Source organism: Streptomyces sp. PKU-EA00015 (genome assembly GCF_013387495.1).
In the GTDB taxonomy this organism is placed as follows: Bacteria; Actinomycetota; Actinomycetes; order Streptomycetales; family Streptomycetaceae; genus Streptomyces.
Genome location: NZ_JABZEE010000007.1, coordinates 165,943 through 279,260 on the forward strand (window position 1 = coordinate 165,943; position 113,318 = coordinate 279,260).

111 protein-coding genes and 3 tRNA genes are annotated in these 113,318 nt (G+C 70.5%); 92 read left to right on the forward strand and 22 right to left on the reverse strand.

Translation table 11 applies throughout. The annotated features are described in order from the left end of the window. The first annotated feature begins 65 nt into the window (after window positions 1–65). The 8 genes from HW130_RS07205 (at window position 66) to HW130_RS07240 (ending at window position 4,853) form a co-directional block, all read left to right on the forward strand. Window positions 66–138 (forward strand) — tRNA-Thr (locus HW130_RS07205). Between the two features lie 45 nt (window positions 139–183). After that, window positions 184–256, forward strand: a tRNA-Met gene (locus HW130_RS07210). A gap of 88 nt (window positions 257–344) precedes the next feature. Continuing rightward, window positions 345–509: a 50S ribosomal protein L33 gene (rpmG, locus tag HW130_RS07215; protein ID WP_003956487.1), complete on the forward strand. Its 165-nt coding sequence runs from the start codon at window positions 345–347 to the stop codon at window positions 507–509. A gap of 145 nt (window positions 510–654) precedes the next feature. After that, window positions 655–1,107, forward strand: a complete 453-nt coding sequence (locus HW130_RS07220; RefSeq protein WP_177148592.1) for a MaoC family dehydratase N-terminal domain-containing protein — start codon at window positions 655–657, stop codon at window positions 1,105–1,107. After that, complete coding sequence (locus HW130_RS07225; RefSeq protein WP_177148593.1) at window positions 1,107–1,535, forward strand: MaoC family dehydratase; 429 nt, start codon at window positions 1,107–1,109, stop codon at window positions 1,533–1,535. Before HW130_RS07220 ends, HW130_RS07225 begins: the two co-directional genes overlap by 1 nt. 97 nt (window positions 1,536–1,632) lie before the next feature. After that, the gene (locus HW130_RS07230; protein WP_177148594.1) at window positions 1,633–2,193 is read left to right on the forward strand and encodes a TetR/AcrR family transcriptional regulator; all 561 of its coding nucleotides are present in this window, start codon (window positions 1,633–1,635) and stop codon (window positions 2,191–2,193) included. Between the two features lie 75 nt (window positions 2,194–2,268). Further along, a complete protein-coding gene (locus tag HW130_RS07235; RefSeq protein WP_177148595.1) occupies window positions 2,269–3,723 on the forward strand; it encodes an MFS transporter in 1,455 nt (484 codons plus the stop codon). A 5-nt stretch (window positions 3,724–3,728) separates the two neighbouring features. Continuing rightward, window positions 3,729–4,853, forward strand: a complete 1,125-nt coding sequence (locus HW130_RS07240) for a UDP-N-acetylmuramate dehydrogenase (protein WP_309140360.1) — start codon at window positions 3,729–3,731, stop codon at window positions 4,851–4,853. Between the two features lie 168 nt (window positions 4,854–5,021). On the opposite strand, the gene HW130_RS07245 is transcribed toward HW130_RS07240, so the two are convergent. Further along, entirely contained in the window at window positions 5,022–5,654 is a 633-nt protein-coding gene (locus HW130_RS07245) for an NAD(P)-dependent oxidoreductase (protein ID WP_177148597.1), read from the reverse strand. 89 nt (window positions 5,655–5,743) lie between these two features. On the opposite strand from HW130_RS07245, the gene HW130_RS07250 reads away from it, so the two are divergent. Then, complete coding sequence (locus tag HW130_RS07250) at window positions 5,744–6,358, forward strand: TetR/AcrR family transcriptional regulator (RefSeq protein WP_177148598.1); 615 nt, start codon at window positions 5,744–5,746, stop codon at window positions 6,356–6,358. Window positions 6,359–6,436: 78 nt separating this feature from the next. Here the strand turns inward: HW130_RS07250 and HW130_RS07255 are convergent, their stop codons facing one another. Next, the gene (locus HW130_RS07255) at window positions 6,437–7,465 is read right to left on the reverse strand and encodes an adenosine deaminase (protein WP_177148599.1); all 1,029 of its coding nucleotides are present in this window, start codon (window positions 7,463–7,465) and stop codon (window positions 6,437–6,439) included. A gap of 119 nt (window positions 7,466–7,584) precedes the next feature. Beyond that, window positions 7,585–8,811 carry a pyridoxal phosphate-dependent aminotransferase gene (locus tag HW130_RS07260; protein ID WP_177148600.1) on the reverse strand — a complete coding sequence of 409 codons (1,227 nt, stop codon included), beginning with the start codon at window positions 8,809–8,811 and terminating at the stop codon, window positions 7,585–7,587. Window positions 8,812–9,016: 205 nt separating this feature from the next. Between HW130_RS07260 and HW130_RS07265 the strand changes: the two genes are divergently transcribed. From HW130_RS07265 to HW130_RS07335, 15 genes are all read left to right on the forward strand, one after another. After that, window positions 9,017–9,089, forward strand: a tRNA-Trp gene (locus HW130_RS07265). A gap of 107 nt (window positions 9,090–9,196) precedes the next feature. Further along, the gene (gene secE / locus HW130_RS07270) at window positions 9,197–9,484 is read left to right on the forward strand and encodes a preprotein translocase subunit SecE (RefSeq protein ID WP_177148601.1); all 288 of its coding nucleotides are present in this window, start codon (window positions 9,197–9,199) and stop codon (window positions 9,482–9,484) included. A 76-nt stretch (window positions 9,485–9,560) separates the two neighbouring features. Further along, window positions 9,561–10,442 (forward strand): transcription termination/antitermination protein NusG, encoded by an 882-nt coding sequence (gene nusG, locus HW130_RS07275; protein WP_177148602.1) that lies wholly within the window; start codon window positions 9,561–9,563, stop codon window positions 10,440–10,442. Between the two features lie 168 nt (window positions 10,443–10,610). Further along, complete coding sequence (gene rplK, locus HW130_RS07280) at window positions 10,611–11,045, forward strand: 50S ribosomal protein L11 (protein ID WP_177148603.1); 435 nt, start codon at window positions 10,611–10,613, stop codon at window positions 11,043–11,045. A 79-nt stretch (window positions 11,046–11,124) separates the two neighbouring features. After that, window positions 11,125–11,853 carry a 50S ribosomal protein L1 gene (gene rplA / locus HW130_RS07285; RefSeq protein ID WP_177148604.1) on the forward strand — a complete coding sequence of 243 codons (729 nt, stop codon included), beginning with the start codon at window positions 11,125–11,127 and terminating at the stop codon, window positions 11,851–11,853. 480 nt (window positions 11,854–12,333) lie between these two features. Then, window positions 12,334–12,864, forward strand: a complete 531-nt coding sequence (gene rplJ, locus HW130_RS07290) for a 50S ribosomal protein L10 (RefSeq protein WP_177148605.1) — start codon at window positions 12,334–12,336, stop codon at window positions 12,862–12,864. Window positions 12,865–12,975: 111 nt separating this feature from the next. Next, the gene (gene rplL / locus HW130_RS07295) at window positions 12,976–13,362 is read left to right on the forward strand and encodes a 50S ribosomal protein L7/L12 (RefSeq protein WP_177148606.1); all 387 of its coding nucleotides are present in this window, start codon (window positions 12,976–12,978) and stop codon (window positions 13,360–13,362) included. A 545-nt stretch (window positions 13,363–13,907) separates the two neighbouring features. Next, window positions 13,908–17,393: a DNA-directed RNA polymerase subunit beta gene (rpoB, locus tag HW130_RS07300; protein WP_177148607.1), complete on the forward strand. Its 3,486-nt coding sequence runs from the start codon at window positions 13,908–13,910 to the stop codon at window positions 17,391–17,393. A 124-nt stretch (window positions 17,394–17,517) separates the two neighbouring features. Beyond that, a complete protein-coding gene (locus HW130_RS07305) occupies window positions 17,518–21,429 on the forward strand; it encodes a DNA-directed RNA polymerase subunit beta' (RefSeq protein ID WP_177148608.1) in 3,912 nt (1,303 codons plus the stop codon). A 387-nt stretch (window positions 21,430–21,816) separates the two neighbouring features. After that, on the forward strand, window positions 21,817–22,188 hold the full coding sequence (gene rpsL / locus HW130_RS07310; RefSeq protein WP_003948652.1) for a 30S ribosomal protein S12: 372 nt from the start codon (window positions 21,817–21,819) through the stop codon (window positions 22,186–22,188). Between the two features lie 2 nt (window positions 22,189–22,190). Further along, window positions 22,191–22,661: a 30S ribosomal protein S7 gene (gene rpsG, locus HW130_RS07315; protein WP_100108597.1), complete on the forward strand. Its 471-nt coding sequence runs from the start codon at window positions 22,191–22,193 to the stop codon at window positions 22,659–22,661. A 38-nt stretch (window positions 22,662–22,699) separates the two neighbouring features. Next, complete coding sequence (gene fusA / locus HW130_RS07320) at window positions 22,700–24,826, forward strand: elongation factor G (protein WP_177148609.1); 2,127 nt, start codon at window positions 22,700–22,702, stop codon at window positions 24,824–24,826. 152 nt (window positions 24,827–24,978) lie between these two features. Next, on the forward strand, window positions 24,979–26,172 hold the full coding sequence (gene tuf, locus HW130_RS07325; protein WP_177148610.1) for an elongation factor Tu: 1,194 nt from the start codon (window positions 24,979–24,981) through the stop codon (window positions 26,170–26,172). Between the two features lie 169 nt (window positions 26,173–26,341). Further along, window positions 26,342–26,893, forward strand: a complete 552-nt coding sequence (locus HW130_RS07330) for a cysteine hydrolase family protein (RefSeq protein ID WP_177148611.1) — start codon at window positions 26,342–26,344, stop codon at window positions 26,891–26,893. Beyond that, complete coding sequence (locus HW130_RS07335; RefSeq protein WP_177148612.1) at window positions 26,890–27,804, forward strand: GlxA family transcriptional regulator; 915 nt, start codon at window positions 26,890–26,892, stop codon at window positions 27,802–27,804. The genes HW130_RS07330 and HW130_RS07335 overlap by 4 nt, the downstream gene beginning before the upstream one ends. A 17-nt stretch (window positions 27,805–27,821) precedes the next feature. Here HW130_RS07335 and HW130_RS07340 read toward each other — a convergent pair whose 3' ends face one another. The 3 genes from HW130_RS07340 to HW130_RS07350 form a co-directional block, all read right to left on the reverse strand. Next, entirely contained in the window at window positions 27,822–29,972 is a 2,151-nt protein-coding gene (locus HW130_RS07340; protein WP_177148712.1) for a PIG-L family deacetylase, read from the reverse strand. A 204-nt stretch (window positions 29,973–30,176) separates the two neighbouring features. Next, a complete protein-coding gene (locus tag HW130_RS07345) occupies window positions 30,177–33,065 on the reverse strand; it encodes a poly(A) polymerase (RefSeq protein WP_177148613.1) in 2,889 nt (962 codons plus the stop codon). Between the two features lie 2 nt (window positions 33,066–33,067). Continuing rightward, the gene (locus HW130_RS07350; RefSeq protein ID WP_177148614.1) at window positions 33,068–34,738 is read right to left on the reverse strand and encodes an RNA ligase family protein; all 1,671 of its coding nucleotides are present in this window, start codon (window positions 34,736–34,738) and stop codon (window positions 33,068–33,070) included. A 101-nt stretch (window positions 34,739–34,839) separates the two neighbouring features. On the opposite strand from HW130_RS07350, the gene HW130_RS07355 reads away from it, so the two are divergent. The 32 genes from HW130_RS07355 (at window position 34,840) to truA (ending at window position 53,423) form a co-directional block, all read left to right on the forward strand. Then, window positions 34,840–35,556, forward strand: a complete 717-nt coding sequence (locus tag HW130_RS07355) for a YoaK family protein (protein WP_177148615.1) — start codon at window positions 34,840–34,842, stop codon at window positions 35,554–35,556. Between the two features lie 494 nt (window positions 35,557–36,050). Continuing rightward, window positions 36,051–36,359 carry a 30S ribosomal protein S10 gene (rpsJ, locus tag HW130_RS07360; RefSeq protein ID WP_003948644.1) on the forward strand — a complete coding sequence of 103 codons (309 nt, stop codon included), beginning with the start codon at window positions 36,051–36,053 and terminating at the stop codon, window positions 36,357–36,359. A 14-nt stretch (window positions 36,360–36,373) separates the two neighbouring features. Then, a complete protein-coding gene (gene rplC / locus HW130_RS07365) occupies window positions 36,374–37,018 on the forward strand; it encodes a 50S ribosomal protein L3 (protein WP_005313592.1) in 645 nt (214 codons plus the stop codon). Window positions 37,019–37,023: 5 nt separating this feature from the next. Further along, the gene (gene rplD, locus HW130_RS07370) at window positions 37,024–37,677 is read left to right on the forward strand and encodes a 50S ribosomal protein L4 (RefSeq protein WP_177148616.1); all 654 of its coding nucleotides are present in this window, start codon (window positions 37,024–37,026) and stop codon (window positions 37,675–37,677) included. Beyond that, entirely contained in the window at window positions 37,677–38,000 is a 324-nt protein-coding gene (rplW, locus tag HW130_RS07375; protein ID WP_177148617.1) for a 50S ribosomal protein L23, read from the forward strand. The genes rplD and rplW overlap by 1 nt, the downstream gene beginning before the upstream one ends. A gap of 51 nt (window positions 38,001–38,051) precedes the next feature. Next, window positions 38,052–38,888: a 50S ribosomal protein L2 gene (gene rplB, locus HW130_RS07380; RefSeq protein WP_177148618.1), complete on the forward strand. Its 837-nt coding sequence runs from the start codon at window positions 38,052–38,054 to the stop codon at window positions 38,886–38,888. Window positions 38,889–38,900: 12 nt separating this feature from the next. Then, window positions 38,901–39,182 carry a 30S ribosomal protein S19 gene (gene rpsS / locus HW130_RS07385; protein ID WP_177148619.1) on the forward strand — a complete coding sequence of 94 codons (282 nt, stop codon included), beginning with the start codon at window positions 38,901–38,903 and terminating at the stop codon, window positions 39,180–39,182. Between the two features lie 42 nt (window positions 39,183–39,224). Then, window positions 39,225–39,572, forward strand: coding sequence for a 50S ribosomal protein L22 (gene rplV / locus HW130_RS07390; RefSeq protein WP_009327087.1), 348 nt, complete (start codon window positions 39,225–39,227; stop codon window positions 39,570–39,572). Next, window positions 39,572–40,399: a 30S ribosomal protein S3 gene (rpsC, locus tag HW130_RS07395; protein ID WP_177148620.1), complete on the forward strand. Its 828-nt coding sequence runs from the start codon at window positions 39,572–39,574 to the stop codon at window positions 40,397–40,399. Before rplV ends, rpsC begins: the two co-directional genes overlap by 1 nt. Before the next feature lie 5 nt (window positions 40,400–40,404). Continuing rightward, on the forward strand, window positions 40,405–40,824 hold the full coding sequence (rplP, locus tag HW130_RS07400) for a 50S ribosomal protein L16 (RefSeq protein ID WP_017949658.1): 420 nt from the start codon (window positions 40,405–40,407) through the stop codon (window positions 40,822–40,824). Further along, on the forward strand, window positions 40,824–41,048 hold the full coding sequence (gene rpmC / locus HW130_RS07405; protein ID WP_017949657.1) for a 50S ribosomal protein L29: 225 nt from the start codon (window positions 40,824–40,826) through the stop codon (window positions 41,046–41,048). Before rplP ends, rpmC begins: the two co-directional genes overlap by 1 nt. Beyond that, the gene (gene rpsQ, locus HW130_RS07410) at window positions 41,048–41,332 is read left to right on the forward strand and encodes a 30S ribosomal protein S17 (protein WP_039656223.1); all 285 of its coding nucleotides are present in this window, start codon (window positions 41,048–41,050) and stop codon (window positions 41,330–41,332) included. Before rpmC ends, rpsQ begins: the two co-directional genes overlap by 1 nt. A gap of 108 nt (window positions 41,333–41,440) precedes the next feature. Then, window positions 41,441–41,809 carry a 50S ribosomal protein L14 gene (gene rplN, locus HW130_RS07415; protein ID WP_003956455.1) on the forward strand — a complete coding sequence of 123 codons (369 nt, stop codon included), beginning with the start codon at window positions 41,441–41,443 and terminating at the stop codon, window positions 41,807–41,809. A 2-nt stretch (window positions 41,810–41,811) separates the two neighbouring features. Next, the gene (gene rplX / locus HW130_RS07420) at window positions 41,812–42,135 is read left to right on the forward strand and encodes a 50S ribosomal protein L24 (protein WP_177148621.1); all 324 of its coding nucleotides are present in this window, start codon (window positions 41,812–41,814) and stop codon (window positions 42,133–42,135) included. Beyond that, window positions 42,135–42,692 carry a 50S ribosomal protein L5 gene (gene rplE / locus HW130_RS07425; RefSeq protein WP_177148622.1) on the forward strand — a complete coding sequence of 186 codons (558 nt, stop codon included), beginning with the start codon at window positions 42,135–42,137 and terminating at the stop codon, window positions 42,690–42,692. Before rplX ends, rplE begins: the two co-directional genes overlap by 1 nt. Before the next feature lie 5 nt (window positions 42,693–42,697). Beyond that, on the forward strand, window positions 42,698–42,883 hold the full coding sequence (locus tag HW130_RS07430; protein WP_003956452.1) for a type Z 30S ribosomal protein S14: 186 nt from the start codon (window positions 42,698–42,700) through the stop codon (window positions 42,881–42,883). Window positions 42,884–43,092: 209 nt separating this feature from the next. Then, the gene (gene rpsH / locus HW130_RS07435; RefSeq protein WP_018847496.1) at window positions 43,093–43,491 is read left to right on the forward strand and encodes a 30S ribosomal protein S8; all 399 of its coding nucleotides are present in this window, start codon (window positions 43,093–43,095) and stop codon (window positions 43,489–43,491) included. 21 nt (window positions 43,492–43,512) lie between these two features. Further along, on the forward strand, window positions 43,513–44,052 hold the full coding sequence (gene rplF, locus HW130_RS07440) for a 50S ribosomal protein L6 (RefSeq protein ID WP_018847495.1): 540 nt from the start codon (window positions 43,513–43,515) through the stop codon (window positions 44,050–44,052). A gap of 3 nt (window positions 44,053–44,055) precedes the next feature. Further along, window positions 44,056–44,439, forward strand: coding sequence for a 50S ribosomal protein L18 (gene rplR, locus HW130_RS07445; protein ID WP_177148623.1), 384 nt, complete (start codon window positions 44,056–44,058; stop codon window positions 44,437–44,439). Window positions 44,440–44,482: 43 nt separating this feature from the next. Further along, a complete protein-coding gene (gene rpsE / locus HW130_RS07450; RefSeq protein WP_005313527.1) occupies window positions 44,483–45,088 on the forward strand; it encodes a 30S ribosomal protein S5 in 606 nt (201 codons plus the stop codon). Beyond that, complete coding sequence (gene rpmD / locus HW130_RS07455; RefSeq protein ID WP_071273185.1) at window positions 45,088–45,270, forward strand: 50S ribosomal protein L30; 183 nt, start codon at window positions 45,088–45,090, stop codon at window positions 45,268–45,270. Before rpsE ends, rpmD begins: the two co-directional genes overlap by 1 nt. Before the next feature lies 1 nt (window position 45,271). Next, entirely contained in the window at window positions 45,272–45,727 is a 456-nt protein-coding gene (rplO, locus tag HW130_RS07460) for a 50S ribosomal protein L15 (protein ID WP_177148624.1), read from the forward strand. 213 nt (window positions 45,728–45,940) lie between these two features. Further along, entirely contained in the window at window positions 45,941–47,260 is a 1,320-nt protein-coding gene (gene secY, locus HW130_RS07465; RefSeq protein ID WP_177148625.1) for a preprotein translocase subunit SecY, read from the forward strand. Continuing rightward, window positions 47,260–47,925, forward strand: coding sequence for an adenylate kinase (locus HW130_RS07470; protein WP_177148626.1), 666 nt, complete (start codon window positions 47,260–47,262; stop codon window positions 47,923–47,925). Before secY ends, HW130_RS07470 begins: the two co-directional genes overlap by 1 nt. Before the next feature lie 97 nt (window positions 47,926–48,022). Further along, a complete protein-coding gene (gene map, locus HW130_RS07475) occupies window positions 48,023–48,859 on the forward strand; it encodes a type I methionyl aminopeptidase (RefSeq protein ID WP_177148627.1) in 837 nt (278 codons plus the stop codon). Between the two features lie 203 nt (window positions 48,860–49,062). Next, window positions 49,063–49,284 (forward strand): translation initiation factor IF-1, encoded by a 222-nt coding sequence (gene infA, locus HW130_RS07480; protein WP_003956442.1) that lies wholly within the window; start codon window positions 49,063–49,065, stop codon window positions 49,282–49,284. A gap of 58 nt (window positions 49,285–49,342) precedes the next feature. Next, window positions 49,343–49,456: a 50S ribosomal protein L36 gene (rpmJ, locus tag HW130_RS07485; RefSeq protein ID WP_003956441.1), complete on the forward strand. Its 114-nt coding sequence runs from the start codon at window positions 49,343–49,345 to the stop codon at window positions 49,454–49,456. 190 nt (window positions 49,457–49,646) lie between these two features. Beyond that, window positions 49,647–50,027 (forward strand): 30S ribosomal protein S13, encoded by a 381-nt coding sequence (gene rpsM / locus HW130_RS07490; protein ID WP_177148628.1) that lies wholly within the window; start codon window positions 49,647–49,649, stop codon window positions 50,025–50,027. Window positions 50,028–50,091: 64 nt separating this feature from the next. Beyond that, window positions 50,092–50,496 carry a 30S ribosomal protein S11 gene (gene rpsK / locus HW130_RS07495; protein ID WP_003948617.1) on the forward strand — a complete coding sequence of 135 codons (405 nt, stop codon included), beginning with the start codon at window positions 50,092–50,094 and terminating at the stop codon, window positions 50,494–50,496. A 223-nt stretch (window positions 50,497–50,719) separates the two neighbouring features. After that, window positions 50,720–51,742 (forward strand): DNA-directed RNA polymerase subunit alpha, encoded by a 1,023-nt coding sequence (locus HW130_RS07500; protein WP_003956430.1) that lies wholly within the window; start codon window positions 50,720–50,722, stop codon window positions 51,740–51,742. Window positions 51,743–51,968: 226 nt separating this feature from the next. Beyond that, on the forward strand, window positions 51,969–52,466 hold the full coding sequence (gene rplQ, locus HW130_RS07505) for a 50S ribosomal protein L17 (protein ID WP_177148629.1): 498 nt from the start codon (window positions 51,969–51,971) through the stop codon (window positions 52,464–52,466). Between the two features lie 81 nt (window positions 52,467–52,547). Continuing rightward, on the forward strand, window positions 52,548–53,423 hold the full coding sequence (gene truA, locus HW130_RS07510; RefSeq protein WP_177148630.1) for a tRNA pseudouridine(38-40) synthase TruA: 876 nt from the start codon (window positions 52,548–52,550) through the stop codon (window positions 53,421–53,423). On the opposite strand, the gene HW130_RS07515 is transcribed toward truA, so the two are convergent. Then, the gene (locus HW130_RS07515) at window positions 53,394–54,329 is read right to left on the reverse strand and encodes a hypothetical protein (protein WP_177148631.1); all 936 of its coding nucleotides are present in this window, start codon (window positions 54,327–54,329) and stop codon (window positions 53,394–53,396) included. The genes truA and HW130_RS07515 overlap by 30 nt on opposite strands. Window positions 54,330–54,384: 55 nt before the next feature. Between HW130_RS07515 and HW130_RS07520 the strand changes: the two genes are divergently transcribed. The 4 genes from HW130_RS07520 (at window position 54,385) to glmM (ending at window position 58,803) form a co-directional block, all read left to right on the forward strand. Then, window positions 54,385–56,004 carry an ABC-F family ATP-binding cassette domain-containing protein gene (locus HW130_RS07520; protein WP_177148632.1) on the forward strand — a complete coding sequence of 540 codons (1,620 nt, stop codon included), beginning with the start codon at window positions 54,385–54,387 and terminating at the stop codon, window positions 56,002–56,004. A 277-nt stretch (window positions 56,005–56,281) separates the two neighbouring features. After that, entirely contained in the window at window positions 56,282–56,725 is a 444-nt protein-coding gene (gene rplM / locus HW130_RS07525) for a 50S ribosomal protein L13 (RefSeq protein WP_177148633.1), read from the forward strand. Window positions 56,726–56,766: 41 nt separating this feature from the next. After that, on the forward strand, window positions 56,767–57,279 hold the full coding sequence (rpsI, locus tag HW130_RS07530; protein ID WP_100108617.1) for a 30S ribosomal protein S9: 513 nt from the start codon (window positions 56,767–56,769) through the stop codon (window positions 57,277–57,279). Window positions 57,280–57,444: 165 nt separating this feature from the next. Next, on the forward strand, window positions 57,445–58,803 hold the full coding sequence (glmM, locus tag HW130_RS07535; RefSeq protein WP_177148634.1) for a phosphoglucosamine mutase: 1,359 nt from the start codon (window positions 57,445–57,447) through the stop codon (window positions 58,801–58,803). A 91-nt stretch (window positions 58,804–58,894) separates the two neighbouring features. On the opposite strand, the gene HW130_RS07540 is transcribed toward glmM, so the two are convergent. Together HW130_RS07540 and coaA are read right to left on the reverse strand one after the other, a co-directional pair. Further along, on the reverse strand, window positions 58,895–59,845 hold the full coding sequence (locus HW130_RS07540) for a DUF389 domain-containing protein (protein ID WP_177148635.1): 951 nt from the start codon (window positions 59,843–59,845) through the stop codon (window positions 58,895–58,897). Window positions 59,846–59,856: 11 nt separating this feature from the next. Beyond that, complete coding sequence (coaA, locus tag HW130_RS07545; RefSeq protein WP_177148636.1) at window positions 59,857–60,852, reverse strand: type I pantothenate kinase; 996 nt, start codon at window positions 60,850–60,852, stop codon at window positions 59,857–59,859. A 161-nt stretch (window positions 60,853–61,013) separates the two neighbouring features. On the opposite strand from coaA, the gene HW130_RS07550 reads away from it, so the two are divergent. The 9 genes from HW130_RS07550 to HW130_RS07590 all read left to right on the forward strand — a co-directional run bounded on the left by HW130_RS07550 (window position 61,014) and on the right by HW130_RS07590 (window position 70,399). Then, entirely contained in the window at window positions 61,014–62,045 is a 1,032-nt protein-coding gene (locus HW130_RS07550; RefSeq protein WP_177148637.1) for an ATP-binding cassette domain-containing protein, read from the forward strand. Continuing rightward, the gene (locus HW130_RS07555) at window positions 62,042–62,851 is read left to right on the forward strand and encodes an ABC transporter permease (protein WP_177148638.1); all 810 of its coding nucleotides are present in this window, start codon (window positions 62,042–62,044) and stop codon (window positions 62,849–62,851) included. Before HW130_RS07550 ends, HW130_RS07555 begins: the two co-directional genes overlap by 4 nt. 81 nt (window positions 62,852–62,932) lie before the next feature. Continuing rightward, a complete protein-coding gene (gene glmS / locus HW130_RS07560; protein ID WP_177148639.1) occupies window positions 62,933–64,780 on the forward strand; it encodes a glutamine--fructose-6-phosphate transaminase (isomerizing) in 1,848 nt (615 codons plus the stop codon). A gap of 31 nt (window positions 64,781–64,811) precedes the next feature. Next, window positions 64,812–65,180, forward strand: coding sequence for a holo-ACP synthase (locus tag HW130_RS07565; protein ID WP_177148640.1), 369 nt, complete (start codon window positions 64,812–64,814; stop codon window positions 65,178–65,180). A 430-nt stretch (window positions 65,181–65,610) separates the two neighbouring features. Beyond that, window positions 65,611–67,050 carry an NAD(P)H-hydrate dehydratase gene (locus HW130_RS07570; protein ID WP_177148641.1) on the forward strand — a complete coding sequence of 480 codons (1,440 nt, stop codon included), beginning with the start codon at window positions 65,611–65,613 and terminating at the stop codon, window positions 67,048–67,050. A gap of 84 nt (window positions 67,051–67,134) precedes the next feature. After that, a complete protein-coding gene (gene alr / locus HW130_RS07575) occupies window positions 67,135–68,322 on the forward strand; it encodes an alanine racemase (RefSeq protein ID WP_177148642.1) in 1,188 nt (395 codons plus the stop codon). Between the two features lie 10 nt (window positions 68,323–68,332). Beyond that, window positions 68,333–69,568, forward strand: a complete 1,236-nt coding sequence (locus HW130_RS07580; RefSeq protein WP_177148643.1) for an alpha/beta fold hydrolase — start codon at window positions 68,333–68,335, stop codon at window positions 69,566–69,568. Beyond that, entirely contained in the window at window positions 69,528–70,052 is a 525-nt protein-coding gene (tsaE, locus tag HW130_RS07585; protein ID WP_256355941.1) for a tRNA (adenosine(37)-N6)-threonylcarbamoyltransferase complex ATPase subunit type 1 TsaE, read from the forward strand. Before HW130_RS07580 ends, tsaE begins: the two co-directional genes overlap by 41 nt. A 161-nt stretch (window positions 70,053–70,213) precedes the next feature. Next, window positions 70,214–70,399, forward strand: a complete 186-nt coding sequence (locus tag HW130_RS07590; protein WP_177148644.1) for a hypothetical protein — start codon at window positions 70,214–70,216, stop codon at window positions 70,397–70,399. A 43-nt stretch (window positions 70,400–70,442) separates the two neighbouring features. Here the strand turns inward: HW130_RS07590 and HW130_RS07595 are convergent, their stop codons facing one another. After that, a complete protein-coding gene (locus HW130_RS07595; protein ID WP_309140358.1) occupies window positions 70,443–71,000 on the reverse strand; it encodes a hypothetical protein in 558 nt (185 codons plus the stop codon). Window positions 71,001–71,106: 106 nt separating this feature from the next. Between HW130_RS07595 and tsaB the strand changes: the two genes are divergently transcribed. The 7 genes from tsaB to HW130_RS07630 all read left to right on the forward strand — a co-directional run bounded on the left by tsaB (window position 71,107) and on the right by HW130_RS07630 (window position 76,130). Further along, window positions 71,107–71,760 carry a tRNA (adenosine(37)-N6)-threonylcarbamoyltransferase complex dimerization subunit type 1 TsaB gene (gene tsaB / locus HW130_RS07600; protein WP_177148645.1) on the forward strand — a complete coding sequence of 218 codons (654 nt, stop codon included), beginning with the start codon at window positions 71,107–71,109 and terminating at the stop codon, window positions 71,758–71,760. 71 nt (window positions 71,761–71,831) lie between these two features. After that, on the forward strand, window positions 71,832–72,275 hold the full coding sequence (gene rimI / locus HW130_RS07605) for a ribosomal protein S18-alanine N-acetyltransferase (protein WP_177148715.1): 444 nt from the start codon (window positions 71,832–71,834) through the stop codon (window positions 72,273–72,275). Window positions 72,276–72,302: 27 nt separating this feature from the next. Further along, window positions 72,303–73,415: a tRNA (adenosine(37)-N6)-threonylcarbamoyltransferase complex transferase subunit TsaD gene (tsaD, locus tag HW130_RS07610; protein WP_177148646.1), complete on the forward strand. Its 1,113-nt coding sequence runs from the start codon at window positions 72,303–72,305 to the stop codon at window positions 73,413–73,415. Beyond that, a complete protein-coding gene (locus HW130_RS07615; protein ID WP_177148647.1) occupies window positions 73,412–73,669 on the forward strand; it encodes a hypothetical protein in 258 nt (85 codons plus the stop codon). Before tsaD ends, HW130_RS07615 begins: the two co-directional genes overlap by 4 nt. A gap of 118 nt (window positions 73,670–73,787) precedes the next feature. After that, complete coding sequence (locus HW130_RS07620) at window positions 73,788–74,144, forward strand: YciI family protein (protein WP_177148648.1); 357 nt, start codon at window positions 73,788–73,790, stop codon at window positions 74,142–74,144. Window positions 74,145–74,187: 43 nt separating this feature from the next. After that, window positions 74,188–75,438, forward strand: a complete 1,251-nt coding sequence (locus HW130_RS07625) for an RNA polymerase sigma factor (protein ID WP_177148649.1) — start codon at window positions 74,188–74,190, stop codon at window positions 75,436–75,438. Window positions 75,439–75,491: 53 nt separating this feature from the next. Further along, window positions 75,492–76,130: a hypothetical protein gene (locus HW130_RS07630; protein ID WP_177148650.1), complete on the forward strand. Its 639-nt coding sequence runs from the start codon at window positions 75,492–75,494 to the stop codon at window positions 76,128–76,130. A gap of 54 nt (window positions 76,131–76,184) precedes the next feature. On the opposite strand, the gene HW130_RS07635 is transcribed toward HW130_RS07630, so the two are convergent. Further along, window positions 76,185–77,405: a class I SAM-dependent methyltransferase gene (locus HW130_RS07635; protein ID WP_256355956.1), complete on the reverse strand. Its 1,221-nt coding sequence runs from the start codon at window positions 77,403–77,405 to the stop codon at window positions 76,185–76,187. A 48-nt stretch (window positions 77,406–77,453) separates the two neighbouring features. On the opposite strand from HW130_RS07635, the gene HW130_RS07640 reads away from it, so the two are divergent. From HW130_RS07640 to groL, 3 genes are all read left to right on the forward strand, one after another. Further along, window positions 77,454–78,401, forward strand: a complete 948-nt coding sequence (locus tag HW130_RS07640; protein ID WP_177148651.1) for a polysaccharide deacetylase family protein — start codon at window positions 77,454–77,456, stop codon at window positions 78,399–78,401. 308 nt (window positions 78,402–78,709) lie between these two features. After that, entirely contained in the window at window positions 78,710–79,018 is a 309-nt protein-coding gene (gene groES, locus HW130_RS07645; RefSeq protein WP_177148652.1) for a co-chaperone GroES, read from the forward strand. Between the two features lie 117 nt (window positions 79,019–79,135). After that, the gene (gene groL / locus HW130_RS07650) at window positions 79,136–80,764 is read left to right on the forward strand and encodes a chaperonin GroEL (protein WP_177148653.1); all 1,629 of its coding nucleotides are present in this window, start codon (window positions 79,136–79,138) and stop codon (window positions 80,762–80,764) included. Window positions 80,765–80,877: 113 nt separating this feature from the next. Here the strand turns inward: groL and HW130_RS07655 are convergent, their stop codons facing one another. The 4 genes from HW130_RS07655 to HW130_RS07670 all read right to left on the reverse strand — a co-directional run bounded on the left by HW130_RS07655 (window position 80,878) and on the right by HW130_RS07670 (window position 84,663). Next, a complete protein-coding gene (locus HW130_RS07655; RefSeq protein ID WP_177148654.1) occupies window positions 80,878–81,570 on the reverse strand; it encodes an ester cyclase in 693 nt (230 codons plus the stop codon). A 61-nt stretch (window positions 81,571–81,631) separates the two neighbouring features. After that, window positions 81,632–82,660, reverse strand: coding sequence for a hydroxyacid dehydrogenase (locus HW130_RS07660; RefSeq protein WP_177148655.1), 1,029 nt, complete (start codon window positions 82,658–82,660; stop codon window positions 81,632–81,634). Between the two features lie 33 nt (window positions 82,661–82,693). After that, window positions 82,694–83,389, reverse strand: coding sequence for an ABC transporter permease subunit (locus HW130_RS35740; protein ID WP_256355942.1), 696 nt, complete (start codon window positions 83,387–83,389; stop codon window positions 82,694–82,696). A 116-nt stretch (window positions 83,390–83,505) separates the two neighbouring features. Beyond that, window positions 83,506–84,663, reverse strand: coding sequence for a substrate-binding domain-containing protein (locus HW130_RS07670; RefSeq protein WP_177148656.1), 1,158 nt, complete (start codon window positions 84,661–84,663; stop codon window positions 83,506–83,508). A 117-nt stretch (window positions 84,664–84,780) separates the two neighbouring features. On the opposite strand from HW130_RS07670, the gene HW130_RS07675 reads away from it, so the two are divergent. After that, window positions 84,781–85,164 (forward strand): hypothetical protein, encoded by a 384-nt coding sequence (locus tag HW130_RS07675; RefSeq protein WP_177148657.1) that lies wholly within the window; start codon window positions 84,781–84,783, stop codon window positions 85,162–85,164. A gap of 25 nt (window positions 85,165–85,189) precedes the next feature. On the opposite strand, the gene HW130_RS07680 is transcribed toward HW130_RS07675, so the two are convergent. The 3 genes from HW130_RS07680 to HW130_RS07690 form a co-directional block, all read right to left on the reverse strand. Further along, a complete protein-coding gene (locus HW130_RS07680) occupies window positions 85,190–85,963 on the reverse strand; it encodes an SDR family oxidoreductase (protein ID WP_177148658.1) in 774 nt (257 codons plus the stop codon). 10 nt (window positions 85,964–85,973) lie between these two features. After that, complete coding sequence (locus HW130_RS07685) at window positions 85,974–87,482, reverse strand: multicopper oxidase family protein (protein ID WP_177148659.1); 1,509 nt, start codon at window positions 87,480–87,482, stop codon at window positions 85,974–85,976. 93 nt (window positions 87,483–87,575) lie between these two features. After that, window positions 87,576–88,265 carry an MOSC domain-containing protein gene (locus HW130_RS07690; RefSeq protein WP_177148660.1) on the reverse strand — a complete coding sequence of 230 codons (690 nt, stop codon included), beginning with the start codon at window positions 88,263–88,265 and terminating at the stop codon, window positions 87,576–87,578. Window positions 88,266–88,346: 81 nt separating this feature from the next. Between HW130_RS07690 and HW130_RS07695 the strand changes: the two genes are divergently transcribed. Next, window positions 88,347–89,237 carry a LysR family transcriptional regulator gene (locus HW130_RS07695; protein WP_177148661.1) on the forward strand — a complete coding sequence of 297 codons (891 nt, stop codon included), beginning with the start codon at window positions 88,347–88,349 and terminating at the stop codon, window positions 89,235–89,237. 223 nt (window positions 89,238–89,460) lie between these two features. Here HW130_RS07695 and HW130_RS07700 read toward each other — a convergent pair whose 3' ends face one another. Beyond that, on the reverse strand, window positions 89,461–89,784 hold the full coding sequence (locus HW130_RS07700) for a WhiB family transcriptional regulator (protein ID WP_177148662.1): 324 nt from the start codon (window positions 89,782–89,784) through the stop codon (window positions 89,461–89,463). Between the two features lie 452 nt (window positions 89,785–90,236). On the opposite strand from HW130_RS07700, the gene HW130_RS07705 reads away from it, so the two are divergent. The 4 genes from HW130_RS07705 (at window position 90,237) to HW130_RS07720 (ending at window position 94,509) form a co-directional block, all read left to right on the forward strand. Next, a complete protein-coding gene (locus HW130_RS07705) occupies window positions 90,237–90,848 on the forward strand; it encodes a response regulator transcription factor (protein WP_003948568.1) in 612 nt (203 codons plus the stop codon). A 210-nt stretch (window positions 90,849–91,058) separates the two neighbouring features. Further along, complete coding sequence (locus HW130_RS07710) at window positions 91,059–91,646, forward strand: sigma-70 family RNA polymerase sigma factor (protein WP_177148663.1); 588 nt, start codon at window positions 91,059–91,061, stop codon at window positions 91,644–91,646. Between the two features lie 126 nt (window positions 91,647–91,772). Continuing rightward, window positions 91,773–93,272 carry an IMP dehydrogenase gene (gene guaB, locus HW130_RS07715; RefSeq protein ID WP_177148664.1) on the forward strand — a complete coding sequence of 500 codons (1,500 nt, stop codon included), beginning with the start codon at window positions 91,773–91,775 and terminating at the stop codon, window positions 93,270–93,272. A 112-nt stretch (window positions 93,273–93,384) separates the two neighbouring features. After that, window positions 93,385–94,509, forward strand: coding sequence for a GuaB3 family IMP dehydrogenase-related protein (locus HW130_RS07720; protein WP_177148665.1), 1,125 nt, complete (start codon window positions 93,385–93,387; stop codon window positions 94,507–94,509). Between the two features lie 152 nt (window positions 94,510–94,661). Here the strand turns inward: HW130_RS07720 and HW130_RS07725 are convergent, their stop codons facing one another. Next, on the reverse strand, window positions 94,662–95,891 hold the full coding sequence (locus tag HW130_RS07725; RefSeq protein ID WP_177148666.1) for a nucleotide sugar dehydrogenase: 1,230 nt from the start codon (window positions 95,889–95,891) through the stop codon (window positions 94,662–94,664). Window positions 95,892–96,121: 230 nt separating this feature from the next. Here HW130_RS07725 and HW130_RS07730 point away from each other — a divergent pair, with 230 nt between their 5' ends. Further along, entirely contained in the window at window positions 96,122–97,828 is a 1,707-nt protein-coding gene (locus HW130_RS07730; RefSeq protein ID WP_177148667.1) for a glycerol-3-phosphate dehydrogenase/oxidase, read from the forward strand. A gap of 328 nt (window positions 97,829–98,156) precedes the next feature. Beyond that, complete coding sequence (locus HW130_RS07735) at window positions 98,157–100,730, forward strand: protein kinase (RefSeq protein ID WP_177148668.1); 2,574 nt, start codon at window positions 98,157–98,159, stop codon at window positions 100,728–100,730. A gap of 31 nt (window positions 100,731–100,761) precedes the next feature. Here the strand turns inward: HW130_RS07735 and HW130_RS07740 are convergent, their stop codons facing one another. Further along, window positions 100,762–101,712 carry a hypothetical protein gene (locus HW130_RS07740; RefSeq protein WP_177148669.1) on the reverse strand — a complete coding sequence of 317 codons (951 nt, stop codon included), beginning with the start codon at window positions 101,710–101,712 and terminating at the stop codon, window positions 100,762–100,764. A 74-nt stretch (window positions 101,713–101,786) separates the two neighbouring features. Continuing rightward, on the reverse strand, window positions 101,787–102,248 hold the full coding sequence (locus HW130_RS35745; protein WP_256355943.1) for a hypothetical protein: 462 nt from the start codon (window positions 102,246–102,248) through the stop codon (window positions 101,787–101,789). Window positions 102,249–102,570: 322 nt separating this feature from the next. On the opposite strand from HW130_RS35745, the gene HW130_RS07750 reads away from it, so the two are divergent. The 5 genes from HW130_RS07750 (at window position 102,571) to HW130_RS07770 (ending at window position 112,883) form a co-directional block, all read left to right on the forward strand. Beyond that, a complete protein-coding gene (locus HW130_RS07750; RefSeq protein WP_177148670.1) occupies window positions 102,571–105,405 on the forward strand; it encodes a protein kinase in 2,835 nt (944 codons plus the stop codon). 193 nt (window positions 105,406–105,598) lie between these two features. Continuing rightward, window positions 105,599–107,194 carry a serine/threonine-protein kinase gene (locus HW130_RS07755; RefSeq protein WP_177148671.1) on the forward strand — a complete coding sequence of 532 codons (1,596 nt, stop codon included), beginning with the start codon at window positions 105,599–105,601 and terminating at the stop codon, window positions 107,192–107,194. A 184-nt stretch (window positions 107,195–107,378) separates the two neighbouring features. After that, window positions 107,379–108,995: a succinic semialdehyde dehydrogenase gene (locus HW130_RS07760; protein WP_177148672.1), complete on the forward strand. Its 1,617-nt coding sequence runs from the start codon at window positions 107,379–107,381 to the stop codon at window positions 108,993–108,995. Window positions 108,996–109,042: 47 nt separating this feature from the next. Continuing rightward, a complete protein-coding gene (locus HW130_RS07765) occupies window positions 109,043–110,863 on the forward strand; it encodes a GMC oxidoreductase (RefSeq protein ID WP_218183211.1) in 1,821 nt (606 codons plus the stop codon). Window positions 110,864–111,179: 316 nt separating this feature from the next. Next, the gene (locus HW130_RS07770) at window positions 111,180–112,883 is read left to right on the forward strand and encodes a peptidase (RefSeq protein ID WP_177148673.1); all 1,704 of its coding nucleotides are present in this window, start codon (window positions 111,180–111,182) and stop codon (window positions 112,881–112,883) included. Window positions 112,884–113,318 lie beyond the last annotated feature (435 nt).

Consider the following 113,318-nt stretch of genomic DNA (forward strand, 5'->3'; position numbering starts at 1 on the left):
CGGACAGAGGCCCGGGAAACGGATTTGGGCGATCGGCGGGCGACCGTGTAATGTCTTCATCGCTCGCCCCAATAGCTCAGTCGGCAGAGCGTCTCCATGGTAAGGAGAAGGTCTACGGTTCGATTCCGTATTGGGGCTCTGGTGCGGTAACCCTCACCTTCGGGTGAGGGGGCTCCGTGTCAAAGCGGTGTAGCTCAGTCGGTAGAGCAAGCGGCTCATAATCGCTGTGTCACCGGTTCAAGTCCGGTCACCGCTACACACAGTAGCCGATTGTGGGGTCGGTCCTTCGATCGGCTACTCTTTTCTGCGTTCATCCGTCCATCCGTCCGTCAAGGAGCACTCACGTGGCTGCCACCGACGTCCGCCCGAAGATCACGCTGGCCTGCGTGGAGTGCAAGGAGCGGAACTACATCACCAAGAAGAACCGGCGCAACAACCCGGACCGTCTTGAGATGAAGAAGCACTGCCCGCGCTGCAACTCGCACACGGCGCACCGCGAAACGCGCTGAATCAGGCTCGTACACGAGGCCGCCCCCCTTGGGGGCGGCCTCGTGTCGTTTCTCGCCGTCAGTCCGGGACAGGTCCCGCTCAGGGGCCGGTCCGCACACTCTGGGATCCGCCCCCGCTGGGGGTCAAGCAGGAGGGAGCCAGCCCATGGCGCTCGACCAGTCGTTCGTCGGGCGGACGTATCCGCCCACCGCGCCGTACGAGGTGGGCCGGGAGAAGATCCGTGAGTTCGCCGAGGCGGTGGGTGACGCGAATCCCGCGTACACCGACCGGAAGGCGGCCGCCGCGCTCGGTCACCCCGAGGTGATCGCTCCGCCGACCTTCGTGTTCGCCATCACGTTCAAGGCGGCGGGCGAGGTCGTGCAGGATCCGCAGCTCGGGCTGGACTACAGCCGGGTGGTGCACGGCGACCAGAAGTTCGCCTACCGGCGCCCGGTACGGGCTGGGGACCGGCTGACGGTCACCTCCACCATCGAGTCGATCAAGTCCCTCGCGGGCAACGACGTGCTCGACATCCGCGGCGAGGTGCACGACGAGGCGGGCGAGCACGTCGTGACCGCCTGGACCAAGCTGGTGGCGCGTGCCGCCGAGGAGGCGTGATGGCAGCGAAGATCGCTTACGCGGACGTCGAGGTCGGCACCGAGCTGCCGGCGCAGAGCTTTCCTGTGACGCGCGCCACGCTCGTTCAGTACGCGGGCGCCTCCGGTGACTTCAACCCGATCCACTGGAACGAGAAGTTCGCCGTCGAGGTCGGCCTGCCGGACGTGATCGCGCACGGCATGTTCACGATGGCCGAGGCGGCCCGCGTCGTGACGGACTGGCTGGGCGACCCGGGCGCGGTGGTCGAGTACGGCGTCCGCTTCACCAAGCCGGTCGTCGTGCCGAACGACGACAAGGGCGCGGTCATCGAGGTCACCGGCAAGGTCGCCGCGCTCCTGGACGACAAGCGGGTGCGGGTGGACCTCACTGCCACGAGCGGTGGGCAGAAGGTGCTGGGCATGTCCCGCGCGGTGGTCCAGCTCGCCTGAGCGGTGCGCACGCGTAAGGGGCGCCCGTCCCTGCGGGCGCCCCTTGCGCATTCCTTCTGAGTTGACGAGATTAGTAATTGGTCACTAACTTAGTCGCATGGTCAGGATGAGTGCGGAGGAGCGGCGCGAGAGCGTCGTGCGTGCGGCGATCACCGAGTTCGCCCGCGCCGGTTACCAGGGGACGTCGACCGAGGTCATCGCCAAGCGGGTCGGTGTCTCCCAGCCGTACCTGTTCCGTCTCTTCCCGAACAAGCAGGCCATCTTCCTCGCCGCGTCCGCGCGGTGCCTGGCCGACACGCGCAGGGTGTTCGACGAGGCCGCCGAGGGGCTCGCGGGGGAGGAGGCGCTGAGCGCGATGGCGGCCGCCTACCAGCGCCTGATCGCGGACGACCCCGACAAGCTGCTGATGCAGATGCAGACGTACGTCGCGGTGGCGGCGGCCGAGGCCGCCGGCGACCACGCGTTCGGAGAGCAGGTGCGGGCGGGGTGGCTGGAGTTGTGGGACGCGGTCCATCTGCACCTCGGTGCGGACGTGGACGAGACGACCACGTTCCTGGCCTACGGGATGCTGATCAACGTCCTGGTGTCCATGGGTTTCCCCGCCAGCCACCGCATCTGGTCCGGCTTCTACCTCGCCGCACGTCCCGCCGGGGAGTGATCCGGCATGAGCGCGACCGGCGCTCTTCTCTGCCCGCAAAAGTTAGTCATCAATAACTAACCCTCTGGGGGAGCAGTGAACCAGAACCAGCAGACGCCTCGCGGCAGTGCCGCCTGGGCCCTCGTGATCACCAGCGTCGCCGGCTTCATGGCGGCCCTCGACAATCTCGTCGTCACCACCGCGCTTCCCTCCATACGGGAGGACCTCGGCGGCGCACTCGAGGACCTGGAATGGACGGTGAACGCGTACACGCTCACCTTCGCCGTCCTCCTGATGCTGGGAGCGGCCCTCGGTGACCGCTTCGGACGGCGCAGGCTCTTCGTCGCGGGCCTGACGATCTTCACCGGCGCCTCCGCCGCTGCCGCGCTCGCCTCCGGGATCGACGCCCTCGTCGCCGCCCGCGCCGTCCAGGGTGTGGGGGCCGCGATCATGATGCCGCTCACGCTGACGCTGCTCACCGCCGCCGTACCCGCCGCGCGCCGGGGTGCGGCGCTCGGGATCTTCAGCGCCGTCACGGGCCTCGCCGTCGCCAGCGGGCCGCTCATCGGCGGCACTCTCACCGAGCACATGTCCTGGCAGTGGATCTTCTGGCTGAACGTGCCGATCGGCCTCGCCCTGCTGCCTCTCGCCCGCCTGCGCCTCGCCGAGTCGTACGCCCCCGACGCCCGTCTGGACGTCCCCGGCACGCTGCTCGTCAGCGGCGGCCTCTTCGGCGTCGTCTACGGTCTCGTCAACGGGAACGCGCACGGCTGGACCAGCACCCGCGTCCTGTTCGCCCTGATCGCAGGCGCCGTGCTGCTGGTCTCCTTCGTGTGGCACGGCCACGTCGCCGCGAAGCCGATGCTGCCGATGCGGCTGTTCCGCAACCGCGCCTTCTTCGGGATCAACATCGCGAGCCTGCTCATGTTCCTCGGCATGTTCGGCTCGATCTTCCTGCTCAGCCAGTTCCTGCAGGGTGTCGCCGGCTACTCGCCCACAGAGGCCGGCCTGCGGATGCTGCCCTGGACCGGTATGCCGCTGCTCGTCGCACCCGTCGCCGGCTACCTCTCCGACCGGATCGGCGGCCGTCCGGTCATCGCCGCCGGACTCGCGCTCCAGGCGGTCGGCCTCGGACTGTTCGCCCTGGTCATCGAGCCCGGGGTGTCGTACACGGCGCAGCTGCCCGCGCTCGTCCTCGGCGGCGTCGGCATGGCCCTGTACTTCGCCCCCGCCGCCAGCGTCGTGATGTCCAGCGTCCGGCCCGCGGAACAAGGCATCGCCTCAGGAGCGAACAACGCCCTGCGCGAGGTCGGCGGCGCTCTCGGCATCGCCGTACTCGGAGCGGTTTTCGCAGCTCAGGGAGGGTACGAGTCGGCAGAGGCGTTCACCGACGGCACCGTGCCCGCGCTGTGGATCGGCGCGGCCGTGGTCGCCGTCGCCGCCCTGGTCGCCCTGATGATCCCGGGCGGCCGGACCACGCCCGACGAGCCCGAGGACGACGGCCCGGTGCGGAGCACCGCAGACGCCGAGCCCGAGCGGATCGCCGTCTGACCGCGATCCGTCCGTACGGCCCCGGTCCCCGGCCCCGCCCGAGCGGCGCGGCCGCGGACCGTACTCTTGTCCCCGTGCAGGAACTTCACGACGCCCCCCTCGCCCCCCTGACCACCTTCCGCCTCGGCGGCCCCGCGACGCGTCTCGTGGTGGCCACCACCGACGACGAGGTGATCGCCGCCGTCCGCGAGGCGGACGACGCCGGCACCCCGCTTCTGATCATCGGCGGCGGAAGCAACCTGGTCATCGGCGACAAGGGCTTCGACGGCACCGCACTGCGCATCGCCACCCGCGGATTCGCGCTCGACGGGACACGGCTGGAGCTCGCGGCGGGCGAGGTCTGGACCGACGCGGTGGCCCGCACCGTCGAAGCGGGCCTGGCCGGCGTCGAGTGCCTGGCCGGAATCCCCGGCTCCGCGGGCGCCACCCCGATCCAGAACGTCGGTGCGTACGGCCAGGAGGTCTCCGGCACGATCACCGAGGTCGTCGCCTACGACCGCACCACGGGCGAGACCGTGACGCTGTCGAACGAGGAGTGCGCCTTCTCCTACCGGCACAGCCGCTTCAAGCAGCACCCCGAGCGCTACGTCGTGCTGCGCGTGCGGTTCGAGCTGGAGGACGCGGGCGGCCTGTCCGCCCCTGTGAAGTACGCGGAGACCGCAAAGGCCCTCGGCGTCGAGGTGGGCGACCGCGTCCCGGCCGCCGACGCACGCGAGACCGTGCTGCGGCTGCGCGCCGGCAAAGGCATGGTCCTGGACCCCGAGGACCACGACACCTGGTCGGCCGGGTCGTTCTTCACCAACCCGATCCTCACCGCGGCCGAGTACGCGACCTTCCTCGGCCGCGTGCGCGACCGGCTCGGCGACGGCGTCGCCCCGCCCGCCTACCCCGCGGGCGACGGCCGCACCAAGACCTCCGCCGCCTGGCTGATCGACCGGGCGGGCTTCACCAAGGGCTACGGCTCAGGCCCGGCCCGGATCTCCACCAAGCACGCCCTCGCGCTCACCAACCGGGGCGAGGCCACCACCGAGGACCTGCTGGCGCTGGCCCGCGAAGTGGTGGCCGGGGTGCGGGACGCCTTCGGCGTGACCCTCGTCAACGAGCCGGTGACGGTCGGCGTCAGCCTCTGACGCCCGTCGGCCGAAGCCGTCGGTCGAGGCGCGTCAGCCTCTGAGCCGTCGGCGTGTGACGGCACGAGGCCGTCGGCGTACGACGGCACGAGCCGTCGGTACGTGATGCGCCGGGCCGGAGCCGTCGGTACGTGAGCGTCGGCCGGACGTCCGTCCCGGCCGGAGCCGTCAGTAGGCGACGCCGACGCCCTGGCCCACCGTCGCGGGATCGTCGGTCATCGCGAGCATCGCGTGGGCCACGTCGGCGCGGCCGATCATCCGGGCGCTGCGCGGATTGCCGCCGACGACCGTGCGGTAGCGGCCGGTCAGCGGCTTGTCGAGCAGCCGGGGCGGCCGGACGGCCGTCCAGTCCGTGGCGCTGCGCGCCAGCTCGTCCTCCATGACCCGCAGGTCCGCGTAGATGTCCTTCAGGACCGAGCCGACCACGGCCGTCATGGCGCGGTCCAGCAGCGGCTCCCGCTCCGCGGGCGTGCCCAGCGGGGCCGCGCTGACCACCAGCAGCCGCCGGGTGCGTTCGGCCTCCATCGCCGCCAGCACCGACCGGGTCAGCCGGGCGGCGACGCCGGCGTCGGCCTTCCTGCGGGCGCCGAGCCCGGACAGGACCGCGTCCCGCCCGGCGACGGCCGGGCGCAGCGCCTGCGGGTCCCGGAGGTCGGCGCGGAAGACGTCGAGGCCGTCACCGGTCACGGTGAAGCGGGCCGGATCGCGCACCACGGCAGTGACGTGATGTCCCGCGGCGAGGGCCTGCCGGACGATCTCCTGGCCGATTCCGCCGGTGGCGCCGAAAACCGTGAGCCTCATCGTGCACACCCTCCTCGGGTGGGTAAGTATTCACTCACCACTAGGGTGAGTGCGCACTCACCCACCCGTCAAGCCCGGTAGGAGCACGCATGGAGCAGAAGCCGACCCGCGTCCGCATCGTCGACGCCGCGCGTGAGCTGATGCTGTCCCTCGGCCTGGCGCGCACGACCACCAAGGAGATCGCCAAGGCCGCCGGCTGCTCCGAAGCGGCGCTCTACAAGCACTTCTCCAGCAAGGAGGAGCTCTTCGTGACCGTGCTCAACGAACGGCTGCCGAAGCTCGGCGCCCTGCTGAGCACCCTGCTCGTGGACCCCGGCCGAGCGGGCGTCGAGGAGAACCTGACCGACATCGCCCGCCACGCGGCCCTCTTCTACGAGCAGACGTTCCCCATGGCCGCCTCGCTGTACGCCGAGCCCCGGCTCAAGCGCCGCCACGAAGAGGCCATGCGCGAGATGCGCACCGGCCCGCACAAGCCGATCGAGGGTCTCGCCGCCTACCTGCGGACCGAGCAGCGGGCGGGCCGCATCAGCCCCGACGCCGACACGTACGCGGCCGCGTCACTGCTCCTCGGCGCCTGCGCCCAGCGGGCGTTCGCCTACGAGGCCACCGCCGACCGCAGGCCCCCGCAGCCGCTGGACGAGTTCGCCGCTGGCCTGGCGCGCACGCTGCTGCGCGGAATCTCCGTCGCGGACGGTCCCCGTTGAGCGCCGGGCCGATGACCGCCGCCCTTCGCCCCGCACGTTCGCCGCGGGGCTTCCCGGCGTCCCAGCCCTACCGCCGCTTCAGGCCCCCGGGCCGCCCAGCCAGTCGTCGACTCCGGCCAGCAGCTTCTCCTTGACCTCCGCCGGCGCCGCCGAGCCGCGCACCGACTGGCGGGCCAGTTCCGCGAGCTCCTCGTCCGTGAAGCCGTGATGGCGGCGGGCGAACTCGTACTGCGCCGCCAGCCGGGAGCCGAACAGCAGCGGGTCGTCCGCGCCCAGCGCCATCGGGACCCCGGCCTCGTACAGCGTCCGCAGCGGCACGTCCTCCGGCTTCTCGTACACGCCCAGCGCCACGTTCGACGCCGGGCACACCTCGCAGGTCACCTGGCGCTCGGCCAGTTTGCGCAGCAGCCGCGGGTCCTCCGCGGCGCGCACGCCGTGACCGATGCGGGCCGCGTGCAGGTCGTCCAGGCAGTCGCGCACGGAGGCCGGGCCCGTCAGCTCGCCGCCGTGCGGGGCCGCCAGCAGGCCGCCCTCGCGGGCGATGGCGAAGGCCCGGTCGAAGTCGCGGGCCAGGCCCCGGCGCTCGTCGTTCGACAGGCCGAAGCCGACGATGCCCCGGTCCGCGTAGCGCACGGCGAGCCGCGCGAGGGTGCGGGCGTCCAGCGGGTGCTTCATCCGGTTCGCCGCGACCAGGACCCGCATCCCCAGACCGGTCTCGCGCGACGCGGTGTCCACCGCGTCCAGGATGATCTCCAGGGCCGGGATCAGCCCGCCCAGCCGGGGCGCGTACGAGGTCGGGTCGACCTGGATCTCCAGCCAGCCCGAGCCGTCCCTGATGTCCTCCTCGGCCGCCTCGCGCACCAGGCGCTGGATGTCCTCCGGCTCGCGCAGGCACGAGCGGGCCATGTCGTACAGCCGCTGGAAGCGGAACCAGCCCCGCTCGTCGGTGGCCCGCAGCTTGGGCGGCTCGCCGCCGGTCAGCGCCTCGGGCAGGTGCACGCCGTACTTGTCGGCGAGTTCGAGAAGGGTGGCTGGCCGCATCGACCCGGTGAAGTGCAGGTGCAGATGGGCCTTGGGCAGCAGGCTGACGTCTCGTACGTGCTCCATTCGGGGATCCTGCCGCACGGAACACGTCCTGGGCAGCCCTTTTCCCCGATCGGGTTCTTGCTCGAACGCAGAAACGGGCTCCCGGCCGGAGCCGGGAGCCCGTGCGCACGGGGAACGCGTCAGTCGCGGGCCTCGGCCAGCAGCTTCTGGATCCGGGACACGCCCTCGACCAGGTCCTCGTCGCCCAGCGCGTACGAAAGACGCAGGTAGCCGGGGGTACCGAAGGCCTCACCCGGGACCACGGCGACCTCGACCTCGTCGAGGATCAGGGCGGCGAGCTCGACCGAGGTCTGCGGACGCCGCCCCCGGATCTCCCTGCCCAGCAGACCCTTGACCGACGGGTACGCGTAGAACGCGCCCTCGGGGGTCGGGCAGACCACGCCGTCGATCTCGTTGAGCATCCGCACGATGGTCTGGCGGCGGCGGTCGAAGGCCTTGCGCATCTCCGCGACGGCGTCCAGGTCACCGGAGACGGCGGCGAGGGCGGCCACCTGGGCCACGTTGGAGACGTTCGACGTGGCGTGCGACTGCAGGTTGGTCGCGGCCTTGACGACGTCCTTCGGACCGACGATCCACCCGACGCGCCAGCCGGTCATGGCGTACGTCTTGGCCACGCCGTTGACCACGATGCACTTCTCGCGCAGCGCCGGCACGAGCTGGGGCAGCGAGGTGAACGTCGCGTCCCCGTAGACCAGGTGCTCGTAGATCTCGTCGGTCAGCACCCACAGGCCGTGCTCCGCGGCCCACTCGCCGATCGCGCGGGCGTCGGCCTCGCTGTAGACGGCGCCGGTGGGGTTGGACGGCGAGACGAAGAGGACGACCTTGGTCTTCTCCGTACGCGCGGCCTCCAGCTGCTCGACCGATACGCGGTAGCCGGTGGTCTCGTCGGCGACGACCTCGACCGGGACACCGCCCGCGAGCCGGATCGACTCGGGGTACGTCGTCCAGTACGGAGCCGGGACGATGACCTCGTCGCCCGGGTCGAGGATCGCGGCGAACGCCTCGTAGATGGCCTGCTTGCCGCCGTTGGTCACCAGGATCTGGGCGGGGTCGACCTCGTAGCCGGAGTCGCGCAGCGTCTTCTCGGCGATGGCCTTCTTCAGCTCGGGCAGACCGCCGGCCGGTGTGTAGCGGTGGTACTTCGGGTTGCGGCAGGCCTCGACGGCGGCCTCGACGACGTAGTCGGGCGTCGGGAAGTCGGGCTCACCCGCGCCGAAGCCGATCACCGGACGCCCGGCGGCCTTGAGGGCCTTGGCCTTGGCGTCGACGGCGAGGGTCGCGGACTCGGAGATCGCGCCGATGCGGGCGGAGACCCGGCGCTCGGTGGGAGGGGTTGCAGCGCTCATGCCGCCCATGCTCCCAGACGGCAAACGGAGCCGGCACACAGGTTTCGCGGAGCGGACAACAGTGGTCAGAAGTGGACCCGAGGACATCGTGTTCGACGCCGGGCCTGGGAGCACGTACACTCACTGGTCGTTGGCCTTCACCAGCCACATCCGCACCGGGCACTTAGTGCACCCGGCCGGATGCGGTAGGTTGGGGGAACCACAAAGGGTCGTAGCTCAATTGGTAGAGCACTGGTCTCCAAAACCAGCGGTTGGGGGTTCAAGTCCCTCCGGCCCTGCTACACACACCTTCGCCAGGCTGTGTGCGCATGTACGTACATCTATGCACCGCCGTGCGGCTCCACCGGGCGCGGCACGGCCACGACCCGGAATCAGGTGAGAGATCGTGACGGACGCCGTGGGCTCCATCGACATGCCTGATGCCGAGGACGAGTCGCCGGAGTCGAAGAAGAAGTCCCGCAAGGGCGGAAAGCGCGGCAAGAAGGGCCCGCTGGGCCGTCTCGGGCTTTTCTATCGCCAGATCATCGCTGAACTGCGCAAGGTCGTCTGGCCCACGCGCAACCAGCTGACGACCTACACCACCGTGGTGATCGTCTTCGTCGTCATCATGATCGGCCTCGTGACCGTGATTGACTTGGGCTTCCAGGAAGCAGTCAAGTACGTCTTCGGCTGATCCTGCGGAGGGCGCCGGACACGGCGCCCCTTTCGCATTGTTCCACCCCATCTGTATCCAGGAAGAAGCAGCCACCGTGTCTGACCCGAACCTGAACGACTCCGCCACGTCCGGCGAGAGCTTCGAGTCCGTCGAGGACGAGCTCGACATCGTCGAGGCGGCAGACGGTGCGGACCCGGACCAGGCCGAAGCTGCCGACGACGCCGCCGGCGAGCCGGCCGAGGACGCCGCGCTGCACGTGGAGGACGAGACCGACGCCGAGGCTGCGGACGAGGTCGCGACCGAGACCGCCGAAGACGCCGAGCCCGCCGAAGAGGCCGAGGCCGAGCCGGAGGCTCCCGCCGACCCGGTCGCCGCTCTGCGCGACGAGCTCCGCGGCCTGCCCGGCGAGTGGTACGTGATCCACACCTACGCGGGCTACGAGAAGCGCGTGAAGGCCAACCTGGAGCAGCGCGCCGTCTCGCTGAACGTCGAGGACTTCATCTACCAGGCCGAGGTCCCCGAGGAAGAGATCGTCCAGATCAAGAACGGCGAGCGCAAGAACGTCCGGCAGAACAAGCTGCCCGGCTACGTGCTCGTCCGCATGGACCTGACGAACGAGTCCTGGGGCGTCGTGCGCAACACCCCCGGTGTCACCGGCTTCGTGGGCAACGCCTACGACCCGTACCCGCTGACCCTGGACGAGATCGTCAAGATGCTCGCCCCGGAGGCCGAGGAGAAGGCCGCCCGCGAGGCCGCCGAGGCCGAGGGCAAGCCGGCCCCCGCCCGCAAGGTCGAGGTCCAGGTGCTGGACTTCGAGGTCGGCGACTCGGTCACCGTCACCGACGGCCCGTTCGCGACGCTGCAGGCGACGATCAACGAGATCAACGCCGACTCGAAGAAGGTCAAGGGCCTCGTCGAGATCTTCGGTCGCGAGACCCCGGTCGAGCTGAGCTTCGACCAGATCCAGAAGAACTGACACTTTTCTGGACGCAGCGCTTCCGAACAGGTCAGACCGCCTCTCGCAGGCTGTCTGACCTGCTCGGTTTTTGGCCGCGCATAGATACCCGTTATCGTTGTGCGGTATGCCTCCATCCGGATGATCGGCTGGAGTGCTGAAAACTCTCACTAGGACCCGGAGAGAGCAATGCCTCCCAAGAAGAAGAAGGTCACGGGGCTTATCAAGCTCCAGATCCAGGCCGGTGCGGCCAACCCGGCTCCGCCGGTCGGCCCCGCCCTGGGTCAGCACGGCGTCAACATCATGGAGTTCTGCAAGGCCTACAACGCCGCGACCGAGTCGCAGCGTGGCATGGTCGTGCCGGTGGAGATCACGGTCTACGAGGACCGTTCCTTCACCTTCGTCACCAAGACTCCGCCGGCCGCCAAGCTGATCCTCAAGGCCGCGGGTGTGGACAAGGGCTCCGGCGAGCCGCACAAGACCAAGGTCGCCAAGCTCACGCGCGACCAGGTCCGTGACATCGCCAGCACCAAGATGCCCGACCTGAACGCCAACGACCTGGACGCCGCCGAGAAGATCATCGCCGGCACCGCCCGTTCCATGGGCATCACGGTCGAGGGCTGACAGTCCCCGTTTGACCTCTGTGGCAGGGCCAAGCGCTGGCCCGCACCACAACTCCACGCTCAACACATCAGGAGCAGAAGTGAAGCGCAGCAAGACTCTCCGCGCTGCGGACGCCAAGGTCGACCGGGAGCGCAACTACGCCCCGCTCGAGGCCGTCCGTCTCGCCAAGGACACCGCCGCCACCAAGTTCGACGGCACCGTCGAGGTCGCCTTCCGTCTGGGCGTTGACCCGCGCAAGGCCGACCAGATGGTCCGTGGCACCGTGAACCTTCCGCACGGCACCGGTAAGACCGCCCGGGTCCTGGTCTTCGCGACCGGTGACCGTGCCGAGGCCGCGCGTGCCGCGGGCGCCGACATCGTCGGCTCCGACGAGCTCATCGACGAGATCTCCAAGGGCCAGCGCCTGAACGAGTTCGACGCCGTCGTCGCCACCCCGGACCTCATGGGCAAGGTCGGCCGCCTCGGCCGCGTGCTCGGTCCGCGTGGTCTGATGCCGAACCCGAAGACCGGCACCGTCACGATGGACGTCGCCAAGGCCGTCAACGAGATCAAGGGCGGCAAGATCGAGTTCCGCGTGGACAAGCACTCGAACCTGCACTTCATCATCGGCAAGGTCTCCTTCGACGAGACGAAGCTGGTCGAGAACTACGCCGCGGCTCTGGAGGAGATCCTCCGTCTGAAGCCGTCCGCCGCGAAGGGCCGCTACATCAAGAAGGCGACCCTGACCACCACCATGGGTCCCGGCATCCCGCTGGACTCGAACCGCACCCGCAACCTCCTCGTCGAGGAGGACCCGGCCGCCGTCTGAATCTGACGGCAGTCGCGGGTCTCGCCTGCGAAGCCGGCCCCCGCCGCTCCTCGGAGCGGCGGGGGCCGGCTTCGTCCGCGAGCAGGGCCTCAGGCCGGCCCTCACGGGGCGCTGAGCGGGCGTACACGCGTTCCGGACCGGCAAGGGCCCTTCGGGGCCGCCACGGGCCTCGGTGACGGCTCCCAGGCGAAGAGCCGTCGCCCTCGCGGGCGGCGATGACCCGATTTGCCTCGCGGCGATCCGTTCCCGTACTCTTCCACGGAAGCCAAAGACCGCTGGTCGTTGCCGTGCTCTCCTTCCGAGGGTCCGGTGGCCGAAGGATCCGCTCAGCAGCGGACGACCCGCGCAGGTGACAGTGGATAGCTCCCTGATCGGATTCCGTTCAGGTCGAGCTACGCCCCGTGCGCCTGCGCCGGGGCGTTTCGTTTTGTTCAGCCCCTTCTGAGCGGTCCTCATCACCCGGAAGGAGGCCGACGCTCTATGGCAAGGCCCGACAAGGCTGCCGCGGTAGCCGAGCTCGCGGAGCAGTTCCGCAGCTCGAACGCCGCCGTGCTGACCGAGTACCGGGGTCTCACCGTGGCCCAGCTCAAGCAGCTGCGCCGTTCGCTCGGTGAGAACGCCCAGTACGCCGTGGTGAAGAACACGCTGACCAAGATTGCGGCCAACGAGGCCGGGATCAACACGCTCGACGACCAGTTCAACGGTCCGACGGCGGTTGCCTTCATCACCGGTGACCCGGTGGAGTCGGCGAAGGGTCTTCGTGACTTCGCCAAGGACAACCCGAACCTGATCATCAAGGGCGGTGTCCTTGATGGCAAGGCGCTGTCCGCCGATGAGATCAAGAAGCTTGCGGACCTCGAGTCCCGCGAGGTTCTGCTCGCCAAGCTGGCGGGCGCCATGAAGGGCAAGCAGTCCCAGGCTGCCGCGCTCTTCCAGGCGCTTCCCTCGAAGTTCGTCCGCACCGCGGAGGCGCTTCGTGCCAAGCAGGCCGAGCAGGGCGGTGCCGAGTAACTCGGCTCGCGCATTGATCCGCGCCGCCTAGGCACGGATCGCAGCGGGCCGAACGTACGCCCGCCTCACATGTACATCGGCACCAGCCGAATTAGTGGAAGGACCGCCATCATGGCGAAGCTCAGCCAGGAAGACCTGCTCGCGCAGTTCGAGGAGATGACCCTCATCGAGCTCTCCGAGTTCGTGAAGGCGTTCGAGGAGAAGTTCGACGTCACCGCCGCCGCCCCGGTCGCCGTTGCCGGCGTTGCGGGCCCGGGTGCCCCGGCCGCCGAGGCCGCTGAGGAGAAGGACGAGTTCGACGTCATCCTCACCGGCGCCGGCGAGAAGAAGATCCAGGTCATCAAGGTCGTGCGTGAGCTGACCTCCCTGGGCCTGAAGGAGGCCAAGGACCTCGTCGACGGCACCCCGAAGCCGGTCCTCGAGAAGGTCGCCAAGGACGCCGCCGAGAAGGCCGCCGAGTCCCTCAAGGCCGCCGGCGCCTCCGTCGAGGTCAAGTGACCTTGCGAGTCTCCTGACTCCTCGCGTGTAACGCACGCGCACTGAAGGGCGATCACCCAACCGGGTGGTCGCCCTTCGGCATGCGCGGGACGGCTGTCTTGCTCTTGCCGTCCCGGCGAGTATGGTGATCTTCGCCGTGCGCTCACAGCGGCCTGTGATGATCCCGGAGCAGCAGCTCAGGGGCAGGGGCCTTGACGAACCGCACGCAGCGCGCAATTCTCAGGACGCGTCGTCACAACGATCCGTATCCGAGGCATGGATCGACGACCGAACGGGCAGTATCGATGTGCGCCTCACGGCGCATAGGTTCGCGGAGATGAGAACAACGAGGGTCTCGAGGGTCTCGAAAACCCGCACTGGACATCAGTGTGCCAAGTGGCTACACTGACCCTTTGCGCTGCCTGTTAGCTGCCCCCTGCCCGTCACCCGGGGCATGCCCGTACCTGAGCATCGGTTGAAGACCGTCCCGACCTGGACTTTCTCTCCGTGCACAGTATGGGACCGGTACGCGCGTAGTGAGTCCGAGCCCTCGGAAGGACCCCCTCTTGGCCGCCTCGCGCAACGCCTCGACCGCGAATACGAACAACGGCGCAAGCACTGCCCCGCTGCGCATCTCCTTTGCAAAGATCAAGGAGCCCCTCGAGGTTCCGAACCTGCTCGCACTGCAGACCGAGAGCTTTGACTGGCTGCTCGGCAATGCGGCGTGGAAGGCTCGTGTCGAGGCGGCTCTCGAAAGCGGACAGGACGTCCCCACCAAGTCCGGTCTGGAAGAGATCTTCGAGGAGATCTCGCCGATCGAGGACTTCTCCGGGTCGATGTCGCTGACCTTCCGCGACCACCGCTTCGAGCCTCCGAAGAACTCGATCGACGAGTGCAAGGAGCGCGACTTCACGTACGCCGCCCCGCTCTTCGTCACCGCCGAGTTCACCAACAACGAGACCGGCGAGATCAAGTCCCAGACGGTCTTCATGGGCGACTTCCCGCTCATGACCAACAAGGGCACCTTCGTCATCAACGGCACCGAGCGTGTCGTCGTGTCGCAGCTCGTGCGCTCGCCGGGTGTCTACTTCGACTCCTCCATCGACAAGACGTCCGACAAGGACATCTTCACGGCCAAGATCATCCCGTCCCGGGGTGCCTGGCTGGAGATGGAGATCGACAAGCGCGACATGGTCGGTGTCCGCATCGACCGGAAGCGCAAGCAGTCCGTCACCGTCCTGCTCAAGGCGCTCGGCTGGACGACCGAGCAGATCCTCGAGGAGTTCGGCGAGTACGAGTCCATGCGCGCCACCCTGGAGAAGGACCACACCCAGGGCCAGGACGACGCGCTGCTCGACATCTACCGCAAGCTGCGCCCGGGCGAGCCGCCGACGCGTGAGGCTGCTCAGACGCTGCTCGAGAACCTCTACTTCAACCCGAAGCGCTACGACCTCGCGAAGGTCGGCCGCTACAAGGTGAACAAGAAGCTCGGCGCCGACGAGCCGCTGGACGCCGGTGTCCTGACCACCGACGACGTCATCGCCACCATCAAGTACCTGGTCAAGCTGCACGCCGGCGAGACCGAGACGGTCGGCGAGAACGGCACGCAGATCGTCGTCGAGACCGACGACATCGACCACTTCGGCAACCGCCGTCTGCGCAACGTCGGCGAGCTCATCCAGAACCAGGTCCGCACGGGTCTGGCTCGTATGGAGCGCGTCGTGCGCGAGCGCATGACCACGCAGGACGTCGAGGCGATCACGCCGCAGACCCTGATCAACATCCGGCCGGTCGTCGCCTCCATCAAGGAGTTCTTCGGCACCAGCCAGCTGTCGCAGTTCATGGACCAGAACAACCCGCTGTCGGGTCTCACCCACAAGCGCCGTCTGTCGGCTCTTGGCCCGGGTGGTCTCTCCCGTGAGCGGGCCGGCTTCGAGGTCCGTGACGTGCACCCGTCGCACTACGGCCGCATGTGCCCGATCGAGACCCCCGAAGGCCCGAACATCGGTCTGATCGGCTCGCTCGCGTCCTACGGCCGGGTCAACGCGTTCGGCTTCGTCGAGACTCCGTACCGCAAGGTCACCGACGGCCAGGTCACCGACGAGGTCGACTACCTGACCGCAGACGAGGAGGACCGCTTCGTCATCGCGCAGGCGAACGCGACCCTCTCCGAGGACCTGCGCTTCACCGAGGCCCGTGTGCTGGTCCGCCGTCGTGGCGGCGAGGTCGACTACGTCCCGCCGGCCGAGGTCGACTACATGGACGTCTCGCCGCGCCAGATGGTGTCGGTCGCGACCGCCATGATTCCGTTCCTCGAGCACGACGACGCCAACCGTGCCCTCATGGGCGCGAACATGATGCGCCAGGCCGTTCCGCTCATCAAGGCGGAGGCCCCGCTCGTCGGCACCGGCATGGAGTACCGCTGTGCCACCGACGCCGGCGACGTCATCAAGGCGGAGAAGGACGGTGTCATCCAGGAGGTCTCGGCCGACTACGTCACCGTCGCGAACGACGACGGCACGTACACCACGTACCGCATCGCGAAGTTCTCCCGCTCCAACCAGGGCACCTCGGTGAACCAGAAGGTCATCGTCTCCGAGGGCGACCGCGTCGTCGAGGGCCAGGTCCTCGCCGACGGCCCCGCCACCGAGAACGGTGAGATGGCGCTCGGCAAGAACCTGCTCGTGGCGTTCATGCCGTGGGAGGGTCACAACTACGAGGACGCGATCATCCTGTCGCAGCGCCTCGTGCAGGACGACGTCCTCTCCTCGATCCACATCGAGGAGCACGAGGTCGACGCCCGTGACACCAAGCTCGGCCCCGAGGAGATCACCCGGGACATCCCGAACGTCTCCGAGGAGGTCCTCGCCGACCTCGACGAGCGCGGCATCATCCGTATCGGTGCCGAGGTCGTCGCCGGCGACATCCTGGTCGGCAAGGTCACGCCCAAGGGTGAGACCGAGCTGACCCCGGAGGAGCGCCTGCTCCGCGCGATCTTCGGCGAGAAGGCCCGTGAGGTCCGTGACACCTCGCTGAAGGTGCCGCACGGCGAGACCGGCAAGGTCATCGGCGTGCGCGTCTTCGACCGCGAGGAGGGCGACGAGCTTCCCCCGGGCGTGAACCAGCTGGTCCGCGTCTACGTCGCCCAGAAGCGCAAGATCACCGACGGTGACAAGCTCGCCGGCCGTCACGGCAACAAGGGCGTCATCTCGAAGATCCTGCCGATCGAGGACATGCCGTTCCTGGAGGACGGCACCCCGGTCGACATCATCCTCAACCCGCTGGGTGTCCCGTCCCGAATGAACCCGGGACAGGTCCTGGAGATCCACCTCGGCTGGCTCGCCAGCCGCGGCTGGGACGTCTCCGGTCTGAGCGAGGAGTGGGCCCAGCGTCTGCAGGCCATCGGCGCCGACGACGTCGCGCCCGGCACCAACGTCGCGACCCCGGTCTTCGACGGTGCCCGCGAGGACGAGCTGGCCGGCCTGCTGCAGCACACCATCCCGAACCGCGACGGCGAGCGCATGGTGCTCCCGACCGGTAAGGCGCGTCTGTTCGACGGCCGCTCCGGCGAGCCGTTCCCGGACCCGATCTCCGTCGGGTACATGTACATCCTCAAGCTCCACCACCTGGTCGACGACAAGCTCCACGCCCGGTCGACCGGTCCGTACTCGATGATCACCCAGCAGCCGCTGGGTGGTAAGGCCCAGTTCGGTGGCCAGCGATTCGGTGAGATGGAGGTGTGGGCGCTGGAGGCGTACGGCGCCGCCTACGCGCTCCAGGAGCTGCTGACGATCAAGTCCGACGACGTGACCGGCCGCGTGAAGGTCTACGAGGCCATCGTCAAGGGCGAGAACATCCCCGAGCCCGGCATTCCCGAGTCCTTCAAGGTGCTCATCAAGGAAATGCAGTCGCTCTGCCTCAATGTGGAGGTGCTGTCCTCGGACGGCATGTCCATCGAGATGCGCGACACGGACGAGGACGTCTTCCGCGCTGCGGAGGAGCTCGGTATCGACCTGTCCCGGCGCGAGCCGAGCAGCGTCGAAGAGGTCTGACGGGCCCGGCCGGGGCTCTCGCGAGGGAGCCCCGGCCGTCCCCGGGACCGTACAGACCACTGATACAGAGCCCGTTTTCCGCTGACGCGGAGGGCACAACCCCGAAAGAGGGATTGACGAAAAAGTGCTCGACGTCAACTTCTTCGACGAGCTGCGGATCGGCCTCGCCACCGCGGACGACATCCGGACCTGGTCCCACGGCGAGGTCAAGAAGCCGGAGACCATCAACTACCGCACCCTCAAGCCCGAGAAGGACGGACTCTTCTGCGAGAAGATCTTCGGTCCGACCCGGGACTGGGAGTGCTACTGCGGCAAGTACAAGCGTGTCCGCTTCAAGGGCATCATCTGTGAGCGCTGTGGCGTCGAGGTCACGCGCGCCAAGGTGCGTCGTGAGCGGATGGGCCACATCGAGCTGGCCGCTCCCGTCACCCACATCTGGTACTTCAAGGGCGTCCCGTCGCGTCTGGGCTACCTGCTGGACCTGGCGCCGAAGGACCTCGAGAAGGTCATCTACTTCGCCGCGTACATGATCACGTTCGTGGACGAGGAGCGCCGCACGCGCGACCTGCCGTCGCTGGAGGCCCACGTCTCCGTCGAGCGCCAGCAGATCGAGAACCGCCGCGACGCCGACCTCGAAGCCCGCGCCAAGAAGCTCGAGACCGACCTGGCCGAGCTCGAGGCCGAGGGCGCCAAGGCCGACGTGCGCCGCAAGGTGCGCGAGGGCGCCGAGCGTGAGATGAAGCAGCTGCGCGACCGCGCCCAGCGCGAGATCGACCGTCTCGACGAGGTGTGGAACCGCTTCAAGAACCTCAAGGTCCAGGACCTCGAGGGCGACGAGCTGCTCTACCGCGAGCTGCGTGACCGCTTCGGCACGTACTTCGACGGCTCGATGGGTGCCGCGGCGCTGCAGAAGCGCCTGGAGTCCTTCGACCTCGAGGAGGAGGCCGAGCGCCTCCGCGAGATCATCCGTACCGGCAAGGGCCAGAAGAAGACCCGTGCGCTCAAGCGCCTCAAGGTCGTCTCCGCGTTCCTGCAGACGTCCAACAGCCCCAAGGGCATGGTGCTCGACTGCGTGCCGGTCATCCCGCCGGACCTGCGTCCGATGGTGCAGCTGGACGGTGGCCGCTTCGCGACCTCCGACCTGAACGACCTGTACCGCCGGGTGATCAACCGGAACAACCGACTGAAGCGCCTTCTCGACCTCGGTGCGCCCGAGATCATCGTGAACAACGAGAAGCGCATGCTCCAGGAGGCCGTCGACGCGCTGTTCGACAACGGCCGTCGTGGCCGTCCGGTCACCGGACCCGGCAACCGCCCGCTGAAGTCCCTCAGCGACATGCTGAAGGGCAAGCAGGGTCGTTTCCGTCAGAACCTGCTCGGTAAGCGAGTCGACTACTCGGCGCGTTCCGTCATCGTCGTCGGCCCGCAGCTGAAGCTGCACCAGTGCGGTCTGCCCAAGGCCATGGCGCTGGAGCTCTTCAAGCCGTTCGTGATGAAGCGCCTGGTCGACCTGAACCACGCGCAGAACATCAAGTCGGCCAAGCGCATGGTCGAGCGCGGCCGCACCGTCGTGTACGACGTCCTCGAAGAGGTCATCGCCGAGCACCCGGTGCTGCTGAACCGTGCGCCCACGCTGCACCGCCTCGGCATCCAGGCCTTCGAGCCGCAGCTGGTCGAGGGCAAGGCCATCCAGATCCACCCGCTCGTCTGCACCGCGTTCAACGCGGACTTCGACGGTGACCAGATGGCCGTGCACCTGCCGCTGTCCGCGGAGGCGCAGGCCGAGGCCCGCATCCTGATGCTGTCCTCGAACAACATCCTCAAGCCGGCCGACGGCCGTCCGGTCACCATGCCGACCCAGGACATGGTGCTGGGCCTCTTCTTCCTCACCACGGACGAGGAGGAGCGCGAGGTGCGCGGCGAGGGCCGTGCGTTCAACTCCACCGCCGAGGCGATCATGGCCTTCGACGCCCGGGAGCTCTCGCTCCAGGCGAAGGTCGACATCCGCTTCCCGGTCGGCACCATCCCGCCGCGCGGCTGGACGCCTCCGGTCGAAGAAGGGGATGACGCGGTCGAGGCAGGGACGTGGCAGCAGGGTGACAGCTTCCGTCTGAAGACCACGCTCGGCCGTGCGCTCTTCAACGAGCTGCTGCCCGAGGACTACCCGTTCGTCGACTACTCGGTGGGCAAGAAGCAGCTCTCCGAGATCGTCAACGACCTCGCCGAGCGCTACCCCAAGGTCATCGTGGCGGCGACGCTCGACAACCTGAAGGCGGCCGGCTTCTACTGGGCGACCCGTTCCGGTGTCACCGTGGCCATCTCCGACGTCGTCGTGCCCGAGGCGAAGAAGGCGATCGTCAAGGGTTACGAGGAGCAGGACGAGAAGGTCCAGAAGCAGTACGAGCGCGGTCTGATCACCAAGGACGAGCGCACGCAGGAGCTCATCGCGATCTGGACCAAGGCGACCAACGAGGTCGCCGAGGCCATGAACGAGAACTTCCCGAAGACCAACCCCATCTTCATGATGGTCAACTCGGGTGCTCGTGGAAACATGATGCAGATGCGTCAGATCGCCGGTATGCGTGGTCTGGTGTCCAACGCCAAGAACGAGACCATCCCGCGTCCGATCAAGGCGTCCTTCCGTGAGGGCCTGTCGGTGCTGGAGTACTTCATCTCCACGCACGGTGCCCGTAAGGGTCTGGCGGACACCGCCCTGCGTACCGCCGACTCGGGTTACCTGACCCGTCGTCTGGTGGACGTCTCGCAGGACGTCATCATCCGCGAGGAGGACTGCGGCACCGACCGTGGCCTCAAGCTGCGGATCGCCGAGAAGGGCGCCGACGGCGTGCTGCGCAAGGCGGAGGACGTCGAGACCTCCGTGTACGCGCGCATGCTCGCCGAGGACGTCGTCGTCGACGGCAAGGTCATCGCGCCTGCCAACGTCGACCTCGGTGACGTGCTCATCGACGCGCTCGTCGCGGCCGGTGTGGAGGAGGTCAAGACCCGCTCGGTCCTGACCTGTGAGTCCGCGGTCGGTACCTGTGCGTACTGCTACGGCCGTTCGCTGGCCACCGGCAAGCTGGTCGACATCGGTGAGGCGGTCGGCATCATCGCCGCCCAGTCCATCGGTGAGCCCGGTACCCAGCTGACGATGCGTACCTTCCACACCGGTGGTGTGGCCGGTGACGACATCACCCAGGGTCTGCCCCGTGTCGTCGAGCTCTTCGAGGCTCGTACGCCCAAGGGTGTCGCCCCGATCTCGGAGGCGGCCGGCCGCGTCCGTATCGAGGAGACCGAGAAGACCAAGAAGCTCGTCGTCACCCCGGACGACGGCAGCGACGAGACCGCCTACCCGATCTCGAAGCGTGCCCGTCTGCTGGTCGGCGAGGGCGACCACGTCGAGGTGGGCCAGAAGCTCACCGTGGGTGCCACCAACCCGCACGACGTGCTGCGCATCCTCGGCCAGCGCGCGGTCCAGGTCCACCTGGTCGGCGAGGTCCAGAAGGTCTACAACTCGCAGGGTGTGTCGATCCACGACAAGCACATCGAGATCATCATCCGGCAGATGCTGCGCCGGGTGACGATCATCGAGTCCGGCGACGCGGAGCTGCTGCCGGGCGAGCTGGTCGAGCGCTCGAAGTTCGAGACCGAGAACCGTCGTGTGGTCACCGAGGGCGGTCACCCCGCCTCCGGCCGTCCGCAGCTGATGGGTATCACCAAGGCCTCGCTGGCGACCGAGTCGTGGCTGTCGGCGGCGTCCTTCCAGGAGACGACCAGGGTCCTGACCGATGCGGCGATCAACGCCAAGTCGGACTCCCTGATCGGCCTCAAGGAGAACGTCATCATCGGTAAGCTCATCCCGGCCGGTACGGGCCTGTCCCGCTACCGCAACATCCGGGTCGAGCCGACCGAGGAGGCCAAGGCCGCGATGTACTCGGCCGTCGGCTACGACGACATCGACTACTCGCCGTTCGGCACGGGCTCCGGCCAGGCCGTTCCGCTGGAGGACTACGACTACGGTCCGTACAACCAGTAAGCGGGTCGCTTGAACGACCGAAGGGCGGTCACCCGGTGGGTGGCCGCCCTTCGGCGCTCTGGGCCCTTCCCGGGTCCTTTGCGGCCCTTCCCGGGGCGTCCGACGGGCTTTCGGGGCCGCTTTCCGGGGATTCCCCGGGGGACAGGGGTGCCCGCGGGCATTTGTTTTGACCGATCTCGGTGAGATAGGTACGCTCAGACCTTGTGCCTGGGGTGTGCCTGGGCTCGTGTGCGTGTCCTCAACCGCATGGCGAGTCAGATATCGGCCACCGCAATCTGCGCCTTTTCCGCTCGCGGCGGAGGTCCGCAGCATTCGACACACCCGACCGCGTGGGTCGGCGACGTTCCAGGTTAGCTTCACTGACGGCACACAGAAACCGGAGAAGTAGTGCCTACGATCCAGCAGCTGGTCCGCAAGGGCCGGCAGGACAAGGTCGAGAAGAACAAGACGCCCGCACTCGAGGGTTCTCCTCAGCGCCGCGGCGTCTGCACGCGTGTGTTCACGACCACCCCGAAGAAGCCGAACTCGGCCCTGCGTAAGGTCGCGCGTGTGCGTCTGACCTCCGGCATCGAGGTCACGGCCTACATCCCGGGTGAGGGACACAACCTGCAGGAGCACTCCATCGTGCTCGTGCGTGGTGGCCGTGTGAAGGACCTGCCGGGTGTTCGTTACAAGATCATCCGCGGTTCGCTCGACACCCAGGGTGTCAAGAACCGCAAGCAGGCCCGCAGCCGCTACGGCGCCAAGAAGGAGAAGTAAGAATGCCTCGTAAGGGCCCCGCCCCGAAGCGCCCGGTCATCATCGACCCGGTTTACGGTTCTCCTCTGGTGACCTCGCTGATCAACAAGATCCTGCTCAACGGCAAGCGTTCCACCGCTGAGCGCATCGTCTACGGCGCCATGGAAGGCCTCCGCGAGAAGACCGGCAACGACCCGGTCATCACGCTGAAGCGCGCCCTCGAGAACGTCAAGCCGGCGCTCGAGGTCAAGTCCCGTCGTGTCGGTGGCGCCACCTACCAGGTGCCGGTCGAGGTCAAGCCCGGCCGCGCCTCCACGCTGGCGCTGCGCTGGCTGGTCGGTTACTCCCGCGCCCGTCGCGAGAAGACCATGACCGAGCGCCTCATGAACGAACTGCTCGACGCCTCCAACGGCCTCGGCGCTTCGGTCAAGAAGCGTGAGGACACGCACAAGATGGCCGAGTCCAACAAGGCCTTCGCGCACTACCGCTGGTAGTCGCTACCCACATCGAGACCGAGAGAAGACTGAGCCATATGGCCACCACTTCGCTTGACCTGGCCAAGGTCCGCAACATCGGGATCATGGCCCACATCGACGCGGGCAAGACGACGACCACCGAGCGCATCCTGTTCTACACCGGTGTGAGCTACAAGATCGGTGAGGTCCACGACGGCGCTGCCACGATGGACTGGATGGAGCAGGAGCAGGAGCGCGGCATCACCATCACGTCCGCCGCGACGACCTGTCACTGGCCGCTCGACAACGTCGATCACACGATCAACATCATCGACACCCCGGGTCACGTCGACTTCACCGTCGAAGTGGAGCGTTCGCTCCGCGTGCTCGACGGTGCCGTCACGGTGTTCGACGGTGTCGCCGGTGTTGAGCCGCAGTCCGAGACCGTCTGGCGTCAGGCGGACCGCTACGGCGTTCCGCGTATCTGCTTCGTCAACAAGCTCGACCGCACCGGTGCCGAGTTCCACCGCTGTGTTGACATGATCAAGGACCGCCTCGGCGCGACCCCGATCGTCATGCAGCTCCCGATCGGTGCCGAGGCCGACTTCAAGGGCGTCATCGACCTCGTTCGCATGAAGGCCCTCGTGTGGTCCGCCGAGGCCACCAAGGGCGAGATGTACGACGTCGTCGACATCCCCTCCACGCACGCCGAGGCCGCCGAGGAGTGGCGCGGCACGCTGCTGGAGACCGTCGCCGAGAACGACGAAGAGATCATGGAGCTGTACCTGGAGGGCAAGGAGCCCACCGAGGAGCAGCTGTACACCGCGATCCGTCGTATCACCATCGCGTCCGGCGTCTCCAAGGACACCACCGTCACCCCGGTGTTCTGCGGCACCGCGTTCAAGAACAAGGGCGTCCAGCCCCTGCTCGACGCGGTCGTGCGCTACCTCCCCTCCCCCCTGGACGTCGAGGCCATCGAGGGCCACGACGTGAAGGACCCGGAGACGGTCGTCAAGCGCAAGCCGTCCGACGACGAGCCGCTCTCGGCCCTCGCGTTCAAGATCGCGAGCGACCCGCACCTCGGCAAGCTCACCTTCGTCCGGATCTACTCCGGTCGCCTGGACTCCGGCACCGCGGTGCTGAACTCCGTGAAGGGCAAGAAGGAGCGCATCGGCAAGATCTACCGCATGCACGCGAACAAGCGTGAGGAGATCGAGTCGGTGGGCGCCGGCGACATCGTCGCCGTCATGGGCCTGAAGCAGACCACCACCGGTGAGACGCTGTGCGACGAGAAGAACCCGGTGATCCTGGAGTCCATGGACTTCCCGGCGCCGGTCATCCAGGTCGCCATCGAGCCCAAGTCCAAGGGTGACCAGGAGAAGCTGGGTGTCGCCATCCAGCGTCTCGCGGAGGAGGACCCCTCCTTCCAGGTCCACTCGGACGAGGAGACCGGCCAGACCATCATCGGTGGCATGGGCGAGCTGCACCTCGAGGTGTTGGTCGACCGTATGCGCCGTGAGTTCAAGGTCGAGGCCAACGTCGGCAAGCCGCAGGTCGCGTACCGCGAGACGATCCGCAAGGCCGTCGAGCGCGTGGACTACACCCACAAGAAGCAGACCGGTGGTACCGGTCAGTTCGCCAAGGTGCAGATCGCGATCGAGCCCATCGAGGGCGGCGACGCCTCGTACGAGTTCGTGAACAAGGTCACCGGTGGCCGCATCCCCAAGGAGTACATCCCCTCGGTGGACGCGGGCGCGCAGGAGGCCATGCAGTTCGGCATCCTGGCCGGCTACGAGATGACGGGCGTTCGCATCACGCTCATCGACGGCGCCTACCACGAGGTCGACTCCTCCGAACTCGCGTTCAAGATCGCCGGTTCGCAGGCCTTCAAGGAGGCCGCGCGCAAGGCCAGCCCCGTGCTGCTCGAGCCGATGATGGCCGTCGAGGTCACCACGCCCGAGGACTACATGGGTGAGGTCATCGGCGACATCAACTCTCGCCGTGGTCAGATTCAGGCCATGGAGGAGCGGATGGGCGCCCGGATCGTCAAGGGTCTGGTGCCTCTCTCGGAGATGTTCGGCTACGTCGGAGACCTCCGCAGCAAGACCTCGGGTCGCGCAAGCTACTCGATGCAGTTCGACTCCTACGCCGAGGTTCCCCGGAACGTCGCCGAGGAGATCATCGCGAAGGCCAAGGGCGAGTAACTCACCCGAGTCCACGCCTTAGGCTTGACACCGTCCGCCGGGGGTTCGCCCCGAGACCTATCAAGGGTCGGACCCCGGCGGCCGGCTTCCCAGCAAAGATCACCTGGCGCCGATGAGTAAGGCGTACAGAACCACTCCACAGGAGGACCCCAGTGGCGAAGGCGAAGTTCGAGCGGACTAAGCCGCACGTCAACATCGGCACCATCGGTCACATCGACCACGGTAAGACGACCCTCACGGCCGCCATTACCAAGGTGCTGCACGACGCGTACCCGGACCTGAACGAGGCCTCGGCCTTCGACCAGATCGACAAGGCTCCTGAGGAGCGCCAGCGCGGTATCACCATCTCCATCGCGCACGTCGAGTACCAGACCGAGTCGCGTCACTACGCCCACGTCGACTGCCCCGGTCACGCGGACTACATCAAGAACATGATCACCGGTGCTGCCCAGATGGACGGCGCCATCCTCGTGGTCGCCGCCACCGACGGCCCGATGCCGCAGACCAAGGAGCACGTGCTCCTGGCCCGCCAGGTCGGCGTTCCGTACATCGTCGTCGCCCTGAACAAGGCCGACATGGTGGACGACGAGGAGATCCTGGAGCTCGTCGAGCTCGAGGTGCGTGAGCTCCTCTCCGAGTACGAGTTCCCGGGCGACGACCTGCCGGTCGTCAAGGTCTCGGCGCTCAAGGCTCTCGAGGGCGACAAGGAGTGGGGCCAGTCGGTCCTGAACCTGATGGCCGCCGTCGACGAGGCGATCCCGCAGCCCGAGCGTGACGTCGACAAGCCGTTCCTGATGCCGATCGAGGACGTCTTCACGATCACCGGTCGTGGCACCGTCGTCACCGGCCGTATCGAGCGTGGTGTCCTCAAGGTCAACGAGACCGTCGACATCGTCGGTATCAAGCAGGAGAAGACCACCACCACGGTCACCGGCATCGAGATGTTCCGCAAGCTGCTCGACGAGGGCCAGGCCGGTGAGAACGTCGGTCTGCTCCTCCGTGGCATCAAGCGCGAGGACGTCGAGCGCGGCCAGGTCATCATCAAGCCCGGTTCGGTCACGCCGCACACCGAGTTCGAGGCCCAGGCCTACATCCTGTCCAAGGACGAGGGTGGCCGCCACACGCCGTTCTTCAACAACTACCGTCCGCAGTTCTACTTCCGTACGACTGACGTGACCGGTGTTGTGACCCTCCCCGAGGGCACCGAGATGGTCATGCCGGGCGACAACACCCAGATGTCCGTCCAGCTGATCCAGCCGGTCGCCATGGAAGAGGGCCTGAAGTTCGCCATCCGTGAGGGTGGCCGGACCGTGGGCGCCGGCCAGGTCACCAAGATCAACAAGTAATTGTCGATCTGACCTGGTAGCTCGCTGAGCTGCAAGAAGGGCCCCGCACCCGTTCGGTGCGGGGCCCTTCGTCATGTCCGGGCAGCGGGGGGCCGTTGACCGGATTGTTCCGCCACCGGCCCGGATCGGGCCTGCCGCTCAAGGGTCGTGCCTGGTCAGAATGGGTGCCATGAGACGAGCGCTGATAGTCATCGATGTCCAGGAGTCCTTCCGGGCCCGCCCGCTGTGGGAGCAGATCGCCGACCCGAAGATCGCCGAACCGGTGAACAGGCTGGTCCGCCTGGCCCGTTCGGCCGGGGACCTCGTCGTCTGGGTGCTGCACCACGAGCCCGGCAGCGGCGGCGCGTTCGACCCTGCCCTCGGGCACGTACGGCCGCTGGAGGAGCTGGAGCGGCCTGCGGAGGGGGAACCGGTCCTGCACAAGACCTCGCACAACGCCTTCACCACGACCAACCTGCAGCAGCTCCTGACCGCCGCCGGCGTGGGCGAGCTGTGGGTGTGCGGCATCCGTACGGAACAGTGCGTGGAGACGACCACCCGCGTGGGCAGCGACCTCGGCTACCGGATGGTCTTCGTCACCGACGCCACCACGACGAATCCGATCGGCGACCTCAGCGCCGAGGCGATCATCGAGCGCACGGAGGCGGTACTGCGCGACCGGTTCGCCCGGATCGCCACGGTTGCCGAACTGGAGGCGGAAGCGGGAGCATCCGGGACGTGACCCAGGTCGTCTTCGTCCTCGTCCCCGGCGTCCACCTGCTCGACCTGGCCGGACCCGCCCAGGTCTTCGGCACGGCGGCCGACTTCGGGCATCCCTACCGGCTCTCCTACGTGGCCGAGCAGGAGCAGGTGCCCAGCGCCCAGGGTCTGCCGCTCGCCGCGCGGACCTGCTGGCCGGAGCTGGGACCGGACGACCTGGTCGTGGTGCCGGGCTGGCGCGCGCCCACGCTGCGCGGCGGCCCGCTCCCCGGGCCGGCCCTGCTGGAGCGGCTGCGTGCCCACCACGCCGCCGGCGGCAGCGTCGCCAGCGTGTGCGCGGGGGCGGAGGCGCTGGGGCTCGCGGGACTGCTCGACGGGCGCCGGTGCACCACGCACCACGGGCTCCAGGACGAGCTGGCGGCGCGCCACCCGCGGGCGGTCGTCGTCAGGGACGTGCTGTTCACCACCGACGACCGGGTGGTGACCTCGGCCGGCATCGCCAGTGGGATCGACCTGGCGCTGCACCTGCTCGCGGGCCGGCACGGACCGGCGCTCGCCGCGCGGGTCGCGCGCGAGATGGTGGTCTACGCCCGCCGCAACGGGCACGAGCCGCAGGCCAGCGCCATGCTGCGGCACCGCTCCCATGTGGACGACACCGTCCACCGCGTGCAGGACCTCATCGACGCCCGCTTCGCCGAACCCCTCCCGCTGGCCCGCCTCGCCGCCTCGGCCGGGGTCAGCGAGCGCACCCTGACCCGGCTGTTCGCCCGCGCCACGGGCGGCCTCACGCCCCTGCGCTACCAGCAGACGCTGCGGGTCGAACGGGCCGAGCACCTGGTCGGTCAGGGCGCGACGGTGGAGAGCGCGGCGCGCGAGGTGGGCTTCGAGGACGCCCGGATGCTGCGCAGACTCCGGGCGCGGACATCCTTCTGACGCGGCCTCAGCGCATCTCAGCCCTCGGTGCGGGGACGGGGGGACCACGTCCACGGGTGCGCGTCCGCGCCCAGGCCGACGACGGTCGCGGCGTCGCCGGCGCCCAGGTGCAGCGTGGGGGTGTCGATGCTCTGCGCCCCCGTCGTACGGGTCAGCAGGCGGCCCGCGAAACGGAGTTGGATCCGCCCGCGCAGGTCCTTGCCGAGCAGGACGGCGCCTCCCGTGCCCGTGGCCGCGCGGACGGGCCCGTACCCCTCGAAGCGGACCGCCGGCAGCCGCCTGCCGTCGGGGCGTACGCAGGTCAGCGTGGCCGCCGCGGTGCCGCGGGAGTCCGTCGGCGTCGCTCTCCTGTAGGGCCGCTCCTGCCGGTACAGCAACTGGAGCGACCCGTCGGCGGCGGTCAGGGCGGCCGGAGCCTCCACGGCGACCGGCAGCGCGCCGCCGGGACGGTGGACCACGGCCCCGCCGGGCGCGTCCTGCGCCCAGTGGTGCACGGTGTCGTGGCCCGAGGCGAAGAGGTGGACGCGGCCTTCGGCGTCGACCGCCGTGGTCAGCCCGTCCTGGATCTCGCCGCCCCCGAGGTCCTGCCAGCCGCTCCAGCTCCCGTCGGCCTGCCGAACCCGGCCGCTGACGCCCTTGTCCGCGTTGCGCACGAACAGGTGCACCCGGCCGTCCGGTGCCGTGACGGCCACCGGCACACCGATACGCCGGCCGCGGTCGTCGTCGTGCTCCGGATTGCCGAGCCCGCGCCAGGCGAGGAACGGGCCGCCGGCCGAGCGCTGCTCCAGCAGCACGATCTCGCGGGCGTTGTCCCCGCCGTGTCCGGCGACGGCCGCGAACCGCAGTCCGAACAGCAGCTGCCTGCCGTCCGCCAGCGCGGTGGCGCCCATCGCCGGCGCGAGCGGGCCGCCGCCGAGGTCGTCCGGCTCTCCCCAGCGGCCGCTGCCGGGCTCGGTCTCACGCCAGCGGACGGCCCTCAGCCCCAGCACGCCGTAGGCGGACAGCCGTCCGTCCGGTTCGGTGGCGACCGCGGTGCGGGGGCCGGGGTAGCGGTAGTGGGTCGAGCGGACCCAGCCCTTCTTGTTCTTGAGCGGCCGCTTGCCGCCGACGTTGTAGTCGCCGCAGCCGGCCGCGTTGCCGCAGTCCCAGTCGGCGTGACCGCCGTACGGGACGAGGTGGGCCGCCTTGCGGCCCAGCACGGCGGTGGGGAGGTTCTTCGGCCAGTGCCGGTTGTAGTAGCCGCGGAAGGAGGTGGCCACGAAGGCGGGCACCTCGCCGCCGTCCTGCGTCGCCTCGGCCACCCAGCGGACCATGGCCGCCCAGCTGAACGACGCCACCGCCGTGTGGTCGGCGTGGTCGGAGTAGCCGCGCTGCTCGCTGTCCTTCCTGCGGGTCGCCTCGTCGCTGTGCTGGATGTCGGGGTCCGGGTCCAGGGTCTGCACGACGGTCGGCCGGTAGCGCTCCATCAGCCCGACCAGGACGTCGACGAGCTGGTCGTAGTCGTACGAGTCGGCCTTGCGGAGGGGGGAGTCGTCGGCGACGACGGTCGCGAGGCCGAGCGCCCGGTCCTGCCACAGGCTCGGCAGGCCCATCCGGCCGCCGCGGGCCGTGTGCATGGCGAGGTTGAGGAAGATCAGCTCGACCCGGCGGGCGCCGTTCGCCAGCGTGTTGATCTCCGCGCGCCGGTCGCCGCGCAGGGTGGCGACGCCCTTCTGCCAGTCGGTGAACCGGTCGAGGCCGAGCAGCTCGGCGTACGCCTGCCGAAGGCCCTGGTGACGGGCCGAGGAGTACGCGCTCTTGTCCGACAGGACGTCCCAGTTCCCCGGTATGTGGTTCTTGCCGTCCGCCTCGCCCGCGGTGACGTACACGCAGACCAGCGGGACCCCGGCGTCCAGCATCTGCTGCGTGTCCGGGTTCATGAAGTACAGGTCGTCGTCCGGGTGCGCCAGGATCTGCATCAGCTGCGCACGCCGGGAGCTGGCTATCGGAATGCCGGGCGCCGGATCGGCCACCGGCCCCTTCCGCCGAGGGGCGGGAACGGAACAGGCGCCGAGCACGCCCGTGCCGGCGAGGGCCGCGAGCGCCGTGACGGCGGCGACGACACTGCGGCGGCGCGGTCCCGGTCGCCGGACGGCGTCCTGATGGTTCTCGCGCGCGGCTGTGGGCAGCGCGCGGACAGCTCTGTCGTTCACCGGTGATGCTCCGTCCGCTTCCCCCCGCAGCGGACGGGCAATACCGTGCCCCCGTCTGCGTACTGTGATCTCCCCAAGTGCGGACGGGCTGGTCAGGAACCCCTTCCGCGATCAGCAAGACGGCGGCGACCGGGCCCGGGTTGCCTGGGAACGCGTGTGCTCTTCGCCGCTCTCCGGCGGTCAGCGCAGCGTGGGCACGTCCCCGCCCTCGGCGCGCGTCAGCGTCACACCGGCGAGCCCCCGCAGCCACCGGTCCGCGATCCGTTCGAGCACGTCCCGGTCCGGCGGGGTGGCGCCCAGTCCGATCGCGAGGCGGAGCGGGTCCCAGCCGAACGGTCGGGGCCAGGCGTGGACGTCGGGGGACGCCTCGGAGAGCTCGGTGAGCAGCGCGCGCATCCGGCCCCGTACCCGGCCCTCGGCCGGACCCGGCGGCACGGTCACGACCGCCCACGCCGCGTGCCGGCGGTGCAGCGGAGGCGTGGACAGCAGGCCGGCGGGACCCTGCTCCAGGACCTCCCAGGCGCGGAACAGCTCCTGGGTGAGCAGGTCGCGCATGCCCGGTGTGACCTGGTCGCTGCACGGGCGTACCGGCTCGGAGGGAGTCAGGATCACCACGGGCAGGTCCGGCGCGCCGGCACGGGGCGCGCCCGCGGGCAGGTCCGGGGCGCCCGCACCGGACGCGACCACCGGTTCGCGCCAGTCCCAGGCCGCCCACGTCGCGAAGAAGTGCCGCAGCAGTTCGGCGGGCGGCAGGTCGCCCGCCTCGCGGACGGTACCGGCCGCCAGCAGGGACCACGCCAGCCCGGGCAGCCCGCCGAACGGCGCCGAGTCCAGGCCGCGCGCCTTGGCCCACGCCTTGACCTCCCGGGCCAGCCGGGCGAACGCCTCCCGGCGGTCGCCGGCCAGCGCGAGGACCGCTTCGGCGTCGCTGACGGCGCTGAGCGCGATCGCCGCCGCCGCGCCCAGTTCCCTGCGGTGCTCGACGGCGGTGGCGGGGTCGGCCGCGCCGGTGGGGACCACGACCAGGTCCACGGTCAGGCCGCCGACGTCCGTGCGCAGACCGGGGACCCGGGCACCGACCACCTCCCGTACGTCCGCCGCCTCGGGCAGCGCCGCCGCCAGCCGGGCGCGTACGTCCTCCAGCCGGGCATCGCCCGGCAGCGCCGCCACCAGGTCCAGGTCCGCGCCGGGCAGGGCGCAGCCCATGCGCCGGGAGCCCACCACGTGGACGACACCGTCGTCGAGCGCGTCCGCCACGCGCTCCGCGACGCGGGCGGCGCGCGGGGTGTCGTCGGCGGATTCGGCCGGCCCAGCGGAGGGCACCGTGTCGTCCTTCGTCTCCGTCGAGGAGGCCGCCGCGGGGGAGTGGCGTGGGCCGCCGGCCGGGTCCGCGGCGTCCGCCTCCTCCGGCGTCCAGCGCACCTCGCCGGTGCCCAGCGACACCGTCGCCCGGACCCGCATCGGCTCGGCGCCCCGGCGCGAGAGAAGCGCCAGTTCGCCGACGCGCACCGGCATCGGGGCGAGGCGGGCGGTGCACTCGGCGGCCAGGGCGTGCGGGTCCGTGGTCCGGCCCAGGGTGAGGTGCGGGGTGAAGCCCTCGCGGTGGCCGCGGCAGCCCGGGAACCGCCGGGCCAGCGCCTCCCGCAGGGCCGCCCACGGCTCCTCGCCGCCGGCCGCCGGGTCCAGCCACACCGTGGCGTCGTCGCGGTGCCCGAACCACTGCACGCCCGCGAGCCGGGCCTCGAAGGGCGCGCTCGCCGCGACCGCCGCCGCGACGAGCGGGGCCGCCTGCTCGAACGCATGCTCCGGCACGAATCCGAAGAGCAGGTTGACGTGCGGCGGCCAGCGGCGGATCTGCGGGTCGTGGTCCGCGCGGATCTCCTGCAGCGCAGGCCAGACCTCACGCGGCGGGATCCACGCCAGCGCCGTACGGGCCGTCGCCCGTACGTCCAGCACCTCGGCCGACTCCTCGCCCCCGAGATCCAGGTCGGCCCGTACGCCGTAGTGGTCCGAGATGTACAGGCCCTCCGCCGTGGGCGTGTCGCCGTGCAGCGCGGCCTCCCGCACCCGCAGCGCCTCCGCGCGCAGCAGCACGCGGTCCAGCCGGGAGGCCCGCCCGGTCAGCGAGGACACCGCGGCCAGCGGATTGACGCCCGGGTCGAAGGTGGGCGTCGTGTCGCTCCGGCCGCAGGCCTCGCTCCAGGCGTCGCGCATCCCGAGTGCCGCCGCCGGTGCGTCCGTACCGTCGTTGAAGTCGCCCATCAGGACGACGTCGCCGTCCAGGGACGCCAACCCCTCGGCGATGCTTGCCAGTTCGGTGTCACGCCGCCCCGCGCCGTCGTCCGAGTGGTCGCTGCTCAGATGCGTCGCGGCCACCGTGACCGGCCCCGCTCCCGTCTCCACGACGAGCGCGGTCACCGCCTTGTGCGAGCCGAGCTCGTGGTGCCCTGCCTCCCGTACGGGCAGCCTGCTCAGCAGGAGCAGACCGCACTCGTCGACGTCCCGCGCACCCGGATCGGCGCCCAGCGTGTACGCCTCGCGCACCCAGGGCTCGCCGAGCACCATCGTGAGCAGCCGGGGCTCGACCTCCTGGAGCGCGATGACGTCGGCGTCGGCCTCGCGCAGGGCGGCCAGCAGCAGCGGCCTGCGCAGGGCGGTGTCGATGCGGCCGGCGTCGTAGCGGTCCCACAGGGTGTTCCAGGTCAGCACGCGCAGGCGGCCCGTGCGCACGGCCCCCTTGGGCGTGCGCGCGGGCACCCAGTCGGCGCCGTCCCACACGTGCGGCGTCCGGGCGGCGAAGAACGGCGCCCGCAGCCGGCGCGCCTCGCGCACCCGCCCGGCGTCCGTGTCGTCCATCCGGTCCACGCCGGAGGTCCGGTCCCAGACCACCTCGCCGTCGGCCTCGAAGAAGAGGACCCGGTGCCAGGGGATGTCGCCGCCGGGCACGAACGCGGGCAGCGGTACGCGCCCCGGCGCGGCCCCGCGCTGCAGGACGCCGATCACGAAGCGGGCCGGGTCGAAACGCGCGTCCCAGCGCACCCGGTGGTAGATCTCCTCGCTGGTACGCACCGCTACACCTCCTCCTCGATCGTCCCGCTCGCCCCGATGTACCAGGTGCGGTGCGCCTGGCCCGGATACGGCGGGCCGAAGCGGTGCAACTGGGCGGCGAGGACGGCAGGCGGCACCGGGTGCTCCCGCACGCCGTTGCGCCGGACCAGCTCGTCCTCGCCGACGAGGACGACGGCGTGGGTGACCAGGGCGTCACGGCGCCGCGCGACCGCGTGCACCAGGGAGCGCTGCTGCTGGTTGAGCGAGGTCGCGTCCCACACCGCGGTGCCGCCCGCCGCCAGGGCGGCGTCCAGCCGGTCGAGCCCCGCGCGCAGGATCTCCGCGTTGGCCTTCTGATCGGCGCGGGAACCGCGGGCCTCGCGCAGGTCGTCGAGCGAGACGTACGCGTCCACCCCGGCGAGGCCCCGTGCGAACGTGCTCTTGCCGCTGCCCGCAGGGCCCACGGTCTGGACGAGCTTCGGGAAGTCGCCGGCGCGCCACTGCCAGGTCGCCGCGACGGCCTCCTCGGCCGAGCCGATCCGCCCGAGCGCGTACGCCTCGCGCGCCTCGGCCCGGCAGCGGGCCGCGGCGTCCGGCTCCAGGTCCGCGAACACCTCGGCCAGCTCTGCGATCGGTGCGGCGTCCTCGGCGTGCAGCGCCGACCACTCCACCTGCTCGCGCGCCTCGGCGCTCGGGGCCGTCGCCCGGGCGACGGCGTGCAGGACGCCGAGGTCGGCGGCGTACGACATGCGCACCAGACCGGCCCGCCGGTCCTCGTCCGGATAGGGCCGGTGCAGCGCCGGGGCCAGCCCGACGAGGTCCGCCACGCGCCGGGCGAGCGGCATGCCGAGCACCGCGGCCAGCTCGGGCGCGAGCCACGCCCGCCGGCTGCCGTGCAGCAGTGCGGCCAGGACGCCCGAGAGCCGGGCGTCGCCCGTGACGCCCGCGACCTCCAGCCTGCCGAGGGCCGCCGCGTCGCCGCCGGGCACCCCGAGCGCGGCGGCCAGTGCCGCCGCGTCGGCGGGAGCGCCCGAACGCACCGCCCACAGCGGCGCGTTCGGGCCGAGCCCGTTCGCCACGACGGCCGCGTGCATCCAGTGCGTACCGGTCTGCACATGACCGCCACGCACCCACTTGGCCACGTGCAGGCCGAACTCCTCGGCGGGGAACCCCTCGGCGGTCCGGACGACGTACCCCTCCTGCCGCGTGAGGTCGAGCCTCAGTGCGCGCAGCGCCCGCTCGGCCCGCTCGGCGGTTTCGTCGAGGAGTCCCCGCCACAGCACGCGCGGCACGGGAATGCCGAGGTCCCGCAGAAACGCCACCGTCCGGTCCCAGTCGAGGCAGCGTCCCTCGTCGTCCCACACGGAGAACCCGTAGAAGTAGCCGTCCAGGTCGTCGTACGCGATCGAGTGCCGGGCGTACATGTTCTCGCCGCACACCCGCCAGCCCTCGGGGACGGCGTGTCCGATGCGTCCGTGCAGCGCCTTGACCCAGGCCCGGGAGGGGTGGTGAGCCGAGTCGAGGGACCGGGCGTGCAGACCGTCGCGGTACAGCGTGGTGTTCTCGCCGTCGAGCTTCTCGGTGACGACGACCTCGCGCCCCAGTAGTCCGCGCAGGTCGGTGACCCGCACATCGTCTGCGGTCGCCCCTGGTGACCAGGGCAGATGTCGTGTCCTCGGATAGTGCGTACGCATGGTGACCGTTCCCCCGTGACAGCGGCTGCGCGGTCACTGTAAGTGTGCGCCCCGACGTGCTTCGACGGGTTTTCCCTGCGGGGCGACCGTATCGTCCCGGTATGAGACCCGAACCGGGGCCCGCCCTCAGCGCGACCCTCGTCGTGCTGGCCTTCGCCACCGGGGCGGTCGAGGCCGTCAGCTTCCTCGCCCTGGGGCCGGTCTTCACCGCGATGCAGACGGGCAACGTGCTCTTCCTCGGCTTCGCCGTCGCAGGGGAGGGCGGGCTGTCCCCGGCGGTGGCCGCCGTCTCGCTGGCCGGGTTCGCGCTGGGCGCCGTCGCCGGCTCCACGGTCGAGTCCGCCGTCGACGCGCGGGGCCGCAGGTGGTTCGTGGCCGCGCTCGCCGGGGAGGCGGTGCTGCTGGGGCTCGCGGTGCTGGTCGCGTGGCGTGCCGGGGTCGAGGCCACGGGCGGGCCCCTCGCAGGACCGCACTTCGCGGTGATCGCCCTCGTGGCCTGCGCCATGGGCGTGCGCAACGTGACGATGCTGCGGGTGCATGTCCCGGACATGCCCACGACGGTGGCGACCCGGGCGATGGCCGGCCTGTTCGGGGGCCTGCCGTTCGCGCTGGACACCCGGACCCCCTCCGGCGCGCGGGCCGAGGGGCGCCGCGTCGTCTCGGTCGGCGCGATGTTCGCGGGCGCGCTGGCCGGAGCCTGGCTGCTGCGCCAGTCGGTGCACCCCGCGGTGGTGCTGGCCGTACCGGCCGCGCTGACCCTCGTGCTGGGGCTCGGCTTCTGGATGGCTCCGGGGGCACGCACCTCGGAGCCGGGCTGAGAGGCGCTGGGCCGGAGGGGTGGCGGCGGATGCGGCAGGCACGGACGGGAGCCCTGCCGAGCGGCCCCGGTCAAGGGCTTCCAGGGAGTGAACCGCGTGCCGCGGTTTGACACGCAACCCCCGCGGGGTAATCTCTTCGGCTCGATTGGCCACGGGCCCCGAGCGTGTGGCAGACTGTCCGGGTTGCTCGGTTGAGTGCCGATGCTGCGCGCCTCCCGCCGGGAGGACCGGAAGCGAGTCCCACAGTACTCGTCGATCCCACGCGGGTCGGACGTACGGGAATCTTCCGGGAAGTGTCAGCGGGGTACCGGCCAGGCACTCGGTGGGAGCTCTTCCCCCGATGCGCGGTCTCGGCCCGTGCCCCCTTGGTTGGGAAATCCTTCGGGAGATCTTCGTAGAGGGAGTGCGACACGCCCGACCGCGTGGGTCGGAGAAGAGAGCAGGACTCGCCGAGTTCCAGAGCGTTTCACTAGACAAAGGACTACTGAGTAGCCATGGCGGGACAGAAGATCCGCATCCGGCTCAAGGCCTACGACCACGAGGTCATCGACTCCTCGGCGAAGAAGATCGTCGAGACGGTGACTCGCACTGGTGCGTCGGTCGCAGGCCCGGTGCCGCTGCCCACTGAGAAGAACGTGTACTGCGTCATCAAGTCGCCGCACAAGTACAAGGACTCGCGCGAGCACTTCGAGATGCGCACGCACAAGCGCCTGATCGACATCCTCGACCCGACGCCCAAGACCGTTGACTCGTTGATGCGCCTGGACCTTCCGGCCGGCGTCGACATCGAGATCAAGCTCTGAGAGGCGCGGAAGAGATGGCTAAGCAGATCAAGGGCGTCCTGGGCGAGAAGCTCGGCATGACCCAGGTCTGGGACGAGAACAACCGTGTCGTCCCGGTGACCGTCGTCAAGGCCGGGCCCTGCGTCGTTACCCAGGTCCGTACGAACGACATCGACGGCTACGAGTCGGTCCAGATCGCCTTCGGCGAGATCGACCCGCGCAAGGTGAACAAGCCCCTCAAGGGCCACTTCGCCAAGGCCGACGTGACCCCCCGCCGCCACCTGGTGGAGCTCCGCACCCCTGACGCCAGCGAGTACACGCTGGGCCAGGAGATCACTGCCGAGGTGTTCGAGTCCGGCGTCAAGGTCGACGTCACGGGCAAGAGCAAGGGCAAGGGCTTCGCCGGTGTCATGAAGCGTCACAACTTCAAGGGCCTCGGCGCCGGTCACGGCACCCAGCGCAAGCACCGCTCTCCCGGTTCCATCGGTGGCTGCGCCACCCCGGGCCGTGTGTTCAAGGGCCTCCGCATGGCGGGCCGTATGGGCAACGAGCGGGTCACCACCCAGAACCTGACCGTTCACGCCGTTGACGCGGAGAAGGGCCTGCTCCTCATCAAGGGCGCAGTTCCTGGTCCGAACGGCGGCCTGGTCCTGGTCCGCACTGCGGCCAAGGGGGCCTGAGGACTATGAGCACCATTGACATTCTGTCGCCCGCAGGCGACAAGACCGGGACCGTCGAGCTCCCGGCCGAGATCTTCGACGCCAAGGTCAGCGTCCCGCTGATCCACCAGGTCGTCGTCGCGCAGCTGGCCGCTGCCCGTCAGGGCACGCACAAGGTCAAGACGCGTGGCGAGGTCCGCGGTGGTGGCAAGAAGCCTTACCGCCAGAAGGGCACCGGCCGCGCCCGCCAGGGTTCGACCCGTGCGCCGCAGTTCGCCGGCGGTGGCGTCGTCCACGGCCCCGTGCCGCGTGACTACTCGCAGCGGACCCCGAAGAAGATGAAGGCCGCCGCCCTGCGCGGTGCCCTCTCGGACCGGGCCCGCCACTCGCGTATCCACGTCGTCTCCGGCGTGGTCGAGGGCGAGGTCTCCACCAAGGCCGCCAAGACGCTGTTCGGCAAGATCTCGGAGCGCAAGAACCTGCTCCTGGTCGCGGACCGCAGCGACGAGGCCGCGTGGCTGTCCGCCCGCAACCTGCCCCAGGTCCACATCCTGGAGCCGGGCCAGCTGAACACGTACGACGTGCTCGTCTCCGACGACGTGGTCTTCACCCAGGCCGCCTTCGAGTCCTTCGTGTCCGGCCCCAAGGCCGCCAACGACACCGAAGGGAGCGAGGCCTGATGTCCGAGGCCACGATCACCAGCAAGACCTTCACGGACCCGCGCGACATTCTCGTCAAGCCGGTTGTGTCCGAGAAGAGCTACGCGCTGCTGGACGAGAACAAGTACACGTTCATCGTCGACCCGCGTGCCAACAAGACCCAGATCAAGCAGGCCGTCGAGGCGGTCTTCTCGGTCAAGGTCACCGGGGTCAACACGATCAACCGCCAGGGCAAGCGCAAGCGCACCCGCACCGGTTTCGGCAAGCGCGCCAACACCAAGCGCGCCATCGTGACCCTTGCTGAGGGCGACCGTATCGACATCTTCGGCGGTCCGACCGCCTGAGGGCGGCTGGAGCGTCCAGATTTCGGAATAGCTTCCGAGGACTGAGAGACAATGGGTATCCGCAAGTACAAGCCGACGACTCCGGGCCGTCGTGGCTCCAGCGTCGCCGACTTCGTCGAGATCACGCGGTCCACGCCGGAGAAGTCGCTGGTCCGCCCCCTGCACAGCAAGGGCGGCCGTAACAACACCGGTCGTGTGACCGTCCGTCACCAGGGCGGTGGCCACAAGCGCGCCTACCGCGTGATCGACTTCCGTCGTCACGACAAGGACGGCGTGCCGGCCAAGGTCGCTCACATCGAGTACGACCCGAACCGCACCGCGCGCATCGCGCTCCTGCACTACGCAGACGGCGAGAAGCGCTACATCATCGCGCCGCGTGGCCTGAACCAGGGCGACCGTGTCGAGAACGGCCCGGCCGCCGACATCAAGCCCGGCAACAACCTGGCGCTGCGCAACATCCCGGTCGGTACGACCATCCACGCCATCGAGCTGCGGCCCGGCGGCGGCGCGAAGTTCGCCCGCTCCGCGGGTGCCTCCGTGCAGCTGCTGGCGAAGGAGGGCCAGATGGCCCACCTGCGTATGCCGTCCGGCGAGATCCGCCTGGTCGACGTCCGCTGCCGCGCCACCATCGGCGAGGTCGGCAACGCCGAGCAGTCGAACATCAACTGGGGCAAGGCCGGCCGCAAGCGCTGGCTGGGCGTTCGCCCGACCGTTCGCGGTGTGGCGATGAACCCGGTTGACCACCCGCACGGTGGTGGTGAGGGCAAGACCTCCGGTGGTCGCCACCCGGTCTCCCCGTGGGGTCAGAAGGAGGGTCGTACTCGTTCTCCCAAGAAGGCGAGCAACAAGTACATCGTCCGCCGCCGCAAGACGAACAAGAAGCGCTAGGAGCGGGTTTAGATGCCGCGCAGTCTCAAGAAGGGGCCCTTCGTCGACGACCACCTGATCAAGAAGGTGGATTCGCAGAACGAAGCCGGCACCAAGAACGTCATCAAGACCTGGTCCCGTCGCTCGATGATCGTCCCGGCCATGCTGGGCCACACGATCGCGGTGCACAACGGCAAGACCCACGTCCCGGTGTTCGTCACCGAGTCCATGGTCGGCCACAAGCTCGGCGAGTTCTCGCCGACTCGCACCTTCCGCGGCCACGTCAAGGACGACCGGAAGTCGAAGCGCCGCTAAGGCGGGGTGGAACGACTAATGACTTACACCGAAGGGACAACCATGGAAGCCAGGGCCCAGGCGCGGTACATCCGCGTCACGCCCATGAAGGCCCGCCGCGTGGTGGACCTCATCCGTGGCATGGATGCCACGGAGGCTCAGGCGGTCCTGCGTTTCGCCCCGCAGGCCGCGAGCGTGCCGGTCGGCAAGGTGCTGGACAGCGCCATTGCCAACGCCGCGCACAACTACGACCACACGGACGCCTCTTCGCTGTTCATCAGCGAGGCGTACGTGGACGAGGGCCCGACCCTGAAGCGGTTCCGTCCGCGTGCTCAGGGCCGTGCCTACCGGATCCGTAAGCGGACCAGCCACATCACCGTGGTCGTCAGCAGCAAGGAAGGAACCCGGTAATGGGCCAGAAGGTAAACCCGCACGGGTTCCGGCTCGGTATCACCACGGACTTCAAGTCCCGCTGGTACGCCGACAAGCTGTACAAGGACTACGTCAAGGAAGACGTCGCCATCCGTCGGATGATGACGTCCGGCATGGAGCGCGCCGGTATCTCGAAGGTTGAGATCGAGCGCACCCGTGACCGCGTGCGGGTGGACATCCACACCGCGCGTCCCGGCATCGTCATCGGCCGCCGTGGCGCCGAGGCCGACCGCATCCGCGGCGACCTCGAGAAGCTCACGGGCAAGCAGGTCCAGCTGAACATCCTCGAGGTCAAGAACCCCGAGGTCGACGCTCAGCTCGTGGCCCAGGCCGTTGCCGAGCAGCTGTCCTCCCGCGTCTCCTTCCGCCGTGCCATGCGCAAGAGCATGCAGTCGGCCATGAAGGCGGGCGCCAAGGGCATCAAGATCCAGTGTGGCGGCCGTCTCGGCGGCGCCGAGATGTCCCGCTCGGAGTTCTACCGCGAGGGCCGTGTGCCGCTGCACACGCTCCGCGCGAACGTCGAGTACGGCTTCTTCGAGGCCAAGACCACCTTCGGCCGCATCGGCGTGAAGGTCTGGATCTACAAGGGCGACGTCAAGAACATCGCCGAGGTCCGCGCCGAGAACGCTGCTGCCCGCGCCGGCAACCGCCCGGCCCGTGGCGGCGCCGACCGCCCGGCCCGTGGTGGCCGCGGTGGCGAGCGTGGCGGTCGCGGTCGCAAGCCGCAGCAGGCTGCTGCTGCCGAGGCCCCCAAGGCCGAGGCCGCTGCCGCCGCTCCGGCTGAGAGCACCGGAACGGAGGCCTGACCGAAATGCTGATCCCCCGTAGGGTCAAGCACCGCAAGCAGCACCACCCGAAGCGCAGCGGTATGTCCAAGGGTGGTACGCAGGTTGCGTTCGGCGAGTACGGCATCCAGGCCCTCACTCCGGCGTACGTGACCAACCGCCAGATCGAGGCGGCTCGTATCGCGATGACCCGCCACATCAAGCGTGGCGGCAAGGTCTGGATCAACATCTACCCGGACCGCCCGCTGACCAAGAAGCCTGCCGAGACCCGCATGGGTTCCGGTAAGGGTTCCCCGGAGTGGTGGGTCGCGAACGTCAAGCCCGGTCGGGTGATGTTCGAACTGTCCTACCCGAACGAGAAGATTGCTCGTGAGGCGCTCACCCGCGCTGCTCACAAGCTTCCGATGAAGTGCCGCATCGTTCGGCGCGAGGCAGGTGAGGCGTGATGTCGGCCGGAACCAAGGCGTCCGAGCTGCGCGAGCTGGGCAACGAGGAGCTTGTTGCCAAGCTCCGCGAGGCCAAGGAAGAGCTGTTCAACCTCCGCTTCCAGGCGGCGACCGGTCAGCTCGAGAACCACGGCCGGCTGAAGGCCGTCCGCAAGGACATCGCCCGGATCTACACCCTGATGCGTGAGCGTGAGCTGGGCATCGAGACGGTGGAGAGCGCCTGATGAGCGAGAGCAACGTGACTGAGAACAAGGAAGCCCGCGGTTTCCGCAAGACCCGTGAGGGTCTGGTCGTCAGCGACAAGATGGACAAGACCGTCGTCGTCGCCGTCGAGGACCGCGTGAAGCACGCGCTGTACGGCAAGGTCATCCGCCGTACGAACAAGCTCAAGGCGCACGACGAGCAGAACGCCGCGGGCGTCGGCGACCGTGTCCTCCTCATGGAGACCCGGCCGCTGTCCGCGACGAAGCGCTGGCGCGTCGTCGAGATCCTCGAGAAGGCCAAGTAATCGCTTGAAGGGGTAACCCTTCGAGTTCGTTCCGCCAGGCTCGGTGGGGGCTTTCCCTCGTAAGAGGACAGCCCCCGCCGGGAACCGGCAGACAATCAGGAGATAGACGTGATCCAGCAGGAGTCGCGACTGCGTGTCGCCGACAACACTGGTGCCAAGGAGATCCTTTGCATCCGTGTTCTCGGTGGCTCCGGTCGCCGCTACGCGGGCATCGGTGACGTCATCGTCGCCACCGTCAAGGACGCGATCCCCGGTGGCAACGTGAAGAAGGGTGACGTCGTCAAGGCGGTCATCGTTCGCACCGTCAAGGAGCGCCGCCGCCAGGACGGCTCGTACATCCGCTTCGACGAGAACGCCGCCGTCATTCTGAAGAACGACGGCGACCCTCGCGGCACCCGTATCTTCGGCCCCGTGGGCCGTGAGCTGCGCGAGAAGAAGTTCATGAAGATCATCTCGCTCGCGCCGGAGGTGCTGTAAGCATGAAGATCAAGAAGGGCGACCTGGTACAGGTCATCACCGGTAAGGACAAGGGCAAGCAGGGCAAGGTCATTCAGGCCTTCCCCCGTGAGGACCGCGTCCTGGTCGAGGGTGTCAACCGGGTCAAGAAGCACACCAAGGCCGGCCAGACCGCTCGCGGTTCGCAGACCGGTGGCATCGTCACGACCGAGGCCCCCATCCACGTGAGCAATGTTCAGCTCGTCGTGGAGAAGGACGGCAACAAGGTCGTCACGCGCGTCGGTTACCGCTTCGACGAAGAGGGCAACAAGATCCGCGTTGCCAAGCGGACGGGTGAGGACATCTGATGGCTACCACCACCACTCCGCGTCTGAAGACGAAGTACCGCGAGGAGATCGCGGGCAAGCTGCGTGAGGAGTTCTCCTTCGAGAACGTCATGCAGGTTCCCGGCCTCGTCAAGATCGTGGTCAACATGGGTGTGGGCGACGCCGCCCGCGACTCCAAGCTGATCGAGGGCGCCATCCGCGACCTCACCACGATCACCGGTCAGAAGCCGGCCGTCACCAAGGCCCGCAAGTCCATCGCGCAGTTCAAGCTGCGTGAGGGTCAGCCGATCGGTGCCCACGTCACGCTTCGTGGCGACCGCATGTGGGAGTTCCTGGACCGCACCCTGTCGCTCGCGCTCCCGCGCATCCGCGACTTCCGTGGTCTGTCCCCCAAGCAGTTCGACGGCCGTGGCAACTACACCTTCGGTCTCACGGAGCAGGTCATGTTCCACGAGATCGACCAGGACAAGATCGACCGTGTCCGGGGTATGGACATCACCGTGGTCACCACGGCGACCAACGACGACGAGGGCCGCGCCCTCCTTCGTCACCTCGGCTTCCCGTTCAAGGAGGCGTGAGCGAGATGGCGAAGAAGGCTCTGATTGCCAAGGCTGCTCGTAAGCCGAAGTTCGGTGTGCGCGCGTACACCCGCTGCCAGCGCTGCGGCCGTCCGCACTCCGTGTACCGCAAGTTCGGCCTGTGCCGCGTGTGCCTTCGTGAGATGGCTCACCGTGGCGAGCTGCCGGGCGTGACCAAGAGCTCCTGGTAGTTCCCTACTTGGGAACACCGGAGTCTCTCGGTAAGTAAAGGGTCGGCGGTGGCCCACTCCTCCATGGCTTAGGCTAGGAGGGTTGGGCGTCCGCCGCCCTGACCGACTTACTACGCCGTAGGTCCCCGCACCGCACCCGTCCCGCCACTGAGTGGGGAGAGGGATGGCGCATACAGGAAACCCCGGCGAGAGAGGCCGAAGGCCAATTCATGACCATGACTGATCCGATCGCAGACATGCTTACGCGTCTGCGGAACGCGAACTCGGCATACCACGACTCCGTGGCGATGCCGCACAGCAAGATCAAGTCGCACATCGCGGAGATCCTCCAGCAGGAGGGTTTCATCACCGGCTGGAAGGTCGAGGACGCCGAGGTCGGCAAGAACCTCGTCCTGGAGCTGAAGTTCGGCCCGAACCGTGAGCGTTCGATCGCCGGCATCAAGCGCATCTCGAAGCCGGGTCTGCGCGTTTACGCGAAGTCCACCAACCTGCCGAAGGTTCTCGGCGGCCTGGGCGTGGCGATCATCTCCACGTCCCACGGTCTCCTGACCGGCCAGCAGGCGCAGAAGAAGGGCGTGGGTGGGGAAGTCCTCGCCTACGTCTGGTAGTCGGGAACGGAGGAAAAGCTCATGTCGCGAATCGGCAAGCTCCCCATCCAGGTTCCCGCCGGTGTGGACGTCACCATCGATGGCCGCACGGTCACCGTGAAGGGTTCCAAGGGCACCCTCACGCACACCGTCGCCGCGCCGATCGAGATCGTCAAGGGTGAGGACGGCGTCCTGAACGTCACCCGCCCCAACGACGAGCGTCAGAACAAGGCCCTCCACGGCCTGTCCCGCACGCTGGTGGCGAACATGATCACCGGTGTGACCCAGGGATACACCAAGGCGCTCGAGATCAGCGGTGTCGGTTACCGCGTTGCCGCGAAGGGCTCCAACCTGGAGTTCCAGCTCGGCTACAGCCACCCGATCCTGGTGGAGGCGCCTGACGGCATCTCCTTCAAGGTCGAGTCGCCGACCAAGTTCTCGGTCGAGGGCATCGACAAGCAGAAGGTCGGCGAGGTCGCCGCGAACATCCGCAAGCTGCGCAAGCCCGACCCGTACAAGGCCAAGGGCGTCAAGTACGCGGGCGAGGTCATCCGCCGCAAGGTCGGAAAGGCGGGTAAGTAAGCCATGGCATACGGTGTGAAGATCGCTAAGGGCAAGGCCTACAAGGCTGCTGCCATCAAGCGCCGCCACATCCGCGTCCGCAAGAAGGTCTCGGGCACGGCCGAGCGTCCGCGCCTGGTCGTGACGCGCTCGAACCGCCACATGGTCGCCCAGGTCATCGACGACATCAAGGGTCACACCCTGGCGTCGGCGTCGACCCTGGACACCTCCATCCGGGGTGGCGAGGGCGACAAGTCCGCGCAGGCCAAGCAGGTCGGCGCTCTGGTCGCCGAGCGTGCCAAGGCCGCCGGTGTCGAGGCTGTCGTGTTCGACCGTGGTGGCAACCAGTACGCCGGGCGCATCGCCGCCCTGGCGGACGCCGCCCGCGAAGCCGGCCTGAAGTTCTGAGCCGGTTCCGTAGCTCAGCGGAAAACGAAGAGAGGTAATTCCAATGGCTGGACCCCAGCGCCGCGGAAGCGGTGCCGGTGGCGGCGAGCGGCGGGACCGGAAGGGCCGTGACGGCGGCGCAGCTGCCGCCGAGAAGACCGCGTACGTTGAGCGCGTTGTCGCGATCAACCGCGTCGCCAAGGTTGTGAAGGGTGGTCGTCGCTTCAGCTTCACCGCGCTGGTCGTGGTGGGCGATGGTGACGGCACCGTCGGCGTCGGTTACGGCAAGGCCAAGGAGGTGCCGGCCGCCATCGCCAAGGGTGTTGAGGAGGCCAAGAAGCACTTCTTCAAGGTCCCCCGTATCCAGGGCACCATCCCGCACCCGATCCAGGGCGAGAAGGCTGCCGGCGTCGTTCTGCTCAAGCCGGCTTCCCCCGGTACCGGTGTTATCGCCGGTGGCCCGGTGCGTGCCGTGCTCGAGTGCGCGGGCGTGCACGACATCCTGTCGAAGTCGCTCGGCTCGGACAACGCGATCAACATCGTGCACGCGACCGTGGCGGCCCTGAAGGGCCTGCAGCGTCCCGAGGAGATCGCGGCGCGCCGCGGTCTGCCGCTCGAGGACGTCGCCCCCGCGGCTCTGCTGCGTGCGCGTGCGGGAGCGGGTGCGTAATGGCTCGCCTCAAGATCACGCAGACGAAGTCGTACATCGGCAGCAAGCAGAACCACCGCGACACCCTGCGTTCGCTTGGCCTCAAGCGGGTCAACGACGTGGTCGTCAAGGAGGACCGTCCCGAGTTCCGCGGCATGGTGCACACCGTCCGCCACCTCGTGACGGTCGAGGAGGTCGACTGACATGGCGGAGCAGAACCCGCTGAAGGTCCACAACCTCCGTCCCGCCCCCGGCGCCAAGACCGCCAAGACCCGTGTCGGTCGTGGTGAGGCGTCGAAGGGTAAGACGGCCGGTCGTGGTACCAAGGGCACGAAGGCCCGTTACCAGGTTCCGCAGCGCTTCGAGGGCGGGCAGATGCCCCTCCACATGCGCCTGCCGAAGCTCAAGGGCTTCAAGAACCCGTTCCGCACCGAGTACCAGGTCGTGAACCTGGACAAGCTGGCCGCCCTGTACCCGCAGGGTGGCGAGGTCACCGTCGCCGACCTGGTCGACAAGGGTGCCGTGCGCAAGAACAGCCTCGTCAAGGTCCTGGGCCAGGGCGAGATCTCCGTGGCGCTGCAGGTGACGGTCGACGCCGTCTCCGGCTCCGCCAAGGAGAAGATCGCCGCCGCCGGCGGCACCGTCACCGAGCTCGTCTGAGACGACTCGATGGCTTGAACATCCAGCCGGGGATGCCTTCCAAAAGGGGCATCCCCGGTTGGTCGTTCCTAGGGGGGCATGGTCGCCGGTAAGGTGGCGTGCACTGTTAACTTCAGCCCGGTGTGCCTACCCGGCAAACCGTGCGGATACGTATTCGTCGATCCTCAAGACCGTCACCTCTGACGCAGAAGCGCGGGGGTCGCAGGAGGCACCGTGCTCACCGCGTTCGCCCGGGCGTTCAAGACGCCCGACCTGCGCAAGAAGCTGCTGTTCACACTGGCCATCATCGTGCTGTACCGCCTCGGGTCGCACATTCCGGTCCCGGGTGTGGACTATCAGAACGTCCAGATCTGTGTGGATGCGGCCCAGAAGGGCAACAACAGCCTGTTCGGGCTGGTGAACATGTTCAGCGGCGGGGCGCTGCTGCAGATCACCATTTTTGCGCTGGGCATCATGCCGTACATCACGGCGAGCATCATCCTTCAGCTGCTGACCGTCGTGATCCCACGGCTCGAGGCCCTCAAGAAGGAGGGTCAGTCCGGCACGGCGAAGATCACGCAGTACACGCGGTACCTGACCGTCGCGCTCGCCGTGCTCCAGGGCACCGGCCTGGTGGCGACCGCCCGCAGCGGCGCGCTGTTCAGCGGCTGCACGGTGGCCGACCAGATCGTTCCCGACCAGTCGATCTTCACCACCGTCGTGATGGTGGTCACGATGACCGCCGGCACCGCCGCCGTCATGTGGCTCGGTGAGCTCATCACCGACCGCGGCATCGGCAACGGCATGTCCATCCTGATGTTCATCTCGATCGCCGCCGGCTTCCCGGGCGCCCTGTGGGCCATCAAGGAGAGCGGCAAGCTCGCGGGCGGCTGGATCGAGTTCGGCACGGTCATCCTGATCGGCTTCGTGATGGTCGGCCTCGTCGTCTTCGTCGAGCAGGCCCAGCGCCGTATCCCCGTGCAGTACGCGAAGCGCATGATCGGCCGCAGGTCGTACGGCGGTACGTCCACATACATCCCGCTCAAGGTGAACCAGGCAGGTGTGATTCCTGTCATCTTCGCGTCGTCGCTGCTGTACATCCCGGCGCTCGTCGCGCAGTTCTCGAACTCCAACGCAGGCTGGAAAACCTGGATCGAAGCCCACTTCGTCAAGGGTGACCACCCCTACTACATCGCTACGTACTTCCTCCTGATCGTGTTCTTCGCCTTCTTCTATGTGGCGATCTCGTTCAACCCCGAGGAAGTCGCGGACAACATGAAGAAGTATGGTGGCTTCATCCCGGGTATCCGGGCTGGTCGTCCTACTGCCGAGTACCTGAGCTACGTGCTCAACAGGATCACTTGGCCGGGCTCGCTGTACCTGGGTCTGATTGCTCTTGTCCCGACGATGGCGTTGGCAGGCTTCGGAGGCGCGAACCAGAACTTCCCGTTCGGCGGGACGAGCATCCTCATCATCGTGGGTGTGGGTCTGGAGACCGTGAAGCAGATCGAGAGCCAGCTCCAGCAGCGCAATTACGAAGGGTTCCTCCGCTGATGCGAATCGTCCTCGTCGGACCGCCCGGTGCCGGGAAGGGAACGCAGGCTGCGTACCTTGCCAAGAACCTGTCGATCCCGCACATCTCCACGGGCGACCTCTTCCGTGCCAACATCTCCCAGGGCACGGAACTGGGCAAGCAGGCCAAGGCCTACATGGACGCCGGCAATCTGGTCCCGGACGAGGTGACCATCGGGATGGCCAAGGACCGCATGTCCCAGTCCGACGCCGTGAACGGGTTCCTGCTGGACGGCTTCCCGCGCAATGTGGGCCAGGCCGAGGCACTGGACGAGATGCTGCAGAGCGAGGGCGTGGAGCTGGACGCGGTCCTCGACCTGGAGGTCCCCGAGGACGAGGTCGTCAAGCGGATCGCCGGCCGCCGCGTGTGCCGCAACGACAGCGCGCACGTCTTCCACGTCACGTACACCCCACCGAAGGCCGAGGGTGTCTGCGACGAGTGCGGCGGCGACCTGTACCAGCGCGACGACGACTCCGAGGAGACGGTGCGCAAGCGGCTCGAGGTCTACCACACGCAGACCGAGCCGATCATCGACTACTACAAGGCCCAGGGCCTGGTGGTCACCATCTCCGCGCTGGGCAAGGTCGCCGACGTGACCGCCCGGGCGATGGAGGCCCTGCAGAAGGACAAGGCCGCCCAGGCCTGATCCGGACGGTCTCGAGTACGGCCGCGGTGTCCGACGGACGCCGCGGCCGTATTGTTGATAAGCCCCCGATTCCCCGCCGAGAAAGGCGTCCGCCGCAATGGTGCAGATCAAGACCCCCGAGCAGATCGCGAAGATGCGCGAGGCGGGACTGGTCGTCGCCGCCATCCACGCGGCGACCCGCGAGGCCGCGGTGCCCGGCGCCACGACCCGTGACCTGGACGAGGTCGCCCGCAAGGTGATCGCCGACCACGGCGCCAAGTCGAACTTCCTCGGGTACGGCGGCTTCCCCGCGACGATCTGCACGTCGGTGAACGAGGTCGTCGTCCACGGCATCCCCGACGAGAAGACCGTCCTGAAGGACGGCGACATCATCTCCGTCGACTGCGGCGCGATCGTCGACGGCTGGCACGGCGACGCGGCGTACACGGCCTTCGTGGGCAGCGGTCACGCCCCGGAGCTCATCGAGCTGTCCCGGGTGACCGAGGAGTCGATGTGGGCCGGCATCGCCGCGATGAAGAACGGCAACCGCCTCGTCGACATCTCCCGCGCGATCGAGACGTACATCCGCCGCCAGCCGCGTCCGGCGACCGGCAAGTACGGGATCATCGAGGACTACGGCGGTCACGGCATCGGCACCGAGATGCACATGGACCCGCACCTGCTGAACTACGTCTCCCGCAAGCGCGGCCGCGGCCCCAAGCTGGTGCCGGGCTTCTGCCTCGCGATCGAGCCGATGGTCTCGCTCGGCACGCCGCTGACCGATGTGCTCGAGGACGACTGGACGGTCGTCACGACCGACGGCACCTGGTCCTCGCACTGGGAGCACTCCGTGGCGCTCACGGAGGAGGGCCCGCTCGTGCTGACGGCGCCCGACGGCGGCAAGGCGAAGCTGGCCGAGCTGGGCGTCACCGCGGCGCCGGACCCCCTGGCCTGACGGCCGGGCCTTCCCCTCGGCCCCTGGGAGCCTGGGAAGGCCCTTACCCGGCCGGGAGCGTAACGATCTTCTACGGTGGGCACACTTGCCGGATTCGTCTTTTCGAAGGGCCTGACGTAGACTGATGCGTCGGCTCTCGTGTACCCGTGTGTCCGCACCCGGGGACGAGAGTCGATCAAGGTAGCCGATTCGAAAGGCGAAGCGTGGCCAAGAAGCAAGGTGCCATCGAAATCGAGGGCACCGTGATCGAGTCCCTCCCGAACGCCATGTTCAAGGTGGAGCTCCAGAACGGTCACAAGGTCCTCGCGCACATCTCCGGCAAGATGCGGATGCACTACATCCGAATCCTCCCGGACGACCGGGTCGTCGTGGAGCTCTCTCCGTACGACCTGACGCGTGGGCGGATCGTCTACCGCTACAAGTAGATCTTGTCGCGCCCCCTTCCGCGGGGTGTCGGCACTGACCCGGAGAACCTCACATCCCATGAAGGTCAAGCCGAGCGTCAAGAAGATCTGCGACAAGTGCAAGGTGATCCGCCGTCACGGCCGGGTCATGGTCATCTGCGACAACCTGCGCCACAAGCAGCGCCAGGGCTGACGCACGACCACCTGCACTCGCAGTTCTTCGCGCGACGCACGTAAAAACATGTACATACGCAGAGCCCGCCTGGCTACGGCTGGCGACACCTCCGGTGGAGGCCGGAGACCTGGGCGTACCACCCTTCTCCAAGGGTCGGCGACCACGGAACGGCTTTGCGGAAGACCTCCGACTACAACAGGAGCCATGAATGGCACGCCTTGAAGGCGTTGACCTCCCGCGCGACAAGCGTATTGAGGTCGCCCTCACCTACGTCTTCGGCATCGGGCGCACCCGGTCCAAGGAGACCCTCGCCGCCACCGGTGTCGACCCCAACATCCGCGTTCGTGACCTGGCCGAAGAGGACCTCGTCAAGATTCGCGAGTACGTGGACGTCAACTTCCAGACCGAAGGTGACCTCCGCCGCGACATCCAGGCGAACATCCGCCGCAAGGTCGAGATCGGCTGCTACCAGGGTCTGCGCCACCGTCGCGGCCTGCCGGTCCACGGCCAGCGCACCAGCACGAACGCGCGCACCCGCAAGGGCCCGCGTCGCGCCATCGCCGGTAAGAAGAAGCCGGGCAAGAAGTAGTCCGCAGCGGACGACTGTCCACGGTCTTCGCTGTAGGACCGACCACCTCCCGTAGGAGTTATAGATGCCCCCCAAGGGTCGTCAGGGCGCTGCCAAGAAGGTGCGCCGCAAGGAAAAGAAGAACGTCGCTCACGGCCACGCGCACATCAAGAGCACGTTCAACAACACGATCGTGTCCATCACGGACCCGACCGGCAACGTGATCTCCTGGGCCTCCGCCGGCCACGTCGGCTTCAAGGGCTCGCGCAAGTCCACCCCCTTCGCCGCGCAGATGGCCGCCGAGTCGGCCGCCCGCCGCGCGCAGGAGCACGGCATGCGCAAGGTCGACGTCTTCGTCAAGGGTCCCGGCTCCGGCCGTGAGACCGCGATCCGCTCCCTCCAGGCCACCGGCCTCGAGGTCGGCTCGATCCAGGACGTCACCCCCACGCCCCACAACGGCTGCCGTCCGCCGAAGCGCCGTCGCGTCTGACGCACGGCCGCTTGCGCCACGGTGTCCGGCTGGGGGTCCGGGGGTCATCCCCCGGATGTCGCAGCACGGCTGCCGTCCGCCGAAGCGCCGTCGCGTCTGACGCACGGCCGCTCGGCTGCTCGACCAGGGTGTTCCGGGCGGTACGTCCCCATTGGGGCGTACCGCCCGTACCCTGTATCAGAGGACGTCAAATAGCGGGCGTCCACGACTGAAGGAACACACCATGCTGATCGCTCAGCGCCCCTCGCTGACCGAAGAGGTTGTCGACGAGTACCGCTCGCGGTTCGTCATCGAGCCGCTGGAGCCGGGCTTCGGCTACACGCTCGGCAACTCTCTGCGCCGTACGCTCCTCTCCTCGATCCCGGGTGCGGCGGTCACGTCCATCCGCATCGACGGTGTCCTGCACGAGTTCACCACCGTGCCGGGCGTCAAGGAGGACGTCACCGACCTCATCCTCAACATCAAGCAGCTGGTCGTCTCCTCGGAGCACGACGAGCCGGTCGTGATGTACCTGCGCAAGCAGGGCCCCGGCCTGGTCACCGCTGCTGACATCGCCCCGCCGGCCGGTGTCGAGGTGCACAACCCCGACCTGGTGCTCGCCACGCTGAACGGCAAGGGCAAGCTGGAGATGGAGCTGACCGTCGAGCGCGGTCGCGGCTACGTCTCCGCCGTGCAGAACAAGCAGGTGGGCCAGGAGATCGGCCGTATCCCGGTCGACTCCATCTACTCGCCGGTGCTCAAGGTCACCTACAAGGTCGAGGCGACCCGAGTCGAGCAGCGCACCGACTTCGACAAGCTGATCGTCGACGTCGAGACCAAGCAGGCCATGCGCCCGCGCGACGCCATGGCGTCCGCCGGAAAGACCCTGGTCGAGCTGTTCGGTCTGGCCCGTGAGCTCAACATCGACGCCGAGGGCATCGACATGGGCCCGTCCCCCACGGACGCCGCCCTGGCCGCCGACCTCGCGCTGCCGATCGAGGAGCTCGAGCTCACCGTTCGTTCGTACAACTGCCTCAAGCGTGAGGGCATCCACTCCGTGGGTGAGCTCGTGGCGCGCTCCGAGGCCGACCTCCTCGACATCCGCAACTTCGGTGCGAAGTCGATCGACGAGGTCAAGGCGAAGCTGGCCGGCATGGGCCTGGCCCTCAAGGACAGCCCGCCCGGATTCGACCCGACCGCCGCCGCCGACGCCTTCGGCGCCGACGACGACGCGGACGCCGGGTTCGTCGAGACCGAGCAGTACTGAGCACCTCCCGGTGCGGGCGGCGGGTCGTGAGGCCCGCCGCTGCGCCGGGCGGACTCGGCCGTGGGGCCCTGCCCCCGGCACCCGGGCTCCGGCCCGGGACTGGACTTCCCCGGTTCGTCCGGGGGCCCCGCGAGGGGCACGCCCCTCGCACACCCTCCGGCGACCGCCGGGAGGGAACTGACACCGGTACCTGACACGGCCGGTGCAGATCACAAGGAGAAACCCCATGCCGCGTCCCACCAAGGGAGCCCGTTTCGGCGGCAGCGCCGCGCACGAGAAGCTGCTTCTCGCGAACCTGGCGAAGTCGCTGTTCGAGCACGGCCGCATCACCACGACCGAGGCGAAGGCCCGCCGCCTGCGTCCGGTCGCCGAGCGCCTGATCACCAAGGCGAAGAAGGGCGACATCCACAACCGTCGCCTGGTGCTGCAGACCATCACGGACAAGGGCATCGTGCACACCCTGTTCACCGAGATCGCTCCGCGTTACGCCGAGCGTCCCGGCGGCTACACCCGGATCACGAAGATCGGCAACCGTCGTGGCGACAACGCCCCGATGGCCGTGATCGAGCTGGTCGAGGGTGAGATCGCGAAGAAGGCCACCGTCGCCGAGGCCGAGGCCGCCGCCAAGCGTGCGGTCAAGGAGTCCGAGGCGAAGGCCGAGGAGGCCAAGGTCGAGGAGACCGAGGCCGCCGAGGCCCCGGCCGACGAGGCCAAGGACGCCTGAACCGCGTACCGACGGCTCACGGGCCCGCTCCCCTCGGGGGGCGGGCCCGTTCCGTGTCCGGTGCCTGAGAGGATTGATGGCGTGAGCGATGAGGTGGAGCCCGGCTTCGTGCGGGTGCGGCTGGATCTGTCGTACGACGGCAAGGACTTCTCCGGCTGGGCCAAGCAGGCCCGCGGGCAGCGGACCGTGCAGGGCGAGATCGAGGACGCGCTGCGTACGGTGACGCGGTCCTCCGTGACGTACGAGCTGACGGTCGCCGGGCGCACGGACGCCGGGGTGCACGCGCGCGGGCAGGTGGCGCACGTGGACCTGCCCGAGGAGCTGTGGGCGGAGCACCGGGACAAGCTCCTGAAGCGGCTGGCGGGCCGGCTGTCGAAGGACGTGCGCGTGTGGAGCGTGGCCGAGGCCCCGCCGGGGTTCAACGCGCGGTTCTCGGCGATCTGGCGCCGCTATGCGTACCGCGTGACCGACAATCCCGGCGGTGTCGATCCGCTGCTGCGCGGCCATGTGCTGTGGCACGACTGGCCGCTGGACGTCGACGCGATGAACGCGGCGGCCGAACGGCTGGTGGGGGAGCACGACTTCGCGGCGTACTGCAGGAGGCGCGAGGGCGCCACCACCATCCGTACGCTGCAGCGGCTGTCCTGGGAGCGGGACGCCTCCGGTGTCGTCACGGCGACCGTGAAGGCCGACGCGTTCTGCCACAACATGGTGCGTTCGCTGGTCGGCGCGCTGCTGTTCGTGGGCGACGGGCACCGGCCGGTGGAGTGGCCGGCCAAGGTCCTCGCGGCGGGCGTGCGGGACTCGGCGGTGCACGTCGTGCGGCCGCACGGACTGACGCTGGAGGAAGTCGGCTACCCCGCCGACGAGTTGCTCGCCGCCCGGAACCGGGAGGCGCGCAACCGGCGTTCGCTGCCGACCGGTCCGCTACTGGGCGGGTGCGGTGGCTGCGGCTGAGGCCTGGGCCTCGCCGCGGCGCACGATCTGGCGGAACGCGAACTCGCCGATGTCGTCGCCGGAGCGGTATGCCTTGGTGTCACCGGTCGTCACGGACTTGGCCTTCGTGTAGCCCGTGATGGTGAAGTAGGCGTAGCGGCCGTAGGAGTTGTACGTGTTCCGGCAGACCGGGCCGCCCTTGCAGAACGTGGGGACGCCGGCGCCGGGCAGCGGAGCGATGCCGCCCTTGGCCTGCTGGACGACCGTCTTGGCCTTCGCCTCGTTCTCGAAGGTCGCGATGCCGACGGTGACCGCGATGCCGTCCTTGAGGTAGGTCGCGCGGAAGACCTGTTCGCAGCCGTGCGTCTCCAGGACCGGGCCGAGCGCGCCGCTGGTGACGGACGCGCAGTTGCCGGTGCGGGAGGTGGCTCCCTTGGTGTAGACGCGGTCGCCGTCACCCATCGTCAGCTTCGTGCCGGGGAAGAGGGTTTCGGCGCTGAGCGGCGCCGTGTCCTTCTTGCGGTCGGAGACGAAGTCCTTCGGGTTCGGCGGGGGCAGGGGCTCCACCGAGGAGAAGGACGGCTGCGGCTGGGTGGTGTCCTGCGGCAGGGTGGGGGCGGTGGGCAGGGTGCTGCCCTTGTCGGACGCGGTGTCGCTGCCGTCGTTGTTCGACGAGACGATCGCGGTCGCGACGATCCCGGCGATCAGCGCGGTGGCGAGTGCGCCGCCGCCGATCATCAGCCAGCGCTTGCGGCGGGCGCGGGCGGCGGAGGCGTCGGCGAGCGCGGCCCAGTCAGGGGTGCCCGAGTCCCCGCCGTACTGGCCGCGCGCGCCGCCGTACGGGTCCTGCCCGTACGGGCCCTGGTTGTACGGGTCCTGGTTCTGTCCGCCGGAACCCCACTGAGGTCCCCCCTGCCCAAAGCTCATGCCGCGCATCCTAAACCTGTTGGGCAAAGGCGGGACGGGCGGTGAGAATCGGCCCATGGGACACGTAGAGGCCGCGCATCTGGAGTACTACCTACCGGACGGGCGGGTGCTCCTCGGTGACGCGTCCTTCCGTGTCGGGGAAGGCGCGGTGGCCGCGCTGGTGGGGGCCAACGGCGCGGGGAAGACCACGCTGCTGCGGATCATCGCGGGAGAACTGCAGCCGCACGGCGGCTCGGTGACGGTCAGCGGCGGGCTCGGTGTGATGCCGCAGTTCGTCGGTTCCGTGAGGGACGAGCGCACGGTCCGGGATCTGCTGGTGTCGGTGGCGCAGCCGCGGATCAGGGAGGCGGCGGCCGCGGTGGACGCGGCTGAACTCGCGATCATGACGGTCGACGACGAAGCGGCGCAGATGACGTACGCCCAGGCGCTGAGCGACTGGGCGGAGGCGCGCGGGTACGAGGCCGAGACGGTCTGGGACATGTGCACCATGGCGGCGCTGGGCATCCCGTACGAGAAGGCGCAGTGGCGACAGGTGCGGACGCTGTCCGGCGGCGAGCAGAAGCGGCTCGTGCTGGAGGCTCTGCTGCGCGGCCCCGACGAGGTGCTGCTGCTGGACGAGCCGGACAACTATCTGGACGTGCCGGGCAAGCGGTGGCTGGAGGACCGGCTGAAGGAGACCCGCAAGACGGTCCTGTTCGTTTCCCACGACCGGGAGCTGCTGTCGAGGGCGGCCGAGCGGATCGTGGCCGTGGAGCCCGGAGCCGCCGGTTCCGACGTCTGGGTCCACGGCGGGGGCTTCGCCACCTTCCCCGAGGCGCGCAAGGAGCGCTTCGCCCGCTTCGAGGAGCTGAAGCGGCGTTGGGACGAGGAGCACGCGCGCCTGAAGGCGCTGGTGCACCGGCTGCGCCAGCAGGCGTCCATCAGCCCGGACATGGCGTCGCGCTACCGGGCGATGCAGACGCGCTTTCGGAAGTTCGAGGACGCGGGCCCGCCGCCGGAGCCGCCGCGCGAGCAGGACATCCGGATGCGGCTGCGGGGCGGCCGGACGGGCGTACGGGCGCTGACCTGCACCGGTCTGGAGCTGACCGGCCTGATGAAGCCGTTCTCGCTGGAGGTCTTCTACGGGGAGCGGGTGGCGGTGCTCGGCTCGAACGGCTCCGGCAAGTCTCACTTCCTGCGGCTGCTGGCGGGGGACTCCGTCGCGCACACCGGGGAGTGGAAGCTGGGGGCGCGGGTGGTGCCCGGCCACTTCGCCCAGACACACGCCCACCCCGAGCTGCTCGGCCGCACGCTCGTCGACATCCTGTGGACGGAGCACGCGAAGGACCGGGGCGGCGCGATGTCGGTGCTGCGGCGCTACGAACTGGAGCGGCAGGGGGACCAGCCCTTCGAGAAGCTGTCCGGCGGCCAGCAGGCCCGCTTCCAGATCCTGCTGCTGGAGCTGGCGGGCACGACGGCGCTGCTCCTGGACGAGCCCACGGACAACCTGGACCTGGAGTCGGCGGAGGCTCTGCAGCGGGGCCTGGAGGCGTACGAGGGCACGGTGCTGGCCGTGACGCACGACAGGTGGTTCGCCCGGTCGTTCGACCGGTATCTGGTGTTCGGCTCGGACGGGGTGGTGCGGGAGACGCCGGAGCCGGTCTGGGACGAGCGTCGCGTGGCCAGGGCCCGGTAGCGCGCCGTTCCCCCTGAACCGCGACCGGGGGCGTTTTGACCACGCGCGGGGGGCAGCGGTATTCTTCTGGTTCGTTATGCGTATTGGCTTGCTCTATCTCACGTGAGGGGCCCTTACGCCGGTCCACCGGGCCGATGACCAGCGGCAGGCATTCGGGTTGCGTCCCCGCATGCCGCAAGGCTGTCGTGATCGTCCGGGTGGCCTTGTACAGGACCCGTCCCCTCGGGCCCAGCGGCCCTGGGGAGACCCCATCACTGAAGAAGCGAAGGCTACGACCGTGCGTACGTACAGCCCCAAGCCCGGCGATGTGACGCGCCAGTGGCACATCATCGACGCGCAGGACATCGTCCTGGGCCGTCTGGCGACCACCGCCGCAACCCTTCTCCGGGGCAAGCACAAGCCGATCTACGCCCCCCACGTCGACGCTGGTGACTTCGTCATCATCATCAACGCGGAGAAGGTGCACCTGTCCGGCAACAAGCGGACCCAGAAGATGGCGTACCGCCACTCCGGCTACCCGGGTGGTCTGCGTTCCGTCCGCTACGACGAGCTGCTCGAGAAGAGCCCCGAGAAGGCCATCGAGAAGGCCGTCAAGGGCATGCTCCCCAAGAACACCCTGGGCCGTCAGATGCTCTCGAAGCTGAAGGTCTACGCGGGCGAGAACCACCCGCACGCTGCCCAGCAGCCGGTCCCGTTCGAGATCACCCAGGTCGCGCAGTAAGTCCGGCCACCCCCTAAGACGAAAAGAATCTGAGGAGAATCGTGGCTGAGACCACCGCCGAGACCCCGCTCGAAGAGGTTGACGTCGAGCAGTACACCACCGAGACCGAGGTTCCGGTCGAGGGTGAGTACACCTCCGAGTCCATGGCTTCCCGCTTCGGCGACCCGCAGCCGGCCGCCGGCCTGGGCCGCCGCAAGAACGCCATCGCCCGCGTCCGGATCGTTCCGGGCACCGGCAAGTGGAAGATCAACGGCCGCACCCTTGAGGACTACTTCCCCAACAAGGTGCACCAGCAGGAAGTCAACGAGCCCTTCAAGGTGCTCGAGCTCGACAACCGCTACGACGTCATCGCCCGTATCTCGGGTGGCGGCGTCTCCGGCCAGGCCGGCGCCCTGCGCCTCGGTGTGGCCCGCGCGCTGAACGAGGCGGACGTGGACAACAACCGCGGCGCGCTCAAGAAGGCCGGCTTCCTCTCCCGCGACGACCGTGCGGTCGAGCGCAAGAAGGCCGGTCTCAAGAAGGCCCGTAAGGCCCCGCAGTACAGCAAGCGCTAAAGCGCACGCTGGCCTGTACGAGCTGGTACGGCTTCTGTACGGCTTCACGTTCGCCCCGGCGGCACTCCGTGCTGCCGGGGCGTTCGTCTATCGACCCCCGGACATCGGCCCGACGACCTCGGGCGTATAACGGATTCGCGCATTCAGCTTCTTCGGAGGACAACTGTGGGACGACTCTTCGGAACGGACGGTGTACGCGGTGTGGCCAACGCGGACCTGACGGCAGAGCTCGCGCTCGGCCTGTCGGTCGCCGCGGCGCACGTGCTCGCCGAGGCGGGCACCTTCGCGGGCCATCGCCCGACCGCGGTGGTGGGACGTGACCCCCGTGCCTCCGGAGAGTTCCTGGAGGCGGCCGTCGTGGCCGGCCTCGCCAGCGCCGGTGTCGACGTGCTGCGCGTCGGCGTGCTGCCCACCCCCGCGGTGGCCTACCTCACCGGCGCGCTCGGCGCCGACCTCGGCGTGATGCTCTCCGCCAGCCACAACGCCATGCCGGACAACGGCATCAAGTTCTTCGCACGCGGCGGCCACAAGCTCGCCGACGAGTTGGAGGACCGGATCGAGCAGGTCTACGAGCAGCACCGCACCGGTGAGCCGTGGGACCGGCCGACCGGCGCGGGCGTGGGCCGGGTGACGGACTACGACGAGGGCTTCGACAAGTACGTCGCCCATCTCATCGCCGTCCTGCCCAACCGCCTCGACGGACTGAAGATCGTCCTCGACGAGGCGCACGGCGCGGCCGCCCGTGTGTCCCCGGAGGCGTTCGCCCGGGCCGGCGCCGAGGTCGTCACCATCGGCGCGGAGCCGGACGGCCTGAACATCAACGACGGCTGCGGCTCGACGCACCTGGACCTGCTCAAGGCGGCCGTGGTCGAGCACGGCGCCGACCTCGGCATCGCCCACGACGGCGACGCGGACCGCTGCCTCGCCGTGGACGCCGACGGCTCCGAGGTCGACGGCGACCAGATCCTCGCGGTGCTCGCGCTCGCGATGCGCGAGGCCGGCACGCTGCGCGGCAACACGGTCGTCGCCACCGTCATGTCGAACCTCGGCTTCAAGCTGGCGATGGAGCGCGAGGGCGTCGAGCTGGTGCAGACCGCGGTCGGCGACCGCTACGTCCTGGAGGCCATGAAGGCGCAGGGCTACGCGCTCGGCGGCGAGCAGTCCGGGCATGTGATCGTCCTGGACCACGCCACCACCGGCGACGGCACGCTGACCGGCCTGATGCTGGCGGCCCGGGTCGCCGCGACCGGCCGTTCCCTGGCCGATCTCGTCGGCGTGATGCAGCGGCTGCCGCAGGTGCTCATCAACGTGCGCGACGTCGACAAGTCCCGGGTGCAGACGTCCGCCGAGCTGGCGCAGGCGGTCGGCGAGGCCGAGCGCGAGCTCGGCGCCACAGGCCGCGTCCTGCTGCGCCCCTCGGGCACCGAGCCGCTGGTGCGGGTCATGGTCGAGGCCGCCGACCTCGAGCAGGCGCAGGCCGTCGCGGGCCGGCTGGCCGACGTGGTGAAGTCGGCGCTCGGCTAGGGCCTCTCGTTTGGATCATGCCGGGCTCGCCGGCCTGATCCAAACGAAAGACCCTAGACGGCCGTGCTTCGCGAGGGGGCCCGTACGGGGATCACGTACGGGCCCCCTCGCTCCGCGTACCCTTGCGGCCCGCGCGCCACAGTGCCTTCTGCACCAGCAGCGTCAGCGTGCCGGCCAGGACGATGCCGAGCAGGTTCAGCAGCAGCTGCTCCGTGGAGCCCCATGCCTGCTGGTAGTCGGAGTAGCTGAACGCCACGGCCGCGTTCGCCGCGGCCGGGACGGTCGTCACCGAGATGGCGACGCCGACCAGCGCGCCCGACTTGGCGGAGGTCAGCGAGAGCATCCCCGCCGAGCCGGCGAGGACGGCGACGACGAACGAGAACTCGTCGGGGGCGTAGATGAAGGCCGTGTTGGGCCGCTCGGCCTCCAGCTTCGAGGCGGAGAACAGGTCCAGCGCGTCCATGAGGAAGCTGAATCCCGCGGTCATCAGCATCGCTGCGCCGAAGCCGACGATCAGCGCGAGGAACGACCGCCAGGCCAGCTTCGGCGCGCGCCGCACCAGGGCCGTGCAGAAGCCGGCCAGCGGGCCGAACTCGGGGCCGACCGCCATGGCGCCGACGATCAGGATCGCGTTGTCGAGCACCACGCCGCACGCCGCGATCATCGTCGCGAGGGTCAGGAACGCGAGGTAGGTGGCGCTGAGCGTCGACTCCTCGTGCGTGGCGTCGGACAGCTGCTCCCACAGGACCGCGTCCGCGCCCTCGCCCGGCGCGTCCTTCTCCGCCTTCTCCGCGCGGGCCGACAGCGACAGGCCGATGTCGTCGACGGCGATGGAGCCGCACTCGTCGATGCCGCGCTCCCGCAGCTCGGACAGGAGCTCGTCGCCGGCCTCCCGTGCCACGTCGCAGAGGATCAGGTCGCCCCGGGGATCGCGGGCCGCACCCGGGAGCACCACGAGATGGGCCGTGCCGACCGTCTTCTCCAGCAGCGAGACCACCTCGGCGGTCCGGTCGGCCGGGGTGATGAGCCGCAGGTGCAACACGCCGAGTTCTCCTAGAGCTTGCGCAGCGACAGGCGCTGCACCTTGTGGTCGGGGCCCTTGCGCAGCACCAGTGTGGCGCGCCCCCGGGTGGGCGCCACGTTCTCCAGCAGATTGGGCCGGTTGATGGTGCGCCACATCGTGCGCGCGTAGTCGAGGGCCTCCTCCTCGGAGACCTGCGTGTACTTGCGGAAGTACGAGAACGGGTTCTGGAAGGCGGTCTCGCGCAGCTTGCGGAACCGGTTGAGGTACCAGGTCTCGATGTCCTCGGGCCGGGCGTCGACGTAGACGCTGAAGTCGAAGTAGTCGGCGAGGCCGACCCGGGTGCGGCCGTCCTTGCCGGGCAGGGCGGGCTGCAGGACGTTGAGCCCCTCGACGATGAGGATGTCCGGGCGGCGTACGGTCAGCCGCTCGTCCGGGACGATGTCGTAGATCAGGTGGGAGTAGACGGGCGCGGTGACCTCGTCCTTGCCCGCCTTGATGTCGGCGACGAAGCGGGTCAGCGCCCGGCGGTCGTACGACTCGGGGAAGCCCTTGCGGGACATCAGCCCCCGGGCCCGGAGCTCCTTCATCGGCAGCAGGAACCCGTCGGTCGTGACGAGCTCGACGCGGGGGTGCTCGGGCCAGCGGGCCAGGAGGGCCTGGAGCAGACGGGCCACCGTGGACTTGCCGACGGCGACGGACCCGGCGACGCCTATGACGAAGGGGGTTCCGCGCTGGGCGCCGTGCCCGTTGCCGGCGTCGCCGAGGAACGTGTTGAGAGCGCCGCGCAGACCCGCCGTGGCCTGCACGTAGAGGTTCAGCAGCCGGGACAGCGGCAGGTAGACGTCCCGGACCTCGTCCAGGTCGATGACGTCACCGAGGCCGCGCAGCCGCTCGACCTCCTCGGCACTCAGCGGCAGCGGCGTTTTCTCGCGCAGGGCGCTCCACTCCGCTCGGGTGAGGTCGACGTACGGGGTCGACGCAGGCTCTGCCCGGCGGTGGGCGCTTCGTGGCGGCGAAGAGATCACACGGTCATTGTCGGGGCTGCGGGGCCGCTGTGGGGGGTGGGGTGGGTCACGCCGCGGGACCGCGCCCGTCCGGAATGTCAGTGGCGTACGTCACAGTTGTCTCTGAGGTGGGCGCCGACCCGCGACGTCCGCGAAGCCCGCGAAGTCACCAGGGGAGTCCCATGACCTACGCGATCCAGGCGGAGGGCCTGGTCAAGCGGTTCAAGGAGACCGAGGCACTGGCGGGGGTGGATCTGGCGGCCCGCACCGGCTCGGTGCTCGGTCTGCTCGGCCCGAACGGGGCCGGAAAGACGACGGCGGTGCGGATCTTCGCCACCCTGCTGTCCCCCGACGGCGGCCGGGCGACGGTGGCCGGCCACGACGTCGTCAGGGAGGCGGGTCTCGTGCGCTCCCTGATCGGCCTGACCGGACAGTACGCGGCCGTGGACGAGAATCTGACCGGCACGGAGAATCTGCTGCTCATAGGGCGTCTGCTGGGTCTGTCGAGACGTGAGGCGAAGGCCCGCGCGGCCGAGCTGCTGGACCGGTTCCAGCTCACCGACGCGGCGGGCCGGGCCGCGAAGACGTTCTCCGGCGGCATGCGGCGGCGCCTGGACCTCGCGGCGAGCCTGGTCGGCCGGCCCAGCATCCTCTTCCTCGACGAGCCGACGACCGGCCTGGACCCGCACAGCCGCGGCGAGCTGTGGGACATGCTGCGCGCCCTGGTGGCCGACGGCGCGACCGCCCTGCTGACCACGCAGTACCTGAACGAGGCGGATGTGCTCGCCGACGACATCGTGGTGATCGACAAGGGCCGGGTGATCGCCGAGGGCACCCCGGACCAGCTGAAGTCCGAGGTAGGGGGCCAGGTGCTGGAGCTGCGTCCGGTCCGGTCCGTGGACCTGCCGGCGACGCACCGGCTGGTGTCCGACGCGGCGGGTGACGGGGCCCGGATCGAGGGCGGGTCGATCACCGCCCCGGTGAAGGATCCCGAGCTGATGCCCACGGTCGTGCGCAGCCTCGATCGCGAGGGGATCGCGGTGGGGGAGCTGACCCTGCGGCGGTCCTCGCTGGACGAGGTCTTCCTCGCCCTCACCGGACACCGGGCCGAGCCCCCGTCCGGGAACGGCTCCGGGCCGGGCGGGCACGCGGGCGCGGAAGGCGACGGCGGCGGTGACGAGAGCGCGAGGGACAAGGCGGTGAGTCCGGCATGACCGCCACGACGATCACCGCGCCCCTGACCGCGTCGGGCCGGGTGAAACCGCTGGCCTGGGGCCGGCAGACCCTCACGATGGCATGGCGCAGCCTGGTGGCCGTCAAGCACAACCCCTTGGAGCTCGTGGACTACAGCGTCACGCCGATCATGTTCGTGTTCCTGTTCACGTACGTCCTCGGCGGGCAGATGGCCGGCTCCCCCGAGGCGTATCTGAAGTACGCGTTGCCCGGCATCATCGTGCAGAACACCCTGTTCATGACGATGTACACGGCCATGGCGCTCAACACCGACCTGACCAAAGGGGTCTTCGACCGGCTCCGCAGCCTTCCCATAGCCCGCTCCGCGCCGCTGATCGGGCGGATCACCGCGGACCTCGCCAAGCACGTGTGGGCGATGCTGCTGATGATCGGGCTCGGCCTGCTGCTCGGGTTCCGGGTCACCGGCGGCGTCGGCGGATTCCTGGCCGGGGCGCTGCTGCTGGTCGTCTTCGCGGCGGCGGTGTCGTGGAGCGCGGTGCTGATCGGCATGCTCGCCGGCGACGTGGAGAAGGTGCAGGCGTTCGCCTTCACGCTGATCTTCCCGATCACGTTCACCAGCAGTGCGTTCGTCGTGGTCGACACCATGCCGGGCTGGCTCCAGGCGTGGAGCGACGTCAACCCGGTCACCCATCTGTCGGACGCGTTCCGCGGGCTGCTGCTGGGCGGCCCGGTGGCGGAGCCGGTGCTGTGGTCGCTGCTGTGGGCCGCGGGCATCGCGGCCGTGTTCTGCCCGTTGGCGATGCGGGCCTACCGGGCGAAGGCCTGAGCGCGCGGGCCCGGCCCGGCGGGCCCCCGGCCGCCGGGCCGGCCCGCTGCCGAGCCGCGCCCCGCGCCGTAGGCTGCGCACATGTGCGGAATCGTGGGTTACGTCGGCGGGCAGTCGGCGCTTGATGTGGTCATCGCCGGACTGAAGCGGCTCGAGTACCGCGGCTACGACTCGGCCGGGGTCGCCGTGCTCGCGGACGGCGGGCTCGCGGCGGCGAAGAAGGCGGGCAAGCTCGTCAACCTTGAGAAGGAGCTGGTGGAGCGTCCGCTGCCGAGCGGTTCCACCGGGATCGGACACACGCGGTGGGCCACGCACGGCGGCCCGACGGATGCCAACGCCCATCCCCATCTGGACAACGCGGGGCGCGTCGCCGTCGTGCACAACGGGATCATCGAGAACTTCGCCGTGCTGCGGGCCGAGTTGGCCGAGCGCGGGCACGACCTGGCGTCGGAGACCGACACCGAGGTCGTCGCGCACCTGCTCGCGGAGTCCTTCTCGTCGTGCGGGGACCTCGCGGAGGCCATGCGGCTGGTGTGCCGTCAGCTGGAGGGCGCCTTCACGCTGGTCGCCGTGCACGCCGACGAACCGGACGTGGTGGTCGGTGCCCGGCGCAACTCCCCGTTGGTGGTGGGTGTCGGGGAGGGCGAGTCGTTCCTCGCCTCGGACGTGGCCGCGTTCATCGCCCACACCCGCTCCTCCATCGAGCTGGGACAGGACCAGGTGGTGGAGCTCCGCCGTGACGGTGTGACGGTCACCGGCTTCGACGGGGCGCCCGCGGACGTGCGGTCCTACCACGTGGACTGGGACGCCTCCGCGGCCGAGAAGGGGGGTTACGACTACTTCATGCTCAAGGAGATCGCCGAGCAGCCCAAGGCGGTCGCCGACACCCTGCTGGGCCGCATCGACGCCTCGGGGTCGCTGAGTCTCGACGAGGTGCGCATCCCGGTGTCCGTGCTGCGCGAGGCGACCAAGGTCGTCATCGTGGCCTGCGGGACCGCCTTCCACGCGGGCATGATCGCGAAATACGCCATCGAGCACTGGACCCGTATCCCCTGCGAGGTGGAGCTGGCCAGCGAGTTCCGTTACCGGGATCCGATCCTGGACCAGCGGACGCTGGTCGTCGCGATCTCGCAGTCCGGCGAGACCATGGACACCCTGATGGCGCTGCGGCACGCGCGGGAGCAGGGCGCCAAGGTGCTGGCCATCTGCAACACCAACGGGTCGACCATCCCGCGCGAGTCGGACGCCGTGCTGTACACGCACGCGGGCCCCGAGGTGGCGGTCGCCTCCACGAAGGCGTTCCTGACGCAGCTGGTGGCCTGCTATCTGGTCGCCCTCTATCTGGGTCAGGTGCGGGGCACCAAGTGGGGCGACGAGATCCGGGCCGTGGTCCGCGACCTGGCACAGATCTCCGGTGAGGTCGAGCGGGTCCTGGAGACGATGGAGCCGGTGCGCGAGCTGGCGCGTTCGCTGGCGGACAAGAACACCGTGCTGTTCCTGGGGCGGCACGTGGGCTACCCGGTGGCGCTGGAGGGTGCGCTCAAGCTCAAGGAGCTGGCGTACATGCACGCGGAGGGGTTCGCGGCGGGCGAGCTCAAGCACGGGCCGATCGCGCTGATCGAGGAGGACCTGCCGGTGGTGGTCGTGGTGCCGTCGCCGCGGGGGCGTTCGGTGCTGCACGACAAGATCGTCTCCAACATCCAGGAGATCCGGGCACGGGGAGCGCGGACCATCGTGATCGCGGAGGAGGGCGACGAGTCGGTCGTGCCGTACGCGGACCACCTGGTGTGGATCCCGGCGACACCGACCCTGCTCCAGCCGATGGTGGCCGCGGTGCCGCTCCAGGTCTTCGCGTGCGAGCTGGCGACGGCCCGCGGCAACGAGGTCGACCAGCCGAGGAACCTCGCCAAGTCGGTGACGGTGGAGTGAGGGGCGGACACGGGGCGGGAGGCGCCACCGCATGATCATCGGGGTGGGGATCGACGTCGCCGAGATCGACCGCTTCGCCGCGTCGCTGAGGCGCACGCCGCACATGGCGGAACGGCTCTTCGTGGAGCACGAGTTGCTGCTGCCGAGCGGGGAGCGACGGGGGTACGCGTCCCTAGCGGCGAGGTTCGCCGCGAAGGAGGCGCTGGCCAAGGCGCTGGGCGCGCCGGCCGGACTGCTGTGGACGGACGCCGAGGTGTACGTGGAGGACTCGGGCCGCCCCCGCCTGCGCGTGCACGGCACGGTCGCGGCCCGCGCGGCCGAACTGGGCGTCCGTTCCTGGCACGTCTCGCTCAGCCACGACGCGGGGGTGGCGTCGGCGGTGGTGATCGCGGAGGGCTGAGCGGGCCCGACGGGCCGGCGGCTCCGAGGGGCGCCCCGCCCCGACGCGGTGGGCGCGCGCGGGGCGGGTCGGCGCTGAGGTGCAGCGCCGATCACCGCCGTGCCCGGTCCTCCTGGACGCTCACGTGGCGCACGCTCGCCCCTGGCGGGGCGGCCGCGCAGGCCGCATCCCGCCCCGAGGGGCCGTCGTGATTCCGGCGGGCGGGTCCGGGGGTGACTGCCGGAGGCGCGGCCGGTCGCGTCCGCGTCGACGGTGCCCGCGACGGAGGGGCAGGCTCATTCCCGCCCGGACACGGCGGGGTGCCAGGCGGCGCGCCGGGCGCGGGCGCAGCGTGCCGTGCTCCCGGGCCGCGTAACTCCGGCCCGTGTCGCGAGACTTGTGGCGCGGCGTCCTCGCGCGGCAGGCGGGGGCGTGGGGCAGACTCGGGGGCATGCGTACTGCCTACAGCGTCGAGACCGTACGGCACGCCGAGGCGCAGCTCATGGCCCGGCTGCCCGAAGGGGCGCTCATGCAGCGGGCCGCCGCCGGATTGGCCGCCGCCTGTGCCGGGGTGCTGGGAAGGGTGTACGGCGCGCGCGTCGTGCTGCTGGCCGGCAGTGGGGACAACGGCGGCGACGCCCTGTTCGCCGGGGCGCGCCTCGCCCGCCGCGGCGCCGGGGTCGTCGCCGTGCTGCTCGCCCCCGACCGGACTCACCCCGCGGGTCTGGCGGCCCTGCTCGCCGCGGGCGGCCGGGTCGCGGACGACCCGTTCGAGGCGCTCGCCTCCGCCGACCTCGTGCTCGACGGCATCACGGGAATCGGCGGACGCGGCGGCCTGCGGCCGGACGCCGTGCCGGTCGCCCGCGCCGCCCGCGGATCGGACGCCGTCGTCGTCGCCGTCGACCTGCCGAGCGGCATCGAGGCCGACACGGGCGAGGTGCGCGGGGAGGCGCTGCGCGCGGACACCACGGTGACGTTCGGGACGTACAAGCCGGGCCTGCTCGTCGACCCGGCCAAGGAGTACACGGGCACGGTCCGGCTGGTCGGCATCGGCATCGAGGAGCACCTGCCGGCCGTGCCGGACCTGGAAGCGCTGCAACACGCAGACGTGGCACGGCTGTTGCCCCTCCCGGCCGCCGAGAGCGACAAGTACCGCCGCGGTGTCGTCGGCATCGTCGCCGGGTCCGCGCGCTACCCGGGCGCGGCCGTACTCGCCGTGGCGGGCGCCCTGCGCGGCGGGGCCGGAGCCGTGCGGTACGTCGGACCGGCGGCGGACGCGGTGATCGCCCGCTTCCCGGAGAGCCTGGTGCACGCCGGACCGCCGGGGAAGGCGGGACGGGTCCAGTCCTGGGTCGTCGGCCCGGGCATCGGGGAGAGCCGGGACGCCGTGCGGGACGTGCTCGCCTCCGACGTTCCCGTGCTCGTCGACGCCGACGGGCTGCGGCTGCTGGACCCGGCCGCCGTGCGCGAGCGGCCCGCGCCCACCCTCATGACGCCGCACGCGGGCGAGGCCGCCGCGCTGCTCGGCGTGTCGCGCGAGGAGGTGGAGGCGGCGCGGCTCGCGTCCGTGCGGGAACTGTGCGCGCGGTTCGGGGCGACCGTGCTGCTCAAGGGCTCGACCACGCTGGTCGCCGACGCGGACGGCGGCCGCTCCCCGGTGCGCGTCAACCCCATGGGCACCCCGTGGCTGGCGACCGCGGGCAGCGGGGACGTGCTCTCCGGGCTCGCCGGTTCGCTGCTGGCCGCCGGGCTCGACGCGCGCGACGCGGGCTCCGCCGCCGCCTATCTGCACGGCCTCGCGGCCCGGCTCCGCGCCGCGCGGGGCGTGCCGATCACCGCGTACGAGGTGGCGGCGACTCTCCCGGCCGCCTGGCGCGATGTGAGGGAATGACGGCCCCCGGCGCCGCCCCGCGAGTGACACAGTCGACTGCCGCCCATACGGATCGAGCCGTGCGGCTCTGAGAGACTGGGCGCGATGAGCCAGACACCGCCGCCACCCGCACCGCCGCGAGCTCGCGCCGAGATCGACCTCGCGGCCCTGCGCGCCAACGTCCGCGCGCTGCGCGCCCGTGCGCCGCGCTCCGCGCTGATGGCCGTGGTCAAGTCGGACGCGTACGGGCACGGCATGGTGCCCTGCGCCCGTGCCGCGCTCGCCGCGGGCGCGACCTGGCTGGGCACGGCCACCCCGCACGAGGCGCTCGCCCTGCGTGCCGCCGGGATCGGCGGGCGGATCATGTGCTGGCTGTGGACGCCGGGCGACCCGTGGCGCGAGGGCATCGAGGCGGACCTCGACATGGCCGTGAGCGGCCTGTGGGCGCTGAAGGAGGTCACCGCGGCGGCCAGGCAGGCCGGTGCACCGGCCCGCGTCCAGCTCAAGGCGGACACCGGACTCGGCCGCAACGGCTGCCAGCCCGCCGACTGGCCCGCGCTCGTGGCGGCCGCGCGCGCCGCCGAGGACGAGGGCCTGGTCGAGATCACGGGTCTGTGGTCGCACTTCGCGTGTGCCGACGAGCCAGGGCACCCCTCGATCGCCGCCCAGCTGGACGTGTTCCGCGACATGGTGGACCACGCCGAGAAGGCCGGCGTCGAGCCCGAGGTGCGGCACATCGCCAACTCCCCGGCCACGCTGAGCGTTCCGGAGTCCCACTTCGATCTCGTACGGACCGGCATCGCGATGTACGGCGTCTCGCCCAGCCCCGAGCTGGGCACGCCCGCGGACTTCGGCCTGCGCCCGGTGATGACGCTCGCCGCGTCCGTGGCGCTCGTCAAGCAGGTGCCGGCGGGCCACGGCGTCAGCTACGGCCACCACTACGTCACCGGCGCCGAGACGACACTCGGCCTCGTGCCCCTCGGCTACGCGGACGGCATTCCGCGTCATGCGTCGGGCCGCGGTCCGGTGCTGGTCGGCGGGCAGTGGCGGCGGATCGCCGGCCGGGTCGCGATGGACCAGTTCGTCGTCGATCTCGGCGGGCAGACGGTCGAGGAGGGAGCCGAGGCGCTGCTGTTCGGCCCGGGCGACCGGGGCGAGCCGACCGCCGAGGACTGGGCGCGGGCGGCGGACACGATCGCGTACGAGATCGTCACCCGCATCGGCGCCCGGGTGCCGCGCGTCTATGTGAACGAGGTTCCCGAAGAGTGCGACGAGCGGACCGCCGACGAGTAGGAGAGGCACGGTGAGCGAGACCAGCACGGGGGAGGTGGCCGAGGCCGCCGCAGCGGTGGCCACGGGCAACTGGCGCAGGGCGGGCATCGCCGGTGCCGCCATAGGCGTGGTCGCGGCCGGCGCCGCCGCGGGCGTCGCGCTCGAGCGCCTCACCGTCGGGCGCGGCATGCGCAGGAAGGCGCGTCTGGCCCTCGACGCGGCAGGCCCCTACGGCTCGCTGCGCGGCATGCCCGGCACGGCGGTCGCGGACGACGGCACCGAGCTCTACTACGAGGTGGAGGAGCTCGACCCGGACGTGGCCGCGCCGCGCCGCCGCCGGATGTTCGGCCGCAAGGCGCCCGCCCCCGTCACCGTCGTCTTCAGCCACGGCTACTGCCTCAACCAGGACTCGTGGCACTTCCAGCGGGCGGCGCTGCGGGGTCTGGTGCGCGCGGTGTACTGGGACCAGCGCAGCCACGGCCGTTCGGCGCGCGGCGCCGCGCAGGCGGGCCCGGACGGCGTGCCGGTCTCCATCGACCAGCTCGGCCGTGACCTGAAGGCGGTCGTCGACGCGGCGGCTCCCGAGGGACCGCTGGTGCTCGTCGGCCACTCGATGGGCGGCATGACGATGATGGCGCTGGGCGCCCATTACCCCGAGTTCGTCCGGGAGCGGGTGGCGGCGATCGCCCTGATCGGCACGTCGTCGGGCAAGCTCGGGGAGGTCAGTTACGGCCTCCCGGTGGCGGGCGTCAATGTGGTGCGCCGGGTGCTGCCCGGGGTGCTGCGGGCACTCGGCTCGCAGGCGGAGCTGGTCGAGCGGGGCAGGCGGGCGACGGCCGACCTGTTCGCGGGCCTGATCAAGCGGTACTCGTTCTCGTCGAGGGACGTGGACCCGGCGGTCGCGCGGTTCGCGGAACGGATGATCGAGTCGACACCGATCGACGTGGTCGCCGAGTTCTACCCGGCCTTCGCCGAGCACGACAAGTCCGAGGCGCTCGTCGTGTTCGAAGGGCTGCCGGTCCTCGTCCTCGCGGGTGACAAGGACCTGGTCACGCCCGGGACGCACAGTGAGGCGATCGCGGATCTGATGCCGGAGGCCGAGCTGGTGATCGTGCCGGACGGGGGGCACCTGGTGATGCTGGAGCATCCCGAGGCTGTCACCGACCGGCTGGCGGACCTGCTGGCCCGGGCGGGCGCGGTCGCGGCAGCGGCTAACGTTGGCACGTATGGAAGCACCGCTGGAAGCACCGCACAGCCCGGCGGCTGAGACGGCCGTCGCCGGCTCCGCCCGCCTCTCGATCGAGTCCCCCGAGCAGATGCAGGACCTGGGCCGCAGGCTCGCGAAACTGCTCCGCCCCGGCGACCTGGTGATGCTCACGGGCGAACTCGGCGCGGGCAAGACGACGCTGACGCGCGGCCTGGGCGAGGGGCTCGGGGTACGCGGAGCCGTCACGTCCCCGACGTTCGTGATCGCGCGCGTCCACCCGTCCCTGACCGGCGGACCGGCGCTCGTCCACGTCGACGCGTACCGCCTGGGCGGCGGCCTCGACGAGATGGAGGACCTCGACCTCGACGTCTCGCTGCCGGAATCGGTGGTGGTCGTGGAGTGGGGCGAGGGCAAGGTCGAGGATCTGTCCGAGGACCGTCTGCACGTGGTGATCCACCGGGTCGTGGGCGACACGGAGGACGACCGCCGCGAGGTGGTGCTGCGGGGGTACGGGGAGCGCTGGGCGGGGCTGGATCCGGCCTGAGCGAGTGGGACGCGGGCGCGGTCCCGGCACGAAACGCCGTACGTTCCGACAAGACGTCGGGAAATTGTTGCGCCCGGCGTCCCGCGCGTGATGACATGGTGGAGAGACCGGGTTAGGTCTACCTAACCACGCCCGCCCCCGGAGCCCACCAGGAGGCGTCCATGTCGGCATCGGAGCGCAAGCCGCAGAACCGGCAGCACGCGCCCGCGGCGTCCGTGCCGCACCCCCCGGTCCTGTCGATGCGGGACCTGCTGGCGTCCTGCGCGGCGGCCAGCGCGGTGTCGACCCCGCCGCGCGAGAGGCCGCGGGCAGGGGAGACGGACGAGGCGCGGCGCGACGCCGCGTAGCGGGCGGGCCCGGATTCGTACAGCCGGTTCCGTACGGGTGGTCCTACGGGACCACGACCACCTTCGAGTCGATCGCCGCGAACACCCACAGTGCGTCGCCGTCGGCCCGCGTCATCCGCACGCCGCCCGTCTTCCTGTTCGGGTCCGGGCTCGCCATCGAGCCGTTCACGGCCGCGCTGAAGCCGATCGACACGTTGCCGACCTTCGCGAACCGCACCACGTGCTCGACCGGGACCCCGTCCGACCCGGGGACGCTGCCCGAGCGCGAGGTGACGGTGTACGTGCCGGGAGCGGGGCTCACCGTCGACGGCATGACCTCGAAGGTGCGCGGCTTGCCCTTCGCGCCGACCAGCCACACCCGCCGCTCGCCCAGCGAGTAGACCACCCGCACGCCCGTACCGGAGTGCGCGGGCACCGCGAGCGGGTCCTTCGGCTTCCCCTGCGGGCTGCCGGAGGCCTTCGCCGACGGGACGGTGCTCGGGGCCTTGGGCGCGCCGAGGCTGTCGGGAACGTTCGCCGACGCCTGATAGGCGAGGAAGCCGACGACGGCCAGCGCGGCCGCCGTGAGCCCGGCCACGAGTCCCGAGCTGCTCCGTGCCACCGTGCCCCACCTTTCGAATCTCTTCCCGGTTGTGGTGACGGTAGCAGCAGGCCCCCCGTTCGACGGGGCGGCCGTGCCTCCGCCGCCGGAGCCGTAGGCTGTTTGCGTGCTCTTGCTCGCCATGGATACCGCCACGCCCGCCGTCACCGCCGCTCTCCACGACGGGTCCGCCGTCGTCGCCGAGTCCAGCCGGGTGGACGCCCGGAGGCACGGGGAGCTGCTGCTGCCCGCCGTCGACCGGGTGCTCGCCGAGGCCGGAGTGAAGCTCGACGCCGTCACCGGGATCGTGGTCGGCGTCGGACCCGGGCCTTATACGGGACTGCGCGTCGGGCTCGTGACGGCCACGACGTTCGCGTCGGTGCTGGGCGTCCCCGTCCACGGGGTGTGCACGCTGGACGGTCTCGCGTACGCCGCCGGCCTCGACGAGCCGTTCGTGGTGGCGACGGACGCGCGCCGCAAGGAGGTCTACTGGGCGCGGTACGCGGATGCCCGCACCCGTGTGACCGACGCCGCCGTCGACCGGCCCGCCGACATCGCCGAGCAGGTCGCGGGTCTGCCCGCGGTCGGCGCGGGCGCCCTGCTCTACCCGGAGACGTTCCCCGACGCCCGCGGACCCGAGTACGTCAGCGCCGCCGCCCTCGCCGCGCTCGCGGCCGGGAAACTGGCGGCCGGCGAGGACTTCCTCGACCCGCTGCCGCTGTACCTGCGCCGGCCCGACGCCCAGGTCCCCAAGAACTACAAGGTGGTCACTCCGAAGTGAGCGCGGCCCACCCGTCTGCCGACCGCCGCCCCTCGTCGAAGCCGCTGCGCGGCGGCCCTGCATTGCGTGAGATGCGCTGGTGGGACATCCGGCCGGTGCTCGAGCTCGAACAGGAGCTGTTCCCCGACGACGCCTGGTCGGCCGGGATGTTCTGGTCCGAGCTCGCGCACTCCCGGGGCCCGCAGGCCACCCGCCGGTACGTCGTCGCCGAGCGCGACGGCAGGATCGTCGGCTACGCGGGGCTCGCGGCTGCGGGCGGCCTCGGCGACGTCCAGACCATCGCGGTCGAACGCGGCCAGTGGGGCACCGGCCTCGGGGCCCGGCTGCTGACCGACCTGCTCCAGCACGCCACCGCCTTCGAGTGCGACGAGGTGCTCCTCGAAGTGCGCGTGGACAACACCCGGGCCCAGAAGCTGTACGAGCGCTTCGGCTTCGAGCCCATCGGATTCCGCCGCGGCTACTACCAGCCCGGCAACATCGACGCCCTCGTCATGCGCCTGACCGTACAAGCCTGACCGTACAAGGAACTGAGACTCACACCCATGGCTGACGAACCGCTCGTACTCGGCATCGAGACCTCCTGCGACGAGACCGGAGTCGGCATCGTCCGCGGGACGACCCTGCTCGCCGACGCGGTCGCCTCCAGCGTGGACACGCACGCCCGCTTCGGCGGCGTCGTCCCGGAGATCGCCTCGCGCGCGCACCTGGAGGCGATGGTGCCGACCATCGAGCGCGCCCTGAACGAGGCCGGGGTCGGCGCCCGCGACCTCGACGGCATCGCCGTCACGGCAGGGCCCGGGCTCGCCGGCGCGCTGCTGGTGGGGGTCTCGGCGGCGAAGGCGTACGCGTACGCCCTGAACAAGCCGCTGTACGGGGTCAATCACCTCGCCTCGCACATCTGCGTCGACCAGCTGGAGCACGGCCCGCTGCCCGAGCCGACCATGGCGCTCCTCGTCTCCGGCGGCCACTCCTCGCTGCTGCTCGCCCCCGACATCACCGCCGACGTGCGTCCCATGGGCGCGACGATCGACGACGCGGCCGGCGAGGCGTTCGACAAGATCGCGCGCGTCCTCGACCTCGGCTTCCCCGGCGGCCCGGTGATCGACCGGCTGGCCAGGGAGGGGAACCCGGAGGCGATCGCGTTCCCGCGCGGCCTGAGCGGCGCGAAGGACCCGGCGTACGACTTCTCCTTCTCGGGCCTGAAGACGGCCGTCGCCCGCTGGATCGAGGCGAAGCGGGCCGCGGGCGAGGAGGTGCCGGTGCGGGACGTGGCGGCGTCCTTCCAGGAGGCGGTCGTCGACGTGCTGACCCGCAAGGCGGTGCGCGCCTGCAAGGACCAGGGCGTGGACCACCTGATGATCGGCGGCGGCGTCGCGGCCAACTCCCGGCTGCGCGCGCTCGCCGAGGAGCGCTGCGAGCGTGCGGGCATCCGGCTGCGCGTCCCGCGGCCCAAGCTGTGCACGGACAACGGCGCGATGGTCGCCGCTCTGGGCGCGGAGATGGTGGCGCGCAACCGGCCGGCCTCCGACTGGGAGCTGTCCGCGGACTCGTCGCTGCCCGTGACGGACCCGCACGTGCCGGGCACGGACTCCGTCGGCGCGATCCACGACCACGATCATGTCCACGAGGTCAGCAAGGACAACCTGTACTCATGACCGTCGTCGCCCTGATGTGGGAGGCCCGCGCCGTGGAGGGCCGGGGCGCCGAGCTGCTGGAGTGGGCCCGCGCCCAGCAGCTCGCTCGCGATCCGCTGCGCCGCGAGACCTTCCGGGCCGAGCCGGACCGGGTGCTGGTCATCACCTGGTGGGAGGCGGCGCACGCCGACGCGGAGCTGCCCGAACTTCCCGAGCCCGCCGCCGATGCGATCACCCGGCCGGTGCACCGCTGGCGCTTCGAGTCGCTCGGCTGAGAACCCGCCGGGATTTCCCGGAAGAATTTTCCGGGAGGATGTCGATCCGGCCGTCTCCCGTTCGACGCACGGGTGAGAGGCGGGGAACGGCCCCGTACTCACGACCCGAGGAGTCACCATGCCCCGCTTCCTGTCGATGATCCGCGTCAACGAGAACGAGATCCCCACGGACGAATTCCCGGAGGACTTCAACGAGCGCATGGGCAAGCTGCTCGAAGAGATCACCAAGGCCGGGGTCATGCTGGACACCGCCGGCCTGCTCCCGTCCTCCGAGGGCACCCGCGTGACCTGGTCCGGCGGGAAGCTGTCGTACACCGACGGCCCCTTCACCGAGACCAAGGAAGTCATCGGCGGCTACGCCCTCATGCAGTGCAAGGACAAGGCCGAGGCCCTCGAATGGGCCAAGCGCTTCCTGGAGATCCACCCGGAGGAGTGGACCGTCACCTGCGAGGTCCGCCAGATCATGGAGGGCTGAGCCGGCCCCGGTTGCGCCCGTTCCGCCGCGGCTGCTCTGATGGGTGGCCGTGACGGCAGGAAGCGCAGCGAACACGGTCGAGGCGGTCTTCAGGATCGAGTCGGCGCGCATCATCGCCGGCGTGGCCCGCATCGTGCGGGACGTCGGCATCGCCGAGGAGATCGCGCAGGACGCTCTGGTCGCCGCGCTGGAGCAGTGGCCGGAGTCGGGCGTCCCGGACAGGCCGGGTGCCTGGCTCATGGCCACCGCCAAGCACCGCGCCATCGATCTCGTACGCCGCAAGGAGACGTACGCCCGCAAGCTGGCCGAGGTGGGGCGCACGCTGGAGGACGCGCCGGCGCCGCCCGAACCGGCCGAGGCGGACGACATCGACGACGACCTGCTGCGGCTGATCTTCACCGCCTGCCATCCGGTGCTGTCCACCGAGGCCAGGGTCGCGCTCACGCTCAGGCTGCTCGGCGGGCTGACGACCGCGGAGATCGCCCGCGCGTTCCTCGTGTCGGAGCCGACGGTCGCGCAGCGCATCGTGCGCGCCAAGCGGGCGCTGGCCACGGCGGACGTGGCCTTCGAGGCGCCGTACGGAGCCGAGCGCGCCGCGCGCCTGGGCTCCGTGCTCGACGTCATCTACCTGATCTTCAACGAGGGCTACGCGGCGACCGCCGGGGACGACCTCGTGCGCCCGGCGCTCTGCGAGGACGCGCTGCGCCTGGCCCGGGTCCTCGCCGGCCTGATGCCGGACGAACCGGAAGTCCACGGCCTGGCGGCGCTGCTGGAGTTCCAGGCGTCCCGCATCCCCGCCCGTACGGGCCCCTCGGGCGAGCCCGTCCTGCTCGCCGACCAGAACCGCGCCAAGTGGAACCGGCTGCTGATCCGGCGCGGCATCGAGGCACTGGGACGCGCGGGCGGCGGTCCGTACGGCCCGTACTGCCTCCAGGCAGCCATCGCCGCCTGCCACGCGCGGGCTCTCCGTTACGGGGACACCGACTGGGCGACGATCGCCGCGCTGTACGGGCAGTTGGTCCGTCTCACACCGTCCCCGGTCGTCGAACTGAACCGGGCGGTCGCGGTGTCGATGACCGAGGGGCCCGGGGCCGGGCTCGCGCTGGTGGACGCGGTGGCCGGTGAACCGGCCCTGAAGGACTACCACTTGCTCCCGAGCGTCCGCGGCGACCTGCTGGCCCGGCTGGGCCGCGCCGAGGAGGCGCGGGCGGAGTTCGAGCGGGCGGCGTCCCTCGCCCGCAACACGCGGGAGAGGGAACTGCTGCTGGACCGGGCCGCCCGCGCCGTGTCGTAGCCGGGGCCCGGGCGCGCCCCACGCCCGAGGAATCGCCCGGTAGCCTCATGGCCATGTCAGGACGTACTCTCCCGCCCCCGCCCCCGCCCTTCGGCGTACGGGCGTGGCCCGACCGCACGTCGCTGCTCGCCGACCGGGCGCGGGCGATGGCGGAGCTCCACCGGATGAGCATCGGTGGGGCCGTGCTGGTCCAACTGTGGCTGCTGGCAGCCGGGTTCGCGGTCGGCTGGGTGCTCATCGCCTCCGCGCTGCGGACCTTCGTCGAGGCGATCGACCCGTTGAGCCAGTTGTTCGGCGGGGTGCTCCTCCTGCTGGGCGCCGCGTTCGTGGTGCCGACCGGCCTGCTGATCGGCTTCGGCCTCGCCCGCGACGCGAAGGTGCGCAGGCTGCTGCGCGCGTGGAGCAGCCTGGACAGCGACCCGGCGGGCGACGCACGCTTCGCCTCGCCGGGCCTGAGCCTCACCTGGTTCCTGCCGTCGTTCCTGATGTGCGCGGGCGGCCTGTGGAGCTGCTTCGCCGTCCCGGCCGGCGCGGAGCCCGGCCAGGACACGGTGCCGGGGGTGGTGCTGCTGATGGGTCTCGGGATGATCCTGTGGCTGACGGGCCTGATCGGCGTCTCGAAGGCGGTGGGCCACTACCGCTGGGCGCTGCGGCTCGTCCCGCGCCGGGCCGCCGCCGGTGCCCGCGCCTGAGCCGGCGCCCCTGTGCGTGCCCAGCGCTGAGCCGGGGCCCGCGCCGCCGGATCGCTAGGCCGGGTGGCCCACCAGCATGGCCGGCGCCCCGGCCACCCGCGTGAGGAACACGGTCGCCGAGGCCGGGCCCTGGGGCTTCGTCTTGCGGCGCAGTTCCTCCGGTTCGACCGCCGAGCCGCGCTTCTTCACGGTCAGGACGCCGACCTCGCGCTCCCGGAGCAGCGCCTTCAGCTTCTTCACGTTGAAGGGCAGCGCGTCGGTGATCTCGTAGGCCGTGGCGTACGGCGTCGGGTGCAGCTCGTCCGACGTGATGTAGGCGATCGTCTCGTCGATCAGGCCGCCCGAGACGTCCTCGGCGACCTCGGCGACCAGATGCGCGCGGATCGCCGCGCCGTCGGGTTCGTAGAGGTAGCGGCCGACCGCGCGGACGGCGGGGTCCGGCAGGCCGCGCCCGGTCAGGGTGTGCGGGCCGGGGAGCAGGGTCGCGCGGACCGCGGCCGGGTCGGTGCCGAACCAGAGCACCGCCTCCTTGACGTCGCCGCCGTCCGAGATCCACTCGGCCTCGGCGTCCTCGGGGACGGCCTCGTGCGGGATGCCCGGCGCGATCTTGAGCGCGGCGTGGGGGCGTGTGCGGGCCGCGGCGATCGCCCAGGACAGGGGCGGCGAGTACGCCTCCGGGTCGAAGATCCGGCCCCGGCCGCCGCGTCGCGCCGGATCGACGAACACCGCGTCGTACGCGGAGGTGTCGATGTCCGTCACGTCCGCGCAGCGGACCTCGACGAGATCGGCGAGCCCGAGCGCCTCGGCGTTGGCCCGCGCGGCCTCGGCCGTCAGCGGGTCCCGGTCCACGGCCAGGACGGAGATGCCCGCCCGCGCGAGCGCGAGCGCGTCGCCGCCGATGCCGCTGCACAGGTCGGCGACGCTGCGCACGCCGAGCGCGGCGAAGCGCTCGGCCCGGTGGGCGGCGACCGACCGGCGGGTGGACTGCTCGACGCCGTGCGGGGTGAAGAACATCCGTCCGGCGTCCTCCGCGCCGAACTTCGCCGCCGCACGCTGCCGCAGCCGGGCCTGCCCGAGAGCCGCCGAGACGAGCTCCGCCGGATGCTCGCGGCGCAGCCGGGTGGCCACCGCCAGCTCGTCGGCGGGGTCGTAGGAGGCGAGCGACGCCAGCAGCGCGGCCCCCTCCTCGGTGCGCAGGGCCAGAAGGGCGGCGAGCGGATCGGAGGCGTTCACCCGGCCATTGTGGGCCAGGCGGGGGATGCTCCGCGCGCACAGGCGGTGTCGGCCGGGCGGACGGGCGCCGCGCTGACAGGATGCGACGCCATGCAGCTAGTACGACAAAAGGGAAATGCGAGAGTGTACCGGGTCGGGGTGGTTCTGACCGCGCTCGTCGTCGCCGCCACCGGCTCGGGCTGTGCGGGCGGGGACGGGCAGGCCCCGCGTCCGGCGCCGTCCGCCGCGGGGCGTCAGGGGGCGCGGGGTCCGGCGGCGCAGGATAAGGCGGCGGGCCCGTCCGGTGCGCTGTCCGCGTACGCCGGAAAGGTCAAGCGGGCTCAGGCCGCACGGGCCGCGGCAGCGAAGAAGTGGGGCCTGGAGCAGACCCCGCTCGCCGCGCCCCCGCCGCCCGCCGTCAAGCCGACGATCACCACCCGCAAGGGCTTCGAGGTCGAGGACGGCGACGAACTGCCGCCGGTCTTCACCACCGTTCCGACCAAGGAGAAGATCGTCTTCCTGACGATCGACGACGGCGCGGAGAAGGACCCCGAGCTGCTGCGGATGATGTCCGAACTGCAGATCCCGTACAGCGCCTTCCTCAGCGACTACGTGATCGACGACGACTACGAGTACTTCGAGAAGATGCGGGACCGCGGCGTCGCGCTGCACAACCACACCCTCAACCACCCCTATCTGCCCGGCCTTTCGTACTCCGCCCAGAAGCGGGAGATCTGCAGCCAGCAGGACAGGCTGCAGAAGCGGTACGGCACGCGCCCGCGGCTGTTCCGTCCGCCGTACGGGAGCTACAACAAGGACACGCTGCGCGTCGCGAAGTCCTGCGGGATCGAGGCTGTGCCGCTGTGGGCGTCCGAGGCGTTCCCCGACCGCATGGAGTGGCGCGAATGGGACCGGGACCTGCACCCCGGCGACATCGTCCTCACCCACTTCCGGGGCCGTGGGGAGTGGAAGGGCACCATGCCGGACATGATCCGGCGGGTCATGCGGACCGTGACCGCCAAGGGTTACGCCGTGGCGAAGCTGGAGGACTACGTGTGAGCCGTGCGCACCGGCTGCCGGCGACCCGGCGAGGAGCCGGGGCGCGCGGCGGCGCGGAGGACGCCGCTCGCCGCGGGCGGCACGGCCGTCGGGTGCGCGGAAGGGACCGGATCAGGCCGCCACGCGGCGCTGCATTGGCACTCCGCTTGACCGAGTGCTAATCGCAGTCATAGTCTCGCTCCTGGCACTCCCCACCGGAGAGTGCCAACACAGCGACGGGCAGGTCCGGCACCCGCGACGACGGATCCACCTGGTCGCCACCTCAGATCAGTTAACCCCGTGAGATCTCCGAAGGGGGAGGTCGGATCGTGACGACCACCAGCTCCAAGGTTGCCATCAAGCCGCTCGAGGACCGCATTGTGGTCCAGCCGCTCGACGCCGAGCAGACCACGGCTTCTGGCCTGGTTATCCCGGACACCGCCAAGGAGAAGCCCCAGGAGGGCGTCGTCCTGGCCGTGGGCCCGGGCCGCTTCGAGAACGGCGAGCGCCTTCCGCTCGACGTGAACGTCGGCGACGTGGTGCTGTACAGCAAGTACGGCGGCACCGAAGTGAAGTACAGCGGCGAGGAGTACCTCGTCCTCTCGGCCCGCGACGTGCTCGCGATCGTCGAGAAGTAATTCCTGCTTCACCCGGCAGATTTGCTTTGAGCTGCGCCCCTGGCCACCCCGCTGACGCCGGGCGGCGAGGGGCGCGGTTCTTTTGAACACGATTTCCGAGAGGGCTGAATCGCTCCCATGGCGAAGATCCTGAAGTTCGACGAGGACGCCCGTCGCGCCCTCGAGCGCGGCGTCAACAAGCTTGCCGACACGGTCAAGGTGACGATCGGCCCCCGCGGCCGCAACGTCGTCATCGACAAGAAGTTCGGCGCGCCCACCATCACCAACGACGGTGTCACCATCGCCCGCGAGGTCGAGGTCGATGACCCGTACGAAAACCTCGGCGCCCAGCTGGTGAAGGAGGTGGCGACCAAGACCAACGACATCGCGGGTGACGGTACGACCACCGCCACCGTGCTGGCCCAGGCCCTGGTCCGCGAGGGTCTGCGCAACGTCGCCGCCGGCGCCTCCCCGGCCGCCCTGAAGAAGGGCATCGACGCCGCGGTCAAGGCCGTGTCCGAGGAGCTCCTCGCGACCGCCCGCCCGATCGAGGACAAGACCGACATCGCCGCCGTGGCCGCGCTCTCCGCGCAGGACCAGCAGGTCGGCGAGCTCATCGCCGAGGCGATGGACAAGGTGGGCAAGGACGGTGTCATCACCGTCGAGGAGTCCAACACCTTCGGCCTGGAGCTCGACTTCACCGAGGGCATGGCCTTCGACAAGGGCTACCTGTCCCCGTACATGGTGACCGACCAGGAGCGTATGGAGGCCGTCCTCGACGACCCGTACATCCTGATCCACCAGGGCAAGATCTCTTCCATCCAGGACCTGCTCCCGCTGCTGGAGAAGGTCATCCAGGCGGGTGGCTCCAAGCCGCTGCTGATCATCGCCGAGGACGTCGAGGGCGAGGCCCTGTCGACCCTGGTCGTGAACAAGATCCGCGGCACGTTCAACGCGGTGGCCGTCAAGGCCCCCGGCTTCGGCGACCGCCGCAAGGCGATGCTCGGCGACATGGCCACCCTCACCGGTGCCACCGTCATCGCTGAGGAGGTCGGCCTCAAGCTCGACCAGGCCGGTCTGGACGTGCTGGGCACCGCCCGCCGCGTCACCGTCACCAAGGACGACACCACCATCGTCGACGGTGGCGGCAACTCCGAGGACGTGCAGGGCCGCATCAACCAGATCAAGGCCGAGATCGAGACCACGGACTCCGACTGGGACCGCGAGAAGCTCCAGGAGCGCCTCGCGAAGCTGGCCGGCGGCGTGTGCGTGATCAAGGTCGGCGCCGCCACCGAGGTGGAGCTGAAGGAGAAGAAGCACCGTCTGGAGGACGCCATCTCCGCGACCCGCGCCGCGGTCGAGGAGGGCATCGTCTCCGGTGGTGGCTCCGCGCTCGTCCACGCCGTGAAGGTGCTCGAGGGCAACCTGGGCAAGGAGGGCGACGAGGCCACCGGTGTCGCCGTCGTCCGCCGCGCCGCCGTCGAGCCGCTGCGCTGGATCGCGGAGAACGCCGGCCTCGAGGGCTACGTCATCACCGCCAAGGTCGCGGAGCTCGAGGCGGGCCAGGGCTTCAACGCCGCCACCGGCGAGTACGGCGACCTCGTGAAGGCCGGCGTCATCGACCCGGTCAAGGTCACGCGCTCCGCCCTGGAGAACGCCGCCTCCATCGCCTCGCTGCTGCTCACGACCGAGACCCTGGTCGTCGAGAAGCCGGCCGAGGAGGAGGCCGAGGCGGGCCACGGCCACGGTCACGGCCACAGCCACTGACGTACGGGCCTCACGGCCGTACGAGCCTCACGGCGCCGAAGACGCCGGGAAGGCCCCCGTCCCCCGCTGTCCGCGGGGGCGGGGGCCTTCGCCGTTCGCACCGGGGCCGTCGGTCACATCGCGCCGAGCTGCCGCATCAGCCGCATCAGGTCGAAGTGCCACCAGCCTTCCTTGATCTTCCCGTCCTCGAAGCGGAAGATCGTCGTGCCGGTCATGGAGCACTGCTCGCCCGTGGCCGGTATCCCCTGGAAATCGCCCTTGTGCCTGCCGTTGAAGGTCCACAGCATCACGACGTCGTCGCCTTCGGTGATCTGCCGGTCGAGCTCGAAGGTGAAGTCGAAGGCGTTGCGCCACATCGTGACGTCGCGCCGGATGACATCGCGGCCGACCTCCGCGTCCTCCTCGTTGGCGATGTCGTGGTCGATGTAGTCCTCGGCGAACACCTCCTCGATGGCGTCCATGTTCCCGCCGGCGGCGATCTCGTGGAAGAAGCGGCGGGCCATCGCCGCGTTCAGCTGCTCCTCACGGACCACGTCGAGGTCGGTGAACGTGGGCATGCCGTCGCACAGGGCGACCATCTCCTGGAAGATCCGGTCGGTCTCCGGGAGCTTGGAGTTCCGCATCGCCTCCTCGTACGACGGGAACTCGACGATCTCGACGTAGTGCGAGCCCTCCGCGCGGTCCTTGCCCATCATGAGGTGGGACGTGGTCCGCTTGCCCCTGGTCTTCTCGACCCACTGGTCCATGAGCGCATTCACGCCGTCGAACCGGTCGGTCTTGTAGTCGATGATCTGTACGAATTTCATCGTGCCTCCCAGGGTCGATGGCGTACCTCCATTTTAGTGACGCAGGTCACATCAGGCCGCCTCAGGCCGAGCGCTCCAGCGCCCCCGGGTGGACCGGGTCGGCGAACGGCAGACCCCGCGCGAACCGCTCCACCTCGTCCAGGGCCTGGTCGGCCATCCGGTGCAGCTCGCCCCCGAGCGATCCGGCGATGTGCGGCGTCAGCAGCACGTTCGGCAGGTCGTACAACGGCGAGTCCACCGGCGGCAGTTCGGGCTCGGTCACGTCGAGCACGGCGTCCAGCCGGCCGGAGACGAGCTCGGGCAGCAGCGCCTCCTCGTCGACGAGCGAGCCGCGCGAGGTGTTGATCAGCGTGGTCCCGTTCCGCATCAGGCCCAGCTGGCGGGCGCCGATCATGTGGCGGGTGGCCGGGACCTGCGGCGCGTGGACGGTGACGACGTCGGCGCGGGCGCAGAGCTCGTCCAGATCGGTGCGCTCGACCCCGAGCTCCGCCGCCCCGGCGTCGTCCACGTACGGGTCGTACAGCAGGACCCGCAGGTCGAAGGGGCGCAGCAGCTCGATCACGCGCCGCCCGATGCGGGACGCGCCGATGACTCCGACCGTACGGCGGTAGTTGCCGGCGCCGTCGAGCTCACGGTGCCAGTTGTGCTCGGTGCGCAGCTGCGCGTACCGGTGGGCGGAACGCAGCACCCGCTTGCCGGCGAAGAGGACAGCGGCGAGCGTGAACTCCGCGACGGGAAGGGCGTTCGCGGCCGCCGCCGAGGTCACGGCGATGCCCCGGTCCCAGCACGCCTGGGTGATGTGGTGCTTGACCGAGCCCGCGGCGTGCACGACCGCGCGCAGCCGGGGCGCGGCGGCGAGCACCTCGGCGGTCAGCGAGGGCGCGCCCCAGCAGGTCAGCAGCACCTCGGCGTCGGCGAGCGCGGCGGCGACGGGTGGCGAGGCGGCCGCCAGGTCGTGGGCGACGAGATGCGGGTCGGTGCGGGTGAGCGCGGTCAGCCGTTCGCGGTGGCGGTCGTCGAGCAGCCGGGCGGCGACGGCCGGATTCATGGCCAGCAGCAGCGCGGGGCGAGTGTCAGTGGCGTGGTGCATGGTGGAACTCGGGCTCCTCACAGGTCGCTTGGGTCACTTGACGCTGCCGGCGGTCAGGCCGGCCTTCCAGTGCCGCTGAAGTGAGACGAAGGCGACGATCAGGGGTATGACGGCGAGCAGGGAGCCGGTCACGACGAGCGGGTAGAACTCCGGCTCGGCGTGGGAGTTGCTGTTCCACGCGTGCAGGCCGAGGCTCAGCGGGAAGAGCTTCTGGTCCGAAAGCATCACGAGGGGGAGGAAGAAATTGTTCCAGATCGCGGTGAACTGGAAGAGGAAGACAGTCGCGAAGCCCGGCATCAGCATGCGCAGACCGATGGACCAGAAGGTGCGCAGCTCGCCGGCACCGTCGATACGGGCGGCCTCCAGGGCCTCGTCGGGTACGTAGCCGGCACTGAAGACGCGGGAGAGATACACGCCGAAGGGCTTTCCGTCCCAGGTGGGCATCGGGGCGACGGCCCACTTGCCGCTCTGCTCGGGCAGCGTGCCCTTGAGGACGCCGGCGCCCCAGGAGGCGTCGAGGTAGCCGACGGTGCCGCCGCTCTTGAGGGAGTTGATCCACTCGGGACTGAAGGAGGCGTTGCTGCGGATGAGGTCGTCGTCGAGGAGTTGCTGCCAGTACGCCGAGACCTTGGCCGTGGCGGCGTCCGTGGTGTCGATCTTCCAGCACGGCGAGGGCGGAGGCGGCGGCGATCGCGGCGACGGAGTTTCTGGTCCGGCGGGTCCGGACATTCCTGGTAGGGCTCACGGCACAGCTCCTGACAAAGCGGCGGCATTTGCGGTGGCCGCGATCCTTGGCCGAGGCGTGAGCGAAGTCAAGAACGAATGATCGAATGATCGAAAGAAGGTCAGAAACTGTTCCTGTCGGCGTCGGCCCGCTCGGCGCCCGTTCCCGCCGCACCCCCGCTCGCACGGCGCGCCCCGCACGAGTCCCGCACCCGCAGGCGCGGCAGCAGCGACAGATGCCGCTGCGGCTCGTCCGCGCCGTGCCGGTCCGTGAGCCGCTCCACGAGCAGCCTCGTCGCCTCCCGGCCTACCTCGCGCTTGGGCGGCGCCACCGCGGTCAGCGGTATGTCGGCGAGCGCCGCCACCTCGTCGTCGTACGCGATCAGCGCCAGGTCGTCGGGCACCCGTACGCCCAGCTCGGCCAGCCGCTGCACCATCTGGATCGCGTCGACGTCGTTGTGCACCAGCGCCGCGCTCGCCGTGCCCGAGACCACCGCCTCGTGCAGAGCGCGCACGGCCGCCTCGAACTCCTCCGGACGCTGCTCGGCGGGCACCGAATCGATCACGTCCCGGGGGGCGCGCAGCCCCAGTGCGCCGAGCGCGTCCGTGTACCCGGTGCGTACCGCGAGCGCGGTCGGGCTGTCGGCCCGGGCCACCAGCAGCGGTGTGCCGTGGCCCAGGTCCATCAGGTGCCGTACGGCCAGCAGGGCGCCGTGCCCGTGGTCGGACGCGACGCGGTCCATGCCGTCCAGGGCGCTGCCCGGCGTGGCGCGGCGCTCCAGCAGCACGGCGGGCACCGGCAGGCCGGTGATCCATTCGCCGTGCTCGGCCGGGTCCCCGGGGGCGCGCCAGCCCGGGGCGATCAGCAGCCCCTCGGCGCCGGCGGCCAGCAGCCCCTCGGTGCGCATCCGGTCCTCCTCGGGCCGGTAGTCGGAGATCCGCAGGATCAGCCGGGAACCGGCGCGCGCGGCCGCCTCGTGGGCACCGCGGATCACCTCGGCGAAGTAGTACGTCGAGGAGGGCGCGAGCAGTCCGAGCACGGGGCCGTGCCCGCCCGCCGCCGACGGCGCGCCGGTCGCCGCCGCGGGCGGCCGGCCCGGCCAGGACACCGAGCCGTGGACCCGGTCGAGCCTGCCCTCCCCGGCCAGGAGCTCGACGTCCCTGCGCGCGGTCACGGGCGAGACGCCCAGCAGAGCGGCCAGATCGGAGACGCGTGCGCTGCCGCGTTCCCGTACCAGCTCCAGCAGTCGTTCGTGACGTTCGGCAGCACTCTCGCGCACGGTGAAGGTCCCCCTCGCAGTGTGTGGCCCGCCTGATGCCCACTCTACGGCAGGGTGATCGAACGACGGGAAGTTTCGATCATTCAAACGCAAGCCATTGACGTTCGATCAAAGGAAGTGGGCGCCACGGACGAACGCGGGACGCCGGTCCGCCAGACCGGCTGGGCCGCCGACGGCACGGTGACCGCCCAGCTCCACCCCGTCCACGGCTACGGCGTCGCGGCACAGTCGGCGACGGGCCCGACCCTGGTCGCCGACCGGAGCCGTACGCACGTGCTCGAAGGGCGCACCGAGTCGGCCGAGTCGCTCTTCGTCGCCCTCGCCTCGGTGACCGCCGAGCCGGACCCGGCCCCCGTCGCCACCCTCGCGGACGTCGAGATCACCGGCCGCACCATCCGGGTGACCCGGGAGAACGGATCAACTGCCCTGATCGGACTCGCCCCGGAGGACCTTCCGTGTCCGGTCAGCATCTCGGATCACCGGGGCCAACCTGGTCCGTGAGAGAAGGCGCCCGGGAGTCGACTGATCACTGCGGCCCGTACTTGCGGCCTGCTCGCGAGCTGACCCCTCCGAGCAGGCCGCGCGGCGCCAGCTTCACCATGCCCATCAGCGCCTTGTACCGCGGATCGGGGATCGACAGCGACTTGCCCTTCGCCAGATCCGCCAGCGCCGACGACACAAGTTTGTCGGCGTCCAGCCACATCCAGCCCGGGATGTTGTCCGTCCCCATCCCGGCCCGCTCGTGGAACTCCGTCCGGACGAAACCGGGGCACAGAGCCATCAGCCGCACGCCCGACCCCGCCATGTCCCGTGCCACGCCCTGCGTGAACTGCACGACCCACGCCTTCGACGCGCCGTACGTGCCGCGCGGCACGAACGCCGCCACCGAGGCGACGTTCACCACGCCTCCGCGGCCCCGCTCCCGCATCGAGCCGGCCGCCGCCGACGTCAGCCGCAGCACCGCCTCGCAGTGCACCTTCAGCATCGTCAACTCATCGGCCATGGACACCTCCAGGAAGCGTCCCTTGTTCCCGAAGCCGGCGTTGTTGATCAGCAGATCGACCGGGTGCTTGCGGTCCGCGAGCCGTTTCTCGACCGCCACCATCCCCTCGTCGTCGGACAGGTCCGCCGTCAGCACCTCCGCCTCGATGCCGTGCCGGTCGTGCAGCTCGGTGGCCTGCTCCTGCAGCCGCTCGGTGTCGCGGGCCACCAGCACCAGATTGCGTCCCTCGGCCGCCAGCCGCCGCGCGAACGCGGCACCGATGCCCGCGGTCGCTCCCGTGATCAGTGCAGTCGTCATAGGCGGCACGTTAGTGCCCCGCGTGTGAGGGCGGCGTACGCACCTCGCCCGCCCGCTGTCCCTTGTCGACGACCACGAACTGGCCCATCATGCCCTCGTCCTCGTGGTACAGCAGGTGGCAGTGGTACATGTACGGAGTGTCCGGGTCGGCCGGGCCGGTGAACCGCACGGCAATCCTCACGCTCCTGTTGCCGGGCACGAAGACGGTGTCCTTGGCGCCGCGCAGATGCGGCGGGGGCTGCCGCCCGTCGACCTCCACCACCCGGAACTGCACGTCGTGCACATGGAAGTTGTGCGGCATCCCGTCGTCGTTGCGCAGGACCCAGGTCTCGGTGGTGCCCCGGGTGACGGTCTCGTCGATCCGCTCCACGGACATCGGCCTGCCGTTGATGCCCGACCGCTGAAGGCGGAAGAACCGTGTCCGCACCGACTCCCCGGCGTCCGGCAGTTCCGGCTCGCCCAGCCGTCCCGGAAGCCCAGGGGAGGGGCGCAGCGTCTTCGCGGCGCGCAGCTCCAGCACGTCGAACGCGTCGTCGCCTCCGTTGAACCGGGTCTGCCAGAAGTCGCCCAGACTCTGCGGATGGCTGCGCAGCACCGCACGCTCGCCGGGCCGCATCCGCACCACTATCTCCGCCCGTTCACCGGGTGAGAGCCGGACACGGTCCATCGGCACGGCCTCCTCCAGCAGCCCGCCGTCCGACGCGACGAGCGAGAAGCGCCGGTCGTCGGCGAAGCCGAAGTGGTAGACGCGGGCGGTGGAGGCGTTGAGCAGGCGCAGCCGTACCAGCTCGTCACCGACCTCCTTGTACGGGTCGGGAGTGCCGTTGACCAGGGTCCGGTCGCCCAGGAAGCCGCTGTTGGACATGAGCTTGTGGCCGTGGTCGAACTGTGCGCCGTCGAAGCGGACGTCCTGCACGACGACGGGCAGGTCGTCGACGCCGTACCGCTTCGGCAGCGCAAGCCGCGCCGACCTCTCGTCGTCGATCAGGAACATGCCGGCCAGTCCGCGCCGCACGTGCTGCTCCGTCTTCCCGTGCGGATGCGGGTGGTACCAGAGCGACGCCGCCGGCTGGTCCACCGTCCAGTGCGGGCTCCAGGTGCCGCCGGGCGCCACCGCCTGGTGCGGGCCGCCGTCCATCGCGGCGGGCAGGTGCATGCCGTGCCAGTGCACGGTGGAGGCCTCGCCCAGACTGTTCCGTATCCGCACCTGGACCTTGTCGCCGCGTGCGGCCCGCAGGGTCGGTCCCAGATAGTCGCCGTTGAAGCCCCAGGTGGGTGTCCGCTGCCCGGCTCCGAACTCCTTGTGCCCGGCCTGCATCGTGAGATCGAAGACCTTGGTGCCGTCACGCCCGACGGTCGGTTCGGCCAGGGGCGGTATGGCCAACTCGCGGCCGAACGAGGTGCCGACGGTCGACACCCGGGCGTCGGAGTACAGCCAGTAGAACCCGCCGCCGACCGCGACGGCGAAGGCGACGGCGACGGCCGTGAGAACGACGATGACGCGCTTGAGCCGGGACATGCCTCCAGCGTTCCGGCCGCCGCGCGCGGCCACATCGGGGACCGTCCCCCATCGGCCCCCGATCCAACTGACGTGCCCTCTCGGGGATTTCCCCTACGAGGCGACCGGCTGCTCCGCGTCCCCGGCCCCGTACCTGGCCACGTACTCCCGTGCCTCGCGCAGCTGCTCGGGATGCAGCGCGTCGCCCGCGGCGAGCACCCGGGGCAGCAGGGCGCGTTCCGTGGTCCCGGCCCGGAACGACAGCGAGACGGTGACCTCGTGCTCCGGCCGGTGCACGATCTCGATCGGGTCGCCCGCACGGATCTCACCGGGCGTGATCACCCGCAGGTACGCCCCGGGGGCGGCGGCCCCGGTGAACCGCCTGACCCAGCCTTTCGCGTCCAGCCAGCTCGCGAAGGTGCGGCACGGGATGCGCCCGCCGGTGACCTCGAGCACCAGTTCTCCGCCGATCCGCCAGCGCTCGCCGATCCTCGCGCCGTTGACGTCGAGCCCGCTCGTCGTGAGATTCTCACCGAACGAGCCGCTCGCCAGCGCCCTGCCCAGCTCCTTCTCCCAGAGGTCCAGATCCTCGCGCGCGAAGGCGTAGACGGCCTGGTCGGTGCCCCCGTGGTGACGCAGGTCGGATATGGCGTCGCCGGCCACCCCGCTGCCTCCCTCGCCCTTGCGGCCCGGATCGCTCACCCGGACGGCCCCCTCCGCCGGGCGCTTGTCGATGCCGGTCGTGCCGGTGTCCGCGTAGTCCACTGCCTTCAGCCGCCCCACGTTCACACTCAGAAGCTTCATACCGGGCACGCTAACCCGGTGTTCCTCAAAGGAACCAGTCGATATTTACCCTCGACCCCAAGGCTCCCTTATGCTCAAGGGGTGATCGAAGCCCGTCATCTCCGTGTCCTGCGCGCCGTCGCCGCCACCGGCTCCTTCTCCGCCGCCGCGCGCGAACTGGGCTGCACCCAGCCCGCGGTCAGCCAGCAGATGAAGGCGCTCGAGACCTCGGCCGGCACGCCGTTGCTCATCCGTACGGGCCGGGAGATGCGCCTGACCCAGGCCGGCGAAGTGCTCGTCAGGCACGCCTCCGGCATCCTCGCGGGGCTCACCGCGGCGGAGGAGGAGATCGCGGCCATCGCCGGTCTCAGGGCGGGCCGGGTCCGGCTGGTGTCGTTCCCGAGCGGCAGCTCCACGCTCGTGCCGACCGCACTCGCCGCCCTGCGCGCGGCACACCCCGGCACCAGGGTCTCCCTGGTCGACGCCGAACCGCCCCGCTCCGTCGAGATGCTGCGCGAGGGCGACTGCGACGTGGCCCTCGCCTTCCGTTACGGCACGGCGGGCGCCGAATGGGACGACCTTGTCGTGCGGCCGCTGCTCACCGACCGGCTCGTCGGGCTCGTGCCGGAGGGGCACCGCCTGGCCGGAGCGGAGAGCGCCGCGATCGGCGACCTCACCGACGAGCCGTGGATCGCGGGCTGCCCGCGCTGCCGCCGTCAGCTCGTGGAGGTCTGCGAGGAGGCGGGCTTCACCCCCCGGATCGACTTCGCGACGGACGACTACCCGGCGGTGATCGGGCTGGTGGGCGCCGGCCTGGGAGTGGCGGTGCTGCCGGAGCTCGCGCTGGAGTCGGTGCGCCCCAAGGGCGTACGGACGATCGCGGTGACCCCGCCCGTCGCGCGCGAGATCGTCGCCCTGACCCTCCCCGACCTGTCCCAGGTCCCGGCGGTCGCTGCGACCCTCGACCAGCTGACCCTGGCGGCCCGGCGCTGAGACACGGAAGCCGGTCCCGGCAGAGGCCGGGACCGGCGGGGAGTCGGGGGCTGGGGGCGCAAGGGGATCGCCCGTTGTCGTTCGTGCAGATGATCGTCGTCGTCGGTCGTCGGTCGTCGGTCGTCGGTCGTCGGTCGTCGGTCGTCGGTCGTCGGTCGTCGTCGCCGTTGTATTCGCTCACACAGGCGAAGGAACGTTTCTTCGATAGCTCGCTGTCCGGGTGTCAGCCGCCGACCGCGCCGCCCGCGCTCGTCGCGGGGATCAGTCGATGGCGTGCGCGGCCCATGAGCTCCTCGCGCTCGTCCTCGGTCAGCCCGCCCCAGACGCCGTACGGTTCGCGCACGGCCAGCGCGTGCGCGGCGCACTCGGCCCGGACGGGGCACCGCATGCAGACCTCTTTCGCCGAGTTCTCGCGCGCACTGCGCGCGGCGCCGCGCTCGCCTTCCGGATGGAAGAAGAGCGAGCTGTCGACCCCACGGCATGCCGCGAGGAGCTGCCAGTCCCACAGATCGGCGTTGGGTCCGGGAAGGCGAGAGAAATCTGCCATAGCGCATGTCCCCTTGAAACCGTGCTGAGTGGATACAGGACAAGTCGGATACGGACGGGACTCCTGACCGGCCTGTGCCGGATCCGGCACCCCGCACTGTGCCAACGACCGTACATCTGCTGTGTAAGTAGATGTAAATATGACTCATTGCGAATCTAGCCAAAGACACCAGCGAATGGGAAGAAAAGCCGCTGAATGGGGCATGACTCGCCGAAGAAACGACGGTGACCTGCGGCGCTGCGGTTCGCGTACGGCCCCTTACGCAGAGTGCCGAAGAGCCTCGCCCGACCCGTAACTCTTTCGAGTGACCGTCGTTGAGAGGGCGGAGGCGGTTGAAGGGACAAGCTGTCGGGCACATGTCCGAGAGCGTTCAACCGCTCAGGTGAAGAAACGTACCCAGCCTGGAGGCTCAAGGTGACGCGCATTTGCTGCGAGAGCCACGGAGGTCAGTCATGACATCCGTCCTCGTCTGCGACGACTCCCCGCTTGCCCGAGAGGCGCTCCGCCGCGCGGTCGCGACCGTGCCCGGCGTCGAGCGCGTGACGACCGCGGCCAACGGCGAGGAAGTCCTCCGCCGCTGGGGCGCGGACCGCTCGGACCTGATTCTGATGGACGTACGCATGCCCGGACTGGGCGGCGTCGAGACCGTACGCCGGCTGCTGTCGGCCGATCCGGGCGCCCGGATCATCATGCTCACCGTCGCCGAGGATCTCGATGGTGTCGCGCTCGCGGTCGCCGCCGGCGCCCGGGGTTATCTGCACAAGGACGCCTCGCGCGCCGAACTGCGGGCGACCGTGACCCAGGCGCTCGCCGACCCGACGTGGCGGCTCGCCCCGCGCCGGCTCCGCTCGGCAGAGATGGGAGCCGCACCCACCCTCACCGCGCGCGAGATCCAGGTGCTGGAGGGCATGAGCCACGGCCGGTCCAACGCGGAGATCGGGCGTGAGCTGTTCTTGTCCGAGGACACGGTGAAGACGCACGCCAGGCGCCTGTTCAAGAAGCTCGGCGCCTCGGACCGGGCACACGCGGTGGCGCTCGGATTCCGGTGGGGCCTGGTCCGCTGAGTGGGCCCGTACGGGGTGACGGATGCCCGAGGGCATCCGTTTCCCGCGCGATGCCGCATCCTTGAGGGTGTGGAGTTCCTCGGGGACAAGTCGGTCGAGCGGGAGGGGAGGGCGCAGGAGATGAGTTCCGGCGCACCTGCTCATAACGCTTCGGTGCACAACATGGGACGCGGTGCCACGGACGCTCCGGCGCCGAGGCACCATGGACCGATGCGTGACGACGAGGCGGCGAACGCCCAGGGGGCCATCGGTGCGCTCGTCCATCGTGCCGTCGACGGCGACGAGCAGGCCACGCACGACCTGCTCGCGCACGTCCACCCGCTCGCGCTGCGCTTCTGCCGGTCCCGTCTGAACAGGCTTCCGGGCGACGCCCGGCACTTCGCCGACGACCTCGCCCAGGAGGTGTGCGTCGCGGTGCTGATGGCACTGCCGCGCTACAGGGACACCGGAAGGCCCTTCGAGGCCTTCGTCTTCGCCATCGCCTCGCACAAGGTCGCCGACCTGCAGCGGGCGGCGATGCGGCACCCCGGCTCGACGGCCGTGCCGTCCGACGAGATGCCCGAGCGGCCCGACGACTCCCTCGGTCCCGAGGAGCGCGCGCTGCTCAGCGACGACGCCGAGTGGGCCAAGAAGCTTCTCGCCAACCTCCCGGAGAACCAGCGCGAGCTGCTGGTGCTGCGCGTCGCCGTCGGGCTGACGGCGGAGGAGACGGGCCAGATGCTGGGGATGTCGCCGGGTGCGGTGCGGGTCGCCCAGCACCGCGCGCTGAGCCGTCTGCGGGCGCTGGCCGAGCAGTGATCCGCGCGGCGGCCGTGTACGTATGAACGTACAAAGCTGCTTACTGATCTTGATCGTGGAATGAGACGGGTGCCGAGCCCGTTAGCATGGACATCCGCACCGATCAAGGCCATTGGGGAAGGTGTCATGACCAACGTCGACGGAGTGCCCGAGAAATTCGCGACACTCGGGCTGACCTACGACGATGTGCTTCTGCTGCCGGGTGCGTCGGAAGTGCTTCCTAACGCAGTCGACACCTCGTCCCGTGTCTCCAGGAACGTCCGGGTGAACATCCCGCTGCTCTCGGCGGCGATGGACAAGGTCACCGAGTCCCGCATGGCGATCGCGATGGCGCGCCAGGGCGGCGTGGGTGTGCTGCACCGCAATCTGTCCATCGAGGACCAGGTGAACCAGGTCGACCTGGTCAAGCGTTCCGAGTCCGGCATGGTGACCGACCCGATCACGGTGCACCCGGACGCCACCCTCGCCGAGGCCGACGCCCTGTGCGCCAAGTTCCGCATCAGCGGTGTGCCGGTGACCGACGCCGCGGGCAAGCTGCTCGGCATCGTCACCAACCGTGACATGGCCTTCGAGTCGGACCGCGCACGCCAGGTGCGCGAGGTCATGACCCCGATGCCGCTGGTCACCGGCAAGGTGGGCATCTCCGGCGTGGACGCCATGGAGCTGCTGCGCCGCCACAAGATCGAGAAGCTTCCGCTGGTCGACGACGCCGGTATTCTCAAGGGCCTCATCACGGTCAAGGACTTCGTCAAGGCCGAGCAGTACCCGAACGCGGCGAAGGACGCCGAGGGCCGTCTGCTCGTCGGAGCGGCCGTCGGTGCGAGCCCTGAGGCGCTGGAGCGGGCCCAGGCGCTGGCCGGCGCGGGCGTCGACTTCCTGATCGTCGACACCTCGCACGGACACAACAGCAACGCCCTCAACTGGATGGCGAAGATCAAGTCGAGCGTCGGTGTCGACGTCATCGGCGGCAACGTGGCGACGCGCGACGGCGCCCAGGCCCTGATCGACGCGGGTGTGGACGGCGTCAAGGTCGGCGTCGGACCCGGTTCCATCTGCACCACCCGTGTGGTCGCCGGCATCGGTGTCCCGCAGGTCACCGCGATCTACGAGGCGGCGCTGGCCTGCCGCGCCGCAGGCGTACCGGTGATCGGCGACGGTGGCCTGCAGTACTCCGGAGACATCGGCAAGGCGCTCGCCGCAGGTGCCGACACGGTCATGCTGGGCAGCCTTCTCGCGGGCTGCGAGGAGTCCCCCGGTGAGCTGCTCTTCATCAACGGCAAGCAGTTCAAGTCGTACCGGGGTATGGGCTCGCTCGGGGCGATGCAGTCTCGCGGCCAGGGCCGCTCGTATTCCAAGGACCGCTACTTCCAGGCAGAGGTGGCCTCCGACGACAAGCTCGTCCCCGAGGGCATCGAGGGCCAGGTGCCCTACCGCGGTCCGCTCGCGGCCGTGCTGCACCAACTGGTCGGCGGCCTGCGCCAGACCATGGGTTACGTCGGAGCGGCCTCCATCGACGAGATGGAGAGCAAGGGCCGGTTCGTCCGGATCACCTCGGCGGGTCTCAAGGAGAGCCACCCGCACGACATCCAGATGACGGTCGAGGCGCCGAACTACAGCAGGAAGTAGCGCGTACGTCCCACGAGGGGCGGTCCCGGGTCGCCGGGTCCGCCCCTCGTGCGTGGGTCGGGGATACTGGTAGGGCCCCAGGCGCAGAAGTAAGAGGGAAAGGCCACACATCGTGACTGAGATCGAGATCGGGCGCGGCAAGCGCGGCCGCCGGGCGTACGCGTTCGATGACATCGCCGTCGTACCGAGCCGGCGCACGCGGGACCCGAAGGAGGTCTCGATCGCCTGGCAGATCGACGCCTACCGCTTCGAGCTGCCCTTCCTGGCCGCCCCGATGGACTCGGTCGTCTCCCCGAGCACCGCGATCCGCATCGGCGAGATGGGCGGTCTCGGCGTCCTGAACCTCGAGGGCCTGTGGACCCGCCACGAGGACCCGCAGCCCCTGCTCGACGAGATCGCCGAGCTGGACCCGGAGAGCGCCACGCGCCGGCTCCAGGAGATCTACGCCGCTCCGATCAAGGAGGAGCTGATCGGGCAGCGCATCAAGGAGGTGCGCGACTCGGGCGTCGTCACCGCCGCCGCGCTCTCGCCGCAGCGCACCGCCCAGTTCTCGAAGGCCGTCGTCGACGCCGGTGTCGACATCTTCGTCATCCGCGGTACGACGGTCTCCGCCGAGCACGTCTCCGGCGCCGCCGAGCCGCTGAACCTCAAGCAGTTCATCTACGAGCTCGACGTCCCGGTCATCGTCGGCGGCTGCGCCACCTACACCGCCGCGCTGCACCTGATGCGCACGGGCGCGGCGGGCGTGCTCGTGGGCTTCGGCGGCGGAGCCGCGCACACCACGCGCAACGTGCTGGGCATCCAGGTTCCGATGGCGACCGCCGTCGCCGACGTGGCCGCGGCCCGCCGCGACTACATGGACGAGTCCGGCGGCCGGTACGTCCACGTCATCGCCGACGGCGGTGTGGGCTGGTCGGGCGACCTGCCGAAGGCGATCGCCTGCGGCGCGGACGCGGTGATGATGGGCTCGCCGTTGGCGCGCGCGACCGACGCGCCGGGCAAGGGCCGCCACTGGGGCATGGAGGCCGTCCACGAGGACGTGCCGCGCGGCAAGCTGGTCGACCTGGGCATCGTGGGCACGACCGAGGAGGTCCTGACCGGTCCCTCGCACAGCCCGGACGGGTCGATGAACTTCTTCGGCGCGCTGCGCCGGGCGATGGCGACGACCGGCTACAGCGAGCTCAAGGAGTTCCAGCGGGTCGAGGTCACGGTGGCGGACTCGCAGCACAGCCGCTGACGTCCGGCCGTACACAGGGAAGGGCCCGGCACTTCGGTGCCGGGCCCTTCCCTTGCCACGTGCGGGGTGCGCGTCAGCCGTCGGCCTTCCCGGCTCGGGCACTCGCCCGGACGACGTGTGTTCTGCCGTCCGTGGCGCCGCGCTCCGGCTCCTCAGAGGCGGTGGGCTGCGCCCCCGGGGGTCGCTCCTCGGGTGTCGAGCAGGAGTTGCGCCTTGACCGCCAGCCCCTGGAGGTCGTACGTGCGGTGGTGCTGGAGCAGCACCGTCAGGTCCGCGTGGGCGGCGGCCTCGTACAGCGAGTCGGCGCGGGGGACGGGCAGTCCGTTCACCTGCCAGTCCGGGACGTACGGGTCGTGGTAGCTGACGGATGCGCCGAGGTCCATCAGGCGGCGGGCGATCTCGGTGGCGGGAGAGCCGGTCAGGTCGGCGAGGTCGGGCTTGTAGGTGATGCCGAGGAGCAGGACGCGGGCGCCGCGGGCCGACTTGCCGTGCTCGTTGAGGAGTGTGGCGCTGCGCTGGATCACGTACTGCGGCATCCGGGTGTTGATGTCCTGGGCGAGGCCGACCATGCGCAGGATGCGGCCGGTGGGCGGGAGGTGGCCGGGGTCGAGGGGGACGCCGTGCCCGCCGACGCCGGGGCCGGGACGGAAGGCCTGGAAGCCGAACGGCTTGGTCTCGGCGCAGCGGATGACGTCCCACAGGTCGATGCCGAGATCGTGGCAGAGGACGGACATCTCGTTGACCAGTGCGATGTTGACGTGCCGGAAATTCGTCTCCAGCACCTTGACGGTCTCGGCCTCGCGCAGGCCGCGTGCCCGGACGACCTTGTCGGTGAGTCGGCCGTAGAAGGCGGCGGCCGACTCGGTGCAGGCGGGGGTGAGACCGCCGATGACCTTGGGGGTGTTGGCGTAGCCGTGGTCCCGATTGCCGGGGTCGGTGCGGCTGGGGGAGTAGGCCAGGTGGAAGTCGCGCCCCGCGCGCAGGCCGGAGCCCTGTTCGAGCAGCGGCCGGAGGAACTCCTCGGTCGTGCCGGGCTGGACGGCCGATTCGAGGAGCACGGTGGTGTGCGGGCGCAGCCGGGACCCGAGGGCGCGGGCCGCGTCCGCGAGTGCCGTGAGGTCGGGCGCGCCGTCCGGGCCGGGGGGTGTGGGGGCGCAGATGACGGCGGTGCGCACCCGTCCCAGTTCGGCCGCGTCGGTGACCGTGCGGAAGCCGGCGGAGAGCATGCGGCGGATGTCCGCGGCGGTGACTCCGGCGGCCGGTTCGGCCGGACGGCGCGGGTCGGGGTCGTAACCGATGGTCTCGATGCGAGCTGCCACGGCGGCCTGGGCGAGGGGCAGACCGAGGTGGCCGAGTCCGATGACGGCGAGATCTGCGGGCATGGCGGTGGCCGTCCTTTCCCATAGCCGGAGGGGACAGAGGTCGCAAGCCCTGTGGGCGGAACGGGCGTGCGCAATGTCAGACTAGGCGTAAATATGACCGTTATGTCGGATTGTGCACGTGTGGCTAACGGAGTGTTATCCACAGGCGGTGGCTGAAGTCGGTGAGTGCGGACAGAATCGAGGTTGTGAGCCCGACCGCAGGGGACGCACGGGGGCGACGGGAGGCAGCAGTGAGGACAGCGACACTGGGACCCGAGGAGCGCGCCGCAGCGCTCGCCGGTATGGCCGAGCGTGAACTGGATGTGCTGGTGGTCGGCGCCGGCGTCGTCGGAGCGGGCACCGCGCTGGACGCGGCGACGAGAGGTCTGGCGACCGGGCTCGTCGAGGCGCGCGACTGGGCGTCGGGCACGTCGAGCCGGTCGAGCAAGCTCATCCACGGCGGCCTGCGGTATCTGGAGATGCTCGACTTCGCCCTGGTCAGAGAGGCGCTCAAGGAGCGCGGGCTGCTCCTGGAGCGGCTGGCCCCCCACCTGGTCAAGCCGGTGCCCTTCCTCTATCCGCTGCAGCACAAGGGCTGGGAGCGGTGGTACGCGGGCTCGGGCGTCGCGCTGTACGACGCGATGTCGGTCTCCTCGGGCCACGGGCGCGGTCTGCCCGTGCACCGTCATCTGACACGGCGTCATGCGCTGCGGGTGGCACCCGCGCTGAAGAAGGACGCGCTCGTGGGCGCCCTGCAGTACTACGACGCCCAGATGGACGACGCCCGTTTCGTCACGACCCTGGTGCGCACGGCCGCGAGCTACGGAGCCCACGTGGCCAGCCGCGCAAGGGTGGTCGGCTTCCTGCGCGAGGGCGAGCGGGTCGTCGGGGCACGGGTGCTCGATGTCGAGGCCGGCGGGGAGTACGAGATCCGTGCCCGCCAGGTCGTCAATGCGACCGGGGTGTGGACGGACGACACGCAGGCGCTGATCGGCGAGCGCGGACAGTTCCACGTGCGGGCGTCCAAGGGCATCCACCTCGTGGTGCCGAAGGACCGCATCCACTCCTCCACAGGTCTGATCCTGCGGACCGAGAAGTCGGTGCTGTTCGTCATCCCGTGGGGCCGCCACTGGATCGTCGGCACCACCGACACCGACTGGGACCTGGACAAGGCACACCCCGCCGCTTCCAGCGCGGACATCGACTACCTGCTGCAGCACGTCAATTCGGTGCTCGCAGTGCCCCTCACCCGCGACGACGTCCAAGGGGTGTACGCGGGACTGCGGCCGCTGCTCGCAGGCGAGTCCGACGCGACGAGCAAGCTCTCCCGCGAGCACACGGTGGCTCACCCGGTGCCGGGGCTGGTGGTCGTGGCGGGCGGCAAGTACACGACGTACCGGGTGATGGCGAAGGACGCGGTGGACGAGGCGGTGCACGGTCTCGACCAGCGGGTGGCCACATGCGTCACGGAGGAGATCCCGCTCCTCGGCGCCGAGGGCTATCGCGCCCTGTGGAACGCCCGGGCGAGGATCGCGTCGCGGATCGGGCTCCATGTCGTGCGCGTGGAGCACCTGTTGAACCGGTACGGCTCCCTGACGGAGGAGTTGCTGGCGCTGATCGCCGAGGACCCCTCGCTCGGCGAGCCGCTCACAGGCGCCGACGACTACCTCCGCGCCGAGGTCGTCTACGCGGCCTCGCACGAGGGGGCACGCCACCTGGACGACGTGCTGACGCGGCGCACCAGGATCTCGATCGAGACCTTCGACCGGGGGACGCGCTGTGCGCGGGAGTGCGCGGAGCTGATGGCTCCGGTGCTGGGGTGGGAGAAGGCGCACGTCGAGAAGGAGATCGAGCACTACGAGAAGCGGGTCGAGGCGGAGCGGGAGTCGCAGCGTCAGCCGGACGACCTGACGGCGGACGCGGCGCGGCTGGGGGCGCCGGACATCGTGCCGAGATGACGGACGCTCCGGCCTGCCCGCCGGAGCGTGTCCGTCCGCTCCGGCGGGCGGGCCGGTCTCCCCGACCGTTTCCGCCGAGCCCTGATCGGCGGTGAACCGCCTCGCCCACGGGGGCCGGGCAAGACGGGCAAAGCCCCCACCAGCGCAGGGTCGCGCTTCACAGCGCGTGACCGCCCGATCGGGGGCCGTGTCCGTGCGCCCGGTGGATGGACCCGGGAGAGATTCCCGTCCCGGAGTAAGGGACAATGGTCGCTCTGCCAGGGCGGGTTACCGCATCGAGCGGGAAGCGGCAGGCGCGGGCGAAGATCAGGGATCGCAGAGGGGACGCATGTCGGAGGCTGAGCAGTCGCGGGAGCCCCAGCGGGACGAGACCGAGGGGGCCGGCCTCGCCGGCAAGGGTGAGGACTCCGCCGTGGGCGCCGGGGGCGGCAGCGGCGACTCCAAGCCCGAGGACGCGGGGGAAGCGATCGGGGGAGCGGCGCGTGGCGGGACGGTGACGGCCCCTCAGAGCCGTGCGTCCGATGCCGGGGCCGGGGACGAGACGCCGTCCGGCGAGACGTCGTCAGGTGACGCGTCGTCCGATGAGGCATCGGCCGGAGAACTGTCGTCCGCCGACGTCAAGCCCTCGGACGCCGACGTCACGGAGGGAACTGCCGCGGAGGACCCGGCGGCAGGCACGGGCGACGGCGACGCCGACGAGGTGGGCTCCGACGCGGGTGACGCTCCCGTGGCCGATGACGTGACGGCCTCGGGCGCGGCCAAGGACGTGGCCGGCACGACCACTGGCAACGGGGACGCGGCGGCCTCCGGCGCGGCCGAGGCCGGCGGTGACCGTGACGTGTCCTCTGACAGCGCGGCCGGCAACGGCTCTCGCGACGGTGGCGCGGCAGCCACGGGTGCGGGTAAGGCCGCCTCCGGCGGCGGCGCGGCAGCCACAGATGCGGGTAAGGCCGCCTCCGGCGGTGCCGAGAGCGGCACCGGCCGTGGGGCCGCGGGGGCCGGAGTCAGGAAGGTCGCCCCCAGTGGTGCAAAGGCGCCCGAAGGGCGGTTGCTGGCCGGGCGTTACCGGCTGGGAGGCGTGCTCGGCCGCGGCGGGATGGGCACCGTGTGGCGTGCCGTCGACGAGACGCTCGGGCGCACCGTCGCCGTCAAGGAGCTGCGCTTCCCGAACGCGATCGACGAGGAGGAGAAGCGCCGGCTCATCACGCGTACGCTCCGCGAGGCCAAGGCCATCGCCCGGATCCGCAACAACAGCGCCGTCACCGTCTACGACGTCGTCGACGAGGACGACCGGCCGTGGATCGTCATGGAGCTCGTCGAGGGCAAGTCGCTCGCCGAGGTCGTGCGCGAGGACGGTGTCCTGACGCCCCGTCGCGCGGCCGAGGTCGGGCTCGCGATCCTCGACGTGCTGCGTTCCGCGCACCGCGAGGGCATCCTGCACCGCGACGTGAAGCCGTCGAACGTGCTCATCGGCAAGGACGGCCGCGTCGTCCTCACCGACTTCGGCATCGCCCAGGTCGAGGGCGACCCGTCGATCACGTCGACCGGCATGCTCGTCGGTGCCCCTTCGTACATCTCGCCCGAGCGCGCCCGCGGCCACAAGCCCGGCCCCGCCGCGGACCTGTGGTCCCTCGGCGGCCTGCTGTACGCGAGCGTCGAGGGCTGCCCCCCGTACGACAAGGGTTCGGCGATCGCGACGCTGACCGCGGTCATGACCGAGCCGCTCGACCCGCCGAAGAACGCGGGCCCGCTGGAGGAGGTCATCTACGGCCTGCTCGCCAAGGACCCGGCCCAGCGGCTCGACGACGCGGGCGCCCGCGCTCTGCTCACCCAGGTGGTCAACGCTCCCGAGGCGCCGGTCCGGACGGCCGAGATCGAGGCCCCGGTGGAGCAGACGCGGGCCATACAGATCCCTCCGGCCCCGCCTGTTCCCCCGCCGCGCCCGGTTGCCAAGCCGAAGGACCCGGCGGCCGAGCGGCTGCGCGGGGCCCTGCGTTCCGTGCGGAACGCCGCCGCGGCGGCCAAGGTCGAGTCGAGGGCCGAGGCGGGCGTGGGGAAGAGGACCGCGACCACGGCCGGGGCGCCGGCCGCGTCCGCCGCTCCGTCCTCCGGCAGGCCCGCCCCCGTCCGCGCGCCGCTCACCGATGTGGTGCCCCGCCGCACCCTGGTGATCATCGCGGTCGTCGCCGCGCTGGTGGTGCTGTCCACCGTCCTCGTCTTCGCGTTCGGCGGCGACGACAAGGCCAACGAGGGCAAGGGCAAGGGCAAGGACACCGCCGCCTCGGCGGGTTCGACCGCGGGCGGCGACGGCAAGGCCGCGAGCGGGGGGTCGGGCGGTGTCCAGACCCCTGACAGCAGCACAGGAACGGGCGAGGAGACCACTGACGGCGGCAGTGACGGTGCGTCAGGGAGCAATGGCTCGCAGGAGAGCGGCAAGGATCGGCCCGATGACGGGACCGACGCCGGTGATGAGCAGAGCACGGTGGCCTACCGGCACGATCAGGGTTTCTCCATCGGCCTGCCTGAGGGCTGGAAGCACACCGGGACCGACAAGGCCGGAGCGCGATTCTCGGGTCCCGACGGTCAACGGCTGCTGGTGGGCTGGACAACCTCTCCGAAGAGCAACCCGGTCGCCGACTGGACAGCCCAGGAAGCGTGGATGCGGCGTGACAATTACAAGCGAGTGAGCATTGAGGCCGTCGAGTACCGGGGTTGGAAGGCGGCCGACTGGGAGTTCACGTTCACCGAAGGAGGAACGAAGTACCGGTCTGTGGACCGGGGCTTCGTGGTGCGTCGGGACCTCGGCTACGGGATCATGTTCACTGCTCGCGATGCCGGCTGGGCGGAAGCCGACGTGACGCTCCAGACCTTCTTCAAGACCTTCCAGCCGAAGGCCGGCTGAGCGGTTTCCGAGACCTCCTGCTCCGCGGTGATCATGAATTTTTCATGATCACCGCGGCGGCATCGGTCATGGCCCTCTGGCTGTCCGCCAGCCGCGCGAGGCTGGGCCGATGCTTCTCGATCATCTCGCTCTGGAGGGAACTCTCCACGGAGTTCCATGTCCTGAGCAGGCCGACGCGGAATTTGCAGGTGACGTCTGCGCGCGCCACGGAGCGTTCGTAGTCGTCGACCGCGGGATCTGCGAAACGGGGATCGTCCGTGACGGTAAGGGGCGACTGATAAGAGTGTCCGGACTCCTTCATGCACCGTGACCACTCGGCGAAGGCATCGACCACGCGGTTGTCCTGAGTGGATGCCTCGTGACTGTCGAAATCTATGCGCTGAGCCAGTTCTCGGCCGGGGTGTCCTTCGTGATCGCCGTAAACGCGCCGCTTGGCCTCGCCGTAGCAGCCTTCGGCCGGTACGGGCATGCCCTTGTACTCTTCGAGTGGCTGCCCCTGCGGCGTCCTGCCCGACAGCAGCATGGCTTGCGTGACATCCGGTTGGGGGAGCTGCGCGACGGGGACGGCCGGGTCGTCGGGCCACTGGTAGCCGTTCTCCGCGGCTGAGCGGATGTCGGTCAGCCCGTACCGCCTGCTTGCTTCTGCCTTCCCGACGTGTGCCCTGTCGACCCGGTCGGGCAGCGGAGCCACGCCGAATCGTCGAACGCAGGACTCCTGCACCCGGATCTCCGCTCTCCTCAGGAGAAGCGTTTCCGCTTGGTCGAGCGCGTACTTGTCGAGCGGCAGCGTGAAGGTGAAAGGTGCGTTCCGGCCGGCACCATTGTCCGTAACGCCGGGCGAGGCGCTTCCTGTGGAGCCGTCGGCGGAACGCGGGGACGGCGACGGGGCGCTGTTCGCAGCGGTGAAGCAGAGGAAGGCTGCTGCCGAGAGTCCGAGCAGCGAAATGCCCACTCCGAGGGGCGAGGTGATCTTCCTTTTCACGGACGGGCTTCTCAACTTCCTCAACTTCCGTGACCGCGACGGCACTTCCGTTCCGTCACGGTCCGGCTGCGTGGCTACCAGTTGTAACAGGTGCTGGGGTGGTCACCCCAGAGACCGGACACGATCTTCACGGAAGCATTCTCGTTGTACGTCCGTACCAGGCGGGGCGCCCACTTGATCTGGTTCTCGGACCCCTGGAGCTTGTCGCACGGACCGCCGTAACCGCTGCGGTAGAAGACGGTGCCCGATGACGCGTAGAAGTTGTTGTCGGCTCGGAACGAGGCCGAGGCCGCGTTGTTCTTCACGTACTGCCCCTGTCCCGCGCCCGGCGCCGTGTACTTGTACCCGGCCAGGTTGGAGATGCTGGTGGTCGTGAGGAAGCTCGAACCCCTGTTCTCACTGTTGAAGTAGAGCCATAGGCAAGCGTCGTTCGTGCTGCAGGAGGCGGCAGCGGCAGGCGTGGCACCGGCGAGACCGATGGCCGCAGCGAGCGCGAGCCCTCCGGTGACGGCCCCTGCACGGAGCAGTCTCTTCATTGTCCCTCGATTCGAAAAGGAGTTCGGGATCGGCAGTCTAGGGGACGCCCGACTGCTGGTTGGCCGGTATTTCGACGAGCTGACGAGATGTCATGTGACCTTCGTGACAAGGTGCTTGGGTCGGCCGGGACCGGAGGCCGCAGGTCCGGCAGCCGTACTCCGGCGGCGGTGGCGAGGTTCACTCGGCAAGGACGGGCTTGGCCACGTATCGTGAGAACGTGCGGACAGTACGGAGCCCCGAAGGGCCGTCGAGCGACCGAATGTGACGGCTTGGTGCGGGTTGACCGGAGCGGCCGGGGACACCGCGCTGTGGGGAGGCGTCGTGGAGGACTATGCGGGAAGGGTGCTCGCCGACCGCTACCGCCTGCCGTTGCCGCCCTCCGACGCGTTCGAGCCGGCCGAGACGCGCGCCTTCGACACGTACAGCGGCCATGAAGTGCTGGTGCGGCAGGTGCCGTTGCCGGAGGTCGTGGACGCGGAGGTGGTGGACGGCGACGGGCTCGCAGGCGCCGCCGTGCCCCGGCGAATACCGGCGCGGGCGACCCGGCGGCCCACGGACCCGGCCGTGCTCCGGGCCGTCGAGGCCGCGCAGGCGGCGGCTCAGATCCCCGACCATCCGCGCCTCGACCAGGTCTTCGACGTCTTCGCCGAGGACGGCTCGCTCTGGATCGTGAGCGAGCTCGTCGGCGCCCGCCCGCTCGCCGCCCTTCTCGCCGAGAAGCCGCTCAGCCCGTACCGCGCGGCCGAGGTGGCGTCCGACGTGCTCACCGCGCTCCGCGTGCTGCACGCCCACGGCTGGACCCACCGGAACATCACCGTGCGCACCGTCCTCGTCTGCGACGACGGCCGCGTGGTGCTCACCGGCCTGGCCTCCGGAGCGGCCGAGGAGGCGCTCTGCGGGTACGCGCCGGTCCCCGAACCGCCGGGTTCCGGCCCGGACGGTCCAGAGGCCGGTTTCGACGGCCCCGGCTCCGGTCACGACCTCGCGGGCGCCCCGGAGGGGACCGGCGCAGAGCTGGTGCCGCGGCCGCGGGTGGGCGGCGCACCGGACGGCCCGGCTGCCCTGGAGCCCGCCCGGTCCGCGTTGCCCCGCCAGGCAGGCACGGACACCGGCCAGGTCCCCGACGTACGAGCCGCCAGGGCGGGCGCCATCGCGGCCTACCGCGCGGGCGCCCGCGCGGCGGCCCGCGTCCATGACGGCCAGGCGCGCGACAACGGGCGGGACACGGGCGGCGCCGACGACGACCGCCCCGTGCAGGACGGCCTCGACCCCGACTGGTGGGCCCGTCGCCCGGGCGAAAGCACGGACTTCGGCGCCGGAGACGAGGCAACGGCCTACGACGACGCCGGCCAGGGCGGGGCATCCGCGTACGACGACGCCGGCCACGACGAGGCATCCGCGTACGACGACGACTACGACGACTACGAGGACGGGCCCGGCAGCGCCCGCCTCGCCGGGACCTGGCACGACGCTCCGCTCCCCGGCCGTGACGGCCCTGGCCCTCTGTCCGCGGGCGGCAGCCGTCACGCGCTGCCCGCGGCGCGCCCCGCCCAGGAGACCTTGCGGAACGACCCGTACCGCGAGGACCCCTACGGCGTGCGCCAGGCGGCGGCCGGTCACGGGCGTCCGGACGGCGGCGCCCACGGAGCCCGTCCCGCGCTGCCGGCCGCCCGCCCGGACAGCGCGGCGACGGGCAGCTGGAACCGCGGCGGTGGCGGCGGGGACGCCCTGCGCGCCGACGCCCAGCGCCGTCCGATCCCCGCCGGGGGCTCCCCGGCGCCCGCGTCCGACCGCTGGGACGACGTCGTGGCGGGCGGCGACGCCGCCCCTGTCTTCCGCGGCCCGACCACGCCGCTGGCGGCCGAGCGTGCCCGCCAGGCGCGGATCGCCGTCGTCGGCGCGGTCACCGAGCGGTGGGCCCCCGAGCAGGCCGGACCGGTCCACGAGAACTGGCAGCTGGCTGCCCCCGTCGGACCCGCCACGGACCTGTGGGCGCTCGGCGCGCTGCTCTTCCGGGCCGTCCAGGGCCATGCCCCGTACCCCGAGGAGAGCGCCGCCGAGCTGGTCCAGCTCGTGTGCGCGGAGCCGCCCGCGTTCGCGGAGGAGTGCGGCCCGCTGCGTCCGGTCGTCGAATCGCTGCTGCGTCAGGACCCCACCGACCGGCCCGACTTCGAGGAGCTGCGCGGCTGGCTGCGGTCCCTGGTGCGCTCCGCGCCGGAGCCCGAGGCGGGCATGGGCGTCGTTCCGCTCCCCGCGGGCCCGGTGGACGCCTCGCGCCTGCCGGTGGTACGGCGGCGGGGCGAGCTGGTGCGCAGGCGCCGGTCCGGCGGCCGGGAGGCGGCGCACGGCCGGCACCGGCAGCAGGGACCGAGGGGCGGTGTCCGTCCGGGGCGGGTCGAGCGCCGGGACCACCAGGTGCGTCCGGAGCGGCAGCCGTACGGCGGTCGGGCGCGCGCGCCGCGTGCCCTGGGCCGCACCTTGCTGCTGCTGATCCTGCTCGCCGTGGTGGCGGCCGTCGCGTACGCGTTCCTGTTCATGCCCGAAGCCGGCTCCGGGGAGCCGGACCAGGGCGCCGGCCGCGCGGCGGGTGCGGGGCCGAGCCCGGGGCGGACGGGCGGTGACGGGGAGGGCGGTCAGGGGCCCTCGCCGAGCGGGAGCCCCGGCGCGCAGCAGCCGCAGACGTCGGCACCGGCCGCGAACCTGCCCGACGGCTACGTGCTGCGCGAGGACCCCGAGGGCTTCCGGCTCGCCGTCGACGAGGACTGGCAGCGCAGGCCGATCAACGACGCCGGTCAAGTGCGTTACACAGATGGCGACTTCACGCTGATCGTGGTGCCCGGCCGGGACCGGGTGAGCACCAGCGGCGACGATCCGCTGGTCTACCAGCGCGACAAGGAGCGGGAGCTTCAGCCGTTCCGGGACTCGTCGTGGGCCAGTGCGAGCGGACTGCGCCGCATCGACGTGGGGCAGCAGTCGATGGCGGAGGGCCAGTTCACCTGGCAGGACAGCACCGGCCGCGAGGTGTTCGTCCGCAACCTCGCGCTGATCGTCGGCGACAGCTATCACGTGATCCAGGTGATCGGACCCGCCGACCGGCGGGACCGGGTCACCGAGATCCATCAGCAGGCCACGGCCACGTACCGTGTCACGCGCTGAGTCGCGGCCCGCCGTCAACCGCCCTGCCGGGCCTCGCGGTTCCGCCCGAACCACCCCGAACCGGCCGCTGCGTCACGGAGCGTGACGCCTCGGCAGCTCACCACGCATCACAGTGCGGTCACTTGAGCGAACCTCGGTTCCACGCGCGTACCAACCCTCCGTAACCTGTCAATCCTAAGAACGGGGCGGGTACGTGGAACACACACACAGCACAGGCGCCGGTCTGCTGCTTGCCGGGCGCTACCGGCTCGGCGAGACCATCGGCCGCGGCGGCATGGGCAAAGTCTGGCGCGCGCATGACGAGGTGTTGCACAGAGTAGTCGCCGTCAAGGAACTGACGGCGGGTCTGTACGTCTCCGAGGCCGACCGGATCGTGCTGCACGCCCGGACCCAGAAGGAGGCCCGCGCGGCGGCGCGCATCAGCCATCCCGGAGTCGTCACGGTCCATGACGTTCTGGAACACGACGCCCGACCCTGGATCGTCATGCAGTACGTCGACGGTCCGTCACTCGCCGACGCCGCCAAGGAGCCCGGCCGCATCGACGAGCGGGAGGCCGCCCGGATCGGGCTGCACGTCCTGGGCGCGCTCGGCGCCGCGCATGCCGCCGGGGTGCTCCACCGGGACATCAAGCCCGCCAACGTGCTGCTGGGCCGTGACGGCCGGGCGATGATCACCGACTTCGGGATCGCGGCGATCGAGGGCGACTCGACGATCACCAGGACGGGCGAGATCGTCGGCTCGATCGACTTCCTGGCTCCCGAGCGGGTCCGCGGCCACGACCCGGGCCCGGCGTCCGACCTGTGGTCGCTGGGCGCGACGCTGTACACGGCGCTGGAGGGGCGGTCGCCGTTCCGCCGCTCGTCGCCGCTGGCGACGATGCAGGCCGTGGTGGACGACGAGCCGCCCGCGCCCCTGCGGGCGGGCCGCCTCGCACCCGTGATCACGGCGCTGCTCCACAAGGACCCGGCGGCCCGCCCCTCGGCGGCCGAGGCCGAGCGGATGCTGACGGAGGCCATGGAGGGCCGGGAGCCGGCCGTGCCGGCGCGGGTGCCGACGCAGCGGGTGACCCAGCGGCTGCCGCTGGGGGGATACCCGGCCTCCGGCGCGGGCGCGGGCACGGCGGGTTCCGGCACGGTCCTGGCGGCGGCGCCCGGCGCGGGCCCCGTCCGGCCGCGGCGCGGTCCGCGGCTGCGCTCGCTCGCCGTCGTCGTCGTCCTCGCGGCGCTGATCGGCGGGGGAGCCGGCCTCGCCGCGATGAAGTACGCGGACCGGGGCGGCGTTCAGGACAGGACCGCGGACAGCGGGCCCACCGGGCAGGCCCGGGGGTCGGACGTTCCGGACGGCTGGGAGCGCGTCGAGGACCCGCGGGGATTCAGCCTCTGGGTGCCCAAGGGCTGGAAGCGCCAGGCCGACGGCGACCAGATCGACTACACGCCGGACAACGGCCGCCACCGCATCCGGATCAGCGTCGACCCGTCCCCGGACTTCGAGAACCCCTACATGCACATGCTCGACATGGAGCAGAGGCTGGAGAAGCGCCTGCCGGACTACCGCCGGGTGAAGCTGCGTCCCAACACCTTCCGCGACCAGACGCAGTCCGCGCTGTGGGAGTTCACCTGGACCGAGCGGACGGAGCACCCCGGGCCCCGGCGCGCCATCGACCAGATGTACTACGAGGACGACGGCGCCGAGTACGCCCTCTACATGTCCGGCCCGGCGAAGGACTGGGCCGTGACGCGCGAGCAGTTCGACACGATGCTCAGGGGCTGGCGGCCGCCCCCGAACTGACGTCCGGGCGGTCGTCCGCGGAGGTCCGTACTACGGCTTCATCACGCTGCCGACCCCTGCCCCACCATGACAAGCCCCTGATCAGGGCTTATCCGCCAGTGATCGCTGGCGCAATCGTGGGGCCCGGTGAAAAGCCGTTACCGACGGGTACCCAAAGTGCCCGCCGCCGCATACTCTCGCCCCCATGACGGACTCGCAGGCCACCGCAACCGCCCTCGGCACCAACCCCATCGCCGCCTCGCCGGCCGGTGTGCGCACCGCAGCCGACGTGGTCACTCCTGAACTGGTCGCCCAGCTCACCAAGGGTGTGACGGGCTCCGGCCGCACGGCGAACCACGCCCCGTTCACCGGCGAGAAGCTGGCGGACCTGCCCGAGTCCACCCCCGACGACGTGGCCGCCGCCTTCGAGCGGGCCCGCGCCGCCCAGCGCGTGTGGGAGGCCACCCCGGTGCGCGCCCGTGCCGCCGTGCTGCTGCGCTTCCACGACCTGGTCCTCCAGCGCCAGGCCGAGGTGCTGGACCTGATCCAGCTGGAGACGGGCAAGGCCCGGCTGCACGCGCACGAGGAGGTGCAGGCCGTCGCCGTCGCGGCCCGCCACTACGGGCGCAAGGCCCCCGCGTACCTCAGGCCCAAGCACCACACGGGCGTCGTGCCCGTGCTGACGAAGACCACCGAACTGCGCCACCCGCGCGGGGTCGTGGGCCAGATCGCGCCCTGGAACTACCCGCTGGAGCTGTCCGTCGGCGACGCCCTGCCCGCCTTCGTCTCCGGCAACGCGGTCGTCATGAAGCCCGACACCGAGACCGCGCTCACCGCGCTGTGGGCGCGCGACCTGCTGATCGAGGCGGGCCTGCCCGCCGAGGTGTTCCAGGTCGTCATCGGCGAGGGCCCGGTCGTCGGCCCCGAGGTCGTCAAGCACGCCGACTACGTCTCCTTCACCGGGTCGACCGGCACCGGCCGCGAGGTCGCCCAGGGGGCGGCCGCCCGGCTGGTCGGCGTCTCCCTCGAACTCGGCGGCAAGAACGCGATGCTGGTGCTCCACGACGCCGATGTGGAGAAGGCCGCGGCCGGTGCCGTCCGTGCCTGCTTCTCGTCCGCGGGCCAGCTGTGCATCTCCATCGAGCGGCTGTACGTCCACGAGTCGATCGCCGACGAGTTCGTCGAGCGCTTCGCCGCGCGCACCAAGGCGATGCGGCTCGGCAACTCCCTCGCCTACGGCGCGGACATGGGCTCCCTCGTCGGCCCGCGCCAGCTGGAGACGGTCACCCGCCATGTCGAGGAGGCCGTCGCCAAGGGCGCGAAGCTCGTCGCCGGCGGCGTCGCCCGGCCCGACATCGGCCCGTACTTCTACGAGCCCACCATTCTCGACGACGTCGACGCGCCGATGGCCGTGTGCGGCGAGGAGACCTTCGGCCCGGTCGTGTCGGTCTACCGCTTCTCGGACGAGGACAAGGTCGTCGAGCTGGCCAACGCCACCGCGTACGGCCTCAATTCGAGCGTGTGGACCAAGGACGGCAAGCGCGGCCACGCCGTCGCCGCGAAGCTGCGCACCGGCACCGTCAACATCAACGAGGGATACGCCCCGGCCTACGGCAGCGTCCAGGCGCCCATGGGCGGCATGAAGGACTCCGGGCTCGGCCGGCGGCACGGCTCCGAGGGCATCCTCAAGTACACGGAGGCGCAGACCGTCGCCCAGCAGCGGCTGCTGCCGCTCGCCCCGTCGTTCGGCATGGACGACGAGAAGTACGCCGCGTTCATGAGCGTCAGCCTGAAGGCGATGAAGGCCCTGCGTCTGCGCTGACCGCCGGCCCCCGCACCCGTACGCCCGCACATTTCACGAGGAGAGCCATGTCCGAGGTACCCCCTGCCCGAAACCAGGACGCGGGCGGCGACGATGACGGTGACGCGTACGACTACGACGTGATCGTCGTGGGCTCCGGCTTCGGCGGCTCGGTCTCCGCCCTCCGGCTGTCCGAGAAGGGATACCGGGTCGGTGTCCTCGAGGCGGGCCGCCGGTTCACCCGGGAGTCGCTGCCGAAGAACTCGTGGGACCTGCGCAACTACCTCTGGGCCCCCGCACTCGGCCTGTTCGGCATCCAGCGCATCCACCTGCTCGGCAATGTGATGGTGCTCGCGGGCGCGGGCGTCGGCGGCGGCTCGCTCAACTACGCCAACACGCTCTACGTCCCGCCCGCGCCGTTCTTCGACGACCCGCAGTGGAAGGACATCACGGACTGGCAGGACGAGCTCGCGCCGTACTACGACCAGGCCCGCCGCATGCTCGGCGTACGGCTCAACCCGACGATGACGCCCTCGGACGTCCACCTGAAGGCGACCGCCGAGGCGATGGGCGTGGGCGACACCTTCCACATGGCTCCGGTCGGGGTGTTCTTCGGGGACGGCGAGGACGCCGACGGATCGGCGAAGGCAAGGCCCGGCCAGGAGGTCCCCGACCCGTACTTCGGCGGGGAGGGTCCCTCGCGCAAGGCGTGCACCGAGTGCGGCGAGTGCATGACGGGCTGCCGGCACGGGGCCAAGAACACCCTCAACGAGAACTACCTGTACCTCGCCGAGAAGGCGGGCGCGGTCGTCCACCCGATGACGTCCGTCGTCGCGGTCACCGAGGACCCGCGCGGCGGCTTCGCGGTCAGGACGCTGCCGAGCGACAACAAGCGCAAGGGGCAGGGCCGTACGTTCCGGGCCCGCCGGGTCGTCATCGCCGCCGGCACGTACGGCACGCAGACCCTGCTGCACCGGATGAAGGACAGCGGGCTGCTCCCGCGGCTGTCCGCGCGCCTCGGCGAGCTGACCCGGACCAACTCCGAGGCACTCGTCGGCGCCCAGACCGACAACCGCCGCTACCGCAAGCGCCACGGCGCCGACCGGGTCGACTTCACGCGCGGTGTGGCGATCACGTCCTCGATCCACCCGGACGAGAACACCCACATCGAGCCGGTCCGCTACGGCCGCGGCTCGAACGCCATGGGCGGCATGACGATCCTCCAGGTGCCCTACCGGGTCAAGGGCCGGGTCGCAGGCTGGCTCGGCAACATGGCCAGGCACCCGTTGCTCGCGGTCCGCGCGCTGTCCAACCGGCGCTGGTCGGAGCGGACGATCATCGGCCTGGTCATGCAGTCGCTGGACAACTCGCTGACCACCTACCGCAAGCCGAGCGGCATCGGAAAGGGCCTGCTCACCGCCCGCCAGGGCCACGGCGCCCCGAACCCGAACCAGATCCCCGAGGCCACGCGCGCCGCGTCCCTGCTCGCGGAGGAGATCAACGGCTTCGCGGGGTCCAACATCGGTGAGCTCATGGGCACCCCGCTCACCGCCCACTTCCTCGGCGGCTGCCCGATCGGTGCCTCGGCCGAGGAGGGCGTGATCGACCCGTACCACCGGCTGTACGGGCACCCGGGCATCTCGGTCGTCGACGGCTCCGCCGTCTCCGCGAACCTGGGCGTCAACCCGTCGCTGACGATCACGGCGCAGGCGGAGCGCGCGATGTCTTTCTGGCCCAACAACGGGGACGAGGACACCCGTCCTGCCCAGGGCACCGCCTACGAGCGCCTGTCCCCGGTGGCGCCGAAGTCCCCGGCGGTCCCGGCCGAGGCGTTCGGCGCGCTGAAGCTGCCGTTCCTGGGCATCCCGGCGGTCCCGCCCAAGAAGTAGCCCGCGCGCCCGGGACCGCCCCGCGCACGACGAAGGCCGCTGCACCCCCCTCCGAGTGCAGCGGCCTCCTGGCTTTTCGCGGCCGCCGCGCGCCGGAGCGCACAAGAGGCCGTTGTTACGCATGCATGACCTGTGACCAGTGAGGATGGTTGTCCTCACCTCACAGAAATCCTCCTGTGAGGTGGATCACACGAGGCCGTGGCCAAGCCGTGATCTTGACCCGCGCAACCGTTCACCGCTCCTCCTGGTCACATGACTGCCGCGTCGCTCACCCGGCACGCGGCCCACGGATCCCACCCGACCCAGAGGTTCGTAGATGAGACGCGTCAACTCGTCGGCCCTCGCGCGCGGTTCCGCGGCCGGCCTCGCCGCCGCGGGAATGATCGCCGCTGCCGGGCTCTTCGCCGCTCCCGCCCACGCGGCCGACCCGGTCTTCACGCTCGGCGGTCCCGCGGAGATCGGCCTGCGCCCCCACCCCGGGAGCGGTGCGCCGCAGAAGGCGACGCTGGACGTCACGGTCGACAACCCGCGGGACGAGGACTTCACCGACGAGTACACCGTCGCCTTCGACTTCAGCGGGATCGCGGGCGTGGCGGACGTCCGGTTCGACGGTGATGCCACGAGCGCCGACTGCGAGATCACCGGAACGACGGCGGTGTGCACCGACCACAGCATCTGGGGATCCGCGCTCAACAGCGTGGCCCGCCTGGAGCTCACCGCTGCCGAGGGAAGCGCCCTCGGCGCCGGCGGCGACATCGAGGTCACCGGGAAGTCCGGGACCGCGACGTTCACCCCGTACACGGCCAAGGTGACGGTCGGCGGACCCGACCTCGTCATGCGGCCCCTCGGTCTCGAGCAGGACGTCCTGCCCGGCGAGGCGCAGCCCGCGCGGATCTCCTTCGCGAACAGGGGCACCGCCGCCGCCGACGGCGTGCTCCTCACACTGAAGTACACGCACGGCATCGAGATCCCCGAGCGGTACTCCAACTGCGAGTACACCAAGGGCGCCGCCACGTCGGCCGAGGATGTGCTCTCCACGGCGATCTGTTCGTTCGACGGCTCGTACGAGCCGGGCACCGTCTACGAGCTGGCAGAACCCCTCACCGTCAAGGCCGCGCAGCACGCCTTCCACGAGGACTTCGTCTACCGCGTCGGAGAGAACACGCAGAAGGAGCGGGACGCCCAGCGCGCCGGGGCCTCCTTCACCCGGGGCAGCGGCGAAAAGCTCGCCCTGAAGAAGGTGCTCTCCGCCCGCTCCGCGGACCTCGACCCGAGGGACAACCAGCAGGAGCAGTCCATCCGCGCGAAGAACACCGCCGACTTCGTGGCCTACGGCGCGTCCGTCGCCGAGGCCGCCGCCGGGGAGACCGTGCGGACGACCGTCGGTTTCCGCAACGAGGGCCCGGCCTGGATCGGCTACATCCGCTCCGGCGAGGACATCGGCGTCGTGGACCTCACGGTCCCCGAGGGGGCCGCGGTGACCGGGAAGCCCGACACCTGCACCGGGGTGACGGCCTCCGGCGGCGCCCGCGAGCAGCAGCTCGGCGCGCCCCGCTACCTCTGCGCCGTCCCCTCCGTGGTGATGGAGGACGAGGACTTCGCGCTGCCCTTCGAGATGGAGATCGAGAAGGTGGTCCACCGGGCGAAGGGCAAGGTGACCGTCCGGAACTGGTCCGCGTCCGACCCGTCGCTCCCCTTCGACCCCGACATGGACGACAACACCGCGGCGGTCGTCCTGAACAGCGGGGACGCCGGCTCCGACAGCGGCGGCACGGGTGACCCGGCCACGAGCGGCGGCACCGGCGGTTCCACCGGCGGCGGTGGCGACGACGACGAGTCGACGGGCGGCACCGCCGGCGGCTCCACGACGTCCGGGACCTCGGCAGGCGGCGCCACCGCCCAGGGCGGTCTCGCCGCCACCGGCTCCTCGGCCCTGCTTGCAGCGGGTGGCGCGGCCGCAGCGCTCGCCGCGGGTGCGGTGGCGATCGTGGCGGCCCGTCGCCGGCGTACGAACGCCTGACCCCCTCCCCGGAGGGAGACGACAGGTGAAGGGCCCCGCGGACATCGCGTCCGCGGGGCCCTTCCGTCCGGCACCGGCGTCAGGGCTGCGCGGTGCCGTGGCGCGGCGCCAGGGGGCTGCACCGCGTGGGGGGAGGCCGCCGCCCCGGCGCTTTCGGGGCGCCTGGGGTTCGGCCTGTCACAGTGCGGTTGTGCAGAGGGGGACGTGCTCGTACTCGTGTCTGCGGGACGGGCTGCGGCCTGCGCAGCCGTCGGACCGGATGCGGTCGGCGCCGGGCGTCCCCGGAGCCGACCGCCCTTGGGGTGACCGGGCTGCTGTCCCCTGCCGACCGGTCACGCGCGCTGGGGCGAGGTCCCACGACGCACCTGCGGGTGCGTCACACGCTCCAGCGGAGCCACGCGTGGTTTCCTTCGAGGCCCGCCCCTGGCTGGCACG

Excerpts from the sequence above, each read along its gene's own strand:
- HW130_RS35745 (WP_256355943.1), bottom strand. The coding sequence starts at position 102,248 with ATGAAGAGACTGCTCCGTGCAGGGGCCGTCACCGGAGGGCTCGCGCTC.
- rplL (WP_177148606.1), top strand. The coding sequence starts at position 12,976 with ATGGCGAAGCTCAGCCAGGAAGACCTGCTCGCGCAGTTCGAGGAGATG.
- rplP (WP_017949658.1), top strand. The coding sequence starts at position 40,405 with ATGCTGATCCCCCGTAGGGTCAAGCACCGCAAGCAGCACCACCCGAAG.
- rpsE (WP_005313527.1), top strand. The coding sequence starts at position 44,483 with ATGGCTGGACCCCAGCGCCGCGGAAGCGGTGCCGGTGGCGGCGAGCGG.
- rplE (WP_177148622.1), top strand. The coding sequence starts at position 42,135 with ATGGCTACCACCACCACTCCGCGTCTGAAGACGAAGTACCGCGAGGAG.
- HW130_RS07705 (WP_003948568.1), top strand. The coding sequence starts at position 90,237 with ATGACATCCGTCCTCGTCTGCGACGACTCCCCGCTTGCCCGAGAGGCG.
- rplX (WP_177148621.1), top strand. The coding sequence starts at position 41,812 with ATGAAGATCAAGAAGGGCGACCTGGTACAGGTCATCACCGGTAAGGAC.
- HW130_RS07570 (WP_177148641.1), top strand. The coding sequence starts at position 65,611 with ATGCGTACTGCCTACAGCGTCGAGACCGTACGGCACGCCGAGGCGCAG.
- guaB (WP_177148664.1), top strand. The coding sequence starts at position 91,773 with ATGACCAACGTCGACGGAGTGCCCGAGAAATTCGCGACACTCGGGCTG.
- rpmC (WP_017949657.1), top strand. The coding sequence starts at position 40,824 with ATGTCGGCCGGAACCAAGGCGTCCGAGCTGCGCGAGCTGGGCAACGAG.
- HW130_RS07655 (WP_177148654.1), bottom strand. The coding sequence starts at position 81,570 with ATGAAATTCGTACAGATCATCGACTACAAGACCGACCGGTTCGACGGC.
- rpsJ (WP_003948644.1), top strand. The coding sequence starts at position 36,051 with ATGGCGGGACAGAAGATCCGCATCCGGCTCAAGGCCTACGACCACGAG.
- rplO (WP_177148624.1), top strand. The coding sequence starts at position 45,272 with ATGGCGGAGCAGAACCCGCTGAAGGTCCACAACCTCCGTCCCGCCCCC.
- HW130_RS07260 (WP_177148600.1), bottom strand. The coding sequence starts at position 8,811 with ATGAGCGCTGCAACCCCTCCCACCGAGCGCCGGGTCTCCGCCCGCATC.
- HW130_RS07225 (WP_177148593.1), top strand. The coding sequence starts at position 1,107 with ATGGCAGCGAAGATCGCTTACGCGGACGTCGAGGTCGGCACCGAGCTG.
- HW130_RS07430 (WP_003956452.1), top strand. The coding sequence starts at position 42,698 with ATGGCGAAGAAGGCTCTGATTGCCAAGGCTGCTCGTAAGCCGAAGTTC.
- HW130_RS07220 (WP_177148592.1), top strand. The coding sequence starts at position 655 with ATGGCGCTCGACCAGTCGTTCGTCGGGCGGACGTATCCGCCCACCGCG.
- HW130_RS07770 (WP_177148673.1), top strand. The coding sequence starts at position 111,180 with ATGAGACGCGTCAACTCGTCGGCCCTCGCGCGCGGTTCCGCGGCCGGC.
- HW130_RS07470 (WP_177148626.1), top strand. The coding sequence starts at position 47,260 with ATGCGAATCGTCCTCGTCGGACCGCCCGGTGCCGGGAAGGGAACGCAG.
- rplC (WP_005313592.1), top strand. The coding sequence starts at position 36,374 with ATGGCTAAGCAGATCAAGGGCGTCCTGGGCGAGAAGCTCGGCATGACC.
- HW130_RS07685 (WP_177148659.1), bottom strand. The coding sequence starts at position 87,482 with ATGTCCCGGCTCAAGCGCGTCATCGTCGTTCTCACGGCCGTCGCCGTC.
- rplR (WP_177148623.1), top strand. The coding sequence starts at position 44,056 with ATGGCATACGGTGTGAAGATCGCTAAGGGCAAGGCCTACAAGGCTGCT.
- rpsG (WP_100108597.1), top strand. The coding sequence starts at position 22,191 with ATGCCTCGTAAGGGCCCCGCCCCGAAGCGCCCGGTCATCATCGACCCG.
- alr (WP_177148642.1), top strand. The coding sequence starts at position 67,135 with ATGAGCCAGACACCGCCGCCACCCGCACCGCCGCGAGCTCGCGCCGAG.
- HW130_RS07590 (WP_177148644.1), top strand. The coding sequence starts at position 70,214 with ATGTCGGCATCGGAGCGCAAGCCGCAGAACCGGCAGCACGCGCCCGCG.
- rpsC (WP_177148620.1), top strand. The coding sequence starts at position 39,572 with ATGGGCCAGAAGGTAAACCCGCACGGGTTCCGGCTCGGTATCACCACG.
- HW130_RS07500 (WP_003956430.1), top strand. The coding sequence starts at position 50,720 with ATGCTGATCGCTCAGCGCCCCTCGCTGACCGAAGAGGTTGTCGACGAG.
- HW130_RS07350 (WP_177148614.1), bottom strand. The coding sequence starts at position 34,738 with ATGCGTACGCACTATCCGAGGACACGACATCTGCCCTGGTCACCAGGG.
- rplF (WP_018847495.1), top strand. The coding sequence starts at position 43,513 with ATGTCGCGAATCGGCAAGCTCCCCATCCAGGTTCCCGCCGGTGTGGAC.
- rplQ (WP_177148629.1), top strand. The coding sequence starts at position 51,969 with ATGCCGCGTCCCACCAAGGGAGCCCGTTTCGGCGGCAGCGCCGCGCAC.
- HW130_RS07230 (WP_177148594.1), top strand. The coding sequence starts at position 1,633 with ATGGTCAGGATGAGTGCGGAGGAGCGGCGCGAGAGCGTCGTGCGTGCG.
- rpsQ (WP_039656223.1), top strand. The coding sequence starts at position 41,048 with ATGAGCGAGAGCAACGTGACTGAGAACAAGGAAGCCCGCGGTTTCCGC.
- HW130_RS07760 (WP_177148672.1), top strand. The coding sequence starts at position 107,379 with ATGACGGACTCGCAGGCCACCGCAACCGCCCTCGGCACCAACCCCATC.
- HW130_RS07660 (WP_177148655.1), bottom strand. The coding sequence starts at position 82,660 with ATGCACCACGCCACTGACACTCGCCCCGCGCTGCTGCTGGCCATGAAT.
- rplJ (WP_177148605.1), top strand. The coding sequence starts at position 12,334 with ATGGCAAGGCCCGACAAGGCTGCCGCGGTAGCCGAGCTCGCGGAGCAG.
- HW130_RS07615 (WP_177148647.1), top strand. The coding sequence starts at position 73,412 with ATGACCGTCGTCGCCCTGATGTGGGAGGCCCGCGCCGTGGAGGGCCGG.
- HW130_RS35740 (WP_256355942.1), bottom strand. The coding sequence starts at position 83,389 with ATGTCCGGACCCGCCGGACCAGAAACTCCGTCGCCGCGATCGCCGCCG.
- HW130_RS07710 (WP_177148663.1), top strand. The coding sequence starts at position 91,059 with ATGCGTGACGACGAGGCGGCGAACGCCCAGGGGGCCATCGGTGCGCTC.
- rplK (WP_177148603.1), top strand. The coding sequence starts at position 10,611 with ATGCCTCCCAAGAAGAAGAAGGTCACGGGGCTTATCAAGCTCCAGATC.
- rplW (WP_177148617.1), top strand. The coding sequence starts at position 37,677 with ATGTCCGAGGCCACGATCACCAGCAAGACCTTCACGGACCCGCGCGAC.
- HW130_RS07555 (WP_177148638.1), top strand. The coding sequence starts at position 62,042 with ATGACCGCCACGACGATCACCGCGCCCCTGACCGCGTCGGGCCGGGTG.
- HW130_RS07735 (WP_177148668.1), top strand. The coding sequence starts at position 98,157 with ATGTCGGAGGCTGAGCAGTCGCGGGAGCCCCAGCGGGACGAGACCGAG.
- groL (WP_177148653.1), top strand. The coding sequence starts at position 79,136 with ATGGCGAAGATCCTGAAGTTCGACGAGGACGCCCGTCGCGCCCTCGAG.
- rpmD (WP_071273185.1), top strand. The coding sequence starts at position 45,088 with ATGGCTCGCCTCAAGATCACGCAGACGAAGTCGTACATCGGCAGCAAG.
- HW130_RS07640 (WP_177148651.1), top strand. The coding sequence starts at position 77,454 with ATGCAGCTAGTACGACAAAAGGGAAATGCGAGAGTGTACCGGGTCGGG.
- HW130_RS07330 (WP_177148611.1), top strand. The coding sequence starts at position 26,342 with ATGAGACGAGCGCTGATAGTCATCGATGTCCAGGAGTCCTTCCGGGCC.
- rpsH (WP_018847496.1), top strand. The coding sequence starts at position 43,093 with ATGACCATGACTGATCCGATCGCAGACATGCTTACGCGTCTGCGGAAC.
- HW130_RS07765 (WP_218183211.1), top strand. The coding sequence starts at position 109,043 with ATGTCCGAGGTACCCCCTGCCCGAAACCAGGACGCGGGCGGCGACGAT.
- tsaE (WP_256355941.1), top strand. The coding sequence starts at position 69,528 with ATGGAAGCACCGCTGGAAGCACCGCACAGCCCGGCGGCTGAGACGGCC.
- HW130_RS07700 (WP_177148662.1), bottom strand. The coding sequence starts at position 89,784 with ATGGCAGATTTCTCTCGCCTTCCCGGACCCAACGCCGATCTGTGGGAC.
- map (WP_177148627.1), top strand. The coding sequence starts at position 48,023 with ATGGTGCAGATCAAGACCCCCGAGCAGATCGCGAAGATGCGCGAGGCG.
- HW130_RS07725 (WP_177148666.1), bottom strand. The coding sequence starts at position 95,891 with ATGCCCGCAGATCTCGCCGTCATCGGACTCGGCCACCTCGGTCTGCCC.
- HW130_RS07620 (WP_177148648.1), top strand. The coding sequence starts at position 73,788 with ATGCCCCGCTTCCTGTCGATGATCCGCGTCAACGAGAACGAGATCCCC.
- rplD (WP_177148616.1), top strand. The coding sequence starts at position 37,024 with ATGAGCACCATTGACATTCTGTCGCCCGCAGGCGACAAGACCGGGACC.
- HW130_RS07250 (WP_177148598.1), top strand. The coding sequence starts at position 5,744 with ATGGAGCAGAAGCCGACCCGCGTCCGCATCGTCGACGCCGCGCGTGAG.
- HW130_RS07680 (WP_177148658.1), bottom strand. The coding sequence starts at position 85,963 with ATGACGACTGCACTGATCACGGGAGCGACCGCGGGCATCGGTGCCGCG.
- rplB (WP_177148618.1), top strand. The coding sequence starts at position 38,052 with ATGGGTATCCGCAAGTACAAGCCGACGACTCCGGGCCGTCGTGGCTCC.
- HW130_RS07690 (WP_177148660.1), bottom strand. The coding sequence starts at position 88,265 with ATGAAGCTTCTGAGTGTGAACGTGGGGCGGCTGAAGGCAGTGGACTAC.
- rplV (WP_009327087.1), top strand. The coding sequence starts at position 39,225 with ATGGAAGCCAGGGCCCAGGCGCGGTACATCCGCGTCACGCCCATGAAG.
- HW130_RS07520 (WP_177148632.1), top strand. The coding sequence starts at position 54,385 with ATGGGACACGTAGAGGCCGCGCATCTGGAGTACTACCTACCGGACGGG.
- HW130_RS07245 (WP_177148597.1), bottom strand. The coding sequence starts at position 5,654 with ATGAGGCTCACGGTTTTCGGCGCCACCGGCGGAATCGGCCAGGAGATC.
- HW130_RS07630 (WP_177148650.1), top strand. The coding sequence starts at position 75,492 with ATGTCAGGACGTACTCTCCCGCCCCCGCCCCCGCCCTTCGGCGTACGG.
- HW130_RS07515 (WP_177148631.1), bottom strand. The coding sequence starts at position 54,329 with ATGAGCTTTGGGCAGGGGGGACCTCAGTGGGGTTCCGGCGGACAGAAC.
- HW130_RS07355 (WP_177148615.1), top strand. The coding sequence starts at position 34,840 with ATGAGACCCGAACCGGGGCCCGCCCTCAGCGCGACCCTCGTCGTGCTG.
- fusA (WP_177148609.1), top strand. The coding sequence starts at position 22,700 with ATGGCCACCACTTCGCTTGACCTGGCCAAGGTCCGCAACATCGGGATC.
- HW130_RS07565 (WP_177148640.1), top strand. The coding sequence starts at position 64,812 with ATGATCATCGGGGTGGGGATCGACGTCGCCGAGATCGACCGCTTCGCC.
- rimI (WP_177148715.1), top strand. The coding sequence starts at position 71,832 with ATGCGCTGGTGGGACATCCGGCCGGTGCTCGAGCTCGAACAGGAGCTG.
- rpsM (WP_177148628.1), top strand. The coding sequence starts at position 49,647 with ATGGCACGCCTTGAAGGCGTTGACCTCCCGCGCGACAAGCGTATTGAG.
- rpsS (WP_177148619.1), top strand. The coding sequence starts at position 38,901 with ATGCCGCGCAGTCTCAAGAAGGGGCCCTTCGTCGACGACCACCTGATC.
- HW130_RS07255 (WP_177148599.1), bottom strand. The coding sequence starts at position 7,465 with ATGGAGCACGTACGAGACGTCAGCCTGCTGCCCAAGGCCCATCTGCAC.
- tsaD (WP_177148646.1), top strand. The coding sequence starts at position 72,303 with ATGGCTGACGAACCGCTCGTACTCGGCATCGAGACCTCCTGCGACGAG.
- HW130_RS07550 (WP_177148637.1), top strand. The coding sequence starts at position 61,014 with ATGACCTACGCGATCCAGGCGGAGGGCCTGGTCAAGCGGTTCAAGGAG.
- glmS (WP_177148639.1), top strand. The coding sequence starts at position 62,933 with ATGTGCGGAATCGTGGGTTACGTCGGCGGGCAGTCGGCGCTTGATGTG.
- rpmJ (WP_003956441.1), top strand. The coding sequence starts at position 49,343 with ATGAAGGTCAAGCCGAGCGTCAAGAAGATCTGCGACAAGTGCAAGGTG.
- rpsK (WP_003948617.1), top strand. The coding sequence starts at position 50,092 with ATGCCCCCCAAGGGTCGTCAGGGCGCTGCCAAGAAGGTGCGCCGCAAG.